The organism is Empedobacter brevis, from assembly GCF_965118635.1.
GTDB classification, from domain to species: Bacteria; Bacteroidota; Bacteroidia; order Flavobacteriales; family Weeksellaceae; genus Empedobacter; species Empedobacter brevis_A.
This window is the reverse complement of record NZ_CBCPHV010000004.1, coordinates 115344-230686: the sequence shown is the minus strand read 5'-3', so window position 1 is coordinate 230686 and position 115343 is coordinate 115344. Positions and strand designations below refer to the sequence as shown.

Genomic DNA, 115343 nt, shown 5'->3' with positions numbered 1-115343 from the left:
TTACGATTTCTAAACCATCTAAATTAATTCCTTTTGAAATTAATAAATCGATGTATTCTTGTGGAAAATCTCCTCCAACAACTGAAACGATTGCAGTATCCACGCCCAATAAAGAAGACGCCATACCGATATATGTAGCGGCACCACCTAAGATTTTATCTGTTTTCCCGAAAGGAGATTCTAATTTATCAAAGGCAACTGTACCAACTGTTAATAAACTCATTTTATATTCTTGATTAAATAGTTTGCAAATATATTGAATTGATTTGAATTAAGTAATATTAAGACAATGCATTAGCCAAATCAGCAAAAGCGACTTCGGTTTGTTCACCAGAAATCATATCTTTCACCGTCGCTTTTTGCTCTGCAATTTCTTTCTCGCCCAAAAGAATTACTTTCTTAATTCCTTTTTTATCAGCATATCCCATTTGCTTTTTCATTTTTGCATCATCAGGATAAACCTCTGTATTAATTCCACTTTGACGTAATTGTTTCACCAATTTCATTGCCTCAGCAGCTTCTTTCGTTCCGAAATTAATGAACAATGCTTGAATATTTGTTGAATCTTCTAAAGCTGGAAATAAATTATTTTCTTCTAAAACTAAATACGTACGATCTAATCCAAAAGAAATTCCAACTCCAGAAATATCTTTCAATCCAAAAATCCCTGTCAAATCATCGTATCGACCTCCTCCACCAATAGATGAAGAGAATTCTCCGATTTTCGCTTTCACTTCGAAAATAGCTCCTGTATAATAATCTAAACCACGCGCTAAAGTTAAGTTCAACACTAATTCAGCAGATTGTAAACCAATATTTGTTGTATTTTCAAAAACAAATTCTAATTCTTCGATTCCTTTTAATCCAGTTTCCGAAGATTTTAAAATTTCTTTTAATTGAGCAAATTGTGTTTTATAATCTCCATTCATTGAGAATAAAGGTGATAAAATTTCAATCGCAGAATCAGAAATTCCTTTTCCACGCATTTCTTCTTTCACCGCTTCTTCACCAATTTTATCCAATTTATCTAAAGCCACAGTAAAGTCAATCAATTGAGCCGAAATATCAGCTACTTCTGCCAAACCTGATAAAATTTTACGGTTGTTGATATGAATTTCAACTGGTGTTTTTAATTCTGTAAAAACTGAATCATATAATTGTACAAAATCTACTTCTTGCAACAATGAATCTGAACCTACAACATCCGCATCACATTGAAAAAACTCACGGAAACGACCTTTTTGAGGACGATCGGCACGCCAAACTGGTTGAATTTGATAACGTTTGAAAGGAAATGTAATTTCATTTTGATGTTGCACCACATAACGTGCAAAAGGCACAGTTAAATCATAACGTAATGCTTTTTCAGAAATTTGAGCAATTACTTTTTGACTATTTCTATCTGTTAACAATTGCTCATCAACTTTTGCTAAATAATCTCCAGAATTCAAAATCTTGAAAATTAATCGATCTCCTTCTTCTCCGTATTTACCTGTTAAGGTTGATAAATTTTCGAAAGATGGAGTTTCGATTGGAGAAAATCCGAATAACACGAATTGTTTTTTGATCGTGTTGATAATATATTGACGACGATTCACTTCTAAAGGCGAGAAATCTCTTGTCCCTTTTGGAATCGATGGTTTTTGAATTGCCATTTTTCTAAATCTTTCTTTTAAAGATGCAAAAATACATCATTTTGATTTTTAACTCGACATTTTGTTTCAAAATCATTGTTTTAGAAAGAATTTAATTAAAATTCATAAAGTCAACCTGAACTCGTTTCAGGTTCACATCACGTTATTAAAAAATAAATTATGCTGCAGAAAGATTCTGAAACAAGCTCTGAATGATAATTCTATACAAAATTAAAAAGAGGATGAGAAGCTGAAATAAATTCAGCTTGACAATCACTACACAAATCAATCTTATAAATCCTAATTAATATCGTAATTTTGCTTTTATGTATTTGAAAGAACTTAAAGCGCGACAATTCAAGAATTTTGATGAAAATAATTTCGAATTTTCACCAAAAATTAATGCATTTGTAGGACAAAATGGGAAAGGCAAAACCAATGTTTTGGATGCTATTCACTATTTGGCTTTAAGTAAATCATATCTAAATCATTCAGATGCGATGAATATTCAGTTCGATTGTGATTTTTTTACATTAGAAGGTACTTTTGATCGAAATGAATCTGATGATGTCATTTTTTGCTTAGTTCGTTCTGGTCAGCCCAAACAATTAAAACGAAATTCGAAATCATATGACCGAATTTCAGATCATATAGGACAATATCCTTTGGTGATGATTTCGCCTTATGATAGCGATTTAATCAAGGAGGGAAGTGAAGTTCGTCGTAAATTTTTAGACAATATTATTTCGCAATCGAACAAGCAATATTTGGCTGATTTGATGCGATATAATAAAGTATTAACTCAGCGAAATGCGCTTCTAAAATATTTTGTTGCTAATAATACTTTTGATAATTCTTCTCTTGAAATTTATGATGAAGAATTAATTCATCTAGGTAAAAAAATACATGAAATAAGAAAAGAATTTATTCAAACATTTTTGGATGCTTTCTTAAAATATTATAATGAAATTTCGGAAGGACGAGAAAAAGTAAATATCGAATATATTTCTCAATTAAATGATGCGCCTTTTGAAACTGTTCTGAAAGATGCTTTATATAAAGATCGTTCGGCTCAATATTCAACTGCCGGAATTCATAAAGATGATTTATTGTTTACAATTACGAATTATCCAATCAAGAAATTTGGTTCGCAAGGTCAACAAAAATCTTATTTAATTGCACTGAAATTAGCACAATTAGAAGTGATTAAAAATTCATTAAACATTACTCCTTTGTTATTATTGGATGATATTTTTGATAAATTGGATGAACATCGTGTGACGCAATTAATAAAATTGGTAAACGAAGAACGCTTCGGACAAATTTTTATCACCGATACACATCCCGAAAGAACAGAGCAAATAATCAAACAAATAAATTCTGAGAGTAAAGTTTTCCGTTTATGAAAAAGTACGAAAAAAGAAGTAATCAGCAAACGCTAGGACAAGCTTTAGAGCATTTCATTAAACAAAGTGGAAAAGAAGAATTGATTTGGGAAGTGAAAGCAGAAGAAGCTTGGAGAACAGTGATGGGAAAATTTTTTGAAAAATATACTGATCGCATCGAAGTAAGACAACGCACTTTGTATGTAAAAATTAATTCTCCTGCAATGCGTCAAGAATTAATGATGGGAAAATCGAAAATTCTTGCGAATATCAACGAAGAAATAAAAAAGGATTTTTTAATTGATGTCAAAATTTTCTAAAAATGCCTTACATAAAACACTCCAACTATCCAAAACCTAGTTTTCTTAATCGAAACGCACATTATTCCACTATTTATCCTTCCAAATTCAAGCAATATCCTGTTCCGAATTATACACGAGAAAAAATTGCTACTGATGATGGTGATTTTCTAAATCTGGATTGGCGTTTTCAAGAAAATAAGGACAAACTAATTATTCTATTTCATGGTCTTGAAGGTGATTCGAAACGAACTTATTTGAATTCTTGTTCGGATTATTTTTTTGAAAAAGGGTTTAATATTTTAGCTTGGAATCATAGAACTTGTGGCGGAGAAATGAATACAACTTGTCGTTTATATCATCATGGTTCTATTGATGATGTGGATAGAGTTGTAGAAAAAGCAATTGAGGAAGATTACAAACAAATTTATTTGATTGGTTATTCGATGGGAGGAGCTTTAATTTTGAATTATCTTGGAAATTACAAAGTCAATCATCGAATAAAATGTGGTGTTGTTTTTTCAGCACCAATATCTCTAAAATCATGTGCAAATACTTTAAAAGAGTTTCCAAATACAGTTTATTTTAAGAATTTCAAGAAAACTCTTGTTCCAAAATTTAAGGCAAAAGCAAAACAATTTCCTGGCGTTCTAAATGAGGAAATGATTGATAAAATAAAAACTTTTGATGAAGTTGACGAATATTTTACGGCTGCTTTGCATAATTATTCTTCCAAAGAAGATTATTATCATAAAGCTTCTCCCGCAACAGTTTTGGATAATATTACAACTCCTTGTTTAATTGTGAATGCAGCAAATGATCCTTTTTTAGGAAAGGATTGTTATCCTATTGAACGTTTCGAAAAGCATAAATTCTGCACATTTGAAATGCCAAAATATGGTGGACATTGTGGTTTTCCCTTAAAAGATAATAAATATTCTTGGGCAGAGATTAGAGCTTGGGAGTTTATTGAGAAAAAATAATTTTATACGAATAAAAAAACCTCGAAGTTCACTTCGAGGTTTTTAGTTTATAAATATTCTGATTCAATTCTAGTAACCAGGATTTTGTTGAGCTTTTAATGTAGGATTATAATCAGTTTCCATAGCAGGTAAAGGCCAAATAAACTTATTACTTGAATAAGGTATTTGTTTCGTACTATAATTAGGAACTGCTTGTCCATAGCCATATGAAGTAAGTAATGGATTACCATTAGCCATTTTAGCAGGAATACCATCTATTGGAGCTAAATCATCATTTTGCAAACGATGAATATCCCCCCAACGTTTACCTTCCGCAATAAACTCTATTCTACGCTCTTTTATAACTGCTTTTACAAATGAAGCTTTGTCTGTAAAACTAGACAATGAGTAAGCTTGAGATGCTGGATTAGTTAAAGCTCTATTACGCACTTTATTTAACGCATCTAATGCAACTTGAGTAACTCCATTTAATCTAGCTTCTGCTTCTGCCTGCATTAATAAAATTTCAGCAAAACGAATAATTGGTGTAAAATCTGTGAATGTAGAAATATCTCTATACTTATTTGAGAAAATACCTGATGCTGTTTCATAAGCCATATAATCTCCTGTATTATCTACATTATTCGATTTTTTTCTACGCTTATCATCTTCTAACCATTCTTTATCATTCCAAATAATTGGAGATATAGCTCCCAATGCTCTTCCTTTATAAATTGCACCAATAGCACCATTTACACCTGGGTTTACTACTGCAGATTGTCTTATTGAGAAAATAGACTCTGTATTTGTAGCGTTATTTTCAAAAACTCCTGAAGGCGTAGGTGTTAGAGTATAACTAGAAGAAATTTTATTAATTTCATTTAACACACCATTCCAATCTCTTTTATGTAACTTAACACGTGCTTTAAATGCAACGGCAGCATTTTTTGTAGCATAAGTTATATCTCCTGTTTGAGATATTTTAGATTCAGCTTCATCTAAATCTGCTAAAACTTTTTCATAAGTACTCGCAACTGTTGATCTATCAACAGCATAAGCTGCATCTATTGCTGCTTGATTCTCAAGAGCTGTCGTTCTATAAGGCACTCCCATGTTTACTGTAGGGTTATCACTGTAAGGTCTTGAAAACTGCATTAAAAGTTCAAAATGAGTAATAGCTCGTAGAAATTTAGCCTGACCAATATAATTATCAGCTAGAGCTTGAGAAATAATTCCTTTATCAGCAGCTCCTTGAACACCATTAATTACAATGTTACAGCGATTAATTAAACGATACCCGTCCACCCAATAATAAACATTATTTAATGTATTCGTTGCATCATAAGTACCTTCATATGTATATTGAAAAAATGCAGCTGTATTAACCATATCTTCTCCCCTAAAGTCATTTTGCTCAATGTAAGCTGCACCCCAAACATATCCACGTCCCGAACCATTATATAATCCTACTTGAGCGGCATTATACATTCCATTAATTGCATTCGCAATTAGCTCTGGAGTTGTAAATGCAGTATTTTCTGATAAACTTGCAATAGGATCCAAATCTAAAACTTGATCTTCAGTACAACCTGTTGATAATAAAGTTGCTATTGCCGCTGACGCAATTAAATATTTTTTAAAATTTTTTTTCATAACTATTAAAATTAAAACCCAACATTTAAACCTAAAGTAAATATTCTGTTTCTTGGAACACCATAATTATCAATTCCTTCGGTTGAAATCATTTCAGGGTCAATACCTTTGTAATCTGTAATCATCCATAGATTTTGTCCAGAAACAAATAAACGAGCTTTCTTTAAATTTACTTTAGATAATAAATCTTTTGGGAAAGCATACCCAATTTGAACATTATCTAAAAATATAAAATCTCCTTTTTCTACAAATCTAGAGTTTGCTACTGTTTGATTTGCTATAGACCCTCTACTTGCAACAACTTTAGGAGTCCATCCGTCACCTGGATTATCTACAGACTGCCATCTTCCTAGTATTTCAGAAGAGTTATTTTCAAAATCATAACTTAACAATTCTTGACGTGTCTTATTATAAATTTTGTTACCTCCGCTAAAACGAATTAAAAAGTTTAAATCGAAGTTTTTATATTTCATAGTATTTGTAATACCTCCGAAATAAGTAGGAGTTACGTTCCCTAAAATAAATTTATCAGTACTTTCTAATGAAGATCTTTGTCCTAAAGTATTTGGATTACTTGGATCATACCCATAATACGTATTATCATCAATATTTCCTTGGATTAAAGAACCATCTGCTTTAACATAAATTGGGTTTCCATTTGCTTTATTTACACCATAATACTTATAACCGTAAAGAGCATTTATGCTTTCTCCATTTTTAACAATATTATTAGTATATACGATAGGCTCTGGTAAATCTTTTACTTTATTTTTTTGGAAACTTACGTTTGCATTAAAATCCCAAGAGAAATTATCTTTATCAATAATGCTACCTGAAAGACTTAATTCAATTCCTTTATTTAACATTTTACCAGCATTAATATTAATAGAGTTTCCTGGAATCCCAAATGAAGCTGGTAATTGCTTTGATAAAATCATATCTTCTGTTAAATTATGATAGTAATCAAAAGTAAATCTAAAACGATTATTAATAAATGCTAAATCAACTCCCACGTCAAATTTATTAGATGTCTCCCATTTTAAAGAAGAGTTCCCTGCTTGGCTATAAGCAATACCATTAAAATTTCCATAATTCTGTAAACTATATAATCCTTGATATGCGTAATTTCCAAAACCAGTATTACCAGTTTGAGCATAAGATCCTCGTATTTTAAATTCACCTACAGCTCGTTTTAAATTATCCCAGAAATTTTCTTTAGCGATATTCCATCCAACAGAAGCTCCATATAAATTTTGCCATCTTGTATCAGGTGATAACTTTGAAATTCCATCACGACGAATAGATCCTTGAACAAAATATCTATTTGCATAATTATATGTTACACGACCAATGTATGACATAATACCATTTTCACTTTTACTTCCTCCTATAGATTGAGTTCCGAATGCTCCTGTAATAATATTTTGATTAAAAAAATCGGAAGTCATATCACGCCCACTTGCTAAATTATACGAAAAAGTAGTTTTTTGTACTTCATATACAGCAGTTGCACCTAAATTATGAACCCCTCCAAAAGATTTATTATAATTTAATATATTTTGAACATTGTATTGATCAGAGTATATATTATATTGAGACATAATTCCTTTGTAGCTGTATCCATCCCCATGTTTAGGACTCCAAAAAGTTGTCTCTAAATTCGTAGAATTATCGTAACCAAATTGTAATCGATAAGACAATCCGTCTACAATTTTAACATTAATGAAACTATTAGATACAATTCTATTGGCTACAGAGTTATATTTATTTGACGCTAATGAATAAACAATATTAAATGCTTGGAAAGCATGCCCTCGAGTATTCCATGGAGAGAAACCAATATAATTCTGAGGAACTCCATTATTTAAAGCAACGTTATACCCTGTTGGGTTATTTGAATCATATACAGGTACATTAGGCAACTGAGATAAAACATTATTCATTACCCCACCAACCGCAGTTGTTGATTTATTCATTGCAGAAATATCGTTTTTCGTAAACGCTAAATTAGAACCAATTGTTAGCCATTTCGCAACATCTTGTTCTACGTTTGCGCGCACACTATATCTTTGCAAATCATTACCTATAACAGTACCTTCTTGTTGAGAATACCCTAAAGATAAATAATATCTAGCATTTTCTGTACCTCCTGAAATCCCTAAATTATAATCAGATTGAAAAGATGCTTTTCTCAACACCTCTCTTTGCCAATCAGTGTTTATTCCAGAATACTTTGCCCAATAATCTTTAGCAACACCTGCATTTTCAGTTTTCTCCTGACTGATCATCGTGAATTGATCTCCATTAAGTAAATCATAATACTTCATTGGAGTACCAACACCTGTTACAATACCTAAATTAATATCAAAAGCTCCTTTTTTTCCCTTTTTTGTAGTAATCAAGATTACACCATTAGCCGCTCTAGAACCGTAAATTGCTGTAGCTGATCCGTCTTTTAGAACCTCAAAAGATTCAATATCATTTGGATTAATATCAGCTAAAGGGTTAATATCAGTATAACCTCCTGATAAATTTGTCATATTCACAGGAACTCCATCAACTACATATAATGGTGAATTTGAAGTATTAATAGAAGATGTCCCTCTAATTCTAATTCTTGGAGCCTCACCAATAACACCTCCATTTGTGGTTACCTGAACTCCTGAAGCACGACCAGCTAGTTGTTGTTCAAAAGATGGAGTTACTAAATCTTCCATTACATCTCCTTTAATCGTAGAAATAGCTCCAGTTACATCAGATTTTTTCTGAACTCCATATCCCACAACAACAACCTCTCCAAGATCTACATCTTTCGAAACTTCATTAAAATTTAAAGTTCCCAAGTTAGTAGAAGTTACTTTAAATTCTTTTCCATTAATGATAATTGTATCACCAACTTTAGCATCAATGTTAAAATTTCCGTTTTCGTCTGTATACGTAACTTTATCAGTACCTTTTACAGTAACTTCTACGTCAGACTCTGGGAAATTGTTCGCATCGTTAACTACACCTGTTACTTGGGCAAAAGCCATAGTCCCTAATCCTAGGAAAGCTAATAACCCCAAAGATGTTAATCTTCTCCTCATAGTTTAATTTTTTTATAACATTTAAAACAAAACTCTAACTTTTTTTTAAGATTTCCAAAAAAAAATAAATTTATTTTTTTATCAAATATTTAACTTTATTGATTGAATAAATATATTTTATTTAAAAAAAAACAAAAAAATTATCATTTACATTTTTAATTCATAAAAAAATCACACTTTAATTTTACTAGAAAAAACTTATTTATATTATTGTTTTTTAACATATTTTATCAATAATTTCGAAAATCTGAATGATAAAATTTCAATTCATAAAAAATCTTATAAGTTTTTTATTTTATAATAGTGTATAATTAATTATATTAATAAAAAAAGACTTTTTCCCAAATTATAAAAGGCTTTAGTTTTTTTCATACTTAAGATTTCTAATTACCTATCTTTAAAATAAAAAAATGGCTATCTGTAAAAGATAGCCATTTCGATATAAATATAACTGTGTTATTAATAACCAGGAGTTTGTGTCATGTTTTTGTTTTTATTTAAAACAGTTTGCGGAATTGGTAATTGCCACTCACGTGCACCAACTTTTAAAACTTGTTCAGAAGATGGAATTCCCGAACCATCTGCCAAATATCCATTACCACTACGTTTTATACCACTTGTATAAGCTGAAGATATACCAGAAACTCCTTGTAAACGTTTCAATGTAAACCAACGATCTCCGTTTTCGAAAGCTAGTTCTTTACGACGTTCTAATTGAATTGCATCAAAAATAGCAGTTCCAGTTTCACCTCCAGTAAATTTAGAATATCTTACTTTTCTCAATCTATCTAAAGATGATAATGCTGATGCACTATCTCCTGATAAATATTGAGCCTCTGCTAAGTTAAGAATAGCTTCTTCAACACGTAAATAACGTCCATTATTCAAACCTAACTTCACTTTACCATTAATGTATTTATTTACAGCAATTGTTGCTCTGTCTTCATCATTTGCTGGATGATAAATTTTAAAATAAGCATTTACACGCTCACTCTCAGTTTCCTGATTATATAACGCATAAAAATCTTTATCAACCCCGTATTCAATAATGATCTTTTCGTCTGTAGCACCTTGACTAAAACTTACTCCAATTGTTGGATCATCAGTATTTAAGAAAGGTATTTCAAATAAAACTCCTTTACTATTTTCTGAAGTCCACAATCCTTTTAAATCAGAAGCTTCTGCCGGAGCAACTGCATCAACAGCAGCTTTAGAAAATTCGATTGATTTTTTATAATCTCCTTTGTATAAATATACTTTTCCTAATAAAGCTTTCGCAGAATATTGATTCAATTTCGCTGTATTACTATTTGAAGCACTTAAAAATGGAATTGCTTCTTCTAAATCAGCGATAATTTTATCATAAGATTCTCCGATTGTTTTATCGCGAGATATTTCTGCTTTAGGATCGTATTTATCAACATAAGCAATACCTACTGTATTTATTGCATTTGCAGATTGTGTTGGAATCTCAGCGTATGTTCTTGCAACCTCAAAATGAGCTAAAGCACGAACTGCTTTTGCTTGCGCAATAATATTATTTTTGAATTCACCATCTTGTAAATTATTCACATTTGCTAAAATTAAATTAGCTCTTGAAATAATGTTATAAGAAGTTGAATATATATCAGTTGGAACTGAGTTTGAGTTATAAGCCCAAGTATGTGCTCTTTGTCCAGCATTACGACCTTGTTGATCTAAAATCAAGTTATCAGCCATAATATCTCCAATAGAAATAATATCACTTGAATTACTTGACCCAAAGTAATACCCAGGCTGAGCAAAACCTTTATAAACTCCATTTAAAGCTGTTGTAAAATCAGATTCAGTTTTATAATAATCACTAAATTCAATTTTATCGTATGGTCTTTGATCGATATCGTCGTCACTACAAGATGTAAAACTTAATGCACATGCTAATAATGATAAGATTAAAATATTTTTTTTCATTTGTTACTATTTTTAGAATGATACATTAAATCCGATTGAATAAGAGCGTATTAATGGATATGAAAACGCTGTAAAAGAGTTAGAAACATAACCTGCTGAAGTAGTTTTACTACCTTCACTTGATCCTGTTCCAGCAATTGGATTTCCATGATAATTAGTCCATAAAGCTAGATTTTGAACTTGAGCATACATTCTCAAATTTTTAATAACAGTTCCTTTAACTAATTTTGAAAAATTGTAACCTAATGATAAACTACGAAAAGCAATATAATCTGACTTTTCTAGATATTTTGTAGAATACTCAGCTCCATTAACATTTGGACGAGCAAATTGAGCATTATCACCTTCTTTTGTCCAATAATTAGCCGCTTCAACTACTTTATTATTTGTTGAAACAGGATCTGTTAAATATTGATATGTATTATTGTACATATAACCTCCAGCTGAATAAGTAAAGTCTGCATTTACATCAAATCCATAGAATTTTGTATTTAAACCAAATCCACCCATTAATGTAGGAAGAGGCGTTTTGTTTGTTGATACAGCATCACCACCATCGTATACATCTGTTACATTACCATCTTTGTCGAAATACAAATCTTTTCCAGTATCAGCACTTACACCTGCATAACGAACTAAGTAGAATTGATATGGTTTACCACCTTGAACGTGTGCTAAACTTTCGTAAGAACTATTAACTAGCAACATATCTTCTCCTTCTGCAAGTTTATTTACTTTGTATTTTAATGATGTAACATTTCCATAAACAGATAAATCAAAGTTTTTAGAACGAATAACATCGTAATTCATATCAAACTCGAATCCGTTTGTAGATAATTTACCAGCGTTTACATAAGTTGTAAATCCTCCTGCTTCAACTGGTAAATATTGATTAAAAATAAAGTTAGATCTTACATCGTTAAAATATGCAAAAGCACCTGTCAATCGACTACCGAAGAAACCATAATCTAAACCGATATTTAATTTTCGATTCGTTTCCCAAGTTGTATTTGGATTTGATAAGTTTCCATCTGGAAAAGCTGTCGCTTGTCCATTGTATGTTTTATCTAACTGTAAAAGTGTTAGGTTAGCATAGCGTGCAATTGCAGAATCGTCACCAACTTCACCATAAGAGGCTTTTAAAGTTAAATTACTAACAACTTTTGAGTTACGTAACCACTCTTCTCTTGCCAAATTCCAACCAAGAGATGCTCCCCAAAATGTTCCGTATTTGCTATTCAACCCAGCTAAAGAAGTTCCATCACGACGAATATATGCATCTACAAAATATTTGTTTGCAAAATCATAAGATGCAGCTCCCAAATAACCAAATTTTGTTACTCTCCAACGATCTGTATATGAATCTTGTCCTATATTTACTGCTAAACCTTGTGTAGATAATTTATCATTTGGAAAACCTGTTCCATACAATGCTATTGAATACAAACTCTGATTAATATATTCAGATGCAGCTGTTACACGTAAATTATGTTTACCAAAACTATTCACATAAGAAACCTCGTTACGCCAGTTGTAATCAAAACGATCTGTACTTTTATCAGTTTTAGAACCTCCATCTCCTAATAATTGAGAAAGAACTGCAGATGGTTTTAAATAATTTTCGTATTGTATTCTATTGTATGTAGCTCCTAAAGTTGTACGAGCAGAAACATTTTTCCACAAATCAGCTTCAACAAAACCAGTTCCATAAATACGTAAAAATCTTGACTCAGAATCTGTTTTCTCCATTTCATCTGCCACAGCATATCCCATTGTATTACCAGCAGAATTATAAATACGGTTACCGTCAGCATCTAATGCTATATTTCCATCTCCGTCTAATTTATAGAAAGATGTGTATGGACGATTTAATAAAACATTATAAAACGGAGATTGAGCATTAACACGATCACGAGGAGCGTCTAATGTTGTATAAGACCCATTTAAATTAACCCCATATCGTAACCATTCTTTCGCTTGACTTGTAATATTTAAAGAAGCTGTAATTCTCTCTAATCCGTCATAATACTCAACAGCACCTTCATTTTTATCATACCCGATAGAGAAGTTATGAGAAGTATCTCCGTCATTTTTATTTACAGAAATATAGTGAGACGAAGTAATTCCATTCTTGTATAAATTATCAGACCATTTATGGTTATTCTTAGATAAAGCAGCAATATCTTCAGGAGTACGAGCAATACCTAATCCCAAAGATTTACCATCTGCTCCTTTCAATTGACTTAAACCATTTTGATAATTCAACAATTGTTCTGCATTCATCAATTTGATATTAGGTAAATCCATCATTTCATTTACTCCAATACGAGCTGAATAAGAAATTGTAGATTCACCTTTTTTAGCAGATTTTGTTTTCATGATGATTACACCATTCGCTCCACGAGAACCGAAAATAGCTAATTGAGAAGCATCTTTCAATACTTTTACTTCTTCAATATCAGCAGGGTTTATTGCATTAACATCATCTGCCGACATATATGTCCCATCAACAACGTACAACGGAGATTTCACACCACCATTTAAACCAATTGCTCCACGAATAGTAACATTAGCAGTTGATCCTGGAGCACCACTCATTGCCTGAGAAGATAACCCTGCAACTTTACCTCCAATCATTTGATCAATAGAAACAGATGGATTCATCTGTTCTAAATCTTTTGCTTTTACAGTCGTAACACCTGATTTAGATGGAGCGTTGAAAATAGATTTTACAACTACTTCATTTAAATCAACTGGTCCGTTTTGCTTTACAGCATATTTTAATGTACCTAAACTATTACTAGTTACATTAAATTCTTTTCCATTTACAACTAAAATATCACCAATTTTAGCATCAATATCAAATTTCCCATCTTGATCAGTATAGACAACTTTATCAGTACCTTTTACAGACACTTCTACATCCGCTTCCGGAAAATTATCTGCGTCATTAACAACACCTGTTACTTGAGCAAATGCAGCTGTCCCTAAACCTAAGAAAGCCAATATACCCAAAGATGTGATTCTTCTCCTCATAATCTTATTTTTAAAAAATAGAGAGCAAATCTGCAAAATAAATTTTACCAAAAAAAGAAAAAGATAAATAATTACTTAATTATTGAAAAAAGACAGTTTTTATTTTTATTTATCATTTTTTAAATGAATAATTCATTAAAATTATTTTATTTATCATTTTTAACATTTTTTAATAAAATAAAGAATAAATTAATTCTATAAATTTTAAAGAGTATTAAAGTCAATAATCTATATGATTAAATTATTGATTGAATTTTTATACTAAAATGAGTTAAAAATTGATGTATATTTTTTCATTTTTTTAACGATAACTAAAATTTAAGGAAAAAAATAATAACAAATAATATTTAGAATTGAAATAAAAAAAGTCGGAAGATTCTTCTTCCGACTTAAAATATTGTTAATTTATAAATATTGAATTTATCTCATTTTATTTTACAAACTCAACGTCATCAATATTTACTCTTAATTGGTTTTCTGTTGATCTTAAGAAAGATTTATTAACTAATTTAACCGAAACTCTTTCTGTTGCGGCTGCATTAATAGGAAACTCTAATAAATTTAATTTTCCTCTTTCACTTGTTTTTTCACCAACTGATTTCCAAGTAGCTCCAAAATCTGTAGAAATTAACACTTCTAATTTTATTTCTTTATCAGCATCAGCACCTTCATTAAAGGTAGCTCCTCCGAAATAAACTTTTAAAGTTTTAAGTCCTGTTACAAAGAATTTTGATTGTATAAATGCTTCTGTTGTAGAAGATCCTCTTAAACGAACTGAACTTGTTCCTGATAATTTTAAATCGCTAGCAGATGGATCAAAAACTCCTCCATCAGAAAAAATCCAAGTTCCTGTTGTTAAAGCTAAATCTTCAACACGGTAATTATTTTTCTTTGCCAATTCGAAATCTTCCTTAGTTCCGTTAATTTCTACTGTTCCTGCAGGTATAACGACAAAACGTGGTTGATCAAAATTTACATCTTTTGTATCACGAATAAATACTTGATATCCTCCTGTGAACTTACTTACTAAGACTGTAATAGATCCACTTCCTGTAGGTAATTTAGTTTCTGCAAAGTTTGCAAATTTACTATTTCTTAAATCTGTTTCGTTTCCATTAACATCCATTAACTTGACATTTACAGCATTTGCTGTTGCTCCTTTTGGATAATATGTCTCGTCTTTATCTGGAGATTTGAATTGAACATTTTTAATTGTTACTAAAGTATTGATGTTTTCTGGAGTAAATGCTTCTTCAAGACTATTTACAACTTTAGGAGCAATTGCTTGAATAGGATCACAAGTTTTCACAAATACTCTCTCTCTCAATTCTTTTGGCATACGATCTAAGTCGAAAGTTGAATCAGCTAACTTTGTTCCAATTCTAATTGTACCACGATCTTCAGCTACTTTTAGACCTTTCAAGTTCACTTGAACTGTACTACCTATTGGATATAATCCATAAACAGGACGTTCACCTAATTCTATTTGTATACCAGCTGTCGCTCCAGAAGCTTTGTCTTGGAAAGAAATTGTATTTGCTAAGTTTCCAGATTCGTCACTTGTTATCACAACTCCTTCAACAATTAGATTATCTGCAACCATTCCGTTTTCATCAACTTTCAAGGTTTTATTTGATACTTGATCTAATAATTCTTTAATTGTAATGTTTGTTTCTTTTTTTTGTGGACATTCTAAAGATGGAATTGAATAATCGTCATCTTGAACACACGATTGTACTGTAAATAAGCCTAAACTTAAGGCTGTAGCTATTGTTAATTTTGTTATTGTATTCATTGTATTTTTTCTTTAAAATTGATTAAAATCTGAAGTAAATGTTTGCGAAATAAGTTGTTCCCATTCCATACCATAATTTTGGTCCAAATGTTTTTTGATAAGTAGGATCTATTGCATTTGTATATTTCCCAGTTCTCATTTGTTCAAATCCTCCAGTCACATAATCTTTATTATTTAATACATTGTTAATTGTTCCTGAAATTCCAGCAGAATATTTACCAATACGAAATGTTTTTCCTAAGTTAATATTCAACATGAATTGATCATCCATTTTTGGTTGTCTAAGAACATCTTTTAATCCTTCTTCTGTAATCCCTGCAATAGGATAATCAGTAATTTCTGATCTTACGAAGCGTTCTGTTCTTCTGTATGCAGCAATATCTAGATAATTATTCATCAAATAATTACCAGAAACACCAACCCACCAGAATTTTGGATCACGGTATTCAGCGCTTAAAGAAAATCCTGTTTGCGGACCTCCACCTAATTTGTAGTTTTTAATATAGGCTGTTCCAAAGTTTTTATAAGGAACTGGATTATCTCCTTTTGTATAATCATCTGAATAAAGATTATAATCAGCATTATCTTTATAAACATACTGACCAATAGCAGCAACAGCAGAAATAGTAAGCACTGGCAAAACTTGAGCTTCTACAGCGAACTCTCCTCCTATATATTCTTTTCCTACACCCGTTAAAACTTCAGAAACAAAAACTTGTTCATTTTCACCATCGATGTAACCAAATGACTTTTTAATTTCGTCTTTTGTCCTTGTATAGAAAGCAGTTGCACGTGCTTTGATTCGTGGTGCTCTTAAAATGTAAGATAAATCACTTGAGAAAATTTTTGCACTTTTCACTCCATCTACAGAAACATCATTTACACGAGCATTTGGGAAAATTTCATCAGAAGTTGGTGCTTCTGTTTGATACATTACATTTGCTTGCACAAAATTTCGTCCATCTAATTTTACTAAAAAGTTAGATTTTACTCCAAAATCTAAGAAATCGTATGTTTTACTTTTTCCGAAAGAAGAGTCACTATAAATTCCATTTCTATACTTACCATTTCTGTAGAATTTTGTCATTGCAGCTTTCATCCCTATCGTAACATCTAAAAATTTTGATTTTACTTTAGATTGAGCATACAAATCAGCATAATCTCTGTTAATCTCATAATTATAACCATAACGGTCATCCTTATAAGAAACCATATTTGGGTTATTAGCATCAATAGGTTTTCTATAGAAACTATCTTCTCCTTTTACGAAACCTCCGCCTAATAAATCTTCTACTCTACGAAATAATTCTGATTTTGTTTTTTGATAAGAAGCTGCTAAAACAACATCAATGTTTGGAGCTAATTCTGTTTGAAAGTTTGTGTATGCAGAATATGTTTTATCTTTATTCACATCACTTCCCAACCAAAAAGCTGAATAACCTTCTGAAATTCCTTCATTGAATTTATACAAAGAATTCCAATCCAATTGTGAAGCTGTTCCATTTAACCATGAAGCTTGATTCTTAGCTTGAGAAGGTAAATTTCTATAATATAAAGGAGATGGATTATAAGCATTGTACCAATCTAAACGAGAGCTACTTTCTTCTCCAAATTGGTAAGAAATAGTCGTTGTTAATTTAGATTTATTGTTAATGCTCCAATGGTGAGTCAACATATTTATTGGCTCGAAAGTTTTCTTTACACGCTCGTTACGTTTTTCGCCATCTTGCCAACCCCAATATCCATTATAATATGTTCCCATTAAATCGACAACTTCTTGTGTATTTGGAGAACCCGTAGAACGACGAGTTGGAGCACCAAAACTTGTAAAGTTTAAGGTATGCTTTTCATTAAACTTTTTCTCAATACCTAAGTAATAAGCATACGCATCATAAAAAGTACCTTCTATAATACCTTCATCAGCCCAACGTCTACTTCCAGAGACCATAAATGCCCAACCATTATCCATTAATCCTGTATTGTAAGTTAACATTACACGATTTCTGTAAGAGCGATTAGTGCTAGAATAAGCTAAGCTAGTTCCTTTACGCATTGTTGAAGGACGAGTATCAAAATTTGTTACTCCTCCTAAATCTCCAAAAGCATAATTAGAAGGTTCTATTCCGTACGTTAATTCTTCTGGACGACGAGTTACGTCATTCAAACCTCCCCAGTTATTAAAAGTTGCACGACCATTATCCATTTTGTTCATACGAACTCCATTAAATAATACGTCATTATACTTGTTATCTAAACCTCTTGGTTTAAACCAATACGAACCTAATTCGTATGCAGAAACGCGAGCAAAAACATCGCGAGAAGATTGTAAAAGTCCTGAATTTGAAGCAGTAGAACTTTCATCATCAGACAATTCATCATCTGTTAATGTAATAATTCCAACTTCTGCTGTATTTGGATTAAATGTTAATTTAATATCACCTAAGTCTAGCTCTTTTTGCCCTGCTACAGTGATTTCTTTTTCATAAGGATCATATCCTACGCCATAAACTTGAAGTTTGTATGTTCCATCTGGAATATCTACAAACTGAAAATAACCTATACGATCGGTGATAGCAGCATCGCTTACTGCTCCTCCGTCCAAACGTACAGTGAGGTTATAAACCTCTTCACCTGTAGCAGCATTTTTTGCCACTCCAGTAACCTTTGTTTGCGCTTGTGCCATAGCAACAGTTGCAGCAAAGACTGAAAGACTTAACAATAATTTGTTCATTCAAACGAATTTTTATTTATAAATTAGCTATTTATTTCCTTCATCGAAAAAATAGGACAACAAATTTAGCAAATTCATAACTATTAACATATGTTTAAAATTAATAAATCTTTAACTTTATTAATAATTTTTAATTTATTCTTAACACTAAGTGTTAAAGCCCAGACTAAATATTCAAGTGCTACTGTTGCTTTTTATAACGTCGAAAACATTTTTGATACGATAAAATCAGTAGGTTATATTAATGGGAATTTACCATATAATGACAAAAATTATCACATTCAGATTCCAGAATCTGATATTTCTAAGTATGAAACTGAAGAATTCAAACAAAGTTATACGTACGAAAACATTAAAGGAAAAAAAATAATTCGTCCTTTAATTCTTCAAGATGAGTTTTTACCAAACGGAAATAAAAAATGGAATACACAAAAGTATTTCCAAAAAATCAACAACATTTCAAAAGTCATTAGTGAATTAGGAACTGATGTTACAGGTTCTGCTCCAGTTATTGTAGGTATATGCGAAATTGAAACTAGAGAAATTTTAGAAGATATCGCAAATAGTTCTGCTTTGAAGAAATATGATTATGATGTTGTACATTTCAACTCATTTGATGCCAGAGGTGTAGATACAGGATTATTGTATCAAAAATCTCGTTTTAAAGTAATTGATGCAAGACCTCATCCAATTTTCAACTATGATTCTGATGGCAAACGTAGATATACACGAGATATTTTACAAGTAACAGGTTTACTAGATGGAGAAGAAATTACATTTTTAGTAAATCACTGGCCTTCTCGTAGTGGAGGAGAAAAAGCATCTATGCCTGCTCGTATAGAAGCTGCTAAAGTAATGAAAGGAATCTTTGATGATTTAAAATCGAAAAATCCAAATGCAAAAGTAATTGCAATGGGAGATTTTAATGACGATCCAATTTCTCCAAGTATTAAAAATACATTTAATCCAGCCGGAGAAATGTCAAAAGTAACAGAAGGCGGCTATTACAACCCAATGTTACCTTTATATAAAAAAGGAATTGGAACATTAGCATATCGTGATGCTTGGAATTTATTTGATCAATTTATTTCTACTTCATCATTAGTAACTAAAAACAAAGATTATTCATCTTACAAAATTTACAAAACAGAAGTATTTAACAAGAGTTATTTAATAGCTACAGAAGGTACTTACAAAGGTTTTCCAAATCGTATGTGGAGCGGTGATACTTACCGTGCAAATGGTTATTCTGATCACTTTCCTGTTTACACAATTTTATTAAAACAAGCAAAATAACATGAATAAGTTAGAGCAATTATTTTCAAAGAAAAATAATCAACTCATTACGATATACACAACTGCTGGATATCCAAATTTAGCAGATACTCCGGTAATTCTAAAAGAATTAGACAAAAACAAAGTTGACATTATAGAAGTCGGAATTCCTTATTCTGATCCTTTAGCAGATGGACCAACAATTCAAGCTACAAGCGAAAAAGCTTTAGCAAATGGAATGACATTGGATATTTTATTTAAACAATTAAACTCTGTTAAAAATGAAATTTATGCTCCAATTGTTTTGATGGGATATTACAATCAAGTAATGACTTTTGGTTTAGAGAAATTCTTACAAAATTGTGAAGAAAGTGGTGTTTCTGGTTTAATTTTACCAGATATGCCTTATGAAATATACTTATCTGAGCATAAAGAATTATTTGAAAAATACAATCAAAAAGTTACTTTTTTAATTACTCCGTTAACAACTGAAAAACGTATTAAAGAAATAAATGATGCAACATCAGGTTTTGTTTACATCGTTTCTAGTTCTGCTACAACAGGTGCTACAACATCCAATTACAATGAAGAATTTTTATCAAATATCAAAAATTTAGGTTTAACAAAACCTCATCAAATTGGTTTTGGTATTTCGACAAAAGAAGATGTTGAAAAAGCTTGGGAATTTGCAAATGGAGCCATTATTGGAAGTGCTTTTCTAAGAGTTTTAGAAAAGTCTGATGGTAATTTTTCTTCCGCTATAAAAGATTACATTCAATCTTTAAAATAAACAAAAAATCCTCGCATTTGCGAGGATTTTTTGTTCTTTATTATTTTTATTTTATTCTACAATTAAAATAAAATAATTCTTTTTACCTTTTTGTAATAAGATATATTTATCTGCAATTAAATTTTCTGTTGTTAAAACAAAATCTTCTGTAACCTTCTCTTTATTTACAGAAATTGCATTTGCTTTCAATTCGCGACGAGCTTCTGAATTTGATTTTAAGAAACCTGATTTTTCAGCTAAAGCCGCAACAATATCCAATCCTTCTTCGATATCAACTTTTGCAATTGTCGCTTGCGGAACACCTTCAAAAACTGATAAGAAAGTATCTGCATCTAATTCTTTCAAATCTTCAGAAGTTGATTTTCCAAATAAAACTTGAGATGCTTTTTCTGCTTTACGCAATTCTTCAACACCATGAACTAAAATCGTAATTTCAGTTGCTAATTTGCGTTGCAATTCACGTAAATGTGGCTCTTTTCGATGATTTTCAATTAAATCATCAATTGCTTCTTTTTCTAAAAATGTATAAATTTTGATGTAACGTTCTGCATCTGCATCAGCTTGATTCAACCAAAATTGATAAAATTTGTAGGAAGAAGTACGATTTTTATCTAACCAGATATTTTCACCTCCTTCAGATTTTCCAAATTTAGTTCCATCTGCTTTCGTTGTCAATGGACAAGTAAATGCAAAAGCTTCACCTTGAACTGTACGACGAATTAATTCTGTTCCTGTTGTTATATTTCCCCATTGATCAGAACCTCCCATTTGCAATTTTGCACCTAATTCTTTATACAAATGCAAATAATCATATCCTTGAATCAATTGGTAAGTGAATTCTGTGAAAGACATTCCAACATTTGATTCTGAAGATAATCGAGATTTTACAGAATCTTTTGCCATCATATAATTTACTGTAATATGTTTTCCGACATTACGTGCGAAATCAATGAAAGAAAAATTCTTCATCCAATCATAGTTATTCACTAACAAAGCAGAATTCCCATTATTTGTTTCAAAATCTAAAAAACGAGCTAATTGAGCTTTGATTCCAGCTACATATTTATTCAACGTTTCTTCATCTAACAAACTTCTTTCTGCAGCTTTACCAGTTGGATCACCAATAAAACCTGTTGCTCCACCAACCAAAGCGATTGGACGATGTCCGTGACGTTGCAAATGAACCAATAAGAATATAGGAACCAAACTTCCCACATGAAGAGAATCTGCAGTAGGATCGAAACCTACATAACCAGAAGTCATTTCTTTATTTAGTTGTTCTTCTGTTCCTGGCATAATATTGTGAACCAGTCCTCTCCAAGTCAATTCTTCAATTAATGGATTCATAGTTTATTCAATGTATTTTTATTCTAATTTTAACGAGTTACAAAGTTATACTTTTTCAGTAGATTATAAATGATGATTAAAAATAAAAACTATTGTGATATATTTATTTAAAATATGAAGACGACAATACATGCAAACTATTTTCGAAAATGAAAAATTCAAATGGATTAATTTATTCAATCCTACAAAAGATGAACTAGACGAAATTGCAGCAAAAAATTCTTTCCAAAAATTAACGATAGAAGATAGTTTAGAACCTGGACATTTACCAAAATATGAATCTGATGATCAAAATGTTTCTTTTTTATTGATTCGCTTTTTTAACAAAGAAAATCGCATATTAAGAAATAACGTCAGAGAATTTAGCCATAAAATAAGTATCTATTTCGGAGCAGATTTTATTGTAACCGTTCATCAGAGAGAAACCGATATTTTTGATAAAATTCAGAAAAACTTTTTAGCAAATATAGAACCTTCAAAAGTTATGATTAGAGGAATTCTATACAACATTATTTCTGAAACGATAAAGACTTATGAAGATCCAGCTTATCAAATGGACAAAGAAGTAAATCAACTCGAACATTTGATTTTTATAGATGATTTTAGAAAAATTGAACTTTCTACATTATATAAAGTTAAGCGAGAGGCAAATGCTTGCAAAAAAATATTAGATTATACGCTTGAAGCGCTAAAAGAATATCGTGCAGATAATAAAAAGACAAGTTCATCGCAGGATTTGTATGAAGAAAATGTAAAAATGTTGCATTTGCATTCTCAGATTGTAGATGATGTACAAAGTTTACTTTCAATTTATCTTTCTTTAAACGGACAAAAATCCAATGAAATAATGCAAACACTTACCGTTTTCTCTGCATTTTTCTTGCCCTTAACATTTATCGCTGGTATTTATGGTATGAATTTCGTTTTCATGCCTGAATTAAATTACAAATTTGGCTATCCAATTTGTTTACTTGTCATGTTATTAGTGGTAATTTTTATTTACTTTTGGTTCAAGAAAAAAAGATATTTATAATTCAGTATGATTTTCGTAACAGGAGGAACAGGTTTAGTTGGAGCACATTTGTTAGTAGAATTAGCAAAAAAGCAACAACCAATTCGTGCTTTAAAACGAAAAACTTCGAATATAAAAACGGTCGAAAAACTCTTTGAAGAACAAAATGTTTCGCAATATTATCAATTTGTAAATTGGGTTGATGGCGATTTATTGGATGTAACTGAACTTCCAAATTTATTAAAGGGAATTGATACAATTTATCACGTTGCTGCTTTTGTTTCATTTGATGAGCGTCAAGAAAATGAAATTTTCAATACAAATATTTTAGGAACGGAAGCTTTAGTTAATGAAGCGATTGATTCTGACGTGAAAAACTTCTACTTCGTTAGCTCTATTGCTTCGATGGATGATTTGAATCCTGTAACGAAAATGATTGACGAACGTTCTAGTTGGAACAATAGTTTGACACATTCTTCTTATTCCATCTCAAAATTTAGAGCTGAAATGGAAGTTTGGCGTGCTTCTCAAGAAGGTCTTAAAGTTATAATTATTAATCCTGGCGTTATTATCGGAACTTTAGATAAAAAAAGCGCGAGCGAAAGTTTGTTTCAACAAAATTCTTCAAAGAATGATTATGCAACTTCTGGAGGAACAGGTTTTGTTGACGTACGCGATGTGGTAAAGATTTTTTTAGAATTAATCGACAAAGAACTTTATAATCAAAAATTCATTGTAGTTTCTGAAAATAAAACTTATCGAGAAGTTCTTAACCTTGTTGCAACCAATAATAAACATGCTGTAAAAAATGTTTCGAATACAACATTAAAAATTATAAAAAATCTTTCTGTTTTTAGTCGAATTTTTGGTGGAAAATATATCACAAAAGCGAATTATAATTCATTAACAAGTTTTACCAAATACGACAATTCTAAAGTTAAAAAAGTACTTCAGTACGATTTTATTCCAATAAAAGAATCGATTGATTATCATTATAAACGTTTTCAAAAGCTGAATTCTATAAAATAGTTTACTTTTGTTTTATGCTACAACAATTCATTTCAACTCTTTCAATAACTGCTTCTGAATTAAAATCAGGAAGCGTTTCTGCTAAAAGTCCATCAAATATTGCATTGGTAAAATATTGGGGAAAAAAGAAAAATCAAATTCCAACCAATAGTTCAATTAGCTATACATTAACAAATAGCTTTACTGAAACAGAATTAAAATTTTCACCAAAAACTTCTGATCATTTTGAAGTTGAAGTTTATTTGGAAGGAGAATTAAAAGAAAGTTTTGCTCCAAAAATCATTACTTTTTTTGAACGAATTACAGCTTATATTCCATTTCTGAATCATTTCAAATTTGAAGTTCATACACATAATTCTTTTCCTCACAGTTCTGGAATAGCATCTTCTGCTTCAGGAATGTCGGCTATGGCATTATGTTTAGTTCAGATTGAAAATATTTTGGGTGCAAATTTATCTGAAAAAGATGCGCTTAAAAAAGCTTCTTTCTTGGCGCGTTTAGGTTCTGGAAGCGCTTGTCGTTCTGTTTACAAAGGTTTGGTTGAATGGGGAGAAAATGATTTTATAGAAGGAAGTTCGGATTTGTTTGCGACAAAATATCCTGATGCTGAAATAGATGATGTTTTCAAAACTTTTCACGATACGATTTTATTGATTCACGAAGGTCAAAAATCTGTTTCTTCTACAGTCGGACACAATTTGATGAATGGACATCCTTATGCTGAACGTCGATTTATAGAAGCGAATAAAAACTTGAAAGCTTTATTGCCTATTTTAAAATCTGGAGATATCAAAGCTTTTGGAGAATTGGTAGAACATGAAGCCTTAACATTACACGCAATGATGATGATGTCGAATCCTGCGTTTATTTTAATGAAACCAAACACGGTTGCAGCTTTAGAAAAACTATGGGAATTCCGTCGCGAAACAGGAAATCATTTGTACTTTACATTGGATGCTGGCGCTAATGTACATTTATTGTATCCTTCGCAAGATGCAAAAGAAATTGAAATTTTCATCGAAAATGAATTAAAACAATTCTGTCAAAACGGAAATTATATAAAAGATAAAGTGAGTTTTTAATCACTTAAATTTTCATAAAACCTTGACAAAACTCTTATGTTTGTCAAGGTTTTTTATTTTTAATATGTTTCTTCAATCGATTTTACCATATTATAAATGAAATCATTGTAAGGTGTTGATATATTATATTGATTTCCTAAACGAATAATTTCTCCTGCAAATTCATCAACTTCTGAATATCGTTTCACTTCGCGATCTTGCAACATAGATGTTTTTCCATTTTCATCTATAACTTTCATTGTCGATTTCATACGTTCTACTTCTTCTGCTCCTATCTCAACTCCATGAGCATTACCAACCGCAAGTACTTCTTTAGAAATCATATCCATCAATATTTCGAGATGTTGATTGGTACGAAATTGTCCATAAGGAAACTCCAATAAAAATGTCAATTGATTTCCTACAACATTTACCAAATATTTTGCCCATTGCGCTTTTTGAATATTAGTTGACAACTGATTTGGAATTTCAGCAGCATTCATCAACTCATGTAGATCGACCAATTTATCTTGGTTAACTTGATCCATTTTTCCGAAAATGATTTTTCCAATACTCGAAAAAGTAACACGATTATCCACTTTTACCGCATCCATATAGGCAACCGCATTTACAACACGATCCCAACCAAAATAATCTGCCAAAATACGTTCAGAAGAAATTCCGTTCATCAAACTTACAATCATAGTATTTTCACCAACAAAAGGCTTCATATCTTCGATCACTTGCTGTAATTGCGAACTTTTCACAACTAAAAATATATAATCTGGATATTTATTATTTTCAACTTTTGTTACATAATTAAAATCGTACGCTTTATCATTTACAAAAACTTGTGATTTCTGGTATCGATTTTTTCGGTCTTCATTTACAATTACACTTACAATTTCTGGATTATAATCATAAAAACTCGCTGCATATTTTGCTCCTAAAGCTCCTAATCCAAGAAAATAAATTGATTTCATTTTTTGTTATTTTGAAGATAAATTTAAAATAAAATCTTTAACATTTATGAATTTAAACACTTGAAAAAATTAGAAGTTTTCTAAATTTTAATTCAAATAAGACAATTCTTCAAATTGTTCTTTTTAAAAATTCTTTTTACATATATTTAACAAATTAATACATCACACGTGAGTCAAATAGAAAATAACAAAGAAAACGAATTACAAAGAGGTCTTACGAACCGACATATTCAATTGATCGCTTTAGGTGGCGCAATCGGAACTGGTTTGTTTTTAGGAATTGGCCCTGCGGCTGTTCTTGCTGGACCATCTGTTATTTTGGGTTATGCAATTGCGGGAATCATTGCTTTTTTTATCATGCGTCAATTAGGAGAAATGGTTGTTAACGAACCAGTATCAGGAAGTTTCAGTCATTTTGCTTACAAATATTGGGGTTCTTTTGCTGGTTTTGCATCTGGTTGGAATTATTGGATTCTTTATGTTTTAGTAAGTATGTCCGAGCTGACTGCAATTGGTATTTATGTTCAATTTTGGTGGCCAGAAATTCCGCTATGGGCTTCGAGTTTATTCTTTTTTATTATAATTAATGCCTTGAATTTAGGCTCTGTAAAAATGTTTGGAGAAGCCGAATTTTGGTTTTCTATCATTAAAGTAATCGCGATTATCGCTATGATTATTTTCGGAGCATATCTCTTAATTAGCGGAACTGGAGGCGAGCAAGCTACAATACAAAACTTATGGAACAACGGAGGTTTTTTTCCTAAAGGTTGGCTATCTGGGGATCGTGAAGGCGGTTTTAGCGGATTATTTGCTGCAATGGCATTGATAATGTTCTCTTTCGGAGGTTTAGAATTAATTGGAATTACAGCAGCGGAAGCAAAAAATCCAGAAAAAACAATTCCGAAAGCAACTAATCAAGTTATTTACAGAATTTTAATTTTCTATGTTGGAGCATTAATTATCTTATTCTCTTTGGCTCCTTGGGCAACAATTACAGATAAAAGTAGTCCTTTTGTCATGGTTTTTGAAAACTTGAATCATTTGAAACTGAATATTCTTGGAAATACAATTGATTTCTCGAGATTAATAGCAAATGCGCTGAATATTATTGTTTTGACAGCAGCTTTATCTGTTTATAACAGTTCTGTTTACAGCAATAGTAGAATGCTTTATGGATTAGCAGAACAAGGAAATGCACCAAAATTTTTAAAACGATTAAACAAAAATCATGTTCCTGTTATGGCAATTTTAGTTTCATCATTTTTTGCTGCAATCTGTATTATCATCAATAAAGTAATACCAGAAAATGCTTTTCATGTTTTAATGTCTTTAGTTGTATCTTCTTTAGTGATTAACTGGATTATGGTCTCGATAACGCATCTTAAATATAGAAAACAGAAAAGTTTAGAAAACACAAAAACTCTTTTTCCATCTTTTCTTTATCCTATCAGCAATTATATTTGTCTTTTGTTCTTATTAGGAATATTAGTTATTATGTGGTTCACAGGACTGAAAATTTCGGTTGAGTTAATTCCTGTTTGGATCATTTTTCTTTATATCGCTTATCGAATTGTAAAAAAGAATAAAAAAGAAACTTTATAAAACAAAAAATCCGCTCTTAGAGCGGATTTTTTTTATAGTCTACTAAAATGCAAACTTATCTTTTTTTAAATATATTTCTTTATTTCTCCTACCAATTGTTCTTTTGGTCGAGCTCCACTTTGTTTCCATAACAATTGACCATTTTTGAAAATAGCAAAAGTCGGAACTCCTTGAACTTGGTATCGTTTAGCTAAATCTTGGTATTTATCAATATCTACTTTTAAGATTTTGACATCATCTCCCAATTCTTCTTTTACTTGCTGCAATATTGGTCCCATCATTTGACAAGGTCCACACCATGTAGCAAAAAAATCTAAAAGAACAGGTTTATCTGAATTAATAATTTCTTCGAAAGTCATTGTTTTTGATTTTTGTTGCTTTATTGATTGATTTTTATTTCGGTTGAATAAATTTTTAAACATCTTTATTTTATATCATTAAATATACTAAAAAAAGCACTTCCGAAGAAGTGCTTCATAATTAGCTTTACTAATTATTAACCTAACCTATGAAAAATTTATTCTACTGTTAGTGCTACTAACATTTAGATATAATCAAAACAAATACCAAGTTTAAAATACTGACAGTGTGTTTATTACATTTAACATAATTTAAGAAATAGGTTAACGTAAATATGTTTAATTCACAAAAATTTCGCTATAATTCGCAAACAAATTTAGGATTAACTGACTTTATATCAGCTAACACTGACATTATTTCTTCTTTACTAGAATTATCTTCTAATCTTTTCAATTGTTCAGAGTTTAGCCCAACCATTTGTATAAATGTCACTTTACCATGAGGTGTATCAATCTCATCTAAATCATCATCTTTGATAAAAGCCAAACCAACAATATCCGTTTCTGTATCTGTACGAATTGGTCCTCCTAATGGTAAAAATTGATATTCATCGAACCAAACTTTTGTTTCGTTCACAAAGCGACCTAAATTATTCATTAATTGAACTACCCAAAAAGGATCTTCTCCATTATCGTCTTTAACAGGTTTTACGCGGAAAGAAAACTCAAATCCCCATTTACTAAAATCTGCTCCTACACTTTCCTCTGAATAATACAAATGTGACATTCCATAACTTACCAAATGATAATAGCCATTCACGTCAAAAACAGCAACTCCATCAATCGGATCTTCTCCTCCTTGAAAAGACATTACTTGTGGCGAATAAAAACGAGGTTCTAATGTTCCATAAACCTCTTTTAAGCGATTTTCAATCGCAATTGCACCAACAGCTTGATCTGATTTATATTGTTTTTTATATTCTTCTAAATTCATGATACAAAAATAGTTTATCCAATCTTATTTCTCAGTTAAAGACATAAAAAAAGAGAGCTTCTTATTAGAAACTCTCTTTGTAGTAGCGAGGACCGGACTCGAACCGATGACCTTCGGGTTATGAGCCCGACGAGCTACCTACTGCTCCACCTCGCGATTTAGTAGCGAGAACAGGACTCGAACCTGTGACCTTCGGGTTATGAGCCCGACGAGCTACCTACTGCTCCATCTCGCGTTATTGGATTGCAAATATACAATCATTATTTAAAATCCCAAACATTATTCCAATTTATTTTATTTTATTTCAAAAAAAAGAAATTAAATCATTGTAAAATATTAAAATAAAGAACTTTATAAATTTTTAAATATTTGAAAATATTTTCTGAAAAACTAAACTCTATTTCAATTAACCTTGATTGGTGGATGTTTTTCAATAAAATCAATTGCTGAATCTGCACTATCTGTTAAAAATAATAATTCTTTGTAAGGTTTACCAATTGCCAACTGATGCAATACAGAATAAATTGCTGTATCTTCTACATAGCGTTTTTTACTCAAGAAAATCATTGGACTATAATAGCCTGAAGTTCCGTAATGATTTTGTGCTGCTTCTTGAAAAATTTCTTGCGTTGTTCCTGCACTTCCCGGCGCATAGACCAAACCAAATAGACTAATTGTTAACAACATATCTTCTCGAATGCTATTAGAAAAATATTTTGCGATATTCGTTGCGAACAAATTACTTGGTTCATGACCATAAAACCACGTCGGAATTGCCAAACTTTCTGCTCCATTTGGATAAAGTTCTAAAACTTCTTGTGCATTTGTCATGTAATTTCTAGCTAGATATTCAGTTTTATTCTCATCAATAAAATCTAAATTAGCCAAAATACTAATTGCATTCATTAAATCATCATCAGAATAATTTGCCATATAAGCGCCTAAATTTGCCGCTTCCATAATTCCAGGACCTCCACCAGAAACAACAAAATATCCTTTTTCAGTTGCTAACTTTGCTGCTTTTGCAGTCTCGTTATAAAATTCAGAATTGCGTGCTGTAGAATGTCCTCCCATAAAACCTACAACCTTTTTCTTTGTCATTCCATTCTCATCATATTCTAAGATTCTACGCAAACCATCATCAATAGACAAATCATGTAGACGTTGCGCTAAAGCTTCAGAAACAGGCGGATTATATTTATAATTTTTGAAATGATTATAGATTTTAAGATCAACACTTTGATCATTATTTGAATCATAACCTTCCATCAATTCTTGCCAAGTATATAATTTCCCACGATAAGGATTGTACGGAATTGATTCGAATTTTGGATAAACAAATGCTCCATTTTCAATTAAATAAATCGCTTCATGTTGCTTAAATTTACAGCCTAAAAACGAGGTATTACATAATTTATAATCTTCCCAATTAATCTTTTGATTTAAAAAATTAACATCTTGAATTACTTTATTTGTTAAATCTTTGGTTTGAGAAATTAATTCTTTCCACTCTTTTAAGTTATGAATTAAATCTTTTATTGGTTTTATTTTCATTTTATAACTTACTTCTATAAATTTTTATGAAAATGAATTTACACGAATTATTCCAAATCAACGAATTCGGAACAATAAATATCTAAATTATCATTTTTCTAGTCTATATTTGCAGCAAATTCGTGCTCAATTTATTGGGGAATCGTGTGTAAATCACGAACTGTCGCGCAACTGTAAATCAATCTTTTTTGAGAAGTCAGAATGCCAGTAAATAGAGTTAATAATTAATCAAAAGCTTTCGCGAAAAAAGTTAAAATTATATTTTATGAAACCATCAAAACACTACAAAAAAACATTATCACAATTAGAATTAATTAAGAAAAGTTACGCATAAATAAAATATGATAATGGAAGTGGAAAAAACACCAAGAGAAGAATTGATAGAACAACGTATCATCAATTCGGAAACCCGCGTTTTCAAAGCTGTTTTCCCTGGAGATACAAATCATCATAATACCATGTTTGGAGGATCGGTGATGTATTTGATGGATGAAATTGCTTTTATGACAGCAACTCGTTTTTGTCGCAAACCTATTGTTACAGTTAGTAGCGATAAGATAGACTTTAAACATTCTATTCCTGCTGGAACTATTGTAGAATTTGTAGGAAAAGTTGTGCGCATAGGACGTACAAGTTTGGATGTACAAATTGACGTTTACATTGAAAGCATGTATAGAGATGGTCGAGATAAAGCTATATCGGGAACTTTTACTTTAGTTGCTATCAACGAAAATAAAAAACCTGTTCCTGTTATCGATTAATATAGAAAATAGCTGTATAAAAATTTAATCCTTTATCTTTTTTGATAAGGGATTTTTTTATGTTTTTCATTTTAATAATTCATAATATTCCAAAGGTTTCTTAGCTTTACATTAAACACAAAAAAATGGAATTACCTTTTGCTGAACCATTTCGCATAAAAATGGTCGAAGAAATTTATCAATCTACACGAGAAGAACGCGAAAAGTGGATTGAAGAAAAAGATTATAACTTATTTAATCTGGAAAGTCACAAAGTATTTATTGATTTATTAACTGATTCCGGAACTGGAGCAATGTCGGATAAACAATGGTCTGCAATGATGACAGGAGATGAAAGCTACGCTGGTTCACAATCTTTCTTGAAATTAAAAGAAACCGTTAACCGAATTACAGGATTTCAATTTCTTTTGCCAACGCACCAAGGACGAGCAGCAGAAAATGTTTTGTTTTCGGCTCTTGTAAAAGAAGGTCATGTTGTTCCTGGAAATTCTCATTTCGATACTACAAAAGGGCACATCGAATTTAGAAAAGCAAATGCAATTGACTGTACAATTGATGAAGCTTTTGATAGTGAATTGATTCATCCTTTCAAAGGAAATCTCGATTTGCAAAAGTTAGAAAATGTTTACAAAGAATATGGAAAAGAAAAAATTCCTTTCACCTTAATTACAGTTACTTGTAATTCTTCTGGAGGACAACCTGTATCAATAGAAAATATTCGTAAAGTTCGAGAATTATCGAATCAATATGGAATTCCAGTCTTTTTTGATGGTGCTCGCTTTGCAGAAAATGCTTATTTCATCAAAGAAAGAGAAGAAGAATTTAAAACTAAATCGATTAAAGAAATTGTTTTAGAAATGTTTTCATATGGAGATGGAATGACAATGTCTGCTAAGAAAGATGGTTTAGTAAATATTGGTGGATTTATTGCACTAAATAATGAAGAGCTATATAAAATTTGTGGAAATTTTGGAATTATTTACGAAGGTTATTTAAGTTATGGCGGTTTAGCTGGACGAGATTTAGCTGCTTTAGCACAAGGTTTACAAGAATCAACAGAATATTCTTATTTAAAATCTCGTATTAAACAAATAGAATATTTAGGCAACAAGTTAATAGGATATGGAATTCCAATTCAGCAACCAATTGGTGGACATGCTATTTTTGTAGATGCGGTAAAATTTTTACCGAATGTTCCACGAGAAGAATTTCCTGCACAAACTTTAGGAATAGAATTATACAAAGAAGCAGGGATTCGCGGAGTTGAAATCGGAACTATTTTGGCCGATCGTGATCCTGAAACGAGAGAAAATCGATATCCAAAATTAGAATTATTGCGCTTAGCCATTCCGAGAAGAACTTATTTTCAAAGTCATATGGATTATATAGCTGTTGCCTTAAAAAATATTTTTGATCGCAGAAATGAGATTAATTCTGGTTTTGAGATTTCGTGGGAATCAGAAATTTTAAGACATTTTACTGTAAAATTAAAAAAGAAATAGAAACAAAAAAATCCTTCAGAAATTCTGAAGGATTTTTTATATCACCATCTCCAATCGCCCGAAATACGAAGAGGAGTTTCTAAATTTCCTTTTATTAAAGCTTCTTTTGTTTCTTGTTCACTCCAACGTTTAGAAGGAATTTCTTTCAAATTACTTAAACGATATAATAAATAAGTTTCTAAAATGACATTATTCTTCAACCCAACCTCTTCCACATAATCAAAAGTATCGCAATTTGCGTGGTAACAATTCAACGCTCCTTCTTTAAATTGACTATCTGATAAACCAATAATTGGCACGCCTTGTAACATAAATGGTTGATGATCTGAATGCAAATCTACACTAGCAAATGTTGCCAATTTAAAATCTGGAATTACTTGTTGTACATCTTTTGCATAAGCTGTTAAAACTGGTAAATTACTTTCCATTGTTGAATAATATGACTTAGGATTTGTTGTCATATCCATGTTCGACATAGCTTTTATTTCACTAATAGAACCATCTTTTATTGCCTCATTTACGTAATACTTAGAACCTAACAAACCAACTTCTTCGCCCATAAATAAAACAAATTCTATTGTGCGATCATTTGGAAGTTTTAACTTTTCGTACGTTCGAGCAATATCTATTACAGAAAAACTTCCGACACCATTATCAATTGCTCCAGTAGCTAAATCCCAACTATCTAAATGTCCTCCAAGCACTATTTTTTCGTTTGGAAATTTAGCCCCAATTTTCTTTGCAATAATGTTGCGACCTTTCATTTGTCCAACATCATTTTTCATTTCAATTTTAGCAATTTCTTTTCCTTTCTTAAGATTATCTTTAATCTTCAATCCATCTTCTAAACTAATGTTGATCGAAGGAATTTTAATAATTTCTCCTGTAACGGAAGCTGTTCCTGTTAATAAAATTCCTCCTGGAGCACGGTTGAACAAGATAATTCCTTTCGCTCCATATTTTTCTGCCAAAGCGGTTTTTTCGGAACGATGTAAATTTTCAACATCTTTAGCTGTTCCGTCTAATAATCCTATTGTAGCAAGAACAATTTTCCCTTTTACTAAATCAGCATTTTTTTTGTAATCTTCTTCAAGTCCATTTCCCAAATCGATCAATTCTCCAGAAAGACTAACATTTGCTGGAGAATGGGCTAGAGCAACTGCTTTTATAGGTTGATTATTGATTTTTAAATTTAAACTTTTTCGATTCCAACCATTAAATAAAAACTCTTGAAAAGAAACATTATAGCCATATGAACGCAACAAATTAGCAGCATATTCTTCTGCTAAACGTCCATTCTCTGTTCCCGTAGCACGATGTCCAATTGTTTCGGTTGCTTTTTTTAATTGTTGATAAGCTTCAGAATTTTGTTGTACTTCTTTATTAATTAATTCTAAAACTTGTTGATTTGTTTGCGCAGATAAACTCATCGTTAAAGAGAGTAAACCTAGTGTTAATAAAAATTTCGATTTCATGTGTAAGTGTTTATATAAACTTAAAGATGTTTTTAGAAATTGTCAGCAGAAAGAGTAAAAATTTATACAAAAAAAAATAGTCCTCAAAAAATTGAGGACTATTTATATGAAATTAAAAATATGATTTCTTAGTGAGATGGTACAAAACGATCTCTTGCTTCTTGCAATAATTGTTCTGCTAATGCTTTATCTCCGTAACCTTCTACTGTACAAGTTTTATTTTCTAAATCTTTGTATGTTTTGAAGAAATGCTCAACAGCTTTTAATGTATGAGGATTCATGTCTTCAATCTTTTCTAATTTATTCCAAGTTGGATCAGCAACTGGTACACAAATTAATTTTTCATCTTGACCTTTGTCATCAGACATTTTAAGAACACCAATTGTTTTTACTTCAATCACACATCCAGGAACAGTTGGTTCTGTTAAGAAAACTAATACATCAATTGGATCTCCATCTAAACCTAATGTATTTTCTACGAAACCGTAATCAGCTGGGTAGAACATTGGAGAGTATAAAACACGGTCAAAACGAATTCTTCCTGTTTCGTGATCCATTTCGTATTTGTTGCGAGATCCTCTTGGGATTTCGATAATTGCATCAAAAGTCATTGTAATATTCTTTTTTTATTATTTATTTTCTAAAAATTCCAATCTAAACCGATTGTGATGCCAAATTTACGAACATCTGGCAAATTATTATAATTTCCGCGCCAATTAAAATCAACTCGTATTGGTCTAATGTTTCCAAAACCAATGTTTTCGATCCCAAAACCATATTCGTAGTAGATTTGTTGATTAGGTGAAAAATATTCTATTGTTGAATGATTAATTGCTTTGCTTTTCTCCGAAACATCTCCGTAAGCTGCTCTCAAGAAACCAACTTCTCTCAATTTTAATTTTTTGATTAATGGAATTTTGTTAAAAATCCATCCTTTAAAATGATGTTCCCAATTCATTGTCACATACTCGTCTGTAACAAATTCATAATAATCTAATTGTGAAAAAGTACCATAAACTTGTCCATAACTTTCATTTCCTGGAATTGCACTCATCAATGACAATGGAACACCTTGGAATGTTTTTCCAGCTTCAACTGTTAACAATGATTTTCCAAACGATCCAATTAAAATTGGTTGAGTATATAAAAATTGTAATTTATCATATTCGAAATCCGAATTGATTACACCTTTCAATCCTTTTGTATAGCGTAACATTAACGTTGGTGCTAAAGTGGTCATTTCATAACGATCGATTCCATATTGAGAATATTTTGCACCTGGACGAGCAATTACAGAAATACTTACACTAGAATTTGTTAAGCTTTCTTTTATTCTTCCATTTTTATCATAAGCAATTGAAAAATACTCTGTATCAGCTGGTTTTATTAATTGATAATTACCATCTACACGAAATGTTACATTTTTCCATGGTTCAATTGATGAATAAATATTAGTCAAATTATTATTACTCAAATATGTATTATCACCTTGATTAATGATTGATGACGAAGCAAAACTGCGCGTCATAATTCCATCAGAAGCTGTTAAAGTTGCAGCTAATTGTTCTACATCTCGTTTTGTTCCAATTCCAACTTGAAAACGATTGAATCGATTGAACATATAACGAAAATCTGCTCCGTATTTAAATTTATCATCTCCAAAACCATAAGCTAGAAAACCTTGGGCACGCCACATATCATTTTGTGAAAAATAGGTACGAGCTCCAGCTCTCAAACGGAAACCTTCAATTTTATTGTAACCAAAAGAAGAATATAAATTTCCGATATCAATTGCATTTCCGACATTGTAATATCCAGAACCAAAAATCTCAATTGCTTTTACAATATTATTGAATTTTGGAACTTTATTTAATTGTTCTAACGTTTCATAAATACCTTCTTGATCTTTTGTCAAAACTTCAGGACGATTTTCTACCCAAAACTGATTATCCTTCACATTGACTGATGCTTTTGCAGGATCTAATTTTTCGTAGTAAAAAGATTCGGGATGAATTGTATCAAAATCATAATTGTAATAATTCACCGTTTTATGTGCAAAAATTCCTTTTGAGTTTTCTTTTTTACTCAATAATGACATATCCAACATTGCATATTCTTTTTTCGGATAGAAAATAGAATCATTTGGAATATCATAAACAAGATTCATAAAGATATTACGTACAAAGTTTACGTTGATTTCTTTCGTTGTTTCCATCACAACTTCCTTCACGGCATAAGCATCTTTCGAAATATATAATTCTCCTTTGAATGTTAATTCTCCTTCTCGACGAGGATAATATTTGATTCGATAAGATTCTATTCCGTCTACATCTATTGTATCTTTCAATTCGTAATCATAAACTGCAAATCCATCTGTTGCAATTGGACTTACAAATTTGATATCTAAAATGTTTACACGATTATCGTAAATGTCAATATCTCGGAAAAGGTTTTTTACAGTAGAAGCGACTACTTCATTTTTTTCGAAACCTGATGTTTTATTGGCTATTAATTCGCGACGTTCTTTTGTCGAAGGTTTATTAATTCCCGCAACATTATAAATAGATTCGTTTAAGAATGCTGGTAAATAAGTCTTCCCATTGATAGAAGAAGTATCTACTTTCTCAAAAATAAATTCCATTCCTTTAAAAATCTTACGTTTCATAAAAGTTGAATCGATATTACTAATATCAAATTGTAACTTTTCGTATTCATCATATTGGTAATGTGGAGTTAACTTTAATCCGTTTTTCTTTTTACGCTTCCAAACTTCTCTTAAGATAGCGTAAGCTGGATTTTCTTTCTTTTTAAGACGTTTTTTCTTTGCTGAGACAACAGCTGTTTGCAAATCTACAGTATCTTCGTTTTCATCAGAAGTATTCTCTTCAGCTAAATACAATTGAGCGGTAAAATTATAATCGATTTTATTCTCAATAATATAATCAGAAGTTTCATATCCACTTTTCGATATTACAATTTTATCTGTATTCGAAGGAGATTCGATATAAAAAGTTCCATCAGAGTTTGATGTAGCACTAACTTTTAATTCTGGTAATCGAATATCTGCATAAGGAATTGGCTTCAATGTTTCAGAATCTATGACCTTTCCTTGAATTTTTACTTGTGCGTTCACTGCCGCTAAAACAACTAAAAAGAAAGCTGTTATATAACTTTTCATCAATAAGTTTTGGTTAAAAAATAAAGCCTAGCAAAATACATGCTAGACTTTACAAATATAGTTGATAATTGTTATATTTTATTTATACATAACTGATTTTACAGCTTCAATTACATCTTTAGCATTTGGAATCCAAGTTTCGTATAAGTTTGGAGCATAAGGTGCTGATGTATCTTTAGTTGTTATACGTTTCACTGGCGCATCTAAATAATCGAATGCTTTTTGTTGAACCATATACGTAATCTCAGAAGCAACAGAACCAAAAGGCCAAGCTTCTTCTAAAACTACCAAACGATTTGTTTTCTTAACAGATTTAAAAATCGTATCGTAATCTAATGGACGAACAGTACGTAAATCAATTACTTCTACAGAAATCCCTTCTTTAGCTAATTCATCAGCAGCAATGTAAGCTTGCTTAATAATTTTTCCGAAAGAAACTAATGTAACATCTGTACCTTCACGTTTGATTTCTGCTTTACCAATTTCGATTGTGTATTCTTCGTCTGGCATTTCCATTTTATCTCCATACATCTGTTCAGATTCCATGAAAATTACTGGATCGTTATCACGAATTGCAGATTTTAATAAACCTTTTGCATCATAAGGATTTGAAGGAACAATTACTTTAAGACCTGGTACATTTGCATACCAATTTTCGAAAGCTTGTGAGTGTGTTGCTCCTAATTGTCCTGCAGAAGCAGTAGGCCCTCTAAATACGATTGGACAATTTAATTGTCCTCCTGACATTTGATAAATTTTTGCAGCATTATTGATAATTTGATCAATACATACTAATGAGAAGTTGAATGTCATGTACTCTACAATTGGACGACATCCCGTCATTGTAGATCCAATAGCGATTCCTGAAAAACCAGCTTCAGCAATTGGCGCATCAATTACACGTTCAGCCCCAAATTCGTCTAACATTCCTTTCGAAGCTTTGTATGCTCCGTTGTATTCTGCTACTTCTTCTCCAATTAAAAATATAGATTCATCACGGCGCATTTCTTCACTCATTGCCTCTGCGATTACTTCTCTAAATGTTTTTATAGCCATTTTATGCGATTTCGTTCTTTATTATATTTTTTCCTAAAGCAAATGTAGTAAAAAACTTGCGAATTATTTAAAACGAATTTACTCAATACAAAAATCCCAAAACAACTTTAGATTATTTTGGGATCGAAAAATATTTAAAAAAGAATGTAATCTTTATCTTAGAACCAGCCTTTGTGACCTTCTACATATGTTTTATCAAATTCTTCGTCAGATTTAGTCAAATAGATAATTCCCTCTATAAATCCAATAATTCCAGCAAAGCCAAATGTTATAAAAGTCGCAATTAATTGAATAATTCCTTCTTTTGTATAACCTAAATAGAACTTATGAATTCCTAAATATCCGACTAAAATTCCTAAAATTCCAGCCGCAAGTTTTTTCTCTGATTTGTATGGTTGATTGTTTTCCATAGATTTTAAGTTTAAATAATTGTTTTTATTGATTACAAATTTAATTAGTTCCTATTTCTTAAAAATCGCTAGATATAATGAGATTTTAAGCGCTTAATAAAAAAGGGTGATTGATGTTTTAATTTCAATCACCCTTTGGTTGGTAAACTAATAAACTATTTATTTCTTAAACGATCAATTGTTTCTTGAACTTTAGGATCATCTGCTTTTACGCTATAGTAATCTGCAATTTTTCCATTTTGATCAAGAACCAAATATCGTGGTATCCAATTTAAATCAATTCCTGTGCCAAAATTTCCTTTCCAATTATTTCCTAAGTAAAAATGTTCGCCTTGGATTTGATATTTTTCAATTCCTTTTTTCCAAGCTTCTTCATTTTTATCCATTGAAAGGTAAACAAAAGCTATATCAGGATTTTTTTCATGTAACGTTTTCAACGCTGGCATATTTTTGATACAATCTCCACACCAAGTTGCCCATAAATCTAGCAGAACAATTTTTCCTTTATAATTAGAAAAAACATTTCCTATACTGTTCGTGTTTCCTTCCAAATCAACTATGCTATCTTGCAAAGCTGCAATTGGAAATTCAGTTTTCATCAACGCTGGACTTTTTTGTGCAAATGCATTCATTCCAACGATTAATAAAAGAACGTTAACTATTTTTTTCATGATAAATTTTTATCGATTTCTTGTATTTTCAAAATCTATACCAATTTAGTAGATTTTAAGCGAAGTTAAATATTTATTTCGAATCATTGCAAAAAGATGTAATTTTGTTTCATGCAAAAATATCTGATTATTGGGCTTGGTAATATAGGAGCGCAATACGAAAATACTCGTCATAATATAGGTTTCAAAGTTGTAGAAGAAGTTGCTAAAAAAGTTGATGCAAAATTTTCGCCATCAAATTTTGGTGAAGTTGCACAATTCAAATACAAAGCGCGTCCTGTTACATTATTAAAACCGAATACATACATGAATTTGAGTGGTGATGCGGTTCGTTTTTGGATGAAAAAAGAAAATATTTCATTAGAAAATATTTTTGTAATCACAGATGATTTGAACTTGCCTTTTGGAACAATTCGTATGCGTGGAAAGGGAAGTGATGGAGGACATAATGGGCTGAAAGATATTCAGAACAAGATTGGAGGACAAAATTATGCTCGATTGCGTTTCGGAGTTGGAAATGAGTTTTCGGAAGGGAAACAAGTAGATTATGTATTAGGTGATTGGTCGGCAGAAGAAAATGAAAGAATGAATGAACGATTATCATTAGCGGCTGATGCTGTTTTATCGTTTATTTTTCAAGGATTAGGTAATACAATGAATCAATATAATGGGAAATAAAATTTTAGGAATTGTACTGATTGCAGGAACACTTTTTTTAGGTTCTTGTGCAAGTAATAATTTATCAAATTCAGAAGGAAAAGAAGCAAAATTAGAAGAAGTAACTTCTACATTGGATAATGTAAATGATATTAACTTCAAGAATAAAAAGAATGTTTTGCTAGATGTTCGTACGCCAGAAGAATTTGCAGAAGGACATATTCCTGGAGCAATTAATATTGATGTGAAAAACCCAAATTTTACAGATGAAATTCAGAAACTAGATACAAAAAAGAATTATTTCATTTATTGTAAATCTGGTGTTAGAGCAAGATTAGCAACTGAAAAAATGCAAGATAAAGGTTTTAAAAAAGCGATTAATTTCAAGGATGGAATGTCGACATATAAAGGAACTATAACAAAATAATGGAAGGATTTCGTCCCGAAATATTAAAAGAAATCGTCACAACAAAAATGCCTTTCGGTAAATATGAAGGGCGATTGTTGTGTGATTTACCAGTTTCTTATCTCGAATGGTTTGTTGGAAAAGGAGGGTTTCCAAAAGGAAAATTAGGCATTTTACTATCAACCGTTTACGAAATAAAACTGAATGGATTAGAAGATATTATATACGAATTGAAACGTCAATTTGGTTAAACTTTTATCTGATAAATTCTCGATTCTTCTTCCCAAGGATGATAACCTTGTCCAATATATTCGAAACCGAATTTTTCATAATATCCAATATGATCTGTACAAAGATTTAAATAATTGAATCCGAATTTTTTTGTATCCTTTTTTGCTTTATCGATTAAAAGAGATGCATAATTATTCCCTCTTTCTTCTTCACGAATAAAAATTGCACAAATCCATGGATAAAGATCCATTCTATGAGGGGCAATATGAAAAGTACAGCTTATTTAGGGGCTTTTTGATTTAAGAAGTTTAAGTTTGCTTGATGCGAGGTTTATGCGACTTAAAGCATTTCTAACGAAAAACCATTAAAAATAGCGATATAGGTTTAACTGGAGCCCTGTTTTTTATATATCAATTAAACTAAACGCATTGATATAGTGCTTTATTAAGACATTTTAAAAGGGTCGCTTTTTGCGACCGTTTGAATAACTCAAAGTGTGAAGTTTCTTGTATATTTTGAATCTATTAAAAACTTCACACTTTTATTCACTCTTTGTAGGCTTGAAACTGTAACATTTTCTGTACTTTTCGAATCTTGTAAAAATGTTACGGTTTTTGTTACAGTTTAGTTCCTCCAAAGTATGGTATTTATTGCATATTTCGAATTTAGTCAAAATACCATACTATTTACCATAGTAAACATACTCCAAACTGTTACATTTTTAGTATTTTTCGAATCTTACAAAAATGTTACAGTATTTGTTACGGTTCCATACTTGAAAGTGTAAGGTATTTCGTACTTTTTGAATAATTTCTAAACCTTACACTTTTTCTTACAGTTTAGTTCCTCCAAAGTGTGGTATTTCTTGCATATTTCGAATTTAGTCAAAATGCCACACTATTTACCACACTTTAACCACTCCAAACTGTTACATTTTTAGTATTTTTCGAATCTTACAAGAATGTAACAGTTTTTGTAACGGTTCCATACTTGAAAGTATGAGGTATTTTGTATTTTTTGAATCTCTTAAAAAGTTCATACTTTTATTCATACTTTACATAGTTCAAAGTAGGACATTTCTTGAATATTTCGAATATCATTAAAATGTCCTACTTTATGTCCTAGTTCTGTTAATGGAAATAGCACTTAAAAACCCTTACATTTTCTGAATCTTTTGAATTTCATGAAAACGTAAGGGTTTTTGTAAGGGTTTCACCTGGTTAAAGTTTTTTACTAAAAATATAAGTATATAAACTTTGTAAACGTGTAGCGCTCAAATCTTTTATAGATGCCAACGGCTTTTTTAAAGCCAACTTCTCTTCTGCAAATATAAGTAAATCCTCTTTACTCATACCTAATTGTCTGATACGTGCATTGATGGCTTTATATTGGTTTTTTCTCCATTCTTCCGGATCTCCATGTCTTAAATTTTTCTTTCCTCTATATCCTGTTCTTTTAGATAGCCATAGCATAGCTTCTTCAAAACGTTCTGCTGGTAATAATTTGTAACTGGTACAACCAAACTCTTTATATAAAGCATTGTATTCTTTTTTTATTTGACTTCCTATATTTCCTTTGTTGGTAGCTACCATTTCAGCAATATCAGTTATTTTTAAGCGAATTTGTAATGCCTGTGCATCTGTAATATGGTTACTTGCATCGTGCAGAACCTCCGTAACCTGTTTAACTTTCTTTGTTTGGATTATTTGCCCATTATTAACGCCTACTTGTACGTTGTTGTCTCCTTTAATGTCTTGTTTGTTATTCATAGTTAGTTATTTAAGGTATCATATTGAATAGTTTATCTATTTGCTTTTTTTGGCGTTCTATCTCCTTGTCTTTTTCTTTTAACTGCTTTTGCAGTTCCTGTACTTTTTCTTTGCAATCGCCTGTTATACTGGTATTATTGCCTGATTGTATATTTCCATCACCTGTAATACTTTGATTTACTTTATTTACAGCATCCTCCTTTAGCATCGATCCTTTTCCTGTTAATAGCCATTCTGGGTTAACGTCTTTATAATATGAGAGAAATCTCAATAAATTATCTTCTGATAAACCACTTTTTTGTGATAAAACACCATTCGATATACCTGTTTTTTGATAAAACTCATATTTTGTAACAGATTTACTTTCAATATATTGTAGTATTTTTTCTTTTAAAAATGAAATTTCTCTCATAAAAATTTGTTTTAATTGAGATTTCTCTCATATATTTGTGAAAAGAATTTATTAATACAAAGTAATGAAAAAAATATTATTACACCCTAAACTAAAGCACAAAATCAAAGATGAGTTTGGTTGTACACTACAGTCTGTAGATATGAGTTTGCGTTATGTTTTTCAATCTAAACAAGCGGATAAAATTCGTAAAAGAGCCAAAGAATTACTAATAGAAGAATCAGAAAAAATAGAACTATGAAAGAGTTAATTAAAATCACAGAACAAAACGGTAAACGTGCCGTATCAGCAAGAGAACTGCATAACTATTTAGAAACTCCAACAAGATTTTACGAATGGATTAACAGAATGTTAGAGTATGGTTTTGTTCAAAGTACTGATTATCAATGTTTACACAAAAATGTGAAAATGCCAAACGGTGGAACAAAACAAGCTTTAGACGACTATGTTTTAACTATTGACACCGCCAAAGAGATAGCAATGATACAACGTACACCCAAAGGTAAACAAGCTCGTCAATACTTCATTGAGATGGAACGTATAGCAATGGATAAGCTATTAAGAGAGCAAGATAATAGAGGTTTATTAATAGGTAGTGTAGAACACGAAACAAGTATAATTGCTAAAAAAGCCGAATTAATGAACGTGATTAAATATTATTTGCGTTGGGGTGATTTAAAACAGATTGCAAAAGAATTAAACCTTAGTTATGACTATATACGCAATGTTTCTTCTGTTTCTGAGGGGCGTAAAAGTAAACAGGTTGTTAATGCTATGTATCAAAAAGCTTTAGAAAATAAACAAGGGCTTTTATTTAGCTATCAAGAAATGATTGACGAATTAAAAAGATAATGATATGGCTATAAAACAATTTAACCCTACAGACCTTTTTAAGGACTTAAACTTTCAGCCATCTAAAATGCTGGTAACAGAAGTAATGTTAAGCGACGGGACTATAACCAAGACAATAATGTTGTTAGATAACGATTTAGATAGTGAAGTTATGAACTCTGTTTTAAATCAAGGCTTAAAATCTCATAAAGAGAAATGGTTATCTCAAAAGACACAAGGTTTTATATTAAAACCAAATCGGATAACAAGATTTGAAGATTATGCACGAGTTTTTAATGACGGTACAAATGAATCAGATTATATATAGTAAAATATTGATCCAATGAAAACAATTTATCATTTATCAGAATCTTTCGAGGTTGAGAGAACTGAGAAAAGAATAACAGTATTTGGCATCTGCCTTTATCGCAAGTTCATTAAATAACTAGCAAAAAAAAGCCCGCAATATTTCTATTACGAGCTCCATCATAAAAAGGATGTAGCAAATATAGAACAAAATGGCATACAACAGGCGAAATTATTTATTACGCGTGTTAAAAATTCAAGAAATCACGCTTAAATACAGGAAAGAAGGGCTTTATTTTAAAAATATTTATCACGAATATATTGCAGACCAATTCAATATCACCCAAAGGACTTATGAGACCTATTTAGGTGTAAATGCAAAAAAGCAGTTAAAAGAATTAGACCAAACAAAAACATAAAATTATGAATACATCAACAATAGAACAAGCAGAAAAAAAAGCAATGAAAGTTGTTAGTAAAACAGAAAAACAGTCTTGTATAAATACAAGTCAATTAATCAAACTAATTAATAGATTAGAAAGATTTGAATATAACCCTAGTGCAAATAAAAAAAATGCCTATGAAGGGAAAATAAGATTTTATGGATATGAAGATATGTTTTATACTATGGAATCTTTATTACAAATTACAATCGATTCAATTGATTTAAACATGGATAATGATATTAACTATAAAACGAAAAAACTAGATGATATAAAAAAAGTTTTACAAGTCGCTTTACAGTTAATTCCTTTAGAGGAAGGACAAATACTATCAGAATTAAGAGAAAGTGTCGCAAATCAAAGTTTAAACATTGTTTAAACACTATTAGCAATGAACTTTAATATAAAAAATAATATCATACATGCGTATGGAGATATAAACGAAGGAGACGGGGTCTCTTTCGTTTCTCATTTAGAACCTCTTGAAAAGAAGCATCAAAATATAATTATTCAACTTCATACAAATGGAGGTTCTGTATTCGACGGTAATATCATTTATAATGCAATAGTAAACTCAAAATCAACTATAGCCATCCATATTGTTGGGATTGCTGCATCTATGGGAGCGGTCATTTGTTTAGCTACAGAAGAAGTGTACATGGTTGAAAATGGGTATTTAATGATACACGCTCCAAGTAGTGGAAGTTTTGGAACTGCAAAAGACCATGATAAGGCAATGAAATTACTACAATTAATAGAATCGAATTTTATTAAAAAATTAATTGCTAAAACAGGACAATCACAAGAATATGTTTCAAAATGGTTAAGCGGTGATAATTGGTTTAATGCAGAACAAGCCTTAACAGAAAATCTAATCAAAGGTATTATAGAGCCTGTTACGAATGCTACTGCTTTATTCAATCCTAAGTATAAGAATAATATAGATGTCTATAAAAAGATTACAGCATCATTAAATAATAACCTTCAAAATAAATCAGATATGAATTTAAAATCAAATCTTATCGAAACGTTTAACTTAAAAAATGTAACTGAATCAAGTTCGGATACTGCTATTTTAAACGAAATCAAGGAGCAAACGGATATAATCCCAAACTTAATCGAATTATTAGGATTAGACGAAACAGCTACCTCGCAAGACATTGTAAATCGTGTAAAAGAACTGCTTGAACAAAGTGAGACAAGCAAAAAGGAACAAGAACAGGAAGCGGAGAATTTAATTGATGATGCTTTGCGAGCTGGTAAAATTTCTCATAATCAAAGAACTCATTTAAAGAAGCTTTTCGCATCTAATTATACAGAAGCTAAAAGTTTCTTGAATAATATTGCTCCACGAGTATCGATTTATAACCAAATTATGGCAAACCAAACAAAAGAGGAGCGCCCTAAAAGCGAATGGACATTAGACGATTATCGTAAAAACGACCCTAAAGCATTAGCAAATAATCCATCGCTTTATAAAGAATTAATAAATAAACAATTTAATAACAAATAAATAGAATAGATATGTTACAAACACAAATCTGGTTACAGCAATTAATGAATAACTTTTATCCACAAGCATCATTTTTGAATTTCGTACGCGATTTTTCTGCTTTTGTTGATAATGATAAGTTAAATATGGCAGAGGTTGGAGTTGACCCCAAAGTATTAATCAATAATAAAACTTACCCTATTAAGGTCGTTGAAAGAACCGATAATCCTTTATCTATTGAATTGGATTTATACGAAACAGAAAACACTTTAATTAGAGAGCCAGAAGCAGTAGAACTAGCCTACGATAAGTTAGAAAGTGTAATTTACGGACATCGTCAATCATTAGTATTAAAATCAGCAATGAAAGCGGCACATGCTTATACTCCAAATGAAGACAGCGATTATACACCTGTAATTATTACAACTGGAGAGGATAACGGAGAAGGCTTTAAACGTTTAATGCCTGCGGATATTCTAAAATTAAAGCGTCGTTTTGATGATTTAGATATTAATACAGAAGGACGTAATTTGGTTTTACACCCAGCACATTTAGAGGATTTAATTTTATATGATTTGAAATCATTTAAAGACATCACAGAATGGAAAGAAGGACAACCTTCTAAATTTGCAGGTTTCAATATCTTACAATTCTCTAAAATGCCTGTATTTGACTCTACAACACTTAAAAAGAAAGAGTTTGATGCAGAAAAAGCAAATACAGATACTTATTGTTCTTTTGCTTTTAGTTCAGACGAAGTAATGAAAGCGGACGGAGATCCTAAGATGTACACAACATTACACGACCCTAAAGAACGTGCTACAATTGTTGGTTTTGATAAGCGTTTTATTGCGCTTCCGATACGTAATAAAGGAATTGGGGCAATTGTAACCGCAAAAGTTTAAATATCTCACAAATCAAAATAAAAGCACCTGTATAGGTGCTTTTTCTATTTATAAAGGATGTTTAAACATGGTTTAAAAGGGTAACATTTTCTGTACTTTTCGAATCATCTGAAAATGTTACCCTTTATGTTACTCTTTACAATTTTTAGATTAATGAAACCGCCACATTTCTTGTATATTTCGAATATCTTCAAAATGTGGCACTTCATGTGGTGGTTTACAACTTTTGATAATAATGAAACTACTACATTTATTGAATATTTCGAATATCATTAAAATGTAGTAGTTTATGTAGTACTTTAAAGAGATGTAATTTGACCGGATTTCTTGTACTTTTCGAATCTATTAAAAATACGGTCAAATTAACGGTCAAGTTTAAACGCTTATTTTCATAAAAAATCATCAATAATTATACTTTTTATAGTCTAAAATAAGAGCGATTTTTGTTTAAATTCCGTTTCTAAAAAGTGTATTTTTCGTTTTGCCGATTATAATTCTACTAATAAAATCATTAGTAATTAATCCTGCGCATCCAATAATTTTATCATCTTTTAATAATAAATACCATTGTGGCAAAGGATTTTCGGCATCAATAGCATGTGTGATACAATCTTCATAAATAATCGGAGAAACTTCATTCCAACTTTCTTGCAAAAAAGCAATTGCTTGCTTTAAATAATCTTTTTGTTCTCTTACAGAAATAACTTTTAACATAATTTATTTAGTTTCCCATTCATAAAAATTGGCATCATCACGCAACTGAAAGCCTTCACTTGGATATAACGAATTTCCAATATCATTTGTTACACTGGTTTCTAACAACATTGCGCAAGCATCTGTTTTGCGACATAAACTTTTTGCTTCTTCAATCAATTCTCTCGAAAAGCCTTGTCCGCGAAATTCGGGTGAAACAAATAAATCATTCAAAACCCAGAAACGTTTCATTCTTGTCGATGAAAATGAAGGAAATAATTGTACAAAACCAACAGCTTTTTCTTCTTCATTATAGGCTAAAAAGATAATCGATTCGTCGTTTACAATTCTAGCTTCTAAAAATTCTTCAGCTGCTTTTACATCCGATTTTTTATCATAAAATTGACGATAAGCATCAAATAAAGGAACCAATTCTTCTAAATTATTTATAGTAGCTTGTTTTGTCATGATTCACTAATTAAATATTCTTTTTTGTTGTATTGATCTATGAAATATAAGTGATTATTTACAAATTCTCAAAATTAACAAGTTATCCATACAAGTTACTTCCATCCAAATATTCCCAAACTTTTGGAGGTAACATTGGTTTTATGTTTTTTCCATCTTTGATTGCATTTCTGATAAATGTTGAAGAAATTTCCATCAAAGGTGCTTCGACAATTTCTACGTTATCCAAATCTATTTCTTGCGAAAAACCTGGACGCGGATAAACATAAAATTGATAATCTCGCATTAAGATTTCTGAATTTTTCCATTTCGAAATTCCATCCAAATTATCAGAACCCATAATTAATGCAAAATCATGTTCTGGAAATTTTTCTTTCAAATGAATCAAAGTATCAATTGTATAAGAAGGTTTCGGTAAAGAAAATTCGATGTTCGATGCACGAAGATTTGGATAATCTTTAATCGCTAATTCGACCATTTCTAATCGATCATATTCATTTGCCAAAGAACTTTTTTTCTTCAATGGATTTTGAGGCGAAACCACAAACCAAACTTGATCTAAATCTGTAAATTGTTGAAAATGATTGGCAATAATTAAATGTCCGACATGAATAGGATTGAAGGATCCAAAATATAAACCGACTTTCATAAAATTGATTTTTTTGAATAACAAAAATACGATAATTGTAGAATAAAAAAATCCAGCCGAAGCTGGATGATATTTTTAGAATTTTTGTAATTCTTTATATAGCTTGTGTGTTGGAAGTCCCATTACATTGAAATAACTTCCATTCATATTTTCTACTCCAATGTAACCAATCCATTCTTGAACGCCATAAGCGGCAGCTTTATCAAATGGTTTGTAATGGTCGATGTAAAAGTAGATTTCTTCATCTGTTAAATCTGAGAAAGTTACTTGTGTTTCGTCCGAAAAAGTAACTTCTTTTTCTAAAGAACGAATCGTAACTGATGTATAAACAGAATGTGTTTTTCCGCTTAATTTTTTAATCATTTCGTAAGCTTCTTCTCTATTCGAAGCTTTTTCTAACGATTCATCATCAACCCAAACAGTTGTATCCGAAGTTATGATTAAATCATCTGGTTGAATATCTGTATATGCTTTTGCTTTTTTAGCAGAAAGATATTCTGTGATTTGTTCTTTTTTGAATTCGTTGCGATCAAATGTTTCATCAATATCCAATGAAATTGTTGAAAATTGTAAGCCTAATCCAGCTAAAAGTTCTTTTCTTCTTGGTGATTGTGATGCCAAAATGATATTGGTATCTTTCAATTTCTCTGTTAATAACATTTTCAAATTCTTTTATACAGAAGCAACTTCGTCTGCATTATACCATTTGTTTTGAACTTTAAGGATTTGTTCTAATAAATCGCGAACGCAACCTCGACCACCATTTTCTGGGGAAATATATTCGGCTACTTTGCGTACATCCATGCAAGCATCATTTGGACAAGTAGGTAATCCGACCAAATTCATAACAGCAATATCTGGATAATCATCCCCCATATAAGCGATTTCATCAGGATCTAAACCATAAGAAAAAAGTAAATCTTCAAAAGCTTCTACTTTATCGCGTTTGTTGATATAAATATCTGTTAAACCTAAATATTTTAGACGACTTACAACAGCTTCATCTCTTCCTCCTGTGATTACAGCGATTCTTATACCTTGTTTTATTGCTAATTGCATGGCATAACCATCGCGCGTATTCATTGATCTCACCATTTCTCCAGTTGGTAATAAAATTAAATTTCCATCTGTCAAAACTCCATCTACATCTAAAATAACAGTTTTTATGTTATTTAGTTTTTCTTTATAACTTATCATTTTTCGTAAACTCTTTTGATTGAATCTGTCAATATTTGGTAAATCTGCAATAACCTAGATTCATCTTGTAATGCTTCTAAATGGCGATCGATAATCTTTTGATCTCCTCGTCTTGCAGGACCAGTTTGTGCATCTTTCGGACTCATTTCGATCACCTTATTTGCTGTTTCCTGAATAAGAGGTAACAAAATATCAAACGGAAGATTATTCTGCTCACAAATATTTCCTGCGATATAATATAAATGATTAACAAAATTATTTGCCCAAACACCTGTCATATGCACTTGCATTCTTCCTTCAAAATTAAGCTCATGAACTTCATTAGAAATACGATTTGCTAATTCATTTAATTTTTTTAAATCTTCCGGATTTTCAGCTTCGATAAAAAATGGAATATTATCATAGCGCATCGTTCTGTCTTTCGAAAAAGTTTGCAAAGGATAAAAAACACCTTTTCTATAATCTCCTTTTAGAACAGACATTGGCGATGAACCAGATGTATGCACAACTAAAACATCATCATATGGGATATAATGAGAAAATTCTTCGATGCCAGAATCTGCACTTGCAATAATATAAATATCTGCTTTTTCTATTTCAGAAATTTTATCTGTGTACGAGATTCTATTCGCGTCGCCAATTTCTCTCGCGTGTTCTAATGTTCTATTAAATATTTGTCGAACATTGCAAGTGTTTTCGATTAATGCACGAGTTAAATGAAAAGCTACATTTCCCGCACCTAATATGACAATTGAACTCAATGTTTTAGCAATTTTTTGATTAATATTTTTCGAATCATAAAAATAGGTTTTTCAATTGAAGAAATAAAATTTTAAAAAAAATAAAAATTGTTGTAACATTTTTTAAACAAATACGTCTTATTAAGAAAATAACCCTTGATTATGTTTATGTATTATGTAAAACATAGTACTATGTGAAAAATACTAATTATGAAATTAAACAAATTTACTTTAGCAATTCTATTCTCTGTCTGTTCTATTTATGGATTAGCACAAGAGCAACATCCTGTGAAAGGAAAAATTGAAAATGCAAAAAACGAAGCAATCGGAATGGCTTCCATTCAAATTTACAAGGCAGATTCAAAAGAAATTTTAGACGAAATCTATGCAAATGAAGATGGAACATTCGAAATTCCAGATTTGGAAGACGGAAGTTATCGTTTAGTTATTACAGAATTTGGTTATGAAGAATCTGTAACGAATGTAGAAGTAAAAGGAGGTGAACTAAATTTAGGTAACATCGTTTTACAAACCTTAAAAACAGAAACAGTTGAGTTGAAAGGAGCTTTTGTTCGTGCTCAAACATCGCAATATCGCAATGAAATTGACAAACGTGTTGTAGAAGTTGGAAACGATTTAGTATCTGCTGGATCTGATGCTGCTTCAGTTTTGAACAATATTCCTTCTGTCAATGTAGATCAGCAATCTGGTGCTTTATCATTAAGAGGAAATGAGAATGTGAAAGTTTTTGTAGATGGTAAACCTTCTTCTCAATCGGCTGCGCAATTATTAAAACAAATTCCTTCGAATCAAATTCAACGAATCGAGATTATTACAAATCCTTCTGCTAAATACGAAGCTGACGGAAATTCTGGGATTATTAATATCGTTTTAGTGAAAGGAACTAAAAAAGGATATAATATTGGATTAATCACAGGTTATGAGCAAGGTAAAAAAAGTCGTTTTAATTCTTCACTAAATACGAATGTTAATGTAGGAAAGTTCAATTTATTTGGAAATATAAATTACGCTGATCGCCCTTCAAAACAACATGGAATTGGGCAAAATTTTGATAATAAAATTGATCAATTATTCGACATCCAAAATACTAAAAATAGAAATTTATCTTACAAAGCAGGATTCGACTGGTTTATTAATGACAAAAATGCTTTAACAATTTATACAAATCAGTGGGATGGAAAGCATGAAGCATTTATTAATACAACCATTTTAAAAACGGATATCAACAAATTAAATAAAAATGATATTTGGTCCGATACAAAAAGTTCTGATTATAGCTTAAACTATAAGTTAGATTTTAATAAAAAAGATCATAATCTTGTTTTGGATGCATTTTATTCGATAAACAAAGAGAACGATGATAGAGATTATACGAATACATATCTTAATGATGAATTTTACAAAGAATTTCGTTACAATAAGACGCAAACAACTCGTATTAATTTAGATTATACAAATCAAATAGAAAATGCAGGGAAATTAGAAGCTGGCGTTCAATTTCGTAAAGAATCGAATGATAATGATATGGATTCTACGAAAGAATTAACAAATTTAGCAAATGGAAATACATTCAATCCATCAGTAGATTTTCAGTTCGATCGTTCATTTTATTCAGCTTACACAAATTACAAACAGAAGTTTGATAAGTTTGGAGCGCAAGTTGGATTACGTTTAGAACATGTTAAAGACAATGCAGATTGGTTTTATTCACCAAATGAAGCAGGAAATTTGAAAAAAGATTATACAGATTTGTTTCCTTCTGCTTTCTTAACGTATGATTTGACAGAAAAAACACAATTATCATTAAATTATAGTAGAAGAATTAATCGTCCAGGTATTTATCAATTAACACCAGTTCCACAATTTTCAACAGCATTAATGTCGAGCGAAGGAAATCCAAATCTTCGTCCAGAATATACAGATTCTTATGAAATTGGTTACTTAAAACAATTGACAAAAGGTTCTCTTTCTGCTAATTTATTTTATAGAAGTGTAAAAGATAATATCATTCAATCATTCAGAAAAGATGAAGATCTTGAGTCAGCAATTATTCAGTACAATTTGAATTATGATAAAGTAAACAAATTTGGAGCTGAAGCAAGTTGGAATTATAAATTAGCCAAATGGATGAATGTCTATTTAGCTGGAGATTTCACTTCTTCTGAGATGCAAAATGATCATAAGAAAATTACAGCAAATACGTTTTCTGCTCGTATGAATAATACCTATTATTTATCTAAAAAATTAAGTGTTCAACAATTCGGATTCTTCAGAAGTAGAGCTAAATTTTTGCAAGGAGAAATGTTAGAAATGTGGCGAATGGATTTAGGTTTACGTTACACTTTTATGGATGGAAAAGCGTCTTTATCAGCTCGTGTAAATGATATATTCAAAACAATGCGTGCAAGAGTTCATATGGATGATCCTTATTATGGATATGCAAACTTCAATTGGGAATCTCAAACAGCTTATTTAGGATTTACTTATAATTTCGGAGGAAAAGTAAAATCAAGAGCAGAAGTTCAGCAAAATAAAACCGAGCAAAACGGAGGAGGAATAGGATTACAATAAAGATATATTCTCCATTTACTTAAATATTTTTAAAACAAAAGATTCTTAAGACATGGTTTTACTAATTTATAAAATTACATAATCCATGTCTTATAATTTTTAAAAGATTTAGAGAATAATAAAAAGCTCAAGTTGTTACTTGAGCTTTTTATTATTTATCTTTTTCTTCGTCTTTAATTTCTGTCAAACTATTTTTCTGATTTTTTTGACGTTCTTTTTCTTCGTCAGACAATTTATCTTCAAGATTTTTTTTCACATCATCTAACATTTCTTTGAATTTTTCTGGTTGCATCATGTAATATTGATAGCTCTCAGAAAATTGATGAAACGTAATATCATAACTTTTCATAATATCTACAGCATCTTTTGCTAGATCAATACTTAGATCTTGTTGTTGAGTAGGAAACATTTGTAATCCTTGCTGACTAATATATAAATCTGTAAGAATATCAATCATTTCAGACTTACTGATAAGATCTTTTGGTTTGTCGTAATTTTTTGGTGCACAACTAAAAATACTCAAAAAGATCAGGGATAAGAAAATTAATTTTTTCATAGTTTACCAAATATATTTCTTATTCGTAATGAAATTACACCAAAAACAGCTTCCCCAATAATATCAGAGCTAATTTTTGATTCGCCTAGAGTTCTATCTGTAAAAATAATTGGGACTTCTTTTAATTTAAATTTTTTAATCCACGTTTTGTATTTCATCTCAATTTGAAATCCATAACCTTTGAATTGTATTTTGTCTAAATCTAGCGTTCTTAAAACTTTTGCTCTATAACCAACAAAACCGGCTGTTGCATCGTGAACTGGTAATCTTGTGATAATGCGAACATATTTTGATGCAAAATAAGACAATAAGACTCTGTTCATTGGCCAATTCACAACATTTACACCATTTGAATAACGCGATCCAATTGCTAAATCTGCTCCTTCCTCTAAGGCATTATATAAGCGAGGTAAATCATTAGGATTGTGGGAAAAATCTGCATCCATTTCGAAAATAAATTCGTAATTATTGGCTAAAGCCCACTTAAAACCATGCACATAAGCTCTTCCTAATCCATCTTTGGTTGTACGAATTTCTAAATTCAAACGACCATTAAATTCGGGAATCAATCGTTTTACAATGTCATTCGTTCCGTCCGGAGAACTATCATCAACAATAAGCACATCAAATGCTCCGTCCGCAGCTAAAGCTGCACGAATAATGGCTTCTATGTTTTCTTTTTCGTTGTAGGTCGGGATAATAACTAATTTGTCCGACATAAATATAATTTTGTGGGCATAAAGATAGTTATAAGATTGTTAGTGTTTTGTATTTTTGAAAAAATTATGAAAACAGACGATTTAATTTCGATAGGAAAAAATACGCTTGGCAATGATACTGTACTTATTGCGTTGATGGTGTGTTTGTTGTTGGTTTGTGCAGCAAAATACTTGTTTGCAAAAAATTTCAAAACGCTTAATAATAAAACCGAATACATGAGTTTTACAGATGATAATACCATGTTATTTAGTTTTATTGTTAATGGAGTTACAGTTTTGTTGATCAGTTTGTTGTTGGTTTCTTACTTTGATATTACGTACAGTCACATTCCAAATTTTAGATTTTATTATCTGTCACGAGTCGGAATTACCTTTTCTGTTATTAGTTTGATTATGCTTTTTAGACTAATGATTGAGGTGACTTTTTATCGAGTTTTTTACGAATCTAGCTCAGTTTCATATTTTATGAAAAGTTCAAGTTTTGTCAATGCTAAAAATGTTTTGCTCTTACTTCTTATTTGTTTTTTATTTTTTTACACACAAATCAATAAAGATTATTTAATGATAATTGGATTTATTCTATTGTTTTTGAATAGAATATTCGAAATTTATCATATATACTCAAAACAAATAAGTAACAATAAATCAGTTTGGTATTATAATATTTTGTACCTTTGCACCCTAGAAATTTTACCTATATTGGTTTTAGCAAAACTATTAATTATAGGTAAAGTAATCTAAAATTACTATGAAAGTTAAATCAATATTAGTATCTCAACCTAAGCCTCAGGCAGAAAACTCGCCATACTACGAGATTGAAAAAAGAAATAAAATCAAAATTGATTTTAGACCATTTATCCAAGTTGTCGGAATAGACGCTAAAGAAGTAAGACAACAAAAAATAGACTTTAGCAAAGTAACTGCTGTAATTTTTACAAGTAGGAACGCTATAGATCATTTCTTCCGTTTGGCAGAAGAAATGCGCTTTACTGTTCCTGATTCTATGAAATATTTCTGCGAATCAGAAGCAATTGCATTCTACTTACAAAAATATATCGTTTACAGAAAACGTAAGATTTATATTGGAGAAAAGGTTTTTGCTGATATGGTGCCATTATTCAAAAAGCACAAAGACGAAAACTTTTTGTTACCAGCATCTGATGTATTGAAACCAAATGTTCCTGCCCTATTAGATAGTTTAGGATTAACTTGGCAAAAAGCAACATTGTTTAGAACTGTATCCAGTGATTTATCTGATTTATCTGATGTGAAATATGATGTTTTGGTATTCTTTACACCTTCAGGAATTAAGTCATTATTTGAAAATTTTCCTGATTTCGTACAAGAAAAAACAAGAATTGCCGTTTTCGGAAAATCAACAGTAGATCAAGCAAAAGAGATGGGATTACGTGTAGACATTGAGGTGCCAACACCACAAACGCCTTCAATGACAATGGCGTTGGATAAATACGTGAAAGAAGCAAATAAATCAAAATAATATTCGCTTTACCTTTCTCTCTAATTAAAAAATATGTAAATTAAAGAGATGGAAAAAAAATGGGAAATAAAAGAACAGCCCAATACTGAAATTGTTAAGGATTTAAGAGAATCGCTTAATATTTCTGAGGTGCTTGCTATTTTATTAGCCCAACGTGGAATTACGAATTTTGCTCAAGCCAAATCGTATTTTAATCCATCTTTGGACGAATTGCATGATCCCTTTTTGATGAAAGGAATGTCTGATGCGGTTTCACGTATTAAAAATGCAATTGATGACGAAGAAAATATCTTAATATTTGGAGACTACGATGTAGATGGAACGACAGCCGTAACATTATTTTACGAATTTCTGACTTCTATCTACTCGAAAGTCTCTTATTATATTCCAGACCGAAATAACGAAGGTTATGGAATTTCTCAACAAAGTATAGATTTTGCTTTGCAAAATAATATTTCACTTGTAATCGTTTTAGATTGTGGGATAAAAGCGCACGAAGAAATAAAATATGCACAATCAAAAGGTATAGATTATATTATTTGTGATCATCATTTACCAGATCGTTCTGTTCCAAAAGCATACGCTGTTTTAGATCCAAAACAAAAAGGTTGTCGTTATCCTTACAAAGATTTAAGCGGTTGTGGAGTTGGATTTAAATTGGCGCAAGCTTATACAGAAAAATTTAATCTTCCTAAAGAAAATCTTTTACCACTTTTAGATTTAGTTGCAGTAAGTATTGCGGCTGATATTGTGCCAATTACTGGAGAAAACCGTGTGTTGGCTTATGCTGGTTTGAAACGATTGAATTCTGAACCGCGCTTGGCTTTTCAACAATTAATTCCTACGAATATTAAAAATAATGTCAATATTTCGAATGTTGTTTTTTCTATTGCACCAAAAATTAATGCTGCAGGACGTATAAAACATGGTTCGGAAGCTGTTCGTTTTATGTTGAGTACAGATGAAGAAGATTGTCGTAAATATTTAAGTGATATTAATTCATTAAATAACGAACGCAAGACATTGGATATTGATATGACGCATGATGCACTTTTGCAATTAAATCAAATTAATACCAATGAAAAATATTCGACAATTGTTTATGATTCATCTTGGAACAAAGGTGTAATTGGGATTGTAGCTTCTCGTTTAGTTGATTTATATTACAAACCAACTATTGTTTTTACGAAGAATAATGAAGGAGAAATAGTAGGTTCTGCACGTTCTATTCAAGAGTTTGATATACATTCGGCAATCGAAAAAAACAAAGATTTGTTAACACAGTTTGGCGGACATATGGCTGCAGCTGGTTTGGCATTGAAAGAAGAGAATTTCGAAGAATTTAAGTTCAGATTTGATGAAACGGTGAAAGAAATGTCAAATGGAAAACATTTTACACCATCTATTTTGATTGATAAAGAGATTTCTTTTAATGATATGACGCGTTCCTTTTTGGAATCGGTGATGAGAATGGCTCCATTTGGACCAAATAATATGAATCCTGTTTTTGTATCAAGAGATTTATTAGCAACCGATTTCCGATTAGTTGGTAAAGAGCATGCGCGCTTATATGTACATCAACGTGATACGCGAATTACTTTTCCTGCAATTGGATTTAAGTTAGGTAAATTTGGATCAAAATTAGAAAAAGGAAAATCATTTGATATGGTTTATACAATTGGTATGAACTATTGGCAAGGAAAAGGAACTTGGCAATTGAATATCAAAGATATTTCTTTTAACGATTAATGATTTCCTTCTACAATTAACACCATTTCACCTTTCAAGTTTCTTTTTTCTGCTATTTCTGCTAATTCTGTTAATGTTCCGCGTAAAGTTTCTTCAAATTTTTTCGAAATTTCGCGAGATAAACTTGCTTTACGTTCAGCACCAAAAGTTTCGGCTAAATCTTTTAATGTTCGTCCAATTTTATGTGGAGATTCGTAAAAAATCATTGTTTTCTTCTCTTCAATTAATGAATCTAATTTAGTTTTTCGTCCCTTTTTCACAGGTAAAAATCCAACAAAAGTAAATTCATTATTTGGTAATCCAGAAACAACTAATGCAGGAACAAATGCTGTTGCGCCAGGTAAACATTCAATTGTAATATTGTTTGCAACACATTCTTTTGCTAATAAATAACCAGGATCAGAAATCCCTGGAGTTCCGGCATCTGTAATAATCGAAATGATTTGACCATCTTTTAACTGACGAATAATATCCTCTGTTGCTTGATGTTCATTGTGCATGTGATAACTACGCATTGGAGTAGAAATTTCGAAATGTTTCAGTAAAATACCACTATTTCGCGTGTCTTCTGCCAAAATAACATCTGATTCTTTTAGCACATCAACCGCTCTAAATGTCATATCACCCAAATTTCCGATTGGCGTCGGAACCAAATATAATTTTCCACTCATGTGACAAAGTTAAGAAGTAATTTGATTAGTCCTAAAATATATTAACAGGACAAAAAAATATTTAAGTTCGAAAAAATATATTTTATTGATATCTTATTTGTAAAGTTTCGATTAATGAAGGAAACATTTAATTATTAAAACTTAATAAACACTTTGTTGAATCTTTTATTCTATTCAAACACTTGTTTATTAAGTTTTACTATTTAGAAGTTCTTATTCATTCTTTTAATCATAAATAAGATATGATGTAAAATTATTGAAGGGAGAAAAAAAAATTAATAAAGAAAGGCACTCTATAGAGTGCCTTTCTTTATTATGCTAAATTCAATTTAAGGAATTGCAATACCAGGATAATTTCCTGGGTAAACATGTCTTAAAGTTGAACCATATTTTTGATTGATTGCATCAACAAACATATTTGCTACAATGGCATATCCAGTTCCTGTTAAATGAACACCATCTAAAGAAAATGCTCCTCCTGAAATAAATGCTGTTGTATAAGTTTGTCCGTAATATTTCATTCCAGATTGAGAACTTAATTTTTTCATTTCAGAATATGTATCTACTAATGCTAAGTTATAAGCCGTTGCTAATTCAGCAATTGCAGCATTATATTTAACCACTGCAGCTTCTGCTTTTGCAGTTTCTTTTTCTGTTAATACATAATTATCAGCCAAAGGGTAACTAACACCAACTACTGATAACTGACCAGCTTTTTCTTTAGTTAATCCCATTTGCATTAATTGGGATACTCTATTTGTATCAACTTTTCCGATTACAGCAGAAGAAGGTAAAACCAATAAATCTTTTGCGGTTGCTTGACGTGCTTGCCCGTAAGTCAATCCCAATAAAGTCGCTTCACCTACATTATATCCTAACTTAACTAATGCAGCTGTAATAATTGTTGATAAATCTGCTAAATCTTTATCTTTTATTACAACAGCACTTGCAGCAGTTTTTGAAAAAGAAATTTTTCTTTCTGGAGTTCCTACTACATCAAATATTTGATTTAATCCTGCAAAAGTTTTATTTAATTCCTCAATCATTGGTCCAAAGCTAGGATTTGCTGGTGATAAGGGTGCGTAAGGGACTGTTGTGAAATATGGAATAGATGTAACAGAAGGAATATTTGCGATAACTCCTTTCGGTTTATTAGCTGAAGAAGTTAAAGCTTTTAATCCTAAATTAATAAAATTCTTTACCACATTAACATTCGAAATATCATATCCTTTGCTATTATAAGTTTTTGGATCAATATTATTTGTCTCATTATGATCTACACCTAAACCTCCACTAATTGCATAACCTAAAACGTCATTATTTCCAATCCAATAAGAGAAAAATGTTGGTTCTTGAGCTACTGCATCTGCAACAACAGAAGTTGAAGGGCTACTTGCAAAACGTACAAAATATGGATTTGCCGTTGCAGGATTTGTATCTAATCCTGCTCTATTACCATAACCTGGTGCTAATAAATGATAAGATTTAGCTCCTGGAACTCCCATATTTTGAAACTTTCCTTTATCAGCTAATAAATCTAACGCTGCTCCTGGAGCACTTGGAACAGGAGATAAAGATCCATTAACCAACTGTAAAGTTAGTTTTCCATTAAAATCTGGTATACCAATAAATCCTCCAATATCATTTGGCATATAAGGAGTTTTAAATTCTCCTCCACCCGCAGGTTTCATCAATCCAGCTAAAATATTTGGATATGAATTTTCTTGTCCCGAACGATACAATGCATTATCTCTATAACCAGAAGTTAATGAATTTCCTAATGCAATATATTTTTGAAAGTTTGCTTCACCAGATGTTACTTTAATATCTTCAATAGGATTATCAAAATCCTGATCACAGCTAAACATTGTAGCTGCTAAAGCAACTAATACTATTTTATTTAAATGTTTCATGTTTTAGTGTTATTTAAGGTTATACGTTAATCCTAAACCAAAGTTAATTGCACGCATCTTAACATCTCCTGAGAAATTTTGCTCAATATTGTCAATATGTCTCTCGTCTCCTTGTACATAAGATCCAAATAAATCTAAGTAAAATCCATTATTAAATTTAAATCCTAAACCTGCTGAAACAGAGTTTAAATTAGAACTTGGTGTTTCTGAAGACCAGTATGCTCCAGGAACAGGAGATTTATCGTGATAATAACCTACACGTCCAACAACCATTTCACTAAATGTATACTCAGCTCCAAAACGGAACAATGTATTGTCTTTCCAGTTTTTTGTAGAAGACGATGTGTAAAAAGTATTAGAAGCATCATTATATAAATTAATATCTAAACTTTTGTAACGAGTCCAGTTTTGCCAAACAATATCCCCGAAAAGTTCTAATTGTGGTAAAACCTTATATGACATTCCAAATGTAAATTCTGATGGCAAAGGCAATACAGTATTCCATTTATCAGTATTAAACGGCACATTAGAAGCTATTCCTGAAGGAACGTTTGTCCATGTAACATCTCCTTTGTTTGCAGAAGCATCAATGTTCGAACGATAAGCTAATCCTACACCGAATTTATCTGTTGGTTTAAACATTGCTCCAACATTAAATCCTAAACCATGCGCGTCCTTGTCTTCTAATTTTAATTTAATGTCATTACCTGCAACAGTTTGTACTTTTTCCAATTTAGCTGTTCCATGCGTATAAATAAAACCTACACCCAAACTAAACCAATCTGAAAAACGATAAGCTACAGTTGGCTGAATATTAAAAGCTTTTAAATCAATATGTGTAATATTAGATTTGTTTTGCCAATCTTCTGGCCAAGTTACTGAACTTCCAAAAGGTGTCGTTACACTTACTCCTATTGCTAAATCATCAGTAGGTTTATAACTAACAGCAAAATACATTGGTGTTCCTAACTTACTATCTGATTCTGCTTTTTGTAATGTAGTTGGGTCTTGCCATTTCACATCAGTTTTCACACCGAAACCTCCAACAGCAATACTTAATTTACTATCCACAAAAGCCAATCCCGCAGGATTGTAAAACGCAACACTCGCATCACGAGTTTGCGTTGCAGAAGTTCCTCCCAAAGCAGCTTGGCGAACTCCTTGTAAAGCTACACGGTAACCTCCTGCAAAAGCAGATGAAGATAAGCCGATTAGCGCTAATGTCAAGAAAATTTTCTTCATATTTTTTGTTCGTTTTAATAATTCTGTTTAAACAAAAATAACATAATTTTATAATAATGTTATGTTAACATAATAAATTTTAAAAAAATCTTTATTATTAAGACTTTAATCAAAAATAATAATCGTGTAAAATGTACACTATTGATAAATATTTTTAAGTTTTTCTGATATAATATATCCTTCAGACCAACAAGCTTGGAAATTGAATCCTCCTGTGATTGCATCAATATTTAAAACTTCTCCTGCAAAAAATAACTGAGGTAGTTTTTTTGATTGCATTGTATGAAAGTCGATTTCTTTTAAATCTATACCTCCTGCAGTTACGAATTCATCCTTGAATGTACTTTTCCCATTCACTTGATATTTGCTTTGCGTCAATTCAATTGCAATTGATTCAATATGTTTCTTGGATAAATCTGCATAAACCTTATTTTCATCAACCTTGCAATAGTTTAGGATACTATGCCAAAATCTTTTAGGAAAATCAAACGGATTATTCTTGTGTATATTTTTTTTCGCGTCAATTTGTTTTTTATTATTCAGAAATGAAATCACTTCATCTTTAGATTGATTAATGAAATTAATTTCTACGTCGAATTTATAATTACTTTCGTTTAGCTTTAAAGCTCCCCAAGCTGATAATCTCAAAATTGCAGGACCGCTAAATCCCCAATGTGTAATTAACAATGGACCTTCTGCATCTAATTTTTGTTGGGCAATTTTAACTTCTGCATTTTCGAAAGAAATCCCCATCAATCCTTCTATTCTAGGATCTTTACAATTAAAAGTAAATAAAGATGGAACTGGTTGAACTATTTTCAACCCAAGTTCTTTTAGATTTTTCCAAAATTTCGGAGTACTTCCTGTTGTGATGATTACAGTTTCAAAAAAATGTTTTCCCGATTTTGTAAGTAATTCATAACCTCCATCAACCTTATTGATTTCTTGTACACCATCAGAAAAATTAAGTTGAACTTTGTTTTTATCAACTGCTTTTGTTAAAGCTTCAATAATAGAAAGCGATGAATCGCTCACGGGAAAAATACGATTATCATCTTCTATCTTTAGCTCAACGCCTCGTTCCTCAAACCAAGCCATTGTATCTCCTGGTTGAAAAGTATAAAAAACACTTAATAGCTCTTTTTTTCCTCTCGGATAATATTCAATTAAATCAAGTGGATCAAAACAAGCATGAGTTACATTACATCTTCCTCCTCCCGAAATACGTACTTTCTGAAGTGGTAAATTTGCTTGTTCAAATAATACAGTTTGTTGTCCTACAGTTTTTCCAAGGTTTGCTGCAACGAAGTATCCTGCAGCGCCACCTCCTACAATGGCTATTTTCTTCACGAGGCAAAGTTAAAATTTTATTTTTAACAAAAATTTCAATAAAAAAAGAACATGTAAAAACATGCTCTTTTATGCTTTTTGTTCATGAAAAACGAACAAAGGTGTAATATTTTTATTGGCAATTTTTTTTGTAAATCCTGGTGAAAATATTTTATCAAAAAATCCTTTATTTCGACTAACAACCGTTAATAAATCAATTTCTTTTTCGTTGATAAAATCTAATACAGCATCTACTGGATCTGAATTATCATAGATTTCGAAAACAACAGGATCGTTAGCAAATTCATTTTGCCATTCTTTTAAAGCTTGTTCATTATATTTTCCATTTTTTGAAACATGCATACAATGTATTTTTCCATGATGTCGATTTGCAATTTCAACCAAATACTTTAATGCATCTTTATCCTTCTGATCAAAAACGGTTGTAAAACCTATATTTTTAAATCCTTTGAACGACATTCCATGTGGTATACTCAAGATTGGAATTTTCATCGAAGTAATTGCATTGATTGTATTTGAGCCGAAAAACATTTTTTCAATTCCTGAATTTCCATCCGTCCCCATTACTACATAATCTATCTTCTCTTCGTTTATAATCTCTCGTAATATGTACAACAGATTCCCTTCTTCTAGAATAAATTTAATTGGAATTTCATTTAAACCATTTTCGTCTGCTATTTGTCTTAATTGAGGGATATTATCTTTAAAACTGTCAAAACTTCCTAATTCTACCGTTTCATATACATTCTGAATTAACCCCGCGCTCAAACTTCCAGTGATCAATGGCAATTCGTAAACATGTAGAACAAAAACTTGCGCATCTATACTTTTTGCAAGATTTAATGCATATAAAAAAGCATTATTGGCTGTTTCTGAAAAGTCTGTTGGAAACAATATTTTTTTCATAATTCTGTGTTTTGTACTCAAAAGTTACGAATAATTTTATTTCTATATGAAAAAAGCTCAATCTATTTAATCATAGATTGAGCTTTATATATTGAGTATAATTTAACGTTATTCATGAAAAACCAATAAAGGTACTTCGTTTTGTGAAAGAATTTTCTTTGTGAAACTAGGAGAGAATAATTTTTCGAAGAAACCTTTGTTGCGACTAACAACTGTTAACAAATCAATTTTTTCATCTTTTATAAATTCTAAAACCGCATCTACAGATTCCTCAGCTGTATAAATAGAAAAATCGATTGGCTCATCTTTAAAATATTCTTTCCAATGATTAAGCGTTGGAATATCATAATTTCCATCTTTTGAAACATGTAAACAATGCACTTTTGCTTTATAACGATAAGCTATTTCAGCCAAATAATCTAAAGCTTTGCGGTCCTTGTCTTGAAAAACAGTTGTAAAACCTATACTATGAATTCCTTTGTATTTATATCCATTTGGAACACTTAAAACTGGAATTTTTAAATGTTTGATTGCATTCATGGTATTAGATCCAAAAATCACTTTATCAAATCCTGTATTTCCTGTAGTTCCCATTACTACAAAATCTACTTTTTCTTCTTCGATAAACGTTGGCAAAACAAAAGAAAGCATTCCCTCCTTAACAATAAATTTCAAATCGATGTTCGAAAAACCATTTTCCTCAGCTAATTTTCTTAAAAAAGGTATATGATCTTTTAAATTTTCAAAATTATTTAATTCTATCGTATCGTACACATTTTGTAAAATACCTGCATCAATTCCTCCACTTATCATTGGATATTGAAAAGCATGCAAAACATATAATTCTGCATTCTGATTTTCAGCTAAATTTAATGCATACAAAAACGCGTTATTAGCAGTTTCTGAAAAGTCTGTTGGAAATAATATTTTTTTCATAATTTGTCTGTTTAATAGCTCATTAAATATACAAATTATAAAAACTATAAATTTTAATTTGATGTTAAATATTATTGTGTTTTTTTATTTAATATCATTAAAAATATTAATGATTTTGTTATAAATACTAATCCGTAACTTTGTGTTCAAATAAATTCTCAATTCATGAATAATAAATATTTTCAGAAAACCATTGTTCGTTGGTCAGATCTGGATGCAAATCGCCATTTAGCAAATGCCTCGTATATGAATTTTACAAGTTTTGCACGAATCGCATTTTTGCGAGATTATGGTATTTCGATGAAAAATTTAGCGGAATATGGAATTGGTCCAGCAATTTTGCATGAACAGTTTTCATTCTTTAAAGAAGCAATGGAAGGTGAAGAAATTTACATTTCAGTAGAAATAGGCGGTATGTCTGAAGATGGAATGATTTATCAATTTATTCATAATTTATATAACCAAGATGGTGTACATCTTTGTCATTCGGAATTGACAGGTGTTTGGTTTTCGATGTCGAAAAGAAAAATGCAAGCTCCACCTACAGAAATGTTAGAAAATATTAAGAAATCATTTGAAGGGCAAACAGTAAAAGTAATGTCAAAACAAGATATTATCAATTTACCTTTTCGTTCAGAAAATATAGATCCTTCAATTTTTACTCAAAAATAAACTCATGCTAGAAGATAAAAACGTTTCAAAAACAAGTTTAGCCGAAATAGGCGAATTTGGCTTAATCAATCAAATCAAAGAAGGTTTTCCGATCAAGTTAGAAAGTTCTATCAAAGGAATTGGAGATGATGCTGCTGTTCTTGATTATAAAAAAGAGAAAATCGTCGTATCAACTGATATGTTGGTAGAAGGTGTAAATTTCAGTTGGTCGTACATGCCTTTACGCCATTTGGGTTACAAAGCTGTTGTAACGGCAATTAGCGATATTTTGGCGATGAATGCAATTCCTAAACAATTATTGGTTTCAATGGCAATTTCGAATCGTTTTACAATAGAAGCTGTAGACGAAATTTACAACGGAATGAAATATGCTTGCGACAAATATAATATTGATATTGTTGGTGGCGATACAACTTCTTCTGTTAGCGGACTTGTGTTAAGCATGACAGCAATTGGTTCTGCTCCAGAAAAAGATTTAGCTTACAGAAATGGCGCAAAAGAAAATGACTTAGTTGTTCTTTCTGGTGATTTAGGAGCTTCTTTTCTTGGTTTACAAGTTCTAGAACGCGAAGCACAAGTATCAAAAGTAAATCCTAATAATCAACCCGATTTTGAAAACTATTCTTATTTAATTGAACGACAATTAAAACCAGAAGCTCGTTTGGATATTATTAATATTTTGAAAGAATTGAAAGTGAAACCAACTTCTATGATTGATATTTCGGATGGATTATCTTCAGAAATTATTCACCTTTCAAAAGAAAGTGGTGTTGGAATTAATATTTACGAAGAAAAAATTCCGTTAGATTCAATTGTTATTCGCACAGCCGAAGAATTCAAAATCAATCCAATCACATGCGCATTAAGCGGTGGAGAAGATTATGAATTATTATTTACGATTGACCAAAAAGATTTTGAAAAAATCAAAGGAAATCCACATTTAACTGTAATTGGTTATGTAACTGGTAAAAATGAAGAAAATTACTTAATCACGCGTGGAAGCGAACAAATGGTTCCATTAACTGCTCAAGGTTGGGGAATTAAAACGGAAGAAGAAGATTAAATATAAATTAATTTATAATATCAAAAGCATTCAAGAAATTGGATGCTTTTTTGGTTGAAATAAGTTGTATTTTAGATTATTATTAAAAGTATGACTAGAAAATTTTCAATAAAAAATACGCTTTCCTTAACAGGAATTGTTTTGATAGCTTTATCACTCATAATGTTTATTTATGCAATCAGTATGTTTACTGCAAGAGGAAATTTCAGTAAGCTCTCTGTGAAAATTTCTGAAATATGTCTCGTCTTTTGGTTTCCAACTTTAATTATTGGTGTCATTATTTTAATACTTACTGCAGTATTAAAAAACTATAAAAACAAAAAAAGCTCGAACCAATAAGTTCGAGCTTTTTTATATTGTTAGCGTTTTCGCTGTCGATATATCAATTAAGATAATGGTTCAACTGAAACGTAAGATCTATCGTTACGTTTTTTAGTGAAAACAACTTTTCCGTCAACTAAAGCGAATAATGTGTGATCTTTACCGATTCCTACATTATCACCAGGATGATGTTGAGTACCTCTTTGACGAACAATAATGTTACCAGCGATTGCTGCTTGTCCACCAAAAATTTTAACACCTAAACGTTTCGAATGTGATTCACGACCATTTTTCGAACTTCCGACCCCTTTCTTATGTGCCATTTCGTTTTGTTTTTAAGAGTTAATAATTAATCTCAGCTCAATCTTATCCGATTGAAGCTACTTCAATTTTAGTGAATTGTTGACGATGACCGTTAGACTTTTGGTAACCTTTTCTTCTTTTCTTTTTGAAAACGATTACTTTGTCTCCTTTCACGTGTTCAACGATTTTAGCTACTACGGTAACTCCGTCTATAACTGGGGCGCCGACAGTGATTGTTCCGTTATCTGTTAATAAAACACGATCGAATTTTACTTCGTCTCCTGCTTCACCAGCTAAACGGTTTACAAACAATTGTTGGTCTTTTTCAACTTTGTATTGAAGCCCTGCTATCTCTACAATTGCGTACATAAATTAATGTTTATAAATAAAAATTGAGTGCAAAGATAATTAAAATTTTGGATTATTCTACTTGAATTGATTGAAATTTAATTAGAAAGAAAAAATATTATGACATATCTTCTATTTGGATTAATTAAAAATAAATATCTTTGCGTTTGAGATAATTCAAAGACAAATTGTTAAAATGATTGAAAATTATTCTTTAAAGGATTTAAAAATTGGTGAACAAGCAGTTGTAGTTGGTTTTACGACCGATGATATTCCTGCTAAGTTCTATGAAATGGGTTTTATTCCTGGTACAAATTTACTTGTTAAAAACAAAGCTCCTTTTGGAGGCCCGATCTGCATCAGTATTGTATCGAACAAATCTGTTTTAGCACTTAGAAGAAATGAAGCTGATAAAATCTTGATAACAAAAAAATAATAATGAATCATTATAAAATTGCCTTAATTGGTAACCCTAATGTTGGTAAAACATCATTATTCAATAAACTTACAAATCTTCGTCAGAAAGTCGGGAATTATCCTGGTGTAACGGTAGAAAAACGTGAAGGAAAAATAGAACGTAATGGAAATAAATTCCTAATTACCGATTTTCCAGGAACCTATACGATTTATCCAAGCTCTTTAGATGAAGAAATTGTCTACAAAACTTTAGGAAATAAAGACAATAAATATTATCCAGATTTAGCTGTTGTTATTGGTGAACCTTCTAATCTGAAAAGATCGATTTTGTTGTATCAACAAGTTCGAGATTTAGATGTTCCTGCAATTTTTGTCATCAACATGAAAGATGAGATCAAAAGTAAGGGACTTAATATTGATTTGAAAAAGTTAGAAGATTATCTTCAAACAAAAATATACTTAACAAATGCTCGTACAAGCGAAGGAATTGATAAATTAATAGAAGCCTTTACAAAAGAAGCTACAAAGTATACAAACAATTATGAAATCCCAAAAGAATATTCAGCTGTAGTAGAAAAAGTTAAGAATGAATTTCAGTTAAATTCAAATTATCAAGCTTGGCAATATCTTACTCAAAAAGAAGTTCCTTTCGAATCAAAAGAAAATCTAAGTAAATTAGAAACTATAAAGAAAGAAAATTCTATCGTTTCGAAAAGATTACAAGTTAAAGAAGCTTTAGATCGAAATAAACATTTAGACGATAAATTAAATGATATTATTTCTTATAATTTCGACGAAAAAGAAACATTAACAGATAAGATTGACAAAACATTAATTCATCCAGTTTTTGGATATGTTATTTTTTTAGGAATTTTATTATTAATCTTTCAAGCAGTTTATGCATGGTCAGCTCCTTTGATGACGATGATTGAGGATTTATTTGGTTGGTTTGATGAAAAAGCAATAAGCTTATTACCAGAAGGTCCGATTAGTGAAATAATTGGAGGCGCAATAATTCCCGGAATAGAAGGTATTGCCGTTTTTGTTCCACAAATTGCCATTTTGTTCTTGTTCATTTCCATAATGGAAGAAACAGGTTACATGAGCCGTGTTGTGTACTTAATGGACAGATGGCTAAAACCTTTCGGATTGAGTGGAAAAAGTGTTGTACCGCTTATTTCTGGTGCCGCTTGTGCAGTTCCAGCGATTATGTCTGCACGTAATATCGAGAATGATAAAGAACGTTTATTAACAATTCTTGTCACTCCTTTTATGACATGTTCAGCGCGTTTGCCCATTTATATCGTTCTGATTGCTTTGGTTATTCCAGATAAAACAATATTTGGTTTAAGTTATCAAGCCTTAGCCTTATTTGTAATGTACATTTTAGGTGTTGTCGGAGCTTTGGGAAGTGCTGTTATTTTGAATTTAATTATCAAAGCAAAACATAAAAGCTATCTTATTTTAGAAATGCCAACTTACAAACTTCCAGATTGGAAGAATGTAGGAATTAATGTTTGGAAAAAAACTTCAGGTTTTTTGATAGATGCAGGTAAAATTATATTTGCTATTTCTATTATTCTTTGGGTTTTAGGTACATTTGGACCTGGCGAAAAATTCGAAAATGCTGAAGAAATCGTTACTGCGCATCATCCAAAAATGAATGAAGAAGATTTAGAAAATGAAATCGCTTCTTACAAATTAGAACATTCATATTTAGGTCGATTAGGATCAGTTATAGAACCAGTTGTAGCACCTTTGGGATATGATTGGAAGATGGGAATTGGTTTAATCGCTTCGTTTGCTGCTCGTGAAGTTTTTGTTGGAACAATGTCTACCGTTTATAGTTTAGGAGAAGTAGATGTTGAAGACAATGGAGAAAAAGATCGTTTACTTCAGCGCATGAAATCTGAGATTAATCAAAACACCGGAGAACCCGCATACAATCTTGCCTCAGGAGTTTCTTTGTTACTTTTTTACGCTTTCGCAATGCAATGTATGAGTACAATTGCCATTGTAAAACGTGAAACAAATTCATGGAAATGGACATTAATTCAGACAGGATTTATGACAGGTTTGGCTTACGTAGTTGCATTTATTGCATATCATTTTTTAAAATAAAACTATGGACAATATCTGGGTACAATATATCTTTATTGCTTTCCTTTTTGGATTTGCAATTTGGTACATTGTCAAATTAATAAGAAATTCATTCAAATCCAAAGGAGGAGGATGCTCTAAAGGATGCGGTTGCTCTCCAAGCAAAGATGAATTTCAAAAAAAGACTAACTCTTAAAAGTTAGTCTTTTTTATTTCAATATTTCAGAGTATTTTTACAATATAATAATTACTAATAATCAATTAGATAAATGATTATCAATTGATTTAATTTTATAAATTCGGAATATAAATTTTACAAAAATGGAAACTTGGTTAATCATTTTATTAATAATTTTAGCAATAATCATCTTAGGATTAATCATTTACTTTATTCCCAAAAAAAGCAAGCAATCAACAACAAATTTAGTTGAGAATATAAATAACTTGTCAGAAAAACAGAAAGCTGTTTCTGAACCAATTAAAGAAGAAATTATAACTAAAATTACTCCTACAACATCTCAGTTTGATGATATAGAAGAGCTAACAGAAGAAAAACCGAGCAATAATATTCATATTTCATCTAAAACAGAAAGTGATTTACTTCGAAAATTAGAGTTATTCGAACGAAATAAAGGCTATATCAAAAAGAATGTCAACCTTGCTTCGTTATCCAAACAATTTGATACAAATACAAAATATCTTTCTGAAATCATTCGAATTAGTCGCCAAAAACAATTTAATGCTTATCTAAACGAATTGAGAGTAAATTATATTGTTAATCGTCTTAAAAACGAACCAGAATATATTAACACCAAAGTAAGCTATTTGGCAAGCGATTGTGGATTTGCTTCTCATAGTACATTTACAACAACTTTTACTCAAATCATGAACGAATCTCCTTCTGCTTTTATAAAAAGAATTAAAGAAGAACAAAAAAATTCGTAATCATAACCTAATAAATATTATATAACTGAATTTAAGCGATATATAAATTCACATTTCATTTTCATCGAAAAAACAAGAACTATATAAAATATATTCACAAATTTTACTTGTATTTTTTTTATTCTTAATTAAGACTTTATCTTTAATCTAAGATTATATCTTATGCGAAAAATTGACCCAGAAATAATTGCTTCTAAAATAAAAGATGGTGATCGTTTTGCTTTATCTAGAGCAATTACTCTTGCTGAAAGTAATCGTTTAGACGATTTAAAATTAGCACAACATATTATTAACTTATTGCCCGTTTCTAAAACGTCGAAAAGAATAGCTATTACAGGAATTCCTGGTGTTGGTAAAAGCACTTTTATTGAATCTTTGGGTAAATATCTTTTGAATAAAGGAGAAAAAATTGCAATTCTAGCGATTGATCCAAGTAGTTCTCTTTCGAAAGGAAGCATTTTAGGCGATAAGACACGAATGGAAGACTTATCCCGCGAAGAAAATGCTTATATACGTCCAAGCGCTTCTAATGGAGCTTTAGGAGGTATTACTTCACGTACCTATGAAGCAATTTTGTTATGCGAAGCTGCAGGATTTGAAAATATTTTGATTGAAACTGTCGGTGTTGGACAATCTGAAACATTGGTAAATGAAATTTCAGATTTATTCCTATTTCTCCAACTTCCAGGATCTGGAGATGATTTGCAAGGAATAAAACGTGGAATAATGGAAATGGCTGATTTAATTTTCATCAATAAATCCGATTCTTTTCAAGAGAAATTAGTCAAAGATGCAAAATTAGATATTGTTCGATCGTTACAATTCTTACCTTCCAAATCTTCTCAATGGAAAAGAAAGTCAATCATTGGCTCTGGAATAACAGGAAAAGAAATTCCAGAACTTTGGGAACTAATCAATGATTATTTCAATTTTATTAATGAAAATAATTATTACATTTCAAACCGAGAGAAACAACAATTAAATCAAGCAAAACGTTATACAATTGATTTGATTAATCAACAATTTTTAAAATTACTTAAAGAGAAACCACTAGAGTTGAACCAAGATTTATCCGCATTTGAAATGGCAAAAGATTGGTTAACCAACAACACGGAACTTGATATAAAATAAAAAAGACAATCAAAATTGATTGTCTTTTTTTGCTCCTCCTCTTGGGCTCGAACCAAGGACCCTCTGATTAACAGTCAGATGCTCTAACCAACTGAGCTAAGGAGGAAATCCGATATTTTAAAATTTTATTTTTAAGTCTTTGTTTGACTTTTTACTAAAAAAGCTCCTCCTCTTGGGCTCGAACCAAGGACCCTCTGATTAACAGTCAGATGCTCTAACCAACTGAGCTAAGGAGGAATGTTGCTTAATTGTGGGTGCAAATATAGAAGTATTTTTTTCACCCACAAAAAATATTTTAAATTTTATTTAAAAATCATGTTCACAATATCGTTTCCGAAGATGAATGCCATTAATCCTAAGATAATTACGACTCCAACCATTTGTGCTTTTTCTAAAACTTTTTCACTAGGTTTTTTTCCTGTTACCATTTCATAGATCGCAAAAACAGCATGTCCACCATCTAAACCAGGAATTGGTAATAAGTTAATAAATGCTAACCAAGCAGAAATCATTGCTGTAAATGACCAGAAAAATAACCAGTTCCATTCTGTTGGCATTTGTTTTACCATTCCAATTGGACCAGCAACTTGTTTACGAACATCTTTTACTTGGAATAAAGTCCCAATACCACGAACTTGCGTTGCAATTGCTTCAAATGGTTCTACTATTCCTTTTGCAATTCCTTCTCCGATTGTATAATCTTCTTTAGAAATTAAAGAATCTAAGTATGCAGTTGATCTAAAGAAACCAATACTTCCATCTTTTCCTACATTCACCATTAATTCAACTGGTTCACCTTTTCTTTCAACACTCAAAGATGTGGTTTTCCCTTTATATTCTTTTAATTTCTTTGTTAAATCTGAAAATAATGGCGTTGTAAATCCATCTACAGCAATCACTTTATCACCTTTTAATAATCCTGCTTTTTGTGCTGCACTATTATTCAATACAGAATCAACAACTGTTGGCATTTGTAAAACAAAGAAATATCCTTTTGCATTTAGAATTTCTGTTCTGAAATCTTCTGTAATTGGTAATGCAACTTCTTTTCCATCGCGTTTTACATCTAATGTCTGCCCTCCTAATAAGGCTTCTTTATTAATCTCGTTTAATGATTGATATTTAACGCCATTAACACCTATAGGAAGATCGCCTTTTTGTAAGCCTAATTTAACTTGATTTGCATCTGTTTCAATTCCGTATTGAATTTTGTTTACATCTACAAAAGTTTTTCCTTGAGAAATGAACAAAACTGTATAAATAATCATAGCTAAAATGATATTCACAATAATACCACCTAACATAATAATTAATCTTTGCCAAGCTGGTTTTACACGAAATTCCCATGGTTTTGGTTCTTGTTTCATTTGTTCCAAGTCCATACTTTCGTCAATCATTCCTGAAAGTTTTACGTAACCTCCAAGAGGTAACCAACCGATACCATAAACTGTATCACCAATTTTCTTTTTCCAAATTGCAAATTTCACATCGAAAAAACAAAAGAAGCGTTCTACACGAACACCAAACCATCGCGCTGTTACATAATGTCCTAGCTCATGAAGCATTACTAAAAGCATCAAACTAAGCATTAAGGTAGCTATTTGTATTAACATATTGTTTTAAATTTATTTATGTTCTAATTTTTTTAAACGATTACAAAATTAATCGAATTTATTTATCAAGCTTGTTTATTTTTTCCATTCTAAGGTTTCTAACAATTTTTTTACATCTTTTTTAATGTAATCAATTGCTGGAGCTAAAGAATCAGGTTTTGGCTGAGTTTTAAAGTAAACCGAACCTGACAAAAAATTCTTTACACTATCCGTTGCATGGAACTGAATATTAATTGCTGACTCTCCTCCTAATTCATACATAGTACCAAAAACCTTTTTTTTAGGAAAAGAAAATTCTTGTGGTGAAATAAAGCTCGCTTTAACTGTCTGTTCTTGCACAAAACGTTCACTTTCTTTAATCTGCACAATTAAATCTTGTTGTGACAGAACCGGAAAATATGTCAGATAAATTGTCGCTTTCATTTTTGGATAATAAATATTGAAAGCATTTGCTTTCTTTCCTGTTACTATTTTTCCAAAGTTTGAATATTGAAAAGTATAAGGTACATTTTCTTTAAATGTAAGATAAGTTTGTTGCGGATATTCAAGACGAACTTGTCCTAATGGTTTTGCTATTTCCTCGCTTTTATTACACGACACAAAAAAAATAGCACTACTACATAATGCTATTATAGTTTTAAAATTCATTGTATAACGTAAAACGTTAATTTTTGTAAAATTCATTTAATTTTTTAATTTCTAAAAAGGCAAATCGTCTTCTCCTTCATCAATAAAAGGTGGTTCTACGACTGTTGTATTTGGCTGATTTTGTTGAACTTTGTTTTGATCATTTTGTATAGCTTGACGTTGTTCATTATCAACTTTTGGTGTCAAAAATTCAATAGAATTTGCAACAATTTCTGTGGTATAACGAGTTTGCCCGTTATCATCCCATTTACGTGTTTTGATACGACCTTCTACAAAAACTTTATCTCCTTTTTTTAGATAACGATCGCATAATTCAGCAAGCTTATTGCGTGTTACAATATTGTGCCATTCTGTTTCTGTAATTCGTTCTCCAGTTCTCGAGATATAAGATTCTGTCGTCGCAATTGGAAAACGTCCAATACAATTTTGTTCATCAAAATGATGCAATTTTATGTCGTCTCCTAAATTTCCAATCAAAAGTACTTTATTCGTTGTTCCATTCATAGCTGCAATAGGTTTTAGTGGCTTGTTACTTACAAAGTTAATCCAAATAATATTTATTTATAAATTTTTCTATTGGTTTTGGAAGCGGATAATGTTCGAGATCATTTAAAGCAATCATTTCAAAATCATTTTCAGCTTTCAAAGTTGTTATATCTTTTAAAGATACATTTAATTTCCAATATTTTATAAATAAATTTTGATGCGAAAGAATATGTTTCTCTTCATTGATGAAAGTTAGATTATTTTCAAAATTTTGATCCAAAACCCAACCTTTATCTAATAAATCTGTTTCGGTTTCAATTTTAGGAAAGGTGTATAAATTTTTCCAAACGTCATTTCCTATTCGTTTTGATAAGGCAATTTTATCTTCATTTTCGATTACGATAAAATGTAAAAAACGATTCGAAACTTTTGTTTTTTTCAATTTAACAGGCAATTCATTTACCTTATTTAATCTGAGCGCTTCACATGATTCGTTTAGTGGACAAATTTCACATTTTGGTTGTTTTGGTGTGCAAATAGTCGCTCCCAAATCCATTACCGCCTGATTAAAATCACCTGGACGATTTTTATCAATAACTTCAATTCCCAAATCCCAAAATATTTTCTTTGTTTTTGGAGAACTTATATCATCTGTAATATTAAAGTAGCGCGCAAAAACTCGAAACATGTTACCGTCAACAGCTGGAACAGCTTCATTATACACAATAGATGCGATTGCGGCCGCTGTATAATCTCCAACTCCTTTCAGTTTTTTAAGATCCTTAAAATTATTTGGAAATATTCCATTTAACTCTTCACTAATTGTTTTTGCAGTGAAGTGTAAATTTCTGGCACGGGAATAATAACCCAATCCTTGCCAGAGTTTTAGCACTTTTTGCTCATCAGAATTTGCTAAATCGAAAATAGTGTCAAATTCTTGTATGAAATTATTGTAAAATTTCATACCTTGGTCAACCCTTGTTTGTTGGAGAATAATTTCTGACAACCAAATATGAAATGGGTCTTTTGTATGACGCCAAGGTAAATCTCGTTTATTTTCGTCAAAATATGACAAAATCAGATAGTTGAAGTTCATAAAAACTATTAAAATGTTTTTTTGTTGAGATACAATCGTTATATTTGCACCCGCTTTCAAATTTAAGAATAATAAGAGGAATTATGACAAAGGCAGAAATAGTAAATAACATTTCAGGTAAATTAGGACTTGAAAAGAGCGATACTCAAAGAGTGGTAGAATCGTTTATGGAGGAGGTGATTAAGTCATTAGTAGAAGGAGAAAATGTATACTTAAGAGGATTTGGATCTTTTACTATTAAAACTAGAGCTGAAAAAACTGGTAGAAACATTACAAAAGGAACTTCTATCATTATCCCAGCTCACAACGTTCCTACATTCAAACCAGCTAAAACTTTCATCGAAGATGTAAAGACTAGCGAAGCAAACGTAATCAAATAACAATAAAATAATTGTATCATGCCAAGCGGAAAAAAACGTAAAAGACATAAGGTAGCGACACACAAACGCAAAAAACGTCGTCGTCTTAACAGACACAAAAAGAAAAAATAATTAATAGTTAACTATTAATATATTTTATTCTTTTTACAAGATAGCACTTTTCAATGGAAATTTTGGAAAGTGCTTTTATCATTTTTAAAAACATAATTTTTTGATGAGTAAAGAATTAGTGATTTCAGCCTTAGCTGATCAAGTACGCATCGCAGTTTTAGATGAAGGTCGCTTGATGGAATTTCATCAAGATACTGCAAATGATGGCTTTGCAGTTGGCGACATTTACTTGGGAAAAATCAAAAAATTAGCTCCTAGTTTAAATGCAACCTTTGTTGATATTGGTTATTCTAAAGATGCATTTTTACATTATCATGACTTAGGTCCACAAGTACGTTCGTCTAATGTTTACAACAAAATTGTAGCAAATCATACGTACAAAACCGAAAAGTTGAAAAACTTCCGTATGGAAAAACCAATTGACAAAGATGGACAGATTACTGAAATCTTTGCTCCTGGTGATTCTGTTTTGGTTCAAATTACAAAAGAACCAATTCATACGAAAGGTCCAAGAATTACTTCTGAAATTTCAATTGCTGGTCGATATTTAGTTTTAGTTCCGTTTTCGGAACGTGTTTCGATTTCACAAAAAATCAAACAAAAACCTGAACGCGATCGTTTAATCAAAATTTTAGAAGGATTAACACCAGAAGGCTTTGGAGTTATTATCAGAACAGTTGCGGAAGAAAAAAACGCAGAAGAATTACAAGCAGATTTGGCTTATTTGTTAAACAAATGGACTCAAGTCTTCAAAAATCTCCAAAAAAAGAAAGCTCCAGCTAAAATCCTTAGTGAAATGGATAGAGCTTCTTCTATTTTAAGAGATAATTTTAATGATGATTTCGTTAAAATTTCTGTTGATGATAGCGAATTAGCAGACGAAATGCGTGAATATTTGGAAGTTATAGCACCAGATAAAATTAATTTGGTAAAAGAATATGACGATCCATTTGTTCCAATTTTCGAAAAGTTTAATGTTGAAAGACAAATTAAACAAGCTTTTGGTAAAACGGTAACTATTCCACAATCTAAAGGTGCATATCTTGTGATTGAACACACAGAAGCGTTACACGTAATTGATGTGAATTCTGGGAATATTTCTCGAAATTCTAAAAATCAAGAAGATTCAGCTTTTGCCGTAAACAAAATTGCTGCTTCTGAAATTGCACGTCAGTTGCGATTACGTGATATGGGAGGAATAGTTGTGGTCGATTTTATTGACATGACGGATGTAGAACATAAGAAAGAATTGTTCGAACATCTGAGAGCTGAAATGGCGAAAGACAAAGCAAAACATAAGATTTTGCCACCAAGTAAATTTGGATTAATTCAGATTACAAGACAACGTGTTCGCCCAGAGGTGAATTTCGTTACAACTGAAGAAAATCCGAACCAAGAATCGAATGAAGTTGAAGCACCTATCGTTACAATTGATAAAATTGAACAAGTGCTCTTGAATATCCTTGATAGAAAAGATAAGGATTTACGAAAAATGTCGTTACATGTGCATCCTTTCGTAGCTGCTTACTTACAACATGGATTGCCAAGCATTCAGATGAAATGGTTTTTTAAGCATAAAAAGTGGATTAAGATTGTACCAAGAGATGCGTACAAATACTTACAATTTAACTTCTTGGATAAAGATCATAATACACTTTACAACGAATCAAATTAAAAAAAAACCAGCTTACTTAAGCTGGTTTTTTTTATATTCGTTATTCAACCAAAAAATTCTATGAAAAAAATCTTTCGAATTCTACTTAAAACTTTAGGTGTTTTAGTTTTACTTATTGTGGTGTATTTACTCGCTGCGGTTTTATTACCTTTAATTCCGGTTAATAAACAAAAAGAAAAAACTAACGATCAAATAACGGCGTATATTTTAACCAACGGAATGCATACAGACATTGTTGTTCCTGTGAAATCAGAAGTGATTGATTGGTCTACAATTGTTCCATTTTCTGATACAAAATCTAAGAAAGAATACAATTATATCGCTTTTGGCTGGGGAGATAAAGGGTTTTACTTAGATACTCCTGAATGGAAAGATTTAAAATTTTCTACTGCTTTCAATGCGGCTTTCTGGTTAGGAGACTCAGCTATACATACAACATTTTATAATAAGATAACAGAAGCAGACGACTGTAAGCGTATTGTGATGAGTTTCGATGAATATGAAAAACTTGTTGATTACATAAAAAATTCATTTGATTTAAATGAAAATAACAAGGTCAAATTAATTAAAACAGATGCTGTATATGGAGATAACGATTCTTTCTATGAAGCTAAAGGTAATTATAGTTTATTTTTCACATGTAATACTTGGGCTGCAAATGCATTGAAAGCCGCAAATAAAACTGCTCCATGGTGGACAGCAACTCAACAAGGTATATTTTACCACTATAAGTAAATACGAAATAAAAAAAACTAGATTTTTTTAAAATTATTTCTAATTCATTTTCAAACAGTTGTCTGTTTAAGCGACTTTCGAGACGAAAAAAAATACTTTTAAGATTTGGAAGTAATAAAATTTGCTCTATATTTGCATCACAATATCGATAACGATACTCCTCCTTAGCTCAGTTGGTTAGAGCATCTGACTGTTAATCAGAGGGTCCTTGGTTCGAGCCCAAGAGGAGGAGCAAAAAAGACAATCAAAATTGATTGTCTTTTTTATTTTAGAAATATTTAACACTTCATCACACAACCTTTTCTATCTTTTATACATCTTACTAATAGAAAACAAAAAAATCAATTTAGTATGAAACTTAGAAAAGTATTTAGCGTTTTAACATTATTAATAGTTATGGTAACATTTGCTCAAAAGAATAGTAAAACAGATTATTCAATGTATCCGAAAGCAAAGGATGGATATGAACAAAAGATTATAACATTACAAACTTTACCAAATGAAGATAATTATATGGTAGAAATCTTTGGAGGTAAAAAAACAATGGTTGATTCTTGTAACAATTTCTTCTTAAATGGAAATTTTGAACAAAAAACAGTTGACGGTTGGGGTTATGATTATTTAAATTTCGAATCAAATGGAAATGTTGGAGGAACTTTGATGGGATGTCTTAATAACAAATCTGTAGAAAAAATTGTTCATGCACCATCTACTCAAGTACGTTACAATAGCAAATTACCAATCGTAGTTTATATACCAAAAGGTTATACATTGGAGTATAGAATTTGGAAAGCAGATGAAAAACTTAATTTAGTTAAGTAATATTTATAGTTTTAATTAAAAAAGCTCGAGAATTATCTCGAGCTTTTATATTTTAATGAAAAATCAATTGAGTAACGGTATAAATAATTAAACCTACAAGACCGCCGACTAATGTTCCGTTAATTCGAATAAATTGTAAATCTTTTCCAACTTCTAATTCCAATTTTTCGCTCAATTCCTTTCCTTCCCATTTATCAACCGTGTTACTTATTAAACTTTCTACTTCTTTGACATTTCTCAAAATCATACGATAAATAAAATGACGGACCCAACCATTAATTTTGGCAATCAATTCTTGATTATCATTTAAATTATCTGTTAGTTTTTTGATATTCTTTTTAATGTAAACTTGTAAGACAGAATCTTCATCATTAAAACTTTCTACAAGATTTTGCTTAATTGTAAACCACAAATCCGAAGCATAATCATTCAATCGTTCTTTTGTGATAAAATCATCTCGAAGCGATTCTAATCTATGTTTCCAATCGGGAGACTCTTTTATATTCTGAATATTTTCTCGAATAATATTTTCGATATTATGACGTATAGGATGTTCTTTGTCTTGTTCTACCTCATCTAAAAAACTTACCACGCCATCCACAACACCTTTCGATATTTTTTTCCCAGCAAAAAAAGAAATAACGGGATGTTTTTCATTTAATTTATCTTTTATCACCAAATCACTTTCGAGGATATATTCTTTTGCTTTTGGTATAATTGCTTCTAAAATTTCGTCGTGTTTTTCTTTTTCTAAAATATATTCTAAACTTGATGAAACCAATTCAGGCAAATCAAATTGTTTTAAAATTTCATCACCTTTTAAGGTTACAAAATCAATCACATCTTTATCATTTAAATCTTTGATTATTTTCTTCGAAAAATTAATTAATTCTTCTTGCAACATTTCTTGATTTGCAGGCTTATTCAACCAATCTGCTGCATATTTTACAACTTCTAGTTTCTCGATATATGGACGAATGGTTGAAGGTGTCAAAAAGTTTTCAGTTACAAATTGTCCTAAATTATCTCCAATTGCATTTTTACTATTTTCAATCAGGTTTGTATGTGGAATTTTAAGTCCTAATGGATATTTGAACAAGGCTGTAACCGCAAACCAATCGGCAAGTGCACCTACCATAGCTGCTTCGGCAAATGATTCGACATAACCAATCCATTTAGCAGACGAATGTTGACTGAAATAAACCATTAAAAAGTAAATAAAAGCCATCAAAATGAATAAACCTGTTGCAATTGCTTTATGTTTTTTGAGGTTTTGTATTTTCTGAAGTTCGGTCATATAAGTATTTTGAAAGTTTTGAAGCAAAAATTTAGCCAATCAAAAGCGTGAAGAATTCTCCACAAAATGTTTTTATCTTATTTACTTTCCTGAAAAACCAATAAAGCTATATTTCCATTCGATAACAATCGTTTACTGTGATTAATCGTAAATAATCGTTCCAAAGATGATAATTCGCGATGTACAAGACCTAAGACATCAATGTTATTTTTTGTACAATAATCAATTAATCCATCTTCTACATCATTACCTGGCTCAATGGTAATAATCGCCTCTGGATATTCTTCTTCCCATTCTTTTTTTACATTTAACATTTCTGGCGTAATTGATTTATCTCCGACATGCACAATGTTCAATAATTTATCATAGCGCTTAGTTATTTCTTTCATTTGCAACAAAGCGTTTGACTCTTTATTACTAAACAAGGTTGCGTAAGCAAAATTCCTTTCTACTTTAAATTTCACTTTACTAGGAACTACAAACACAGGTGCAGGCGAATTATTAATAACATTTATCGTATTAGAACCAAAAATTTTTTTTCCTAAACTATTTTGTCCATTCGTTCCCATTACGACATACTTTATATCATCTTTGTTAATAATATCAAGAATCATCAATAATATGTCTCCAACAATCAAAGAGCTTTCAATTTTAACATGTTCTAGATTATTTTCTTTCGCAATGTTTTTTAGTTTATTGATATAATTCTCAAAGTTATCTTCACTCACATCTAAATCATTTTTAAGAGTAGATTGTACCGATATTAGTTTGATATTTGTTTTAAGAACTTTAGCAAGATTTAATGCATATAAGAAAGCATTGTTTGCAGTTTCAGAAAAATCTGTTGGAAATAATATTTTAGCCATAATAATTGAATTGAAGAATAGATTTTGTTCTATAAATTTACAACTAAAATTTAGGTATATTCACAAAAAAAAGTCTTGATTTCTCAAGACTTATCTATTTTATAATATTTTTTAATAACCAAAACGACGTAAATCATTTTCCTTGCTTCTCCAATCTTTTCTCACTTTTACAAAAAGTTTCAAAAATACTTTTTTATCGAAGAATTTTTCCAACTCTTCTCTCGCTTCTTTTCCTACTTTAGATAAAGATTCGCCTTTATGTCCAATGATAATTCCTTTCTGAGAATCGCGCTCTACATAAATCTCTGCTTCAATGGAAATTAAATTCAAATCTTCTTTGAAACGCTCTGTTACAACCTCAACAGAATATGGAATTTCTTTTTGATAATTTAATAAAATCTTTTCGCGTATTACTTCATTCACAATAAAACGTTCCGAACGATCTGTTAATTGATCATCTGGATAATATTGTGGACCTTCAGGAATAATTGCTTTAATCTTATTTATCAACAAATCTACATTTACATTTTCTTTGGCCGAAATAGGTAAAATCTCTGCTTTTGGCAATAATTCATGCCAATATTCTACAGCTTCATTCAAACGATCTGGCGTTGCTGTATCAATTTTATTTAATAATAAAATAATTGGTGTAGATGTTTTTTGTAGACGTTCAAAAACTTCTTCATTTTTTAGACGTTTCTCCCCTATTTCCACAACATAAAGAATAACATCAGCATCAACCAACGATTCTTTAACTGCATCCATCATTTTAGATTGCAATTCATAAGCTGGATCCAAAACTCCTGGAGTATCAGAAAATACAATCTGATAGTCTTCTCCTGTCAAAATACCTTTGATACGATGACGAGTTGTTTGTGCTTTGTGCGTTGCAATTACCAAACGTTCTTTCATCAAAATATTCATCAAAGTAGATTTCCCAACATTTGGATTTCCTATGATGTTTACAAAACCGGATTTAAATTTCTTTTCGTCTGACATTCTACAAATTTAATGATTTCTTTAGTAATATTTCAGATTTATATAGGAGAACAAAATTTATTTTATAGTTGAATCTTAATTTAATAAAATGATTTTGGTCTATATTTTGAATAATCTTCAATAAGTTAAAAAAAATATAGCGAAAGTTATGGTTTATTGAAAAATATGAGTAATTTCATAATCGTGTTATGGAAAATTAAATTAACCAAAATTTAAAAAAATGATGAAAGCAGAACTTATCGAAAAAGAAGAAGTAAGAAATTATAAATTTTTAGATGCTGCAAAAGAAGATGTTACAGTGGAAGTAAGCAAATTGAATGGAGCAGTAAGATTAGGAAACGAGTTTAAATCGAAAGCATATATTACATTTCAAACAGACCAAGGCCCAAAGAAAATTGAAACAACAGTTTGGTCGGTTACAGAAAAATTTTTACAAATAAAGAATGGAGTTTTGATTCCAATAAAATCTTTAATTGATATTCAATACTAAAAATTGTTTATAGCTTAAACTAAAAAAGGGATACGATATATCGTATCCCTTTTTTAGTTAATCATTTTCATTAGATTCTTTTAACAATCTAATTAATTCTGCTCGAATAGCTGCTTTGTCATTACTTTTAGGGAAATCTCCTATAAAAAAAGTTTGTTCCGGAACTTCATCAGGTTTTAATTCACTTTTTGGAATATCTACATGTTCTGCAAATCTACTTTCTATAACTAAAGAAATCACATCTTCATTGCTATCTCTTTTTGGAAAAGGAATCACAATAAAATTGTAATCGATATAAGGTTTTAATTTTTCTTCGATACTTTCTAAATTCACTACATTTTTTCCATTCAATTTACATTCATCTCCCGAAATCCATCTAAACTTTTTATTATCATCCGAAATAATTGCTTGTCTATAAATATTCAATGATTCTTTTTCATATGGAGAACTCAAAACTAGATTACCTTTTTCATCTTCCGATATTTCTACTTTATCTAAAACTGTATAATCTTTTTCATTTATTTCTCTAACGGCAACAGGAAAACCATTCGCTGTAAAAATCTCATAAAAAATTGTTTTAGTTTCTTTATTCAGTTTATCCTTCAATTCACTCGATAAACTATCGTTTTCTATCGCAATTTTTTCTATTCTAGAAAGCGATTCTAAAGAATTGGTTATTTGAGTTTTAGTTAGGTAAGCATAATTTAAAGCGAAACCAATTTCATCTTGTCTTTCATCTGTTAATGGAATTTTAACTTTATCTGAATCTTCATTACAATATAAATCTAACCCTCCTTCTACAGCTTGGATTAAAGATATTTCTCCTTCATTTTCTAAAACTGATGAACTAAGAAGAGCTGAATCTCCTTTCTTTAATCCTAAAAATTCATTTAATGAATGAAACGTTTCATTTACAAATTTGGGATCAAAATTAGAAACATAAATACTATCTTCTCTTGAATAATGAAAATTAACCGTTTCTTCCTTTGAATCAATTTTTTTCAACGAATCAAAAATATCATTTTGCCATTGAAATGTATTTTTATCCTTAAATTCATCTAGGATTTGAGGAATATTTTTGTTACTAAACTCTAATTTCATAATAATTCTTTTTTGTGCGTTTTTAATTTATTGATAATCAGAATCAATCAATAATTTTACCAAAATTTACAGTTCATAATTTATTTGATGTTTTATTGACAAAAAGTTGAATAGAAAGCAGTTTCAAAAAACGGTAATTTTATAAAATGTAATTGATTATTATTTATCTTAGCGAGATGAATCAGAAAACAGATTTTTCGAATGTTAGATTTAAACGAGATCTAAAATACATTCCATCACATATAGAGTCATTTGAATTAGATAGTTTACAAGTCAAAGATGATTACAATTACGATGATGTAAAAGATCTAAAACAGATTAACTTTCTGCCTGGCGTTGCACCATATTTGCGAGGTCCTTATACGACAATGTATGTTCGTCAGCCTTGGACAATTCGTCAATATGCAGGATTTTCTACTGCAGAAGAATCAAACGCTTTTTACAAAAGAAATTTAGCTGCAGGACAAAAAGGACTTTCTGTTGCATTTGATTTAGCTACGCACCGCGGTTATGATTCAGATCACGAACGTGTTGTAGGAGATGTTGGTAAAGCTGGAGTTGCCATTGATTCTGTAGAAGACATGAAAATCTTATTCAATGAAATTCCATTGGATAAAATTTCGGTTTCGATGACAATGAATGGAGCTGTTCTTCCAATTTTAGCATTTTACATTGTTGCAGCAGAAGAACAAGGTGTTTTGCAAGAACAACTTTCTGGAACTATTCAGAATGATATCTTGAAAGAGTTTATGGTGCGTAATACATATATTTACCCTCCAACTCCATCAATGAAAATTATTGCTGATATTTTTGAATATACTTCTCAAAAAATTCCTCGTTTCAATTCTATTTCAATTTCGGGTTATCACATGCAAGAAGCCGGAGCAACTCCTGTTTTGGAAATGGCATACACGCTTGCAGATGGTTACGAATATGTAAAAACTGGTTTGGAAGCAGGATTGAAAGTTGATGACTTCGCTCCTCGTTTATCATTCTTTTGGGCAATTGGAATGAATTTTCCACAAGAAATTGCAAAAATGAGAGCCGCTCGTATGTTATGGGCAAAATTGATGCAAGAATTCGAGCCTGAAAATAAAAAATCATTAATGTTAAGAACGCATTGTCAAACTTCTGGATGGAGTTTAACAGAGCAAGAACCTTATAATAATATTGGTCGCACAACAATTGAAGCCTTAGCTGCTGCTTTAGGCGGAACACAATCTTTGCATACAAATGCATTGGACGAAGCGATTGCTTTACCAACAGATTTTTCTGCTCGTATTGCACGTAACACACAAATCATTTTACAAGAAGAAACTCAAATCTGTAGAACTGCTGATCCTTTTGGAGGAAGTTTTATGATTGAAGCTTTGACAAATGAAATGGCAAACCAAGCGTGGGAATATATCCAAGAAGTTCGCGAATTAGGTGGAATGACACAAGCTATAGAAGCAGGAATTCCTAAAATGCGTATAGAAGAAGCTGCTGCAAAAAAACAAGCAAAAATTGATTCTGGCGATGTCGCAATTGTTGGTGTAAATGCTTATCGTTCGAAATTGGAACAACAAGAATTCGAAATTTTAGAAGTTGATAATACAGCTGTTCGTCAAAAACAAATTGATCGATTAAATCAAATAAAAAAAGATCGAAACAATGAAGCTGTTCAAGATATTTTAGCTCAATTAACAAAAGCTGCTGAAACAGGCGAAGGAAATTTATTAGAATTATCTATAGAAGCAGCTCGTCGTCGCGTAACATTAGGTGAAATCTCAGATGCTTTAGAAGCAGTTTTTGGTCGTCATAAAGCAATTACAAGAGGAATTCAAGGAGTTTATGCTATGGAAGCAGGTAAAATGAATAAGTTTGAAGAAGCGCGTAGATTAGCTGACGAGTTTGCAGAAGAAGACGGACGTCGTCCTCGTATTATGGTTGCAAAAATGGGACAAGATGGTCATGATCGTGGAGCAAAAGTTGTCGCAACATCTTTTGCCGATATGGGATTCGATGTCGATATTTCGCCATTGTTCCAAACTCCAGCAGAAGTAGCTAAACAAGCCGTAGAAAATGATGTTCATATTTTAGGAATTTCATCTTTAGCAGCTGGTCACAAAACTTTGGTTCCAGAAGTTGTAAAACAACTGAAAGAATATGGTCGAAATGATGTTTATATCGTAGTTGGAGGAGTAATTCCTCGACAAGATTACGATTATCTTTATCAAAATGGTGCAGATGCAATCTTTGGCCCAGGAACAAACTTAGCAGAATGCGCATGCGAAATCTTAGAAAATTTATTAAAATCTTATAATAAGTAAATCTATTTTAATTTAAGTATTCCTGTCTATTGACAGGAATATTTATATATTTATACCACAAAACCTAAAGTGAAATGAATAAAACTCTTCGAAATATTATCTTAATCATCTGTACAATTTTTATTATATGGTTTATTGGATACTTTACAATTGGAGATTTTATCAAACTAGAATTTGTAAATAATCACTTTTCAAAACTGTTTCCAAAAATATTAACGTTTGCTGCTGCAGTTAGCATTTATACACTATTTCTACTTTCTATAAAAAAACAACATGGTTGGAGTTTTATGAATGTGATGAAATTTATCTTTGGAATTATCATTGGTTTACTTCCTCTTCTAACCTTCGAATATTGTAGCATCGGAAGTTGTACAAGTTGGAAAGTTGATAAAACAATCAAAAAAACACTTTATGTTTCCAATTCTTCTGATTCAGAAAAAATTGTTTTAATCGAAACATTTTGTCCAGAATCTAATTTAAAAACTACACAAGTAAAGCGAATTATGGAAATAACGCCGCTTTTTATCACAACTTCTGAAATTGATTTAAATAAAATTTCAACGAAAAGTTGGAAAAAATTATAAGCAAAATTAAACTTTGCTCAAAATTTGATGTCTAACAGATGAAGAAACCAATTAATCTTATGACAAAATATATTCTATCATTTTTCCTTAGTTTTATTGCCATTTTCTCTTTTGCTCAAGAAAAAATCTCCATTACAGGAAAAGCTACCGATGTACTTCAATTCCCACTTATTGATGCTGAAGTTATTTTAGGAAACAAATCCGATTCTACTAAAATCTACACAACTACAACAGACGATTCTGGAGCTTTTAAAATTGAAATAAATCCACAAGAACATCCTGTTTATTTAATTATTGATGATCCGCTAGAAGGTGTTTTCAAACAAAGTTTCGAATCGATAAAAAACAATATTGATATCGGAACGATTATCATCAATCCTATGATTTACGATTTAGATGAAGTTTTGGTTACAAATGTTGAACCTATTGTCGTAAAACAAGATACAATCGAATATAATGCGGATTCTTATAAAGTAAAGCCAAATGCAAATCTAGAAGCTTTATTACGAGAATTACCTGGTTTTGAAATGGATGATAGCGGAAATATTACCGTAAATGGAAAAGATGTGAACGAAATTTTGATCGATGGAGAGCCTTTCTTTGGAACAGATGGTAAAGTTGCATTAGAAAATTTACCAGCAGATATTATCAAAAAAATTCAAGTTTCAGATTTTAAAACCAAGAACGAAAAATTCTCTAGTGAACGATCAAAATCGGATAAATCTTCGCTGAATATCACATTAAAAGAAGATAAGAAGAAAGGTTATATGTTAAAAGCGACAGCTGGCTATGGAACAGATGACCATTATGAAAGTAATTTAATGGCGAACTATTTCAAAGATAAAAAGAAAATTAGTTTAATAGGTTCTTCTACTGATATTGCCGTTTCGGGAATGGCAAATGGAGAAGGTTCTCGTGGTCGAGGAGGAATGGGACGAAGAGGTTCCGATGGTGTTCGAACAAATACTTCGATTGGACTAAATTATAACGATCAATTAAATAATAATTTGAAAATTGGTGCAGATTATCGTTTAAATCATTCTTTTTCTAAAAATGATCAATACCAACATATTGAGAATTTTGCGCCTAAAAATATTTATACTTCCGATGCAAATTCTAAAAGTAAAAGTGAAACTTATGGACATAATTTTGGAACAAACTTAGAATGGACAAAAGAAAATACAAAAATTTATTTTTATCCTTCATTTAATAATTCTTCTACAACAAGCTCATCGATTTCGGATAGTAAAACATATTCAGATTTGGGTGATTTGAGAAATCAAATGAATCAAGCTTCTGATAGAAAATCAAATTCAAATACATTCAAAGCTTTATTATCTCTTAATCAACAATTCAAAAATAAATCATATTTAGATTTTAATGCTGATATTTCAGTTGGTAAAACTGATAATAATTCGTTGATTAATTCAACAACTTTATACACAAATGATTCGATTGCGGATATCTATCGAAACATTAATGAGAAAAATATTTCGAAGAATAATCAATATAATTTCGATGTAAAATATACTTATCCTGTTACAGATTCTTTGAAAATTGCGGTTGGTTCTGTTTACAATTTAACCGATTCTGAAACTAATAACAGAACATGGAATTACAATGAAATAACAGGAGAATATGACAATTTGAACAATGATTTAACACGTTTTTATTCAACTAAAATGAATGAATTTAATCCATATGCACAATTGTTATTGAACAAAAATAAAATTTCGGCAACTGTTCGTTTAGGAGCAAATGTTTACAATCAACAAAATTTCGGAACATTTAAAACAAACGATTATAGTTCTACTCAAAACAAAACATTGCCCGATCTTTCAGGAAATATTCGTTATCAAAACGAAAATAGTTCTATAACATTAATGTATAATTATCAAACAAGTTTGGCTTCGACATCGCAAGTTTTACCAATTTTAGATGAAACTGATCCGCTAAATGTTTTTAAAGGTAATCCTAATCTTGATCCAAATAAAACGCACCGAATTAATTTGATGTTCAATAATTTTAATCGTAAAAATCGTCAAGGATTCAATGCAAACTTAGGTTATTCATACAACGAATCGAATATTGTTAATTATACAGAAATGGATTATTCGATTTACAAACGAACAACAACTTATGAAAATGTAAAAGGAAATTATCGCCTAAATGGTAACTTTTCTTTTAATAAACAATTTCAAAAAGGTCTTAATAAGTTTAGAATAAACGTAGGAATTTCATCAAATTATGCTTTAACACAAGGTTTTCGAGATGCTGTAAAATTCGAACAATACAATACAACTTTATCACCTAATATAAGATTGAATTGGGATTATGGCGATTATTTAACGATTTCTCCTTCTTATCGTTTAAATTTCACAAATTCTAAATATGTGAATTACCAAATTGATAATCAGAATAATATTACACACAATTTCGCGATTAAAACGATTACAAATTGGCCTAAAAACTTAACTTGGACAAATGATTTCAGTTACAATTACAATTCGAGAATGGCAGCGGGTTTCAAGCGAGATTTCTTTTTATGGAACACAAGTTTGATGTATCGTTTCTTTGATGATAAATTGGAAGCTGGTGTAAAAGTTTATGATTTATTAAATCAAAATAATAGTTATACACGAACAATTACAGCAGAATCAACAATAGATCAACGCAATAATATTCTCACACGATTTGTAATGTTTTCGTTAACTTTCAACTTAAATCAGTTTGGAGGAAAATCTACAAAAAATGGGGATCAAAACCGAACAAGAGAAAACGGAAATATGCATAGAATGCAAATTCAATAATATAAAAAATAAAAAACGGCTCAAAAAATTGAGCCGTTTTTTTAAGCTTCATCATTTCTGACTAAGCTCTACTTTTAAAATATCCCTCTTGTTTTTAGAAAACTCTTACTAACAATTCTTGTTCTATTTTATCGTGACAATCTTCTAATGCATTTTTCTCAGCTTTTCCAGCTTTCCAATGCGATGTACAATAAAATTCGTCTTTTTTCCATTCCAAATCATCTTTAAAAAATGATTTAATCTCTTTTACAGATTTCGATTCACCTGCAACATATGCAAAACGCTTTCCTTCTTTACGTTTCGGAAATTTTTGATTTTTCACCAAACTATGCAAAGCTGTTCCTCTTCCTACATGTTGATTCACAATCCACTTAAATTCTAAATTTGCCTTAGTTTCTATTGGATGTATATCTTCTTCTGTAGGAACTTCTACGCAAACAACACCAGATGTTTTTTCAGACAAAGATTCAATAATCGAAGAAATAACAGGCAAACCTGTTAAATCTGCAGCCAAGAAAATAAAATCAGTTTTAGGAGCCAATTCTTTCTTTTTTGACTTCATCGAAACTCCAATCATATCTCCTACTTTTGCCTCATTCGCCCAACGCGATCCTGGTCCATTCAATCCATGATTTGCAATATCTATTACAATCACATTATTTTCTACATCAATATTTCTTAATGTATAGGTACGAGAAACTGGTTTGAATTTTTCTGAAGGCGAAATCCATTTTTTATTTTCATCATCAAACTCTGCATAATGAATATCACGGATTCCAAGTGGAGGAAAAAGTAATTTACACGTTCCGCCTAATGTAATGTCTTTAAAAAAAGAAACATCATCATTTTCTAAATAAACGCGAATAAGATGTGGTGTTAAAAATTCTTTCTTTTTTAGAATGAACTTCTCCTTTGCAATTTTCACTTTATCTCCCATCAGATTATTTAGATTTATTCTAATTATATGCGAATATAAAATAAATTTAGATTGAATAAAAATAATAATATGTTAAAATAAAAAATAAACATTATACATTTTTTAATATGATTTTAATGTAATAAGTGAATAATTAAGCTTAACTTTTACATATCAAAAAATACCTAAAAAACGTAACAGAAAAATGGAAAATATTTTTTACGAAATTTCGCTCAATCAAAGAACTCTTCCCCTTGAAGGTGGATTTAATTGCAGAGATTTAGGTGGAATAATTAACACTAAAAATGAAGTCATTAGAAAAGGATTATTAATTCGATCTGATGATTTAGCAAACTTGACGGATGATGATTTAGAAATTCTGAATGATTTTCCAATTCGTACAATTATTGATTTACGTACAACTTACGAACGTTTAAAAAATCAAGATCATATTCCTAATAGTTGTAATCACGAAGTTCATTTGGATATTTCTTCTGGACATTTCGAAAATTTAGTGAAACAATTTAAAGCTGGAATCTCAAACCCGAAAGAGTTTATGTGCGAGATTTACAAGGATTTTGTTTTAGATAAAACTTGTCAAGCTCAATACAAAAGTTTTTTTGATATTATACAACACAAAAATAGAACGCCAATATTATTTCATTGTACAGCGGGAAAAGATAGAACGGGTTTTGCTACAGCAATGATTTTGTCTGCATTGAAAGTCGATCTAGATGTGATTATGGAAGATTATTTGGCTTCGAATATATATTTACAACAGAAATATGCACATATCTTAAAAATTGATCCGAATTATAAATATCTAATTGATGTTTTACCTGAATATTTGGAAACTTCTTATGATGCAATTAATAAGAAGTTTGGTTCGGTCGAAAATTATTTAATTGATATTTTAAATGTCGATTTAGATTTGATGAAAGATTTATATATAAAAAAATAATCGATCAATTGATCGATTATTTTTTTATAGAATTTTATTCGTTGAATTTCATTCGTTGAATTCTTACAGCGTTCAAAATTGCTAATAACGCAACACCAACATCTGCAAAAACAGCTTCCCACATATTAGCAACGCCTTCTGCACCAAGGAAAAGTACAATAATTTTAACTCCCATTGCTAAAACGATATTTTGAATCACGATCTTTTTCGTTTCACGACCAATTTTTATTGCGGTTGCAATTTTAGAAGGTTGATCGGTTTGAATCACAACATCAGCAGTTTCTATTGCAGCATCGCTTCCAAGTCCGCCCATTGCAATTCCAATATCAGAAAGAGCTAAAACTGGCGCATCATTTATTCCATCTCCAACAAAAGCCACAACATTATTTTCATCTTTTTTCAAGATTTCAACTTTCTCTACCTTTCCTTCTGGTAACAATCCTCCGAAAGCTTCATCAATTCCAACTTCTTTTGCTACTTTTTGTGTAATTATATTTTTATCACCGCTCAACATTATTGTTTTCGAAACTCCCAAAGCTTTCATTCTATGAATTGCTTCTTGTGCATCTTCTTTAATTTTATCAGCAATCGTTATATATCCAGCATATTTATTATCAACTGAAACAACGACGATACTTTCTACAATTTCTACAATTTCTTTAGGATATTCAATTGAAAAGTGATCTAATAATTTTACATTTCCTGCTAAAATAATTTTCTCATTTACTTTTCCTTTTAAACCTTTTCCTGAAATTTCGTTAACTTCAACAGCCAACAAATCTGAAGGATAACTTGTTACAATCGCTTTCGCAATCGGATGAGTAGATTGTTTTTCTAAAGCAGAAACAAGGTTTAAAAATTCAGTTTCAGGAAGATTCGTTTCTATTTTTTGAACTTCGAAAACACCTTCTGTCATTGTTCCAGTTTTATCCATCACAACTGTATTTACTTTGGACATTAAATCTAAAAAGTTTGAACCTTTTACTAAAATTCCATTTCGAGAAGCTGCTCCAATTCCTCCAAAATAACCTAAAGGAATAGAAATAACCAGCGCACAAGGACAAGAAACTACTAAGAAAACTAAACCTCTGTACAACCAATCATTAAAATCATAATTTTCAACAAAAAAATATGGAATAATAACCAAAGCTGCTGCTAAAAAGAAAACGATTGGCGTGTATATTTTTGCAAACTTTCGGATAAATAATTCAGTTGGAGCTTTACGAGAAGCTGCATCTTGAACCATTTGTAAGATTTTCGCAATAGAACTATCTTCAAATTTTTTAGTGGTTTCAATTTCAATTACATTTTCAAGATTTAACATTCCTGCTAGAACCGTTTCACCTGTTTTGTATGTCGATGGTTTACTTTCTCCAGTTAATGCCGCTGTATTAAAACTTCCTTTATCTGTAATCAGAATTCCATCTAACGGAACTTTTTCTCCAACTTTTACTTGTATTGTTTCACCGATTGCAACATCTTGCGGATTTATGGTTTCGAAATTACCATTTCTTAAAACATGAGCTGTATCTGGACGAACATCTAACAAAGCTTTAATGTTACCTTTTGCTTTATTTACAGCAGCATCCTGAAACATTTCACCAACTGTATAAAATAACATTACTGCAACACCTTCTGGATATTCTCCTATAATAAAAGCGCCTAAAGTTGCAATTCCCATTAATGAAAATTCATTGAAAAAATCTAGCTTTTTAGCTAATTTGAAAGCTTCAGCCCAAACAGGAAACCCAACTAGAATATAAGAAATAGCAAACCAAACGAATTGTTTGATTATCTACAAACCAATTTAACTTTAAAACATATTGAACTATAATTCCTGCAAAGAAAATAACTAAACTAGCTCCTAATAAAATTTTACTATTGTTATGTGAATGATCATCATGAGAATGACCATCGTGAGAATGATTTTGAGGCTCTTCAGTTGAGCAACAATTTTTACAATTCGCCATAATTTAACTTTTATAACTACAAAGTTAAAGTGAATGTTATGCAACCAAGTTGCAAAGTGATTATGACTTACATTGATCGCAAATTCCTTTCAAGATAAAGGAAGATTGCTCAACTTGGAAATTTTTAGGAAATTCTATTTCTGGCATATGAATGTTTCTCAAACAAAATGTTTGGTTACAATTGTTACAATGAAAATGAGCATGTGTAAACTCAGGTGTACATTTACAACTCGATTCACAAAGCGCATATTTTAAGGAACCAGTTCCATCCTCAATAGAATGAATTAATTTGTTTTCTTCGAAAGTTTTTAACGTTCTATAAATTGTTACACGATCTGCTTGATCCATTTCAATTTCTAAATCAGCCAAACTCAACGCAACTTCTGCATTCATCAATTTATCCAAGACTAACAATCGCATCGCTGTAGGATTTATAGAACGATTTTGTAAGGTTTTGTTTAAAATTTCTGTTTGCATTTTCTTAGATTTAGAACATAAAGTTAAGAAAAAAGATAAATGTAAAAGAAGGCAAAGGGTTAAAAAATTGATGTTTTCGGAAAATAAAAATCGTAACTTTGAATTATGTTTTGGGAAAATGTAATTGGACAAGAAAAGATTAAAATCAAACTTCAACAATCTATAAAAGATGGCCGTATTAGTCATGCTCAACTTTTTTCTGGTCCAGAAGGTTCAGGAACTTTAGCTTTAGCTATTGCTTATGCACAAGAAGTTTTGTGTGGTTTAGATAACGATCAATGCAATTTGAAAGTGAACAAATTACAACATCCAGATTTACATTTTTCATTTCCATATTCTGCTACAGATAGTGTAAAAAAGCCACTTGCGAAATACTTATTAAATGATTGGCGAACTTTTGTTAATGAAAATATCTATGGAAATTTAACAGATTGGATGACACATCTTGGAATAGAGAAAAAACAAGGTGTAATTCCTGTTGATGAAGCAGATGAAATCGTTAAAACATTAGCGCTAAACAGTTATGAAGCTGGTTATAAAATTATGATTATTTGGCAAGCAGAAGAAATGACAACTGCTGCTGCAAATAAATTGTTAAAAATAATTGAAGAGCCACCACAGAAAACACTTTTTTTATTAGTTACAGAACGAGAAGATTTAATCTTACAAACGATTACTTCGCGCTGTCAATTAGTCAAAATTCCACGTTTATCACAATCGGATATCAAGAATTTTTTGATTGAAAAGAAAAATATTAACTCTGAAAAAGCACAACATATTGCATTTTTATCTCAAGGAAATCTTCGTGAAGCTTTGCACCAGTTAAATGATGAGGAACATTTGTTCGATAAGTATTTTGTGACTTGGGTTAGAAAAGCTTTTATGGCAGCTAAAACTCCCACTGTTTTAAAAGATTTAATTGATTGGTCAAATCAAATTGCAAGTTGGTCGAGAAGTGAACAGAAAGATTTTTTAAGCTATTGTTCAGAAATTTTTCGTCAAGCTTTATTGAAAACTTATCAATCAAAAGAATTAGTTTTTTTAGAAATTAATATTGAAGGTTTTAAATGGGAAGGATTTGCACCATATATACATGGAACAAATATCGAAGATATTTTAAAAGAAGTTAATGAAGCTTCTTATCACATTGAAAGAAATGGAAATTCTAAAATTATACTTTTAGATTTATCAATCAAGTTAACTCGATTTTTGCATCGCAAAACAGCATAAAATAAAAAAACCACTCAACAAATGAGTGGTTTTTTTTATATATGATTTGAATCTTATTTCAAATTATTTTGCTGGAGCTTCTTCTTTAACTGCACCTTCAACTTGAGTTGCTGCTGAATCAACTTTAGCTGCTGCTGAGTCAACTACTGCTGCTGCTGAATCAACTACTGCTGCTGCTGAATCAACTGTTACTGCTGCTGAATCAACGTTAGCTGGTGCTTCTTCTGCTTTTTTCTCACCACAAGATACTGCTCCTAAAGATAAAGCTGCTACTGCAACTACTGCGAAAAATTTTTTCATTGTTTTATTGTTTTAATTATTAATAATTTTCGATTAATTTTCTTTGACAAAGTTATCTTGAAATGAAAATAATTGCATGTAAAATCAATGTAATATAATTGTATTAATAAATTCTTAAATAATAAAATTTAAAACATTTAATTTCAATTAATTATAGATTAATTTACAAAACATGATTTTATTTTACAAAATTTAACCATTATAAAATCAATCAATAAAAGCCTATTTATTTCAAATAAAATCAAATTTGATCATTTTTTAGGATTAAATTATTTAAACTATTATTCAAAAATATTTATAATTTATACATTTGTATAAATTAATAAAAATATGCTAGTAGTTTCTTACATTCAAGAAAACAAAGATCGTGTAATTGAAGGACTTAAAAAACGTAACTTCAAACAATTAGATCTTGTTGATGAAGTTTTAAATGTTGATGAACTTCGTCGTAAAACACAATTTGAATTAGATAATGTATTAGCTGAATCCAACAAATTAGCAAAAGAAATTGGTAATTTGTTTAAAGATGGAAAATCGGAAGAAGCTAATGAATTAAAAAACAAAACGGTTGATTTAAAAACTCAATCAAAAGAGTTACAAGATTTATTATCATCTTACGAAAACTCCGTTAAAGATATTTTATATCAAATTCCGAACATTCCGAATGATATTGTAAAAGCTGGTAAAGATGCTGATGACAACGAAATTGTTTTTGAACATGGAGTTGCTACTGCAAAACCGGAGAATTTACCTCATTGGGAAATTGCAAAGAAATTTGATATCATCGATTTCGAATTAGGTGTTAAGATTACTGGTGCTGGTTTCCCTGTTTATAAAGGAAAAGGAGCTCGCTTACAACGTGCCTTGATTCAGTATTTTTTAGATAAAAATGCAGACGCTGGTTACACAGAAATTGTTCCACCATTTGTTGTGAATGAAGCTTCTGGTTATGGAACTGGACAATTACCTGACAAAGAAGGACAAATGTATTATGTAAATGAAGATGATTTATACTTAATTCCTACATCTGAGGTTCCTGTAACAAATATCTATCGAGATACAATTGTAAAAGCAGAAGATTTACCTATCGCACATACTGCATATTCACCATGTTTTCGTCGTGAAGCTGGTTCTTACGGAAAAGATGTTCGTGGTTTAAATCGTTTACATCAATTTGAAAAAGTGGAATTAGTACGAATTGAAAAACCAGAAAATTCTTATGCTGCATTAGATGCAATGGTAGAGCATGTAAAAGTTTTATTAGAAGAATTAGAATTACCATATCGTATTTTACGTTTGTGTGGTGGAGATACAGGTTTTACAGCTGCTATTACATATGATTTTGAGGTTTTCTCTGAGGCTCAAGAAAAATGGTTAGAAGTTTCGTCTGTTTCTAACTTTGAAACATTCCAAGCAAATCGTTTGAAATTACGTTACAAAGATGAGAACGGAACTCAATTAGCTCATACATTAAATGGTTCTGCTTTGGCTTTACCTCGTATTTTAGCTTCTATTTTAGAAAATCATCAGCAAGCTGATGGAACAATCAAAATTCCGAAAGCTTTACAACCTTATACACGTTTTGAAATTTTAGATTAATCAAAATAATAGATAAAATAAAAGCTCGAGAAAATTTCTCGAGCTTTTTTTATCTTAAAATTTAAGATTAAATAATCAAATACTTCAACTCTTCTTTCAAACTATCTTCCCAAGTTGGAATATCAAGTTGATAAACTTCTTTTATCTTCGTTTTATCCAGCAAACTATACGCAGGACGTTTTGCTTTTGTAGGATAAGCAGAAGTTGGAACAGGATCGATTTCGATTGTAGAATTCGAAAATTCTTTAATTTTCTGAGCAAAATCAAACCAAGAACATTCTCCTTCATTTGAATAATTAAAAATTCCATATTCAAATTTATCTTTTGAAATAATCGTTAGAATTGCATCAGCCAAATCAATAGCATTTGTTGGGGAACCAATTTGATCTGCAACCACAGCAATAGAATCTTTCTCTTTAAACAATCTAAGCATTGTTTTAACGAAGTTATTTCCAAAACGAGAATATACCCAAGATGTTCTTAGAATAATTGTTTTAGGATTGTTTTCTAAAGCAAATTTTTCTCCTTCTAACTTTGTTTGACCATAAACTCCAATTGGATTTGTTTGATCAGTTTCTAAATGAGGTTTAGATTCTGTTCCATCAAACACATAATCTGTTGAGATATGAATAAGTGGGATTTCTTTAGCTTTCGTAATTTTTGCTAAAAATTCTGTTGCTTTCGCATTCACTAAATAAGCATTCTCTTTGTCATCTTCAGCTTTATCAACTGCAGTATAAGCTGCACAATTGACAACAACATCGAAGGATTTATCTTCGAAATAATAATTTATTAAATCTTCATTGGTAATATCTAACTCATTTCTGGTCACAAAAAAACATTCAATGTCTTTGTATTTTTTTGATTGTTCTAAGATGGATTGTCCTAACTGACCATTTGCTCCGGTAACTAAAATTCTTTTCATATATAAAAAAAGCCACTAAAATAGTGGCTTTAAGATATTAATAATTATTGAAATTATAATCCTAATTCTTTTTTAACATCGTTTAATAAGTCATAACCTCCAGCTTTGTAAACTAAAACACCCGCAGGTAAAACGTATTTAACACCTTTTTTAGCAGCCGCAGCGTTAATTGCATCCATTACTCTTTTTTCGATTGGATCCATTAAAGCTTTTTCTTTTGCTTGCATTTCATCTTGAGCAGCTTTTGCATAAGTTTCGTATTTCTTTTGCATTTCTTGCTCTTTTTCTTGGTATTTATTAGCAGCAATTAATTTTTGTTGCTCTTCAGGTGATTTACCAGCTAAATCTTTTTGAGCAGTTTCCATAAAAGTTTTATAGTCTGCTTGTAATTTAGCAATAGCTTCTTCGTGTTTTTTACCTAATGCTTGTAAATCTGACTCTGCTTTTTTGTATGCAGGCATTGATTCAATTACTGCTTGCGTATCAATATGTGCAATTTCTTGAGCGAAAGATAAAACGCTTCCGAAAACCATCATTGTAAATACTGCTATCAATCTAATTTGTTTCATTTCTAGTCTAATTTGTAATTTGTTTTAAATTTATTTTCTATTGTATTACTTGTGTTCTTTTATTTTTTTGGTTTTGATTTAGAATTTGAATTATTTGGTTTTAATTCTGGTCTTAAAGTATGTAAAACTTCTCTACTTATATCAAATTTTGGATCCGTATAAATCATAATTAAATCACTTCCTTTATCAAAAACAAAACCATATCCACGTTTGTCTGCAACTTCTTTTGTTGCATTATAAATTTGATCTTGTAATGGTTTTACCATTGAACGTCTCAAATTTACTAAATCTCCATTTGGACCATATCTTTTATCTTGCAAAACTCTTACAGCATTTACTTCATCTGCAAGCTTTTTTTCTTGTTCTTTAACTTGTTCTGCAGTTAATAGAATTTTTTCAGCTTCAAATTCAGCTTGTAATTTTGCTAAGTTCTCTTTTTTTTGCTCAATTTCTTTTTGCCAAGATTCTGTTTGAGATTTTAATTTGTTTTGTGATGAAGTATATTCTGGTAAATTTTCTAAAATATACTGACTGTCTACATAACAAAATCTTTGTGCAAAAGAAAAACTTGCTAATCCAAAGAACAACGCTATAAAGCTAATCCATTTTTTCATATCTGTAATGTGTTAATTCTAAAATTATGCCAAACGTTCTAAGCAAATTTAATCAATTTATTAGAATTGTTGTCCAATAATAAAGTGAGTTTGCCATCCAGAGCGTTCTGTTTGGTTTGTTCCTTTGTCAAATCCATATCCGAAATCAAATCCTAATAAACCAAATGCTGGCATGTAAATACGAACACCTGCTCCTGCAGAACGTTTTAATTCGAATGGTTTATATTCACTTGTATTGTTCCAAACGTTACCGCCTTCAGCAAAAGTTAAAGCATAAATTTTGGCTGTTTGGCTCATTGTAATAGGATAACGTAATTCTAATGAATATTTGTTGTAAATCGTTCCTCCTCCTTCTGGCGTAATGTCTCCTGTTTGACCACCAGAGTTTGTTGCATCTTCATAACCTCTTAAAGAAATAATCTCACGTCCGTCAAAACGATTTTGATTAAGTCCTGTTCCTCCTAAGTAGAAACGCTCAAAAGGAATTGTTCCAATTTTACGGTTATATGTTCCTAAAACTCCAAATTCTCCACCAGCTTTTAAAACTAATTTACCTGTTAATTCTTTGTAGAAATATGCTTTAGCTTTGAATTTATAATATTCTAACCATTTGAATTTTTCTACATCAGACTTGTTTGTGTAATCCTTATTATTTATCGCAGAATAAGGAACTGTAGTTGTAAATGATAAACTAATTTCTGATCCTGATTGAGGAAAAATTGGATCTGGTCCAGCTGAGTTACGTGTTAAACCTAATGTATAGTTTAAGTTGTTAGAAGCACCGTTTTCATATTGTAAATTTCCAACTGACATATTATAATTATCAAAATTATAACGTTGATATGCAATTGAGTTTGATAATCTAAAATAATCGTCTGGCCATGTTAATAACTTTGTCAAACCAACAGAAGCTCCTAAGATATCTAAATTCGCTTTTTCTCCATAACTATCTCTATAACTATATTGAGAATAATAAACAGAAGTAGATAATGCGGTTGGACGTTTACCTCCAATCCAAGGTTCTACAAAAGAAAAACTATAGTTTTTGTATCCATTACCAGCTTGTGCTCGTAATGATAATTGTTGTCCATCTCCCATTGGAATTGGTTTCCAAGCTTTTCTATTGAAAATATTTTTCAAAGAGAAATTACCAAAAGTTAATCCTAATGTACCAATGAATGTTCCTGCTCCATATCCTCCTTGTAACTCTACTTGAGAAGATGATTTAGGTGCTACTTTCCATTCTACATCAACTGTATTATTTTCTTGATTTGGTTGAATATCTGGCACAATTTGCGTTGGCTCTAAATATCCTAAGGATGCCAACTCCATCATAGTACGTTTGATATCAGATTTAGAAAATAAATCTCCAGGTTTTGTTCTTAACTCACGATATAAAATATGATCGTGCGCCTCTGTATTACCATTAATAATTACTTTATTTAGTGTAGCCTGCGTACCTTCGAAAACTTTAATCTCAAGATCGATTGTATCATTTTTCACACTTTTTTCTACTGGAATAGCACGAGCAAATAAATACCCTCTATCCATATATAAAGTAGAAATATCATCGTCTTTCTCTGATCCTGCTATCTTTTTATTGATACCTACAGCGTCGTAACGATCTCCTGTTTTATAACCGAAAACTCGTTGCAATTGATCTGAAGTATAAATAGAGTTTCCAGAAAACGTTACATCACCTAAGTAGTATGGTTTTCCTTCACTCACTTTAATTTTAACTATTAAGTTTTTATCATCAACTTTTTCAATGTTGTATGAATCAACTTTTGCGTCTCTAAAACCAACAGATTTATATTCATCAACCACTGTTTTTAAATCTTCCTGAAATTTTTCAGGGATCATTTTAGATGATTTGAAGATGTTAAGTGATTTTTGCTTGGTATTTTTCATCCCTTTTTTACGCAAACGAGCTGAAGTTAAATTTTCATTTCCTTCGAAAATAATTTTCTTAATCTTCACACGCTCTCCACGATTTACATTCAATGTGATGTTTTCCTCTTCCTCTTTTCCAGAAACGGGTTGACGATCTACATTAATTGTCGTATTTGGATAACCTTTACCTGTATAATAATCTTTGATTTTATTATTTGTCGTATTGATTAAACTTTGTGTGACCTTAACGCCTGGATTTAATTTATTTTGTTTGATTAAATCTTCGCGTTGTGATTTTTTCACACCGTTAATCTTAATTTCTCCTAAACTAGGAACTGAAACCAAGGCAAGCTCTAAAGTTACTTCGTCACCTTCTATTTTATCTACATACAAATCTATGTCAGAGAAAATATTAGATCTCCATAATTTTTTTACAGCATTATTTACTTTTGTGCCTGGTAATTCTATTTCTTCGCCGATTGCAAAACCAGCATATCGAATAATTTGATTCTTAGAATATTTAGTTTCACCTGTTACAACGATATCTTTTAATTTAAAAGTTCGTGCATTTGTATAATCTAAGACAAATTTATCTTGTTGTGTTGAATCAATGGTTTTCGTAGAATCTACGATTTGCGCCTGCGCCATGTAAGCACCAAGCATACACATTGTCCAAAAAATTTTCTTCATAATCCTCTATTTCAGTTCAATTAGCTCATTAGTTGCTCGCTTATCTTACCAAATCTACGTTCTCGATTTTGATAATTTAAAATTGCTTTGTAAAATTCCTCTTCGTTAAAATCTGGCCAAAAAACCTCAGTAAAATATAATTCTGCATAAGCAATCTGCCATAACAAAAAGTTACTAATTCTGGTTTCTCCGCTTGTTCTAATCATAAGATCTACCATTGGCAAATCATGTGTATATAAGTTTTGATGAACTAATTCTTCATTAAAATCATTGTCGGATATTTCACCGTCTTTGTATTTTTTTGCAATAGATTTTATAGCATTTAAAAGCTCTTCTTTAGAACCATAGCTTAATGCTAATGTCAAAACACAATCCGTATTGTCTTTTGTTTTTTCCATTGCTTTTTTCAAATCGTTATATGCTTTTTTGGGTAATTTTGATAAATCTCCAATCACATTTAATCGAATTCCATTTTTGTGTAATTCATTTATCTCGTCCTTAATTGCAGAACTTAATAAAGTCATTAAAACATTGACTTCTAATTTTGGACGATTCCAATTTTCAGTAGAAAATGCGTAAAGTGTAAGATGTTTTATACCTAATTTTCGACAAGTTTCAATTGAAGAACGTACAGCTCCCAAAGAACTTTTGTGTCCAAATGTTCTTTCTTTGCCATTCTTCTTTGCCCACCTACCATTTCCATCCATAATAATGGCGACATGATTAGGTATATTATTTTTATCTATTTGTTCTACTAAACTAATTTCCATTCTTTTTAATCACAATAACATGCAGGTCTTCCAAAACTATATGTCAAGGAAACTCCTGTCAAGACATACCAATCATTATTCGATGTATTTCCGTACACTCGTTTATTATATTCATCTTTAGACAAAGTCCCATCTGCTATTGCTTCCTTAAATCTTTCAGAGAATTTACCTCTATTATAATCAATATAATCAACATTCGTATAACGAACTCCTGTCTCAAAAGATAAAATCCAATTGTAATTGAATCTTACTTTATATCCAACTCCGAAAGGAATTGATAAATCTGTATTATATTTTGTTTTTTCAATGATTTTCCCATACGGATATTCTGTTGAAACAGTACTATCGTAATCGTATTCTTTCCCTTTTGCTGAAAAAGCGCCAATTCCAACAAAAATGTATGGTGATTGTGCATTTTCTTGATCATCATTGATATTAAAGAAATTATACTCAAACATCAAAGACCCTTCTATTATATTATTTCGAAAATTTTTATTTCGATCAATTTTATATTGCTCTTTCGAACGATGGTCGCCTGCAGCAACTTTAGAATAAGAAATATTAGCTCTAAACCCCATTTGTGGATTGATATTAAAACGATATAATCCTCCAATAGAAATAGGCAAGAAAATTTTTCCTCCTGATTCCGTTTTTGTAGGAAATGGATTGATATAGCTGGATTTCCCAACATCTCCTATCACATTTGCCCCTCCAGCAAAAATTCCGAGTTCATGTCTTTGCGCAAACATAATTTGCGACAAACACAATGTAAAAACGAATAAAAATAATCTCATCATAATGTTGTGTTATTTTTTCGGCTTTTGCTTTTTCTTCTTTCTAAATTCGAACAAATATAAACAAAAGTCAATTCAACGTAACTGATTTAACAAAAATTAAGAAGTTTTATTGTAATTTTTAATTCCTTTTATCTGAACCCCAAAGCATTTTTTCTCTCAAAGTTGTAAAATAAGTAGCATCAATAGCTTCAACGATCAAGATTTTGAAATTTGCTTTTTGTATGGTTAATTCGACATCAGTTGTTAAAGGAAAGTTACGTGAATCTAATGATAAGAAATATTCATTGGCACGACTTCTTATTTTTAAGCCTATTTTTTCGTTTTCAGAAACAACCAATGGACGAACATTCAAATTATGTGGTGCAACTGGTGTTATGATAAAATTTTGATTAGATGGATGTACAATAGGACCTCCACAGCTTAAAGAATATCCTGTAGAACCTGTTGGTGTTGAGATAATTAATCCATCTGACCAAAAAGAGTTTAGAAATTCATTATTCAAATAAGCATCTACCGTAATCATGCTTGTTGTTTCACGACGTACAACAGTAACTTCGTTAATTGCAAAATTATTTTCAATTTCTACTCCGTCACTTCTTTTAACCGTCAATAAAGTTCTTGGAATGATATTATATTCATCATTGAAAAAACTATCCATTTGTTCCAACAACACACTTTTATTGATTGTTGCTAAAAAACCTAAACGTCCAGTATTTACTCCAATAATTGGAATATTAGAATCTTGTACAATTGTTGTTGCTGATAATATTGTTCCATCGCCTCCGAAACTGAATAAAAATTTAACTGACTTATCAAGATCTTCGTAAGAAGTATACGTTTCTATATTCTCAGAATCAAAACTAGTTGTTTCTTTTAAGATTTGAAGAAAATTTTGTTCAACACAAAAAGTAATTTCATTTTGAACTAAATAATTAATAAATGGTGGAATAATATTCGCTAAAGACGTACTTGTTTTTTGTCCAAAAAGTGCAACTTTTATCATTAGGTATTCATATATTTTAACAATTGTGCATAACGACTTTGTAGTAATTCTTGTTTTTCGTCATTATAAAATTTTTGAATCACTTGATATCCATAGCGCTCAAATGTTTCGCCAATCGCCAGCAAATTCGACGAACTAAATTTTAGCAAAACATAAACACTATCCTCTTTATTTCCAACAATCATCATTCCTAATATTTTTCCATTATTCACTTCAATAATATTAGAAATTGCTGTCATCGACAAATCTTTTTCTGCTATAGAAACTAGCATCGAAACGCCTTGCGCAGCAACAAAAGGAAAATTTGCAAGCGTGTTGATAATATCCGTTTCTGTTATAAAACCAATATATCGGAATTGTTCGTTAATAATAGGTAAGATATTCGCCTGATTCGCGTACATCATCTGAATTGCATCTAAAAAAGTACTCGATTCAGTAAGGTGAAAACTTTCTAAATACGACGTATAATCTACTTTTTCATCGTCAATTGATAATTCTATCAAATCTTCTTCAGAAATATTTCCAACAAAATCCAATCCTTTAAACAAAGGTAAATGCGTTAATTTGTTCTCTTGTACAACTTTTAAAAGTTGACTTGGAGAAGAAGTAACTTTTCCTGGTTTAATCTCGTTCGATAGATAATCGGTGATATACATGGCACAAATTTATATATTTTAATACATTAATTCTCTATTTTTAAAACTAATTCAATTAAAATCCTTCATTATTAATTAAAATTTAATCAATTTATTTTAAAATAATTAGTCTACATATATTCTTATTGCAAGTAATAAACCAAAAATAATATGATTTACAATTTTTTAAAACAAACTCTTGTTCAAACTTTAAAAATAATGGCTTAAATTTTGTAGATTTGCAGTACCAATTTTAGCATTGAATGAAGAACCCATTATTTTATGCCAAAATCTTACTTTTTGGCGAATATGGAATTATTGAGAACTCGAAAGGATTAACGATTCCTTATAATTTTTATCAAGGCGCATTAAAATTTGAACCTTCTGATATTGCAGAAGAATCAAACGCTCACCTGAAAAATTATGCAAAATTTTTGGAAGAAAATTTTTCCGATACTTTTGACACAAAATCTTTTTCGGAAGATGTTGCAAACGGAATGTACTTCGATTCTAATATTCCTCAAGGATACGGCGTAGGTAGTTCTGGCGCTTTGGTTGCTGCTATTTATGACAAATATGCTTTGGATAAAATTGACATCAATCAAAATTTAAACAAAGAAAAAATCAGTGAATTAAAAGCCCTTTTTGGGAACTTAGAATCTCACTTTCATGGAAAAAGCTCAGGAATTGATCCTTTGATTTGCTACATGAATATTCCTTTGTTAATTCAATCAAAAGATGATATTTCGACAATTGGCTTGCCTTCTGTAAATGTTGACGGAAAAGGAGCAGTTTTCTTAATTAATTCAGGAACACCAGGAGAAACAGCACCAATGATTCATATTTTCTTCGAGAAAATGAAAAAAGAAGGTTTCCGCAAAACATTGAAAGAGGAATTTATCAAATACAACAACGCTTGTATTGAAAACTTTGTGAAAGGTGAATATAATCCACTTTTTTCAAATCTTCAGAAATTATCAGCTTGGGGATATGAACATTTCAGACCAATGATTCCTCAAAAATTGGTAAATGCTTGGAAGACTGGAATTGATACAGATACGTATTATTTAAAACTTTGCGGTTCTGGTGGCGGAGGTTATGTTCTTGGTTTTACGCAAGATTATGACAAAGCGAAAAGCTACCTAAAAGACTTTCAAACTGAAGTTATTTACAAATTCTAAAAAATAATTTATAAAAATATAATCAATGAACATTCAGAAAATAATCTTAAAGGTTTTTGCATTATTTTCTGTTGTTCGTGGCTATAATTTAATTGTGCTTATTTTAGCACAATATCTCGCTGTGCTTTTTATTTTTGCACCAGAAGTTGGGCATCGTAAATTATTAACCAATCCACGTTTGGATGGACTTATTCTTTGCTCGATCCTTTGTGTTGCCGCAGGATATATTATCAATAATTTTTACGATTTAGAGAAAGACGAGCTGAAACGTCCTTTGCAAGTTTATCTACAAAAACAAGTTTCTCAAGGTTTTAAATTAACCGTTTATATTGTATTGAACATCTTTGCCTTGATTATTGCAGCTTTAATTTCGTGGAAAGTTTTCGTTTTCTTTTTAGTTTATCAATTTTTGGTTTGGTTTTATAGCCACAAAATCAATCGATTTGCATTAATTAAAAACTTTTATTTGGTTATTATTCGTGTAATGCCATTTTTTGCCTTATTAGTTTATTTCGACCATTTCACTTTCAATTTAGCTTTGCATGCTACTTTCTTAACTATTTTATTACTGATAACTGATATTGTAAAAGATCTTAGTTCACAAAAAGCAGATTTAATTTACAATTATGATTCAATTCCGATTAAATACGGAATAGATTTTACAAAAGTTTTAATTTCATGTTTAATTATTACGGAACTAATCATAGGAATTATCATTATTATGAAAAATGATGTTGGCGCAATGAAATATTTTTTTATTGCTGCGAATATCGCTTTCACAGTGATTCTTTTCTTGATTTGGAGAATAAAATCGACACAAGCATACAAGATTTTACATTATTTTTTTAAAGGAATGATTGTTGCAGGTGTATTTAGTATCGTATTAATCGAAATAAATCCCTTAACTTTGCAAACTATTGCGCAAAATTTTAATCAGCGCATAAATTAATCAAATTCAGATGAATAACAGACGAAATCAATCCAACGACAGAAATTCCCAAGGCGGGAACAATCGTGGAAAAGGTGGAGCTAGAGGAAATTCTTCTTCAAGACCATCTTCAGGGAAAGGAAAACCAACTTTTGGAGGAAAACCTTCGGAAGACGGAAAGAAAAGTTTTGGACCAAAGAAACCGTTTAACAAACCAGGTGAAAAACCATTTGTTAAAAGACTGAAAAAAGCACCAGTTGATGACGGGACTATTCGTTTAAATAAATATGTAGCGAATGCAGGGATTGCATCCAGAAGAGAGGCCGATGAGTTGATCAAAACTGGAATCGTTACAGTGAATGGTCAAGTGATTACTGAAATGGGTTATAAAGTACAACCTGATGATGAAGTACGTTTCGATGGTCGTAAAATCTCTTCAGAGAAAAATGTATATTTTGTGTTGAATAAACCAAAAGGTTTTATTTCAACTTCAAATGATGAAAAAGGACGAAAAACAGTTATGGATTTAATGTCTACTGCAACTACAGCGCGTATTTTCCCTGTAGGACGATTAGATAGACAAACTACAGGTGTTTTATTGTTTACAAATGATGGTTATTTAACAAAGAAATTAACGCATCCAAGTCATGATATCAAAAAAGTATATCATGTAACATTAGACAAAAAGTTAACCGCAAACGATTTGGCGGATATCAAAAAAGGTGTTCGTTTAATTCCTGAAGGAATTGCAGTTGTTGACGAAATTTCTTTTATCGAAGGTAGGCCGAAAAATGAGGTTGGTGTAGAATTGCACATTGGTTGGAATCGTGTTGTACGTCGTATTTTTGAAACAAAAGGATACGAAGTTGAAGCATTGGATCGCGTTTCATTTGCCGGACTTACAAAGAAAACTTTACAAAGAGGTGATTTCAGAAGATTAACAGAATTGGAAGTTAACTTCTTGAAAATGTTATAATATTTCAATTCATAAATTTTGAAATATTTTGTTCCAAAATTGGATACAAATTAATAATTATAAAAAAAAATGAGTTCGAAAATTTCGAACTCATTTTTTTTGGAATTTATTTTTCAGTTGTATTTTCTGGCTTTAAATACAAATCGAAATAATCTGTTATTTTTTGCATCAAATGAACTCGATCTTTTCCACGAACATTATGTTCGTGTCCAGGATAAACAAAGTAATCCATTTGAACACCATTTTTCACAGCTTCGCGAATAAAATCAATTGAATGTTGCCAAACAACTACATTATCTTGCGCACCATGAATCATTAATAATTTTCCTTTCAAATCTTTTACACGATTAATTAAATTTGTGTTTTTGAAACCTTCAGGATTATCTTGTGGCGATTCCATGTAACGTTCTGTGTACATAATTTCGTATTGTGTCCAATCTAAAACTGGTCCACCAGCAACACCAACTTTGAAAACATCTGGTTTGCGTAACATAAACGAAGTTGTCATAAATCCACCATAAGACCAACCATGAATTCCCATACGCTCTGCATCTACAAATGGTAAGGTTTTCAAGAAATCAACTCCTTTCATTTGGTCGTTCATTTCTGTAGTTGCTACATTTCCATGAATTGCTTGTTCAAATTTCAATCCTCTATTTGCAGATCCACGTCCATCCATTGTAAATACAACATAACCTTTTTCTGCTAAATGATCGTACCAAAGATTTCCTGTTGAAGGAAAACGATTTGTGATTAATTGCACATGAGGACCATTATATAAATAAACGATAACTGGATATTTTTTTGATTGATCGAAGTTTGTTGGATAAATTAATTTTCCATACAAATCTGTTCCATCATCTGCTTTTAGCGTTACATTTTCAACTTTTGCTGTGTTATAATCTGCTAAAGGATTCTGAGCTGTTAAAAGATTTTGTTTGAACTTTCTATTTGCATCTAACACATCTATTTTTCGTGGTGTATTATCATTGCTCCAATTATCAATTGCATATTCTCCATTTGAAGAAGCTGAAATATTATGCGTTCCAGGATCTGTTGTTATTTTACGCAATTTTCCATTTTCCCAATTCACTGCATATAAATGACGTTCTTTTGGAGAATCTTTTGTTGTCATGATTAAGAATTCTTTCTTTTTTGCATTTTCTCCAACAAGATCCGTTACAATCCAATCTCCTTTTGTGATTTGGTTCAATAATTTTCCGTATGTATTAAAACGATACAAATGCATGAAACCATCGCGCTGTGACCACCAAACAAACTCATTATTTTTTCCTGGAATAAAATGTAATTCATTTTGAGGTTCAACATATTTTGCATTATCTTCTTTGAATAATGTTTTAATCAATTTCCCTGAAACAGCATCATACTGATTCAATTCCATGTGCTTTTGATTACGAGAAAGCAATGCAATATAAATATGTTTTTCATCTGGCGACCAAGTAACCGAAGTAAGATAATGATCAACTTCTGGATGAGTTTCTAAGAAAATAGTTTTTTGAGTTGATGGATTATAAACGCCTAATGTAACGGTGTGATTTTTTGTTCCAGCAAATGGATATTTTATATTCTTGTTTACTGCCGGTTGCACAGACCAGTCGATAATTGGATAATCTGTTACAGCAGTTTGATCCATTCGATAAAATGCAACTAAATTTCCTTTTGGCGAAATAAAAATTCCTTTATGAATTCCAAATTCATTTTGATGAACCGATTTTCCATTTACAATTTCATATTTTCCGTCTTTAGTAATTTGATGTGTTTTTCCTATTTTATCAACAAAAAATAAATTATTGTCAATTACATATCCAACTTGATTATTTATAGCATCAAATTCTATATTTTCGGCATTATCAGGCAATTTCAACCAATCATTTTGTTGTCCCGAAGTTGTAATTGTTTTATATCCTGTTTTCGTTGAATAATAAGCTTGCTTATCATTAATCCAATTCAAAGAAGGAATCCTTTTATTCTCAAATTGAGAACTTCTAAAAATTGTATCAGTTTTAAGAGAAGGAACTTCTTTCTTGATTAAAGCTTCTCCGTAAGACGTTTTTACATTTTGCGTAAAAGCATTTTGATTCGGAATCCATTGTACTTGATTTAAATTCTCGATTCGTAAGTTTGTCGACAATCCAAGTACAGCATCTTCCATTGTAATGTTCTTTTTCTGAGCAAGTAAACTCGTACTCATCAAAAGTGTACTTAATAAAATTGATTTTTTCATGTGTGATTTCTATTTCAAATGTTGCCCAAGGGCTTCTAAGTTCTTTTTTTCGCTGCCGATAAAAATTTTATCTCCATCTATAACAACAGGACGTTTTAAGAATGTATAATCAGATAAAATATAATTTTTGATATCGTTTTCAGAAAGTTCCTGATCTTTTAAACCTAGTTTTTTATAATTCTGAGCTCGTCTCGAAAATAAAGCTTCGTAACTTCCAGCTAAATTTTTCATTTCTTCTAATTCTTCTGCTGTAATTGCAGTCGATTTTATTTCATGCAAATCAAAACCAGAAAAATCAAACTCTTTCATAATGCGTTTACATGTATCACACGTTTTCAAAAAAAATACTTTTTTCATTTCTCAACAATCTTTAGTTGTGTAAATATAAATAAGATTCTTCTTTTTTAATCTCGTGAAAGAATTTTGTCAGTATATATTTCAAAATCGATAAAAAACTATCTTTGCAAGTATGGAAGAAACTAATTTTTTGCGTTTAAACAAATATATTAGCGATAGCGGTTTTTGTTCTCGTCGCGAAGCAGATCAATACATCGAAAACAGATTGGTACAAATCAATGGACGAATTGCTAAAATTGGACAATTTGTAGGACCAAATGATGTGGTAACTGTAAAAGGTATAGAAATAGAACCGCGTGAAAAAGAAAACGCTGTATATATTATGCTGAATAAACCTGTAGGAATTACTTGTACAACAGATTCTACGGATCCTGATAATATTGTGGATTTTCTTTCATTTGGTGAACGAATTTTTCCGATTGGTCGTTTAGATAAAGATTCGCAAGGATTAATTTTATTAACAAGTGACGGAGATATTGTGAATAAAATTTTACGAGCAGGAAATAATCACGAAAAAGAATATATTGTAACGGTAGATAAGCCAATTACAGATGAATTTTGTGAACGAATGTCCAAAGGCGTTCCAATTTTAAATCAAGTTACGAAAAAATGTAAAGTTGAAAAAATTAGTTCCAATGTTTTCAAAATCACGTTGATTCAAGGTTTAAATAGACAAATCCGTCGTATGTGTGAATATTTTGGATATACGGTAAAAAAATTAGAGCGCGTTCGAATTATGAATTTAACGTTGAATGTTGGAATTGGTCAACATCGCGATTTAACAGTAGAAGAATTAGCAGAAATTAATCGCCTAACGAAAGATTCTGAAAAGAACGAAGTGAAGAAACCCTCTTCAAAATCAAAAAAATCATCGGCAAAAAAAACAAAAGAAATTTCACCTGATTTTAAAGATTCTAAAGGAAAGTCAATCAAAAAATCAAAACCAAAACCTAAAACTTCGCAAGCTCGTGTCGGTAAAAGTAACCCGAACAAAGCAAAAGGAGGAAAATTTGGTAAAAAAAGATAAAATTTAAAAGACGATAATATTCGTCTTTTTTTATCCATTTTTTTACCGAATACTAACTTCTATCCCCTAGTTTTAACAATTTTCAATATCTTTATGAAGTAAAATCTTAAAAACACATGAAGAAAATTGTTTACTCGTTGCTTTTTTTAGCGATGACTTTTAGCACATCTGTAAAAGCACAAGAAAATGTAACTTATCAATTGCCTCCACAAGCAATTTTACAATTGGCTGATGCAGATATGCCTCCGTCAATTAGTGTAGATCGTAAAGCAGAAAATGCATTTTTATCTTATAGAAGTCGTTACAAAACAATCAATGAGTTATCGGAAACCGAATTGCGTTTAGCTGGATTACGTATTAATCCCGTTACAAATATTAATTCGCGTGAAACATTCAGTGAAAAAATAACTTTTTTTGATCTAAAAAATTCAAAAGAAAAAACGATAGCTGGATTACCAACAAAAGGTCGTTTTTCTAATCAATCTTGGAACTCTTCTCAATCAAAATTTGCTGTTACAAATACAACAGATAAAGGTGTAGAATTGTGGATTGTTGATGTAAAAACACAAGCCGCTACAAAAGTTTATGAAGATAAATTAAATGCAAACTTAGGTCGTCCTTTCAACTGGATTTCGGATACTGAATTAATTGTTAATGTAATTCCTGCTTCTAAAAAAGCATTGATAGATACCAAAGAAGCAATTGCAACTGGACCTACAGTTTCTGTAGCTGACGGAAAAGAAGCACAAAACAGAACATATCAAGATTTATTACAAAATAAAAATGATGAGTTCAACTTTGAGCAATTAGCAATCTCTGAATTAGTAAAAATAAATATTGAAACAGGAGCAAAATCAAAATGGAAAGATGCAGCAATGTATACAGATGTTTCGGTTTCTCCAGACGGACAATATGTTTTGGTTAACGAAATCAAAAAACCTTTTTCATATTTAGTTACTTATTCTAGCTTTCCATCAACATATGTTGTTTATGATATCAATGGAAAATTAGTTAAAGAAGTTGATCACAAAGAGTTACAAGAAGTTGTTCCAAAAGGGTTCTCATCTACAATTATGGGAAAAAGAGGTTTGTATTGGCGAGCAGATAAACCAAATACATTATATTGGGTTGAAGCTTTAGATGGTGGTGATGCAAATAAACCTGCAGAATATCGTGATGCTCTTTATCAACTTACAGCTCCTTTTACAACAAATAAAGAATTATTAGTAAAAGTAAAAGATCGCTATAGAGGAGTTACTTGGGGAAATGATGATGTAGCGATTGTTAGAGACGCTTGGTACAATACGCGTAATGAAAGTAATTATTTGTTTAATCCTTCAAATCCTACTCAAGATCCAATACGTTTTTTCAGTAGAAATTCACAAGATGCCTACAATAATCCTGGAAATTTTGTAACTGAAATGAATGATTATGGTTACAATGTTTTAGCAATTAACAAAGGAAAATTAATGTTAGTTGGAGAAGGAATTTCACCAGAAGGAATTTTACCTTTTGTCGATGATTTTGATATCAAAACACAAAAGACTTCTCGTTTATGGAGAGCTAAAAAATCGGATAAACTAGAAACGATTGCACGTGTTATTGATCCTAAAAAAGGAATTATTTTAGAACAAATTCAATCAAAAACAGATTATCCTAATCTATATGTTCGTAATATTTTTCAGAAAAATGGAAAACCAAAACAAGTAACGTTTACAAAGAATCCTTTCGAAGCAATGAACAAAGTTTCGAATGAATTAATTACTTACAAACGTGCTGATGGTGTAGAATTATCAGGAACATTATATTTACCACCAAATTACGATAAAACGAAAAAGGAAAAGTTACCAATGTTAATGTGGGCTTATCCTCGCGAATTTAAAGATGCATCTACTGCAGGACAAGTTACAACTTCCGAAAATAAATTTACTTCTCCTTCTTATGGAGGTCCTATTTTTTGGGCTTTAAGAGGATATGCCGTTTTAGATAATGCAGCTTTCCCTATTATTGGAGAAGGAAAAGAAGAACCAAATGATACCTTCATTCCTCAATTGGTTGCCAATGCAAAAGCTGCTATTGATGCTGTTGACAAATTAGGATTTATTGATCGTGATAGAGTTGCTGTTGGTGGACATTCTTATGGTGCCTTTATGACAGCAAACTTATTAACGCATTCTAATTTATTTGCAGCTGGAATTGCTCGTTCTGGTGCTTATAATCGTACATTAACACCATTTGGTTTTCAATCTGAGCAACGTAATTATTGGGAAGCTCCAGATGTTTACAACACGATGTCACCTTTCCAGAATGCAGATAAAATGAAAACACCATTATTGTTAATTCATGGTGAAGCAGATAATAATACAGGAACTTTCCCAATGCAATCTGAACGTTATTTTAATGCTTTGAAAGGTTTGGGAGCTACAACTCGTTTAGTTTTATTACCAAAAGAATCTCATGGATATGCAGCCAAAGAAAATATTCTTCATATGCTATGGGAACAAGATCAATGGTTAGAAAAATATGTTAAAAACAAAGGAAAAGATTCTGATAAAAAATAATTTCCAACAAAAAAGCGATTCAAAATTGAATCGCTTTTTATATTATATTTAGTTAAATGATTAACTTATTAAAATAAGATTTAAATTTTTATTGCGTTTTATGACCAGTTTCTTTTAAAAAAAAGGTTAGAATAAAAGCGATAAATATTCCAATTATCCAAAACCAAATTGCTTGATGATAATGCCCAATTTTATCTGTAGCATTTGCAATCTCATTTCCATTGAATTTAGCAAAAATAGGATTTACAAGAGATGTTACACCAAACGTCAAAAAGTTTTGAACGCCAGTTGCTGAACCTTTTACATAATCAGGATTTGCTTCTTTTATAACTGAATAAGGAATCATAGCTACACCAGAAAAAATACCAAAAATGAAAAATGTTCCTTTTGGAGGAATTAATTCTGGAGCGTAAATAAGTTGTAGAAACATCAGCATCATTCCTATACATCCAAATAAAATAACAGGTTTTCTTCTGCCAATTTTATCAGTTATATATCCCATTAATGGGCATCCAACGACCCAACCTAGTGAT

107 protein-coding genes, 5 tRNA genes, 1 pseudogene and 1 riboswitch (2 of these 114 cut by a window edge) are annotated in these 115343 nt (G+C 30.7%); of the genes and pseudogenes, 48 read left to right on the top strand and 65 right to left on the bottom strand.

Translation table 11 applies throughout. From position 1 onward, the window contains the following. Both ACMHJW_RS07465 and hisS read right to left on the bottom strand, forming a co-directional pair. Positions 1-223 carry the beginning of a PfkB family carbohydrate kinase gene (locus ACMHJW_RS07465; RefSeq protein ID WP_413532782.1) on the bottom strand. It extends 698 nt beyond the left edge of the window, so 223 of the gene's 921 nt are visible here — the first part of the coding sequence; its start codon is at positions 221-223; its stop codon lies beyond the left edge, outside the window. Between the two features lie 58 nt (positions 224-281). Beyond that, positions 282-1655, bottom strand: coding sequence for a histidine--tRNA ligase (gene hisS / locus ACMHJW_RS07460; protein WP_413532781.1), 1374 nt, complete (start codon positions 1653-1655; stop codon positions 282-284). 305 nt (positions 1656-1960) lie between these two features. On the opposite strand from hisS, the gene recF reads away from it, so the two are divergent. From recF to ACMHJW_RS07445, 3 genes are read left to right on the top strand one after another with little or no spacing between them, the layout of a single operon-like run. After that, positions 1961-3040, top strand: coding sequence for a DNA replication/repair protein RecF (gene recF / locus ACMHJW_RS07455; protein ID WP_413532780.1), 1080 nt, complete (start codon positions 1961-1963; stop codon positions 3038-3040). After that, positions 3037-3339, top strand: a complete 303-nt coding sequence (locus ACMHJW_RS07450) for a DUF721 domain-containing protein (protein ID WP_413532779.1) — start codon at positions 3037-3039, stop codon at positions 3337-3339. The genes recF and ACMHJW_RS07450 overlap by 4 nt, the downstream gene beginning before the upstream one ends. 2 nt (positions 3340-3341) lie before the next feature. Further along, positions 3342-4301, top strand: a complete 960-nt coding sequence (locus tag ACMHJW_RS07445) for a YheT family hydrolase (protein ID WP_413532778.1) — start codon at positions 3342-3344, stop codon at positions 4299-4301. 69 nt (positions 4302-4370) lie between these two features. On the opposite strand, the gene ACMHJW_RS07440 is transcribed toward ACMHJW_RS07445, so the two are convergent. From ACMHJW_RS07440 to ACMHJW_RS07415, 6 genes are all read right to left on the bottom strand, one after another. Then, a complete protein-coding gene (locus ACMHJW_RS07440) occupies positions 4371-5933 on the bottom strand; it encodes a RagB/SusD family nutrient uptake outer membrane protein (protein WP_413532777.1) in 1563 nt (520 codons plus the stop codon). 11 nt (positions 5934-5944) lie between these two features. Next, positions 5945-9019, bottom strand: coding sequence for a SusC/RagA family TonB-linked outer membrane protein (locus tag ACMHJW_RS07435; protein WP_413532776.1), 3075 nt, complete (start codon positions 9017-9019; stop codon positions 5945-5947). Between the two features lie 459 nt (positions 9020-9478). After that, positions 9479-10969: a RagB/SusD family nutrient uptake outer membrane protein gene (locus tag ACMHJW_RS07430; protein ID WP_413532775.1), complete on the bottom strand. Its 1491-nt coding sequence runs from the start codon at positions 10967-10969 to the stop codon at positions 9479-9481. 12 nt (positions 10970-10981) lie between these two features. Continuing rightward, positions 10982-14005 (bottom strand): SusC/RagA family TonB-linked outer membrane protein, encoded by a 3024-nt coding sequence (locus ACMHJW_RS07425; protein ID WP_413532774.1) that lies wholly within the window; start codon positions 14003-14005, stop codon positions 10982-10984. A gap of 430 nt (positions 14006-14435) precedes the next feature. Continuing rightward, positions 14436-15800 (bottom strand): DUF5689 domain-containing protein, encoded by a 1365-nt coding sequence (locus ACMHJW_RS07420; protein ID WP_413532773.1) that lies wholly within the window; start codon positions 15798-15800, stop codon positions 14436-14438. Between the two features lie 22 nt (positions 15801-15822). Further along, on the bottom strand, positions 15823-18531 hold the full coding sequence (locus tag ACMHJW_RS07415) for a carboxypeptidase regulatory-like domain-containing protein (protein WP_413532772.1): 2709 nt from the start codon (positions 18529-18531) through the stop codon (positions 15823-15825). Positions 18532-18621: 90 nt separating this feature from the next. Here ACMHJW_RS07415 and ACMHJW_RS07410 point away from each other — a divergent pair, with 90 nt between their 5' ends. Next, a complete protein-coding gene (locus ACMHJW_RS07410; RefSeq protein WP_413532771.1) occupies positions 18622-19827 on the top strand; it encodes an endonuclease in 1206 nt (401 codons plus the stop codon). Position 19828: 1 nt separating this feature from the next. Next, the gene (gene trpA / locus ACMHJW_RS07405) at positions 19829-20596 is read left to right on the top strand and encodes a tryptophan synthase subunit alpha (protein ID WP_413532770.1); all 768 of its coding nucleotides are present in this window, start codon (positions 19829-19831) and stop codon (positions 20594-20596) included. A gap of 51 nt (positions 20597-20647) precedes the next feature. Here the strand turns inward: trpA and tyrS are convergent, their stop codons facing one another. Next, entirely contained in the window at positions 20648-21943 is a 1296-nt protein-coding gene (tyrS, locus tag ACMHJW_RS07400) for a tyrosine--tRNA ligase (protein WP_413532769.1), read from the bottom strand. A 130-nt stretch (positions 21944-22073) separates the two neighbouring features. Between tyrS and ACMHJW_RS07395 the strand changes: the two genes are divergently transcribed. The 3 genes from ACMHJW_RS07395 to mvaD are packed head-to-tail and all read left to right on the top strand — an operon-like array spanning position 22074 to position 25066. Continuing rightward, positions 22074-22976, top strand: coding sequence for a CorA family divalent cation transporter (locus tag ACMHJW_RS07395; protein WP_413532768.1), 903 nt, complete (start codon positions 22074-22076; stop codon positions 22974-22976). Between the two features lie 6 nt (positions 22977-22982). Then, complete coding sequence (locus tag ACMHJW_RS07390) at positions 22983-23984, top strand: NAD-dependent epimerase/dehydratase family protein (protein WP_413532767.1); 1002 nt, start codon at positions 22983-22985, stop codon at positions 23982-23984. A gap of 14 nt (positions 23985-23998) precedes the next feature. Further along, entirely contained in the window at positions 23999-25066 is a 1068-nt protein-coding gene (mvaD, locus tag ACMHJW_RS07385; RefSeq protein ID WP_413532766.1) for a diphosphomevalonate decarboxylase, read from the top strand. Positions 25067-25125: 59 nt separating this feature from the next. Here mvaD and ACMHJW_RS07380 read toward each other — a convergent pair whose 3' ends face one another. Then, the gene (locus ACMHJW_RS07380; RefSeq protein WP_413532765.1) at positions 25126-26028 is read right to left on the bottom strand and encodes a ketopantoate reductase family protein; all 903 of its coding nucleotides are present in this window, start codon (positions 26026-26028) and stop codon (positions 25126-25128) included. Between the two features lie 168 nt (positions 26029-26196). On the opposite strand from ACMHJW_RS07380, the gene ACMHJW_RS07375 reads away from it, so the two are divergent. After that, the gene (locus ACMHJW_RS07375; RefSeq protein ID WP_413532764.1) at positions 26197-27630 is read left to right on the top strand and encodes an amino acid permease; all 1434 of its coding nucleotides are present in this window, start codon (positions 26197-26199) and stop codon (positions 27628-27630) included. 65 nt (positions 27631-27695) lie between these two features. Here ACMHJW_RS07375 and trxA read toward each other — a convergent pair whose 3' ends face one another. The 5 genes from trxA to ACMHJW_RS07350 form a co-directional block, all read right to left on the bottom strand. After that, positions 27696-28052 carry a thioredoxin gene (trxA, locus tag ACMHJW_RS07370; RefSeq protein WP_413532763.1) on the bottom strand — a complete coding sequence of 119 codons (357 nt, stop codon included), beginning with the start codon at positions 28050-28052 and terminating at the stop codon, positions 27696-27698. 235 nt (positions 28053-28287) lie between these two features. After that, the gene (locus tag ACMHJW_RS07365; RefSeq protein ID WP_413532762.1) at positions 28288-28923 is read right to left on the bottom strand and encodes a suppressor of fused domain protein; all 636 of its coding nucleotides are present in this window, start codon (positions 28921-28923) and stop codon (positions 28288-28290) included. A gap of 83 nt (positions 28924-29006) precedes the next feature. Continuing rightward, a tRNA-Met gene (locus tag ACMHJW_RS07360) sits at positions 29007-29079 on the bottom strand. A 6-nt stretch (positions 29080-29085) separates the two neighbouring features. Beyond that, positions 29086-29158 (bottom strand) — tRNA-Met (locus tag ACMHJW_RS07355). Between the two features lie 167 nt (positions 29159-29325). Then, positions 29326-30477, bottom strand: a complete 1152-nt coding sequence (locus ACMHJW_RS07350; RefSeq protein WP_413532761.1) for an LOG family protein — start codon at positions 30475-30477, stop codon at positions 29326-29328. 86 nt (positions 30478-30563) lie between these two features. Further along, positions 30564-30705, top strand: a riboswitch (cobalamin riboswitch). Between the two features lie 119 nt (positions 30706-30824). Between ACMHJW_RS07350 and ACMHJW_RS07345 the strand changes: the two genes are divergently transcribed. Then, positions 30825-31238, top strand: coding sequence for an acyl-CoA thioesterase (locus ACMHJW_RS07345; RefSeq protein ID WP_413532760.1), 414 nt, complete (start codon positions 30825-30827; stop codon positions 31236-31238). Positions 31239-31363: 125 nt separating this feature from the next. Beyond that, on the top strand, positions 31364-32740 hold the full coding sequence (locus tag ACMHJW_RS07340) for a tryptophanase (RefSeq protein WP_413532759.1): 1377 nt from the start codon (positions 31364-31366) through the stop codon (positions 32738-32740). Positions 32741-32781: 41 nt separating this feature from the next. Here ACMHJW_RS07340 and ACMHJW_RS07335 read toward each other — a convergent pair whose 3' ends face one another. The 6 genes from ACMHJW_RS07335 to ACMHJW_RS07310 all read right to left on the bottom strand — a co-directional run bounded on the left by ACMHJW_RS07335 (position 32782) and on the right by ACMHJW_RS07310 (position 39530). Then, positions 32782-34215, bottom strand: coding sequence for a M28 family peptidase (locus ACMHJW_RS07335; RefSeq protein ID WP_413532758.1), 1434 nt, complete (start codon positions 34213-34215; stop codon positions 32782-32784). Positions 34216-34343: 128 nt separating this feature from the next. Further along, positions 34344-34826 (bottom strand): inorganic diphosphatase, encoded by a 483-nt coding sequence (locus tag ACMHJW_RS07330; RefSeq protein ID WP_413532757.1) that lies wholly within the window; start codon positions 34824-34826, stop codon positions 34344-34346. A 29-nt stretch (positions 34827-34855) separates the two neighbouring features. After that, entirely contained in the window at positions 34856-37393 is a 2538-nt protein-coding gene (locus tag ACMHJW_RS07325; protein WP_413532756.1) for a DUF5686 family protein, read from the bottom strand. Positions 37394-37471: 78 nt separating this feature from the next. Next, entirely contained in the window at positions 37472-38449 is a 978-nt protein-coding gene (locus ACMHJW_RS07320; RefSeq protein WP_413532755.1) for a pyruvate dehydrogenase complex E1 component subunit beta, read from the bottom strand. A gap of 158 nt (positions 38450-38607) precedes the next feature. Next, positions 38608-38859, bottom strand: a complete 252-nt coding sequence (locus ACMHJW_RS07315; RefSeq protein WP_413532754.1) for a TM2 domain-containing protein — start codon at positions 38857-38859, stop codon at positions 38608-38610. A gap of 155 nt (positions 38860-39014) precedes the next feature. Next, the gene (locus tag ACMHJW_RS07310) at positions 39015-39530 is read right to left on the bottom strand and encodes a TlpA family protein disulfide reductase (protein ID WP_413532753.1); all 516 of its coding nucleotides are present in this window, start codon (positions 39528-39530) and stop codon (positions 39015-39017) included. Between the two features lie 111 nt (positions 39531-39641). Here ACMHJW_RS07310 and pth point away from each other — a divergent pair, with 111 nt between their 5' ends. The 3 genes from pth to ACMHJW_RS07295 are packed head-to-tail and all read left to right on the top strand — an operon-like array spanning position 39642 to position 40844. Next, positions 39642-40208 (top strand): aminoacyl-tRNA hydrolase, encoded by a 567-nt coding sequence (gene pth, locus ACMHJW_RS07305; RefSeq protein ID WP_413532752.1) that lies wholly within the window; start codon positions 39642-39644, stop codon positions 40206-40208. Continuing rightward, positions 40198-40614, top strand: coding sequence for a rhodanese-like domain-containing protein (locus tag ACMHJW_RS07300; RefSeq protein WP_413532751.1), 417 nt, complete (start codon positions 40198-40200; stop codon positions 40612-40614). The genes pth and ACMHJW_RS07300 overlap by 11 nt, the downstream gene beginning before the upstream one ends. Further along, positions 40614-40844, top strand: coding sequence for a DUF3820 family protein (locus ACMHJW_RS07295; protein WP_038336390.1), 231 nt, complete (start codon positions 40614-40616; stop codon positions 40842-40844). Before ACMHJW_RS07300 ends, ACMHJW_RS07295 begins: the two co-directional genes overlap by 1 nt. Here the strand turns inward: ACMHJW_RS07295 and ACMHJW_RS07290 are convergent. From ACMHJW_RS07290 to ACMHJW_RS07280, 3 genes are all read right to left on the bottom strand, one after another. Further along, complete coding sequence (locus ACMHJW_RS07290; protein ID WP_413532750.1) at positions 40841-41074, bottom strand: GNAT family N-acetyltransferase; 234 nt, start codon at positions 41072-41074, stop codon at positions 40841-40843. The genes ACMHJW_RS07295 and ACMHJW_RS07290 overlap by 4 nt on opposite strands. Positions 41075-42044: 970 nt before the next feature. Continuing rightward, positions 42045-42593 carry a hypothetical protein gene (locus tag ACMHJW_RS07285; RefSeq protein ID WP_413532749.1) on the bottom strand — a complete coding sequence of 183 codons (549 nt, stop codon included), beginning with the start codon at positions 42591-42593 and terminating at the stop codon, positions 42045-42047. Positions 42594-42603: 10 nt separating this feature from the next. Continuing rightward, positions 42604-43005, bottom strand: coding sequence for a hypothetical protein (locus ACMHJW_RS07280; RefSeq protein WP_413532748.1), 402 nt, complete (start codon positions 43003-43005; stop codon positions 42604-42606). A 64-nt stretch (positions 43006-43069) separates the two neighbouring features. Between ACMHJW_RS07280 and ACMHJW_RS07275 the strand changes: the two genes are divergently transcribed. The 7 genes from ACMHJW_RS07275 (at position 43070) to ACMHJW_RS07245 (ending at position 46982) form a co-directional block, all read left to right on the top strand. After that, positions 43070-43246: a hypothetical protein gene (locus tag ACMHJW_RS07275; RefSeq protein WP_413532747.1), complete on the top strand. Its 177-nt coding sequence runs from the start codon at positions 43070-43072 to the stop codon at positions 43244-43246. Further along, a complete protein-coding gene (locus ACMHJW_RS07270; RefSeq protein ID WP_413532746.1) occupies positions 43243-43857 on the top strand; it encodes an antA/AntB antirepressor family protein in 615 nt (204 codons plus the stop codon). The genes ACMHJW_RS07275 and ACMHJW_RS07270 overlap by 4 nt, the downstream gene beginning before the upstream one ends. A gap of 4 nt (positions 43858-43861) precedes the next feature. Continuing rightward, positions 43862-44164, top strand: a complete 303-nt coding sequence (locus ACMHJW_RS07265) for a hypothetical protein (RefSeq protein ID WP_413532745.1) — start codon at positions 43862-43864, stop codon at positions 44162-44164. Positions 44165-44354: 190 nt separating this feature from the next. Next, positions 44355-44561: a hypothetical protein gene (locus ACMHJW_RS07260; protein ID WP_413532744.1), complete on the top strand. Its 207-nt coding sequence runs from the start codon at positions 44355-44357 to the stop codon at positions 44559-44561. Positions 44562-44565: 4 nt separating this feature from the next. After that, on the top strand, positions 44566-44964 hold the full coding sequence (locus ACMHJW_RS07255) for a hypothetical protein (RefSeq protein ID WP_413532743.1): 399 nt from the start codon (positions 44566-44568) through the stop codon (positions 44962-44964). A 12-nt stretch (positions 44965-44976) separates the two neighbouring features. After that, the gene (locus ACMHJW_RS07250; RefSeq protein ID WP_413532742.1) at positions 44977-46098 is read left to right on the top strand and encodes an ATP-dependent Clp protease proteolytic subunit; all 1122 of its coding nucleotides are present in this window, start codon (positions 44977-44979) and stop codon (positions 46096-46098) included. An 11-nt stretch (positions 46099-46109) separates the two neighbouring features. Beyond that, positions 46110-46982 (top strand): hypothetical protein, encoded by an 873-nt coding sequence (locus ACMHJW_RS07245; RefSeq protein WP_413532741.1) that lies wholly within the window; start codon positions 46110-46112, stop codon positions 46980-46982. Positions 46983-47429: 447 nt separating this feature from the next. On the opposite strand, the gene ACMHJW_RS07240 is transcribed toward ACMHJW_RS07245, so the two are convergent. The 6 genes from ACMHJW_RS07240 to ACMHJW_RS07215 all read right to left on the bottom strand — a co-directional run bounded on the left by ACMHJW_RS07240 (position 47430) and on the right by ACMHJW_RS07215 (position 50750). Further along, positions 47430-47696 (bottom strand): hypothetical protein, encoded by a 267-nt coding sequence (locus ACMHJW_RS07240; RefSeq protein ID WP_413532740.1) that lies wholly within the window; start codon positions 47694-47696, stop codon positions 47430-47432. 3 nt (positions 47697-47699) lie between these two features. After that, positions 47700-48143 (bottom strand): GNAT family N-acetyltransferase, encoded by a 444-nt coding sequence (locus ACMHJW_RS07235; RefSeq protein WP_413532739.1) that lies wholly within the window; start codon positions 48141-48143, stop codon positions 47700-47702. 82 nt (positions 48144-48225) lie between these two features. Then, the gene (gene nadD, locus ACMHJW_RS07230; protein ID WP_413532738.1) at positions 48226-48792 is read right to left on the bottom strand and encodes a nicotinate (nicotinamide) nucleotide adenylyltransferase; all 567 of its coding nucleotides are present in this window, start codon (positions 48790-48792) and stop codon (positions 48226-48228) included. A gap of 75 nt (positions 48793-48867) precedes the next feature. Then, positions 48868-49452 (bottom strand): Maf family nucleotide pyrophosphatase, encoded by a 585-nt coding sequence (locus ACMHJW_RS07225; RefSeq protein WP_413532737.1) that lies wholly within the window; start codon positions 49450-49452, stop codon positions 48868-48870. Between the two features lie 12 nt (positions 49453-49464). Further along, positions 49465-49989, bottom strand: coding sequence for a KdsC family phosphatase (locus ACMHJW_RS07220; RefSeq protein WP_413532736.1), 525 nt, complete (start codon positions 49987-49989; stop codon positions 49465-49467). Then, positions 49986-50750, bottom strand: a complete 765-nt coding sequence (locus ACMHJW_RS07215) for a Rossmann-like and DUF2520 domain-containing protein (protein WP_413532735.1) — start codon at positions 50748-50750, stop codon at positions 49986-49988. The genes ACMHJW_RS07220 and ACMHJW_RS07215 overlap by 4 nt, the downstream gene beginning before the upstream one ends. A 189-nt stretch (positions 50751-50939) precedes the next feature. Between ACMHJW_RS07215 and ACMHJW_RS07210 the strand changes: the two genes are divergently transcribed. After that, a complete protein-coding gene (locus tag ACMHJW_RS07210) occupies positions 50940-53321 on the top strand; it encodes a TonB-dependent receptor domain-containing protein (protein ID WP_413532734.1) in 2382 nt (793 codons plus the stop codon). Between the two features lie 151 nt (positions 53322-53472). On the opposite strand, the gene ACMHJW_RS07205 is transcribed toward ACMHJW_RS07210, so the two are convergent. Both ACMHJW_RS07205 and ACMHJW_RS07200 read right to left on the bottom strand, forming a co-directional pair. After that, on the bottom strand, positions 53473-53877 hold the full coding sequence (locus ACMHJW_RS07205) for a DUF4296 domain-containing protein (protein WP_413532733.1): 405 nt from the start codon (positions 53875-53877) through the stop codon (positions 53473-53475). After that, a complete protein-coding gene (locus ACMHJW_RS07200; protein ID WP_413532732.1) occupies positions 53874-54596 on the bottom strand; it encodes a polyprenol monophosphomannose synthase in 723 nt (240 codons plus the stop codon). The genes ACMHJW_RS07205 and ACMHJW_RS07200 overlap by 4 nt, the downstream gene beginning before the upstream one ends. A 66-nt stretch (positions 54597-54662) precedes the next feature. Here ACMHJW_RS07200 and ACMHJW_RS07195 point away from each other — a divergent pair, with 66 nt between their 5' ends. Genes ACMHJW_RS07195 through recJ form a run of 3 tightly spaced genes read left to right on the top strand, consistent with a single transcriptional unit; the run spans position 54663 to position 57843 of the window. Next, positions 54663-55337 (top strand): DUF4271 domain-containing protein, encoded by a 675-nt coding sequence (locus ACMHJW_RS07195; protein WP_413532731.1) that lies wholly within the window; start codon positions 54663-54665, stop codon positions 55335-55337. Between the two features lie 7 nt (positions 55338-55344). Beyond that, positions 55345-56094, top strand: a complete 750-nt coding sequence (locus ACMHJW_RS07190; RefSeq protein ID WP_413532730.1) for a uroporphyrinogen-III synthase — start codon at positions 55345-55347, stop codon at positions 56092-56094. A 48-nt stretch (positions 56095-56142) separates the two neighbouring features. Next, positions 56143-57843, top strand: a complete 1701-nt coding sequence (gene recJ / locus ACMHJW_RS07185; RefSeq protein WP_413532729.1) for a single-stranded-DNA-specific exonuclease RecJ — start codon at positions 56143-56145, stop codon at positions 57841-57843. Here the strand turns inward: recJ and rsmI are convergent. The 6 genes from rsmI to ACMHJW_RS07155 all read right to left on the bottom strand — a co-directional run bounded on the left by rsmI (position 57840) and on the right by ACMHJW_RS07155 (position 64861). After that, positions 57840-58514: a 16S rRNA (cytidine(1402)-2'-O)-methyltransferase gene (rsmI, locus tag ACMHJW_RS07180; RefSeq protein WP_413532728.1), complete on the bottom strand. Its 675-nt coding sequence runs from the start codon at positions 58512-58514 to the stop codon at positions 57840-57842. The genes recJ and rsmI overlap by 4 nt on opposite strands. Positions 58515-58843: 329 nt before the next feature. Next, positions 58844-60427 carry a G-D-S-L family lipolytic protein gene (locus ACMHJW_RS07175; RefSeq protein WP_413532727.1) on the bottom strand — a complete coding sequence of 528 codons (1584 nt, stop codon included), beginning with the start codon at positions 60425-60427 and terminating at the stop codon, positions 58844-58846. A 9-nt stretch (positions 60428-60436) separates the two neighbouring features. Beyond that, entirely contained in the window at positions 60437-61669 is a 1233-nt protein-coding gene (locus tag ACMHJW_RS07170) for an OmpP1/FadL family transporter (RefSeq protein ID WP_413532726.1), read from the bottom strand. Between the two features lie 138 nt (positions 61670-61807). Beyond that, positions 61808-63019, bottom strand: a complete 1212-nt coding sequence (locus ACMHJW_RS07165) for an NAD(P)/FAD-dependent oxidoreductase (RefSeq protein WP_413532725.1) — start codon at positions 63017-63019, stop codon at positions 61808-61810. Positions 63020-63088: 69 nt separating this feature from the next. Continuing rightward, positions 63089-63925: a universal stress protein gene (locus tag ACMHJW_RS07160; RefSeq protein ID WP_413532724.1), complete on the bottom strand. Its 837-nt coding sequence runs from the start codon at positions 63923-63925 to the stop codon at positions 63089-63091. A 108-nt stretch (positions 63926-64033) separates the two neighbouring features. Next, the gene (locus ACMHJW_RS07155; protein WP_413532723.1) at positions 64034-64861 is read right to left on the bottom strand and encodes a universal stress protein; all 828 of its coding nucleotides are present in this window, start codon (positions 64859-64861) and stop codon (positions 64034-64036) included. Between the two features lie 165 nt (positions 64862-65026). On the opposite strand from ACMHJW_RS07155, the gene ACMHJW_RS07150 reads away from it, so the two are divergent. Further along, positions 65027-65533, top strand: coding sequence for an acyl-CoA thioesterase (locus ACMHJW_RS07150; RefSeq protein WP_413532722.1), 507 nt, complete (start codon positions 65027-65029; stop codon positions 65531-65533). A gap of 4 nt (positions 65534-65537) precedes the next feature. Further along, a complete protein-coding gene (gene thiL / locus ACMHJW_RS07145; protein ID WP_413532721.1) occupies positions 65538-66596 on the top strand; it encodes a thiamine-phosphate kinase in 1059 nt (352 codons plus the stop codon). Between the two features lie 386 nt (positions 66597-66982). Here the strand turns inward: thiL and rpmA are convergent, their stop codons facing one another. After that, on the bottom strand, positions 66983-67240 hold the full coding sequence (gene rpmA / locus ACMHJW_RS07140) for a 50S ribosomal protein L27 (protein WP_150431414.1): 258 nt from the start codon (positions 67238-67240) through the stop codon (positions 66983-66985). 43 nt (positions 67241-67283) lie between these two features. Beyond that, positions 67284-67589 carry a 50S ribosomal protein L21 gene (rplU, locus tag ACMHJW_RS07135; RefSeq protein WP_038334878.1) on the bottom strand — a complete coding sequence of 102 codons (306 nt, stop codon included), beginning with the start codon at positions 67587-67589 and terminating at the stop codon, positions 67284-67286. 175 nt (positions 67590-67764) lie between these two features. Between rplU and ACMHJW_RS07130 the strand changes: the two genes are divergently transcribed. The 4 genes from ACMHJW_RS07130 to meaB all read left to right on the top strand — a co-directional run bounded on the left by ACMHJW_RS07130 (position 67765) and on the right by meaB (position 72161). Further along, positions 67765-68004 (top strand): FeoA family protein, encoded by a 240-nt coding sequence (locus ACMHJW_RS07130; protein ID WP_413532720.1) that lies wholly within the window; start codon positions 67765-67767, stop codon positions 68002-68004. A gap of 2 nt (positions 68005-68006) precedes the next feature. Continuing rightward, positions 68007-70106, top strand: coding sequence for a ferrous iron transport protein B (feoB, locus tag ACMHJW_RS07125; RefSeq protein ID WP_413532719.1), 2100 nt, complete (start codon positions 68007-68009; stop codon positions 70104-70106). Positions 70107-70406: 300 nt separating this feature from the next. Continuing rightward, the gene (locus tag ACMHJW_RS07120) at positions 70407-71030 is read left to right on the top strand and encodes a helix-turn-helix domain-containing protein (protein ID WP_413532718.1); all 624 of its coding nucleotides are present in this window, start codon (positions 70407-70409) and stop codon (positions 71028-71030) included. 162 nt (positions 71031-71192) lie between these two features. Further along, on the top strand, positions 71193-72161 hold the full coding sequence (gene meaB, locus ACMHJW_RS07115; RefSeq protein WP_413532717.1) for a methylmalonyl Co-A mutase-associated GTPase MeaB: 969 nt from the start codon (positions 71193-71195) through the stop codon (positions 72159-72161). A gap of 32 nt (positions 72162-72193) precedes the next feature. Here meaB and ACMHJW_RS07110 read toward each other — a convergent pair. The 6 genes from ACMHJW_RS07110 to mutY form a co-directional block, all read right to left on the bottom strand. Beyond that, positions 72194-72267 (bottom strand) — tRNA-Asn (locus ACMHJW_RS07110). Positions 72268-72324: 57 nt separating this feature from the next. Then, a tRNA-Asn gene (locus tag ACMHJW_RS07105) sits at positions 72325-72398 on the bottom strand. Between the two features lie 65 nt (positions 72399-72463). Further along, positions 72464-73774 (bottom strand): RIP metalloprotease RseP, encoded by a 1311-nt coding sequence (rseP, locus tag ACMHJW_RS07100; RefSeq protein WP_413532716.1) that lies wholly within the window; start codon positions 73772-73774, stop codon positions 72464-72466. Positions 73775-73849: 75 nt separating this feature from the next. Continuing rightward, positions 73850-74458, bottom strand: coding sequence for a gliding motility lipoprotein GldD (locus ACMHJW_RS07095; RefSeq protein WP_413532715.1), 609 nt, complete (start codon positions 74456-74458; stop codon positions 73850-73852). A 15-nt stretch (positions 74459-74473) separates the two neighbouring features. Further along, on the bottom strand, positions 74474-74926 hold the full coding sequence (locus tag ACMHJW_RS07090; protein WP_413532714.1) for a single-stranded DNA-binding protein: 453 nt from the start codon (positions 74924-74926) through the stop codon (positions 74474-74476). Between the two features lie 37 nt (positions 74927-74963). Next, positions 74964-75983 carry an A/G-specific adenine glycosylase gene (gene mutY, locus ACMHJW_RS07085; RefSeq protein WP_413532713.1) on the bottom strand — a complete coding sequence of 340 codons (1020 nt, stop codon included), beginning with the start codon at positions 75981-75983 and terminating at the stop codon, positions 74964-74966. Positions 75984-76087: 104 nt separating this feature from the next. Between mutY and ACMHJW_RS07080 the strand changes: the two genes are divergently transcribed. From ACMHJW_RS07080 to ACMHJW_RS07060, 5 genes are all read left to right on the top strand, one after another. Then, positions 76088-76384 (top strand): HU family DNA-binding protein, encoded by a 297-nt coding sequence (locus ACMHJW_RS07080; protein ID WP_019975652.1) that lies wholly within the window; start codon positions 76088-76090, stop codon positions 76382-76384. 214 nt (positions 76385-76598) lie between these two features. Continuing rightward, positions 76599-78170, top strand: a complete 1572-nt coding sequence (locus ACMHJW_RS07075; RefSeq protein ID WP_413532712.1) for an Rne/Rng family ribonuclease — start codon at positions 76599-76601, stop codon at positions 78168-78170. A 60-nt stretch (positions 78171-78230) separates the two neighbouring features. Then, positions 78231-78905 carry a TIGR02117 family protein gene (locus tag ACMHJW_RS07070; protein WP_413532711.1) on the top strand — a complete coding sequence of 225 codons (675 nt, stop codon included), beginning with the start codon at positions 78231-78233 and terminating at the stop codon, positions 78903-78905. A 158-nt stretch (positions 78906-79063) separates the two neighbouring features. Beyond that, positions 79064-79137: transfer RNA gene (locus ACMHJW_RS07065), tRNA-Asn, on the top strand. 119 nt (positions 79138-79256) lie between these two features. Next, the gene (locus tag ACMHJW_RS07060) at positions 79257-79727 is read left to right on the top strand and encodes an ecotin family protein (RefSeq protein ID WP_413532710.1); all 471 of its coding nucleotides are present in this window, start codon (positions 79257-79259) and stop codon (positions 79725-79727) included. Positions 79728-79779: 52 nt separating this feature from the next. On the opposite strand, the gene ACMHJW_RS07055 is transcribed toward ACMHJW_RS07060, so the two are convergent. The 3 genes from ACMHJW_RS07055 to era form a co-directional block, all read right to left on the bottom strand. Next, complete coding sequence (locus ACMHJW_RS07055; RefSeq protein ID WP_413532709.1) at positions 79780-81024, bottom strand: DUF445 domain-containing protein; 1245 nt, start codon at positions 81022-81024, stop codon at positions 79780-79782. A gap of 77 nt (positions 81025-81101) precedes the next feature. Then, on the bottom strand, positions 81102-81890 hold the full coding sequence (locus ACMHJW_RS07050; RefSeq protein ID WP_413532708.1) for a universal stress protein: 789 nt from the start codon (positions 81888-81890) through the stop codon (positions 81102-81104). A 111-nt stretch (positions 81891-82001) separates the two neighbouring features. After that, on the bottom strand, positions 82002-82889 hold the full coding sequence (era, locus tag ACMHJW_RS07045; RefSeq protein ID WP_413532707.1) for a GTPase Era: 888 nt from the start codon (positions 82887-82889) through the stop codon (positions 82002-82004). Between the two features lie 220 nt (positions 82890-83109). On the opposite strand from era, the gene ACMHJW_RS07040 reads away from it, so the two are divergent. Continuing rightward, positions 83110-83379, top strand: coding sequence for a hypothetical protein (locus tag ACMHJW_RS07040; RefSeq protein WP_413532706.1), 270 nt, complete (start codon positions 83110-83112; stop codon positions 83377-83379). Between the two features lie 57 nt (positions 83380-83436). Here the strand turns inward: ACMHJW_RS07040 and ACMHJW_RS07035 are convergent, their stop codons facing one another. Continuing rightward, positions 83437-84480, bottom strand: coding sequence for a hypothetical protein (locus ACMHJW_RS07035; RefSeq protein WP_413532705.1), 1044 nt, complete (start codon positions 84478-84480; stop codon positions 83437-83439). A gap of 176 nt (positions 84481-84656) precedes the next feature. Between ACMHJW_RS07035 and scpA the strand changes: the two genes are divergently transcribed. From scpA to ACMHJW_RS07020, 3 genes are all read left to right on the top strand, one after another. Further along, complete coding sequence (gene scpA, locus ACMHJW_RS07030) at positions 84657-86792, top strand: methylmalonyl-CoA mutase (protein ID WP_413532704.1); 2136 nt, start codon at positions 84657-84659, stop codon at positions 86790-86792. 74 nt (positions 86793-86866) lie between these two features. Beyond that, positions 86867-87376: a hypothetical protein gene (locus ACMHJW_RS07025; protein ID WP_413532703.1), complete on the top strand. Its 510-nt coding sequence runs from the start codon at positions 86867-86869 to the stop codon at positions 87374-87376. A gap of 38 nt (positions 87377-87414) precedes the next feature. Continuing rightward, positions 87415-90186, top strand: a complete 2772-nt coding sequence (locus ACMHJW_RS07020; protein ID WP_413532702.1) for a TonB-dependent receptor — start codon at positions 87415-87417, stop codon at positions 90184-90186. A gap of 94 nt (positions 90187-90280) precedes the next feature. Here the strand turns inward: ACMHJW_RS07020 and ACMHJW_RS07015 are convergent, their stop codons facing one another. Further along, on the bottom strand, positions 90281-91123 hold the full coding sequence (locus ACMHJW_RS07015) for a siderophore-interacting protein (protein WP_413532701.1): 843 nt from the start codon (positions 91121-91123) through the stop codon (positions 90281-90283). 184 nt (positions 91124-91307) lie between these two features. On the opposite strand from ACMHJW_RS07015, the gene ACMHJW_RS07010 reads away from it, so the two are divergent. After that, the gene (locus ACMHJW_RS07010) at positions 91308-92063 is read left to right on the top strand and encodes a tyrosine-protein phosphatase (protein ID WP_413532700.1); all 756 of its coding nucleotides are present in this window, start codon (positions 91308-91310) and stop codon (positions 92061-92063) included. A 34-nt stretch (positions 92064-92097) separates the two neighbouring features. Here ACMHJW_RS07010 and ACMHJW_RS07005 read toward each other — a convergent pair. Beyond that, a pseudogene (locus ACMHJW_RS07005) lies at positions 92098-94033 on the bottom strand (heavy metal translocating P-type ATPase). Positions 94034-94093: 60 nt separating this feature from the next. Beyond that, positions 94094-94510 (bottom strand): Fur family transcriptional regulator, encoded by a 417-nt coding sequence (locus tag ACMHJW_RS07000; protein ID WP_413532699.1) that lies wholly within the window; start codon positions 94508-94510, stop codon positions 94094-94096. 105 nt (positions 94511-94615) lie between these two features. Here ACMHJW_RS07000 and ACMHJW_RS06995 point away from each other — a divergent pair, with 105 nt between their 5' ends. Then, positions 94616-95740, top strand: coding sequence for an ATP-binding protein (locus tag ACMHJW_RS06995; RefSeq protein WP_413532698.1), 1125 nt, complete (start codon positions 94616-94618; stop codon positions 95738-95740). 63 nt (positions 95741-95803) lie between these two features. Here ACMHJW_RS06995 and ACMHJW_RS06990 read toward each other — a convergent pair whose 3' ends face one another. Beyond that, the gene (locus ACMHJW_RS06990; protein WP_413532697.1) at positions 95804-96040 is read right to left on the bottom strand and encodes a hypothetical protein; all 237 of its coding nucleotides are present in this window, start codon (positions 96038-96040) and stop codon (positions 95804-95806) included. Between the two features lie 330 nt (positions 96041-96370). Here ACMHJW_RS06990 and serS point away from each other — a divergent pair, with 330 nt between their 5' ends. Further along, positions 96371-97639 (top strand): serine--tRNA ligase, encoded by a 1269-nt coding sequence (serS, locus tag ACMHJW_RS06985; protein ID WP_413532696.1) that lies wholly within the window; start codon positions 96371-96373, stop codon positions 97637-97639. A gap of 67 nt (positions 97640-97706) precedes the next feature. Here serS and rfbD read toward each other — a convergent pair whose 3' ends face one another. The 8 genes from rfbD to ACMHJW_RS06945 form a co-directional block, all read right to left on the bottom strand. Beyond that, entirely contained in the window at positions 97707-98564 is an 858-nt protein-coding gene (gene rfbD, locus ACMHJW_RS06980) for a dTDP-4-dehydrorhamnose reductase (protein ID WP_413532695.1), read from the bottom strand. A gap of 53 nt (positions 98565-98617) precedes the next feature. Beyond that, the gene (locus ACMHJW_RS06975; protein WP_413532694.1) at positions 98618-99133 is read right to left on the bottom strand and encodes an OmpH family outer membrane protein; all 516 of its coding nucleotides are present in this window, start codon (positions 99131-99133) and stop codon (positions 98618-98620) included. A gap of 59 nt (positions 99134-99192) precedes the next feature. Beyond that, a complete protein-coding gene (locus tag ACMHJW_RS06970) occupies positions 99193-99747 on the bottom strand; it encodes an OmpH family outer membrane protein (protein WP_413532693.1) in 555 nt (184 codons plus the stop codon). 60 nt (positions 99748-99807) lie between these two features. Then, positions 99808-102330, bottom strand: a complete 2523-nt coding sequence (gene bamA / locus ACMHJW_RS06965; RefSeq protein WP_413532692.1) for an outer membrane protein assembly factor BamA — start codon at positions 102328-102330, stop codon at positions 99808-99810. Positions 102331-102350: 20 nt separating this feature from the next. Continuing rightward, positions 102351-103094, bottom strand: a complete 744-nt coding sequence (locus ACMHJW_RS06960; RefSeq protein ID WP_413532870.1) for an isoprenyl transferase — start codon at positions 103092-103094, stop codon at positions 102351-102353. Positions 103095-103105: 11 nt separating this feature from the next. Continuing rightward, positions 103106-103897 carry a DUF6089 family protein gene (locus ACMHJW_RS06955; protein ID WP_413532691.1) on the bottom strand — a complete coding sequence of 264 codons (792 nt, stop codon included), beginning with the start codon at positions 103895-103897 and terminating at the stop codon, positions 103106-103108. A 118-nt stretch (positions 103898-104015) separates the two neighbouring features. Further along, positions 104016-104900: an NAD kinase gene (locus tag ACMHJW_RS06950; protein WP_413532690.1), complete on the bottom strand. Its 885-nt coding sequence runs from the start codon at positions 104898-104900 to the stop codon at positions 104016-104018. Further along, entirely contained in the window at positions 104900-105556 is a 657-nt protein-coding gene (locus ACMHJW_RS06945) for a CBS domain-containing protein (protein ID WP_413532689.1), read from the bottom strand. Before ACMHJW_RS06945 ends, ACMHJW_RS06950 begins: the two co-directional genes overlap by 1 nt. Before the next feature lie 242 nt (positions 105557-105798). Here ACMHJW_RS06945 and ACMHJW_RS06940 point away from each other — a divergent pair, with 242 nt between their 5' ends. The 3 genes from ACMHJW_RS06940 to ACMHJW_RS06930 are packed head-to-tail and all read left to right on the top strand — an operon-like array spanning position 105799 to position 108620. Continuing rightward, positions 105799-106716 (top strand): mevalonate kinase, encoded by a 918-nt coding sequence (locus ACMHJW_RS06940; protein ID WP_413532688.1) that lies wholly within the window; start codon positions 105799-105801, stop codon positions 106714-106716. Positions 106717-106741: 25 nt separating this feature from the next. Then, entirely contained in the window at positions 106742-107665 is a 924-nt protein-coding gene (locus ACMHJW_RS06935) for a geranylgeranylglycerol-phosphate geranylgeranyltransferase (RefSeq protein ID WP_413532687.1), read from the top strand. Positions 107666-107675: 10 nt separating this feature from the next. Then, complete coding sequence (locus ACMHJW_RS06930; protein ID WP_413532686.1) at positions 107676-108620, top strand: pseudouridine synthase; 945 nt, start codon at positions 107676-107678, stop codon at positions 108618-108620. Between the two features lie 106 nt (positions 108621-108726). Here ACMHJW_RS06930 and ACMHJW_RS06925 read toward each other — a convergent pair whose 3' ends face one another. Both ACMHJW_RS06925 and ACMHJW_RS06920 read right to left on the bottom strand, forming a co-directional pair. Continuing rightward, entirely contained in the window at positions 108727-110865 is a 2139-nt protein-coding gene (locus tag ACMHJW_RS06925; protein WP_413532685.1) for a DPP IV N-terminal domain-containing protein, read from the bottom strand. 9 nt (positions 110866-110874) lie between these two features. Beyond that, the gene (locus tag ACMHJW_RS06920) at positions 110875-111222 is read right to left on the bottom strand and encodes an arsenate reductase family protein (protein ID WP_413532684.1); all 348 of its coding nucleotides are present in this window, start codon (positions 111220-111222) and stop codon (positions 110875-110877) included. A 112-nt stretch (positions 111223-111334) separates the two neighbouring features. Between ACMHJW_RS06920 and rluF the strand changes: the two genes are divergently transcribed. Together rluF and ACMHJW_RS06910 are read left to right on the top strand one after the other, a co-directional pair. Continuing rightward, the gene (rluF, locus tag ACMHJW_RS06915; protein ID WP_413532683.1) at positions 111335-112249 is read left to right on the top strand and encodes a 23S rRNA pseudouridine(2604) synthase RluF; all 915 of its coding nucleotides are present in this window, start codon (positions 111335-111337) and stop codon (positions 112247-112249) included. A gap of 116 nt (positions 112250-112365) precedes the next feature. Next, entirely contained in the window at positions 112366-114810 is a 2445-nt protein-coding gene (locus tag ACMHJW_RS06910) for an alpha/beta hydrolase family protein (protein WP_413532682.1), read from the top strand. Between the two features lie 88 nt (positions 114811-114898). Here the strand turns inward: ACMHJW_RS06910 and ACMHJW_RS06905 are convergent, their stop codons facing one another. After that, positions 114899-115343, bottom strand: the 3' end of a protein-coding gene (locus ACMHJW_RS06905; protein WP_413532681.1) for an MFS transporter. It continues 794 nt past the right edge of the window; the window shows 445 of its 1239 coding nt (coding positions 795-1239); its start codon lies beyond the right edge, outside the window; its stop codon occupies positions 114899-114901.

Bases quoted from the DNA above. Each gene is read 5' to 3' on its own strand.
- hisS (WP_413532781.1), bottom strand. From the start codon at position 1,655: ATGGCAATTCAAAAACCATCGATTCCAAAAGGGACAAGAGATTTCTCG.
- recF (WP_413532780.1), top strand. From the start codon at position 1,961: ATGTATTTGAAAGAACTTAAAGCGCGACAATTCAAGAATTTTGATGAA.
- ACMHJW_RS07450 (WP_413532779.1), top strand. From the start codon at position 3,037: ATGAAAAAGTACGAAAAAAGAAGTAATCAGCAAACGCTAGGACAAGCT.
- ACMHJW_RS07445 (WP_413532778.1), top strand. From the start codon at position 3,342: ATGCCTTACATAAAACACTCCAACTATCCAAAACCTAGTTTTCTTAAT.
- ACMHJW_RS07440 (WP_413532777.1), bottom strand. From the start codon at position 5,933: ATGAAAAAAAATTTTAAAAAATATTTAATTGCGTCAGCGGCAATAGCA.
- ACMHJW_RS07435 (WP_413532776.1), bottom strand. From the start codon at position 9,019: ATGAGGAGAAGATTAACATCTTTGGGGTTATTAGCTTTCCTAGGATTA.
- ACMHJW_RS07430 (WP_413532775.1), bottom strand. From the start codon at position 10,969: ATGAAAAAAAATATTTTAATCTTATCATTATTAGCATGTGCATTAAGT.
- ACMHJW_RS07425 (WP_413532774.1), bottom strand. From the start codon at position 14,005: ATGAGGAGAAGAATCACATCTTTGGGTATATTGGCTTTCTTAGGTTTA.
- ACMHJW_RS07420 (WP_413532773.1), bottom strand. From the start codon at position 15,800: ATGAATACAATAACAAAATTAACAATAGCTACAGCCTTAAGTTTAGGC.
- ACMHJW_RS07415 (WP_413532772.1), bottom strand. From the start codon at position 18,531: ATGAACAAATTATTGTTAAGTCTTTCAGTCTTTGCTGCAACTGTTGCT.
- ACMHJW_RS07410 (WP_413532771.1), top strand. From the start codon at position 18,622: ATGTTTAAAATTAATAAATCTTTAACTTTATTAATAATTTTTAATTTA.
- trpA (WP_413532770.1), top strand. From the start codon at position 19,829: ATGAATAAGTTAGAGCAATTATTTTCAAAGAAAAATAATCAACTCATT.
- tyrS (WP_413532769.1), bottom strand. From the start codon at position 21,943: ATGAATCCATTAATTGAAGAATTGACTTGGAGAGGACTGGTTCACAAT.
- ACMHJW_RS07395 (WP_413532768.1), top strand. From the start codon at position 22,074: ATGCAAACTATTTTCGAAAATGAAAAATTCAAATGGATTAATTTATTC.
- ACMHJW_RS07390 (WP_413532767.1), top strand. From the start codon at position 22,983: ATGATTTTCGTAACAGGAGGAACAGGTTTAGTTGGAGCACATTTGTTA.
- mvaD (WP_413532766.1), top strand. From the start codon at position 23,999: ATGCTACAACAATTCATTTCAACTCTTTCAATAACTGCTTCTGAATTA.
- ACMHJW_RS07380 (WP_413532765.1), bottom strand. From the start codon at position 26,028: ATGAAATCAATTTATTTTCTTGGATTAGGAGCTTTAGGAGCAAAATAT.
- trxA (WP_413532763.1), bottom strand. From the start codon at position 28,052: ATGTTTAAAAATTTATTCAACCGAAATAAAAATCAATCAATAAAGCAA.
- ACMHJW_RS07365 (WP_413532762.1), bottom strand. From the start codon at position 28,923: ATGAATTTAGAAGAATATAAAAAACAATATAAATCAGATCAAGCTGTT.
- ACMHJW_RS07350 (WP_413532761.1), bottom strand. From the start codon at position 30,477: ATGAAAATAAAACCAATAAAAGATTTAATTCATAACTTAAAAGAGTGG.
- ACMHJW_RS07345 (WP_413532760.1), top strand. From the start codon at position 30,825: ATGGAAGTGGAAAAAACACCAAGAGAAGAATTGATAGAACAACGTATC.
- ACMHJW_RS07340 (WP_413532759.1), top strand. From the start codon at position 31,364: ATGGAATTACCTTTTGCTGAACCATTTCGCATAAAAATGGTCGAAGAA.
- ACMHJW_RS07335 (WP_413532758.1), bottom strand. From the start codon at position 34,215: ATGAAATCGAAATTTTTATTAACACTAGGTTTACTCTCTTTAACGATG.
- ACMHJW_RS07330 (WP_413532757.1), bottom strand. From the start codon at position 34,826: ATGACTTTTGATGCAATTATCGAAATCCCAAGAGGATCTCGCAACAAA.
- ACMHJW_RS07325 (WP_413532756.1), bottom strand. From the start codon at position 37,393: ATGAAAAGTTATATAACAGCTTTCTTTTTAGTTGTTTTAGCGGCAGTG.
- ACMHJW_RS07320 (WP_413532755.1), bottom strand. From the start codon at position 38,449: ATGGCTATAAAAACATTTAGAGAAGTAATCGCAGAGGCAATGAGTGAA.
- ACMHJW_RS07315 (WP_413532754.1), bottom strand. From the start codon at position 38,859: ATGGAAAACAATCAACCATACAAATCAGAGAAAAAACTTGCGGCTGGA.
- ACMHJW_RS07310 (WP_413532753.1), bottom strand. From the start codon at position 39,530: ATGAAAAAAATAGTTAACGTTCTTTTATTAATCGTTGGAATGAATGCA.
- pth (WP_413532752.1), top strand. From the start codon at position 39,642: ATGCAAAAATATCTGATTATTGGGCTTGGTAATATAGGAGCGCAATAC.
- ACMHJW_RS07300 (WP_413532751.1), top strand. From the start codon at position 40,198: ATGGGAAATAAAATTTTAGGAATTGTACTGATTGCAGGAACACTTTTT.
- ACMHJW_RS07295 (WP_038336390.1), top strand. From the start codon at position 40,614: ATGGAAGGATTTCGTCCCGAAATATTAAAAGAAATCGTCACAACAAAA.
- ACMHJW_RS07290 (WP_413532750.1), bottom strand. From the start codon at position 41,074: ATGGATCTTTATCCATGGATTTGTGCAATTTTTATTCGTGAAGAAGAA.
- ACMHJW_RS07285 (WP_413532749.1), bottom strand. From the start codon at position 42,593: ATGAATAACAAACAAGACATTAAAGGAGACAACAACGTACAAGTAGGC.
- ACMHJW_RS07280 (WP_413532748.1), bottom strand. From the start codon at position 43,005: ATGAGAGAAATTTCATTTTTAAAAGAAAAAATACTACAATATATTGAA.
- ACMHJW_RS07275 (WP_413532747.1), top strand. From the start codon at position 43,070: ATGAAAAAAATATTATTACACCCTAAACTAAAGCACAAAATCAAAGAT.
- ACMHJW_RS07270 (WP_413532746.1), top strand. From the start codon at position 43,243: ATGAAAGAGTTAATTAAAATCACAGAACAAAACGGTAAACGTGCCGTA.
- ACMHJW_RS07265 (WP_413532745.1), top strand. From the start codon at position 43,862: ATGGCTATAAAACAATTTAACCCTACAGACCTTTTTAAGGACTTAAAC.
- ACMHJW_RS07260 (WP_413532744.1), top strand. From the start codon at position 44,355: ATGGCATACAACAGGCGAAATTATTTATTACGCGTGTTAAAAATTCAA.
- ACMHJW_RS07255 (WP_413532743.1), top strand. From the start codon at position 44,566: ATGAATACATCAACAATAGAACAAGCAGAAAAAAAAGCAATGAAAGTT.
- ACMHJW_RS07250 (WP_413532742.1), top strand. From the start codon at position 44,977: ATGAACTTTAATATAAAAAATAATATCATACATGCGTATGGAGATATA.
- ACMHJW_RS07245 (WP_413532741.1), top strand. From the start codon at position 46,110: ATGTTACAAACACAAATCTGGTTACAGCAATTAATGAATAACTTTTAT.
- ACMHJW_RS07240 (WP_413532740.1), bottom strand. From the start codon at position 47,696: ATGTTAAAAGTTATTTCTGTAAGAGAACAAAAAGATTATTTAAAGCAA.
- ACMHJW_RS07235 (WP_413532739.1), bottom strand. From the start codon at position 48,143: ATGACAAAACAAGCTACTATAAATAATTTAGAAGAATTGGTTCCTTTA.
- nadD (WP_413532738.1), bottom strand. From the start codon at position 48,792: ATGAAAGTCGGTTTATATTTTGGATCCTTCAATCCTATTCATGTCGGA.
- ACMHJW_RS07225 (WP_413532737.1), bottom strand. From the start codon at position 49,452: ATGTTATTAACAGAGAAATTGAAAGATACCAATATCATTTTGGCATCA.
- ACMHJW_RS07220 (WP_413532736.1), bottom strand. From the start codon at position 49,989: ATGATAAGTTATAAAGAAAAACTAAATAACATAAAAACTGTTATTTTA.
- ACMHJW_RS07210 (WP_413532734.1), top strand. From the start codon at position 50,940: ATGAAATTAAACAAATTTACTTTAGCAATTCTATTCTCTGTCTGTTCT.
- ACMHJW_RS07205 (WP_413532733.1), bottom strand. From the start codon at position 53,877: ATGAAAAAATTAATTTTCTTATCCCTGATCTTTTTGAGTATTTTTAGT.
- ACMHJW_RS07200 (WP_413532732.1), bottom strand. From the start codon at position 54,596: ATGTCGGACAAATTAGTTATTATCCCGACCTACAACGAAAAAGAAAAC.
- ACMHJW_RS07195 (WP_413532731.1), top strand. From the start codon at position 54,663: ATGAAAACAGACGATTTAATTTCGATAGGAAAAAATACGCTTGGCAAT.
- ACMHJW_RS07190 (WP_413532730.1), top strand. From the start codon at position 55,345: ATGAAAGTTAAATCAATATTAGTATCTCAACCTAAGCCTCAGGCAGAA.
- recJ (WP_413532729.1), top strand. From the start codon at position 56,143: ATGGAAAAAAAATGGGAAATAAAAGAACAGCCCAATACTGAAATTGTT.
- rsmI (WP_413532728.1), bottom strand. From the start codon at position 58,514: ATGAGTGGAAAATTATATTTGGTTCCGACGCCAATCGGAAATTTGGGT.
- ACMHJW_RS07175 (WP_413532727.1), bottom strand. From the start codon at position 60,427: ATGAAACATTTAAATAAAATAGTATTAGTTGCTTTAGCAGCTACAATG.
- ACMHJW_RS07170 (WP_413532726.1), bottom strand. From the start codon at position 61,669: ATGAAGAAAATTTTCTTGACATTAGCGCTAATCGGCTTATCTTCATCT.
- ACMHJW_RS07160 (WP_413532724.1), bottom strand. From the start codon at position 63,925: ATGAAAAAAATATTGTTTCCAACAGACTTTTCAGAAACAGCCAATAAT.
- ACMHJW_RS07155 (WP_413532723.1), bottom strand. From the start codon at position 64,861: ATGAAAAAAATATTATTTCCAACAGACTTTTCAGAAACTGCTAATAAC.
- ACMHJW_RS07150 (WP_413532722.1), top strand. From the start codon at position 65,027: ATGAATAATAAATATTTTCAGAAAACCATTGTTCGTTGGTCAGATCTG.
- thiL (WP_413532721.1), top strand. From the start codon at position 65,538: ATGCTAGAAGATAAAAACGTTTCAAAAACAAGTTTAGCCGAAATAGGC.
- rpmA (WP_150431414.1), bottom strand. From the start codon at position 67,240: ATGGCACATAAGAAAGGGGTCGGAAGTTCGAAAAATGGTCGTGAATCA.
- rplU (WP_038334878.1), bottom strand. From the start codon at position 67,589: ATGTACGCAATTGTAGAGATAGCAGGGCTTCAATACAAAGTTGAAAAA.
- ACMHJW_RS07130 (WP_413532720.1), top strand. From the start codon at position 67,765: ATGATTGAAAATTATTCTTTAAAGGATTTAAAAATTGGTGAACAAGCA.
- feoB (WP_413532719.1), top strand. From the start codon at position 68,007: ATGAATCATTATAAAATTGCCTTAATTGGTAACCCTAATGTTGGTAAA.
- ACMHJW_RS07120 (WP_413532718.1), top strand. From the start codon at position 70,407: ATGGAAACTTGGTTAATCATTTTATTAATAATTTTAGCAATAATCATC.
- meaB (WP_413532717.1), top strand. From the start codon at position 71,193: ATGCGAAAAATTGACCCAGAAATAATTGCTTCTAAAATAAAAGATGGT.
- rseP (WP_413532716.1), bottom strand. From the start codon at position 73,774: ATGTTAATACAAATAGCTACCTTAATGCTTAGTTTGATGCTTTTAGTA.
- ACMHJW_RS07095 (WP_413532715.1), bottom strand. From the start codon at position 74,458: ATGAATTTTACAAAAATTAACGTTTTACGTTATACAATGAATTTTAAA.
- ACMHJW_RS07090 (WP_413532714.1), bottom strand. From the start codon at position 74,926: ATGAATGGAACAACGAATAAAGTACTTTTGATTGGAAATTTAGGAGAC.
- ACMHJW_RS07080 (WP_019975652.1), top strand. From the start codon at position 76,088: ATGACAAAGGCAGAAATAGTAAATAACATTTCAGGTAAATTAGGACTT.
- ACMHJW_RS07075 (WP_413532712.1), top strand. From the start codon at position 76,599: ATGAGTAAAGAATTAGTGATTTCAGCCTTAGCTGATCAAGTACGCATC.
- ACMHJW_RS07070 (WP_413532711.1), top strand. From the start codon at position 78,231: ATGAAAAAAATCTTTCGAATTCTACTTAAAACTTTAGGTGTTTTAGTT.
- ACMHJW_RS07060 (WP_413532710.1), top strand. From the start codon at position 79,257: ATGAAACTTAGAAAAGTATTTAGCGTTTTAACATTATTAATAGTTATG.
- ACMHJW_RS07055 (WP_413532709.1), bottom strand. From the start codon at position 81,024: ATGACCGAACTTCAGAAAATACAAAACCTCAAAAAACATAAAGCAATT.
- ACMHJW_RS07050 (WP_413532708.1), bottom strand. From the start codon at position 81,890: ATGGCTAAAATATTATTTCCAACAGATTTTTCTGAAACTGCAAACAAT.
- era (WP_413532707.1), bottom strand. From the start codon at position 82,889: ATGTCAGACGAAAAGAAATTTAAATCCGGTTTTGTAAACATCATAGGA.
- ACMHJW_RS07040 (WP_413532706.1), top strand. From the start codon at position 83,110: ATGATGAAAGCAGAACTTATCGAAAAAGAAGAAGTAAGAAATTATAAA.
- ACMHJW_RS07035 (WP_413532705.1), bottom strand. From the start codon at position 84,480: ATGAAATTAGAGTTTAGTAACAAAAATATTCCTCAAATCCTAGATGAA.
- scpA (WP_413532704.1), top strand. From the start codon at position 84,657: ATGAATCAGAAAACAGATTTTTCGAATGTTAGATTTAAACGAGATCTA.
- ACMHJW_RS07025 (WP_413532703.1), top strand. From the start codon at position 86,867: ATGAATAAAACTCTTCGAAATATTATCTTAATCATCTGTACAATTTTT.
- ACMHJW_RS07020 (WP_413532702.1), top strand. From the start codon at position 87,415: ATGAAGAAACCAATTAATCTTATGACAAAATATATTCTATCATTTTTC.
- ACMHJW_RS07015 (WP_413532701.1), bottom strand. From the start codon at position 91,123: ATGGGAGATAAAGTGAAAATTGCAAAGGAGAAGTTCATTCTAAAAAAG.
- ACMHJW_RS07010 (WP_413532700.1), top strand. From the start codon at position 91,308: ATGGAAAATATTTTTTACGAAATTTCGCTCAATCAAAGAACTCTTCCC.
- ACMHJW_RS07000 (WP_413532699.1), bottom strand. From the start codon at position 94,510: ATGCAAACAGAAATTTTAAACAAAACCTTACAAAATCGTTCTATAAAT.
- ACMHJW_RS06995 (WP_413532698.1), top strand. From the start codon at position 94,616: ATGTTTTGGGAAAATGTAATTGGACAAGAAAAGATTAAAATCAAACTT.
- ACMHJW_RS06990 (WP_413532697.1), bottom strand. From the start codon at position 96,040: ATGAAAAAATTTTTCGCAGTAGTTGCAGTAGCAGCTTTATCTTTAGGA.
- serS (WP_413532696.1), top strand. From the start codon at position 96,371: ATGCTAGTAGTTTCTTACATTCAAGAAAACAAAGATCGTGTAATTGAA.
- rfbD (WP_413532695.1), bottom strand. From the start codon at position 98,564: ATGAAAAGAATTTTAGTTACCGGAGCAAATGGTCAGTTAGGACAATCC.
- ACMHJW_RS06975 (WP_413532694.1), bottom strand. From the start codon at position 99,133: ATGAAACAAATTAGATTGATAGCAGTATTTACAATGATGGTTTTCGGA.
- ACMHJW_RS06970 (WP_413532693.1), bottom strand. From the start codon at position 99,747: ATGAAAAAATGGATTAGCTTTATAGCGTTGTTCTTTGGATTAGCAAGT.
- bamA (WP_413532692.1), bottom strand. From the start codon at position 102,330: ATGAAGAAAATTTTTTGGACAATGTGTATGCTTGGTGCTTACATGGCG.
- ACMHJW_RS06955 (WP_413532691.1), bottom strand. From the start codon at position 103,897: ATGATGAGATTATTTTTATTCGTTTTTACATTGTGTTTGTCGCAAATT.
- ACMHJW_RS06950 (WP_413532690.1), bottom strand. From the start codon at position 104,900: ATGATAAAAGTTGCACTTTTTGGACAAAAAACAAGTACGTCTTTAGCG.
- ACMHJW_RS06945 (WP_413532689.1), bottom strand. From the start codon at position 105,556: ATGTATATCACCGATTATCTATCGAACGAGATTAAACCAGGAAAAGTT.
- ACMHJW_RS06940 (WP_413532688.1), top strand. From the start codon at position 105,799: ATGAAGAACCCATTATTTTATGCCAAAATCTTACTTTTTGGCGAATAT.
- ACMHJW_RS06935 (WP_413532687.1), top strand. From the start codon at position 106,742: ATGAACATTCAGAAAATAATCTTAAAGGTTTTTGCATTATTTTCTGTT.
- ACMHJW_RS06930 (WP_413532686.1), top strand. From the start codon at position 107,676: ATGAATAACAGACGAAATCAATCCAACGACAGAAATTCCCAAGGCGGG.
- ACMHJW_RS06925 (WP_413532685.1), bottom strand. From the start codon at position 110,865: ATGAAAAAATCAATTTTATTAAGTACACTTTTGATGAGTACGAGTTTA.
- ACMHJW_RS06920 (WP_413532684.1), bottom strand. From the start codon at position 111,222: ATGAAAAAAGTATTTTTTTTGAAAACGTGTGATACATGTAAACGCATT.
- rluF (WP_413532683.1), top strand. From the start codon at position 111,335: ATGGAAGAAACTAATTTTTTGCGTTTAAACAAATATATTAGCGATAGC.
- ACMHJW_RS06910 (WP_413532682.1), top strand. From the start codon at position 112,366: ATGAAGAAAATTGTTTACTCGTTGCTTTTTTTAGCGATGACTTTTAGC.